The following is an 82,174-nucleotide window of genomic DNA, read 5'->3' on the forward strand; positions in this document are numbered from 1 at the left end:
GTTTGCGCTGGATAAGACGACAAATCGCCTCGCGATTTGCGTCAATGGCGCGGGGTGGAGCAGCCCGGTAGCTCGTCAGGCTCATAACCTGAAGGCCGCAGGTTCAAATCCTGCCCCCGCAACCAAAATTTACAAGACTTATCAAACGAATAAGCCCTCCCGCAAGGAGGGCTTTCGTGCGTTTTAGGCCTAGCACAACGCTAGCACAAACGCGGCCCCCCCCATTTGACGGGTCCCTTGCTGGTGTGATTCGCTGTCCCCATATCGAAGTAACGAAATGAGTAGGGGGCCCTTATGGCGAGCCACGACATCCTCGGAGGAAAGGTCAACGTCTACCGGCGGGGCGGGCTCACCTGGCATTGCTCGGCATCTGTAAAAGGCCGCCAGTATCGCACCAGCACCAAGGAAACGGGCCTCGAACAAGCCAAGGCCTTTGCCGAAGACTGGTATCTCGGTCTAAGGGGAAAGTCGGCGGCGGGCATTCTGAAATCGGAAACCACCTTTGCCGAGGCTGCCAAGAAGTTTGAGCTGGAATACAGCGTCATCACGGAAGGTGAGCGCAGTCCGAAATGGATTGAAGGTCACGGCATTCGGCTTCGGCTGCACCTCATCCCGTTCTTCGGTAAGATGGGCCTTTCCGAGATCAATGCCGGAACGGTTCAGGACTATCGCGTTCATCGTATTGGTTCATCCACGACGGGCAAAGCCCCGGCGCGCAGCACGTTGCATGACGAGGTGAGAACCCTCCGGCAGGTCCTGAAAACTGCCATTCGCCACAAGTGGCTCACCCATCTCCCCGATCTGTCGCCGCCTTACAAGACCCAAGGGAAGATCACGCACCGTCCGTGGTTCAGCCAGGTGGAATACAAGCAGCTTTACGAGGCTACGCGTCAGAATGCCAAGGAGCCGAAGAACCCGCACTTCCGTTGGGAAGCGGAGCAGTTGCATGACTTCATCCTGTTCATGGGGAACACGGGCTTGCGCCCGGACGAGGCCAAGCAGCTCCAGCACCGCGACGTGACCATTATTGAAGATCCCGTAGCCGTGAGCGCATCCTTGAGATCGAGGTGCGCGGCAAGCGCGGCATCGGCTGGTGCAAATCCATGCCGGGCGCGGTGAAGCCCTATGAGCGCTTGCGCGACCGGTTGAAACCGGTTCGCGGGAAAGAGAAAGAAGGTGGCGCGATCGTCATCAAGGCTCCCCAGCCGACCGACCTCCTGTTTCCGGGCAATTATCTCAAGATGTTCAACAACCTTCTTGAAGCCCAGAACCTCAAGCTCGACCGGGATGGCAAGCCGCGAACAGCCTACAGCTTACGTCATACCTATATTTGCCTTCGCCTCATGGAAGGTGCTGATGTTTATGCGATTGCCAAGAATTGTCGCACCAGCGTCGAAATGATTGAAAAATTCTACGCGGCCCACATCAAGACGTCGCTTGATACCGCGTTCATCAATTCCCGGAAGCCCAAGCGTGGCCATCGTGGACGGAAGGTGCCTAGGGCGGCGGGACCGCCGCCCTACCACGGAAGCCGAGGCCCCACGGTCCGGTAAGACACCCGAACGGGTGTCGCCACAAATCGCTTGCCGATTTGTCAGCCCGCTTGGCGGGCCTTAACAAGGGACAAGTCCCTGTCCGGTCGCCGGGTCAGAAGCCCGGTGGCCGGAATCCATTATCCAATCGAAAGTCCTCTTTCATGAGCAGAACCTTGACGAACCATGTTGGTTCACCAATAATATTAGTGAACCAAGGAAAGTTAGGTGCCATGACTGCGTTCACCGTTCGCGTCTCAGACGAAACCGCCAGCAAACTTGATCAGATCGCGGAAAAGCTGGATCGCTCCCGCTCGTATATGGCTGCACAGGCGATTGAAGATTATGTCGCCCGCGAAGAGTGGCAGCTTGCCGAGATCGAGGCCGGGTTGGCGGAAGCCAACCGGGGCGAATTCGCCAGCGACAAAGATGTGGCGAAGGTTGTCGGCAAGTACGTCAAGTCTGCCCGTCAATCATGAGTCGAAAACGCATCCGCTGGACGCTGCGAGCGTTACGACGGCTTGATGAAATCGGCGAATACATCCAGAGAGACAATCCGGATGCCGCAGCGCGCGTGATCGCGCGCATCGTGTCGGCTGTCGATATGCTGGCCGAGTTTCCGGCGACAGGGCGTGCCGGTCGTATCAAGGGCACGCGTGAAGTGGTGCTTGCAGATATTCCCTATATCATTCCCTACCGCGTCGGGCAGGACATCGAGATTCTGACCGTCATGCACGCGCACCAGCGGTGGCCACTGGAGCTGTAGTCCGCCATGGACTCCGCGATAACCTGGGCGAAAGACTGGCTGGCGGCTCACGGCTATCGTGTGCTTGGTGAGCCGGAACTTGTACGCGCCGTACCATGGTCAAGGATCTATCGTTTCGCGACGGACTGGCCTTCAACGGGCCGGATACTCCCCATCTTCTGCCCATATAAAGACAACCTTAAATAAGTTCTTGCCAGAATGTTTTTCCCGTAATACAAGCGCTGATTGTGACGCGGGATGGAGCAGCCTGGTAGCTCGCAAGGCTCATAACCTTGAGGTCGGTGGTTCGAATCCACCTCCCGCAACCAAATACAAAAGCCCGCCATCGCGCGGGCTTTCCTGTATCTGCGAACGGCCAGGCTCTTTGCGGTTTTTAACCGCACAAAGCGCATCGACGACTTCGCTCTCTGGGCAACGAAAGCGTTCCTGCCTCTTACCCTTCGGGTTCCAGGATGCAGCATTGCTCCGGCACGGGCAGGAGCACGGCGCTGCTTCCCGCCGTCATCAGCTCCGACAGCGCGCCATTGGCGACGATAGCGCCAGCCGCCGTTTCGCATTGATATTGATAGGCGCGGCCGAGATAGGTTCGTGTCCCCAAAATGGCCGGCAGTCCATTGCCCTCGCGTCGAACGGAAAGCCCGTCCGCACGGCAGCCGAGAATGAAGCTATCCGGAATCGGCCCGAAATCCTCCTGCGACAGCGTGATCCTCGCGCCGCCGGCAGCCTCGGCCGCGATCAAGGCACCTGCGCGCTCCATGACCCGCAGCGGCAGCAGGTTCTCGAAGCCGACGAAGCGGGCGACGAAGCAGCTGGCGGGTTTGCGGTAGAGGGTCTCGGGCGTATCGAGCTGCATGATGCGCCCGGCATTCATGATGGCGACGCGATCGGAGATCGAGAAGGCTTCCTCCTGATCATGCGTCACGTAAAGCGAGGTCGTGCCGTTGGCGCGCTGCAGCTGGCGGATTTCGACGCGCATATCCACCCGGAGCTTCGCATCGAGATTGGACAGCGGCTCGTCGAACATCAGGAGCGGCGGCTCGATGACGAGGGCGCGCGCCAGTGCGACGCGCTGCTTCTGGCCGCCGGAGAGTGCCGAGGGCAGGCGGTCGCCGAGACCGGAAAGTCCGACACGTTCCAGCATAGCGGCAGCCTTTTTCCGGCGTTCCTGTGTCGGGATGCGGCGCTGCTTCAGGCCGAAGGCGACATTTTCGAGTACGGTCAGATGTGGAAACAGCGCGTAGTTCTGGAACACCAGGCCGATATCCCTGGCATGCGCCGGCAGCGTCGTCAAATCACGATCGCCGAGCTTGATGGTGCCGCTGGTCGGCTGCAGGAAGCCCGCAACAAGCCGCAAGGTCGTCGTCTTGCCGCAGCCGCTGGAGCCGAGCAGCGAAACGAGTTCGCCAGCCGCCACGGAAAGCGAAAGATCCTCCAATACGGTCGTCTTGCCGTAATGGGCGCTGATGGAATTGATGGAGAGCGATACGGTCAAGGGCGGCTACTTTGTCAGGAAGGTGAGGCCCAAGGTGGCTTCGACGATCGCCATGACGGCGACGGTCACGAGCATCAGCAGCACGGACACCGAGGCGATGGTCGGGTCGAAGAACTGCTCCATATGGGCAAGGATCTGGATCGGAAGGGTGGAGATGCCGGGACCGGTCAGGAAGACCGAAACGGAGACGTCGTTGATCGAGGTGATGAAGGCGAGGATGAAGGCGGCAATGACGCCGGCGCGGATATTCGGCAGCACCACGGTCAGGAAGGTCTTCAGGGGCGGGCAGCCGAGGCTGATGGCCGCCTCCTCGATCGAGAAATCGAAGCTCGCGAGGCTGGCGCTGACGACACGCACCGAATAGGGCAGCACCAGCAGGGCATGGCCGACCAAGAGGCTCGGAAAGATCGGCAGCCCGAGCCCGATGGTGATCGATTTCATCAGCGAAAAGCCGAAGACGATTTCCGGAACGAGGATAGGCAGCACGAAGAGCGTCGAAAGCCAGCGCGGCAGTTCCACCCTGTATCGGCTGATGGCATAGGCGGCGGGGATGCCGATCAGCAGTGAAAGCGCCGTTCCGAGGAATGCCAGTTCGAGGCTGGTAATCGCTGTCGTGCGGAAGGCCTCGATCTGAAAAATGTTCGAGAACCAGTGCAGCGTCAGGCCCCGCGGCGGGAAGGTGAGATAGCTTGTGTCGCTGAAGGCCGAACCGATGATGATGACGAGCGGCGCCAGCAGGAACAGGAAGACGCAGGTCGTGAAAGCGATGAGTGCGGGGTGGATGGGTCTCGTCATGATCACACCGCCATCGGATTCAGCCGGCGTGCCAGATGGCTCATGATCGTGACAATGCCGATCGTCACCACGACCATGATGGCGGCGATTGTCGAGGCGCCAACCCAGTCGAAGGTGACCATGGCGCGCTGATAGAGGAAGGTGCCCATCATCATCTGCTTTTCGCCGCCGAGCAGCTGCGGTGTGGCGTAGGAGGTGAAGCTGCCCGTGAAGACCAGTACGGCACCGACGATAAGGCCCGGCGTCGCGAGCGGCAGGATGACCTGGCGGAAGGTTGCGGCGGGCGTTGCGCCGAGCGAGGTCGCCGCCTGGATGAGATCCTGCGGTATGCCTTCAAGCACGCCGACAAGGGTCAGGATCATCAGCGGCACGAAGAGATAGACCATCGCGACGATCACCGAGCCTTCGGTATAGAGCATCGAAAGCGGCTCGCCGATAACGCCGATCGACAGCAGAACGGTATTGAGAATACCGTTCTTGCCGAGAATGATCAGCCAGGCGAAGGAGCGCACGACCACGCCTGTCAGCAGCGGGAACACGGCGGCGATGATCATCAGGCTTTTGGCGCGCCCCGGCATCTGCGCGATCACATAGGCGGCGATGAATCCGATGATCAAAGAGATCGCCGTCGTAATCAGCGCAACCTCGATCGTCCTGAAGAGCACCGCACGGCGAAAGCCACTGCCGAAGAAGGCGATATAGGGAGAAAACACCCCCTTGGCTTCGCCGAAGGTTGCCGCGATCGTAATGATCACCGGAATGAGCAGGAACAGCGTTATCGCCAGGATTGCCGGCGTCGCCAAACCCCATTTCATCAAATGCTTCATCAACCAAATTCCGTGAGAACGCCGCATGGGCTCGCGGCATGCCCTGTTACATGCCGAAGATCTCGTTCCAGCGGTCGACCCAATCCGGTTGCGCTTCGATCAGCTTCTGATAGTCGATGCGGCTGAGCTTGGCGATCATCTCGGCGCCGTAGGTCCAGAGTTTGGCCTTCTCGGGCGGCAGCACTACCTTGGTCGAAACCGGAGCATCGACGCCCTGTTCGGCTTCGGCCTGTTGCACATCCTTCGACAGGATGAAATTGATGAACTGGTGTGCAAGCTCGACATTTTCCGAGCCCTTGGGAATATTGACCGTGTTGAGGACGGCGATATCGCCCTCCTTCAGATCGGCCCAGGCCATCGTCGGAACAGCTGATCGCAGGGATGTCAGAACAAAATCCTGTGTCATCGCCACCTTGACCTCGCCTGTCGAGATCAGGTTCACCAGCTCGGAGCCGGTATTGTAGTTCTTGACCACGTTCGGCTTCAGCGCCTCGATGGCTTCGAAGGTCTTGTCGGCATCGATATAGGGATCGACACCAGCATGCTTGCCGGCTTCGAGCACGGCGAGCGGCCCGCCTGTCGTGGTTATACCGGGAAGCGAAACCGCGCCCTTCAGATCATTGTGCCAGAGATCGTTCCAGGAGGTAATCGGCGGGGTCACCTTCGCCGCATCGTAGACGATACCCACGCGGCCGATCGTGTAAGCCGGGCCGTAATTGCCTTGCGGTGCCCTCGCGATATCGTAGAGATCGGCAAGGTTCTGGATCTTGCTGCGGTCGACTTCCTGGAAGAGGCCCTGCTGGATGCCAAGCTGCGAATAGCTGTCTGTGAGATAGATGACATCGACGCCCTTGCCCCCGCGCAGCTTCAGCTTGTTGAGGCGGTCGGCGTTATTGCCTGTTTCGAAGACGACATCGCAGCCGCAGGTCTTCTTGAACGGCTCGATGATGTTGGCCTGCATCTTCTCGCCATTATAGCCCCACCAGGAAACGGTCAGCGTTTTTGCCTGGGCGTAGGCCGGCACGGCGGACGCCGCGGCAAGAATGGCAAATCCCGCGGCGCGGGCAAGAGTGAGGCCTTTCATTCTCGAAATCCTTTTGGTCAATGAAATCGGGCATATGTTTCAAGCTTGCAGGATACTATTTTTCGAGCACCGGCTTTACAAGCCCAACAAATGGGCAGGATGGCAGTTTTTGCCTTTGATGGGATGAATATCCAGCGTTGTCGCGCTGCTACACTCAGCTATTGCAAACGCTTGAGATCATTCGCCTTCCGCAAGCGAGCCAGCCGGCTTTACAGGCCGGTCCGTCGTCTCTACCCTCCACGGATCGAATTTCCCTCGCAGGCATGCTTCCCATGACATCCCCGAAAACAACCCTTCCCGACGATCTGCTTGTCAATGCGGCGGACGAAGTGCTGGTCCGCCAGGATCTGACGCTGACCGCCCTCGGCCGGCGTCCAGCAGATCGCCTGCTGCGCGTCGGCAAGCTGTTGGATGTGCATAGCCGCACCTGGCTGGAAGACCAGGAAATCGTCATTAAGGGCCGCCGGATCGCCTATGTCGGCCCGGCCGGCAGCTATAAGGGTGAGGTCAGCGAGCGTGTGCACGAGCCGTATCTGGCGGCTGTTCCCGGCTTCGGCGAGGCCCATAAGCATATCGAAAGCTCGCATTTGACGCCGGAATGGGAGGCGGCTCTGGTCATGCCGCATGGCGTCACCTGGACCTGCGAGGCGAGCCATGAATTTTCCAATGTGAATGGCGCCCGCAACCTGGAATTCTGGCTGGAGGCCCGTCGTCGCGGCTCGCCGATGAAGATATTTCCTCTGCCCGGATCGGCCGTGCCGCCGACCGCTTACGAATGGGGAGGCGGTCACTTCGGCTATGACGAGCAGAAGTCCTTTTTGAGCGAAAGCCTGATGGTGGCCGGCCTCGATGAGGTCATGGACTGGCCTTCTGTCAGCAATCCGGAGAATCCGGCTTATGATCGCCTCTGGGGCATGATCCGGGCCACGTTCGAACAACGCGGGGTCGTCGAAGGTCATGGTGCGGGCCTGCGCGATCTGCCGTCGATCAATGCCTTTGCCGGCGCCGGCCTCGCTTCCGATCATGAGGGCTGGTTCCTGGACGAGATATGGGAAAAGCTGACGCATGGCCTGTTCATCGAGCTTAGGCCGCATTCCCTGCCTGATGTGATTAAGGGGCTGATCGACAAGGGCTTGTCCGACTGGTCACAGATCGCCTTCGTCACCGATGATCGCAGCGCCACCGATACGCTGAAGATCGGCGCGACGGATTACAATGCCCGGCTTGCGATCGAGAATGGACTGGCACCCGAAATCGCCATTCAATGCGTGACGATCAATCCCGCCCGCCACATGCGGCTGACACCTTGGGTCGGCTCGATTGCGCCCGGTCGCTTCGCCGATATCGTGCTGCTGGACGACGTGAAAACGCTATCGATCGCCAAAGTCTGGGCCGATGGCCGGCCGGCATCCGAAGGCAAGGCCTTCGTCGGCGTCCGGCCCGAGATCGACTGGCCGGATTGGGCAATGCAGACGGTCCGCATCGATCGGATCGTCACGGTGGAGGATTTCCGGATTGCCGCGCCATCGGATATGGCGACGGCGAAAGCGGCGCTGCTGCGGCCATTCCATTGGGCCGATGATTTCATCACCATGGACCTGCCCGTCAGTGATGGCGCCGTCCAGCGCGATCCTGATCGCAACGTCACGAAATTCGCGATCATCGACCGCTTCTCCGGCGAGGCCAAGGTCGCCCGCATGTTCTGGCTGGGCACGGGGCCGCGCACGCCTGATACCGCGCTGGGGGCCACGCTCGGCCATGACAAGCACAACATCTGGGTCGTGGGTTCCTCCGATGAAGCCATGGCGATGGTCGCCAATGCGCTGAAGGAGCAACAGGGTGGCTGGGTGCTGGTATCGGGCGGTAAAGTCGTCGCCCGCGTTCGCTACGAAGTCGGCGGCCTGATGACGGCGCGATCGGCCGAGGAGCTGGATGCGGAGATGCAGGCGCTGTATGAGGCAGGCGCCGAGATCGACTGGATGTATGAGCCGACCTTCTCACCGCGCTGGTGGCCAGGCTTTCCCGAGCGGCTCTCCTTTGCAACGCTCACCTGCGCGCCCTGGCGTTGGGTTCTGGTTGCTCCCTCCGAAAGGGCACCGGAGGGCTTTGTCAATGTCGCGACCGGTGAAACCCATCCCATCGTTTGGTAGGGGATATCCACTTTCCTAAATAAGGATGTCCGCTCTGAAGCCGCCGCTTGAGCGAATCACCTCATCTCGCCAGGCTGCAACTCGATCGAGCCTTGACGGCTTGAGTCCGCTCCTTGATTATCCGTTTGGTTACTTGTGGCGCATTACGACTGCGCGAAAGGACGGAGGATGACCGTCGACGCACATAGGCAAGCGCTACCGGGAATCAGACGGAGGAGGGAATTGTGTTTGCCACTAATAACGATGCGCCGCGGATCGTGCCGGCGTTTTCCACGCTGGGATGCGCGGAATTCGAATTGGATGAAACCCTCGGTCTGGCGGCACGCCACGGCCTGGATGCCATCGAAATCCGTGCTCTTGGCGGCACGATCGACCTTTCTGCCTATTTCACCGACAGGTTCGGTTCTCCGGCTGGCCTGGCCAAGGCACTGAAGGCATCCCCCGTAAGCGTGTGCGCCTTCAATACCTCGCTGCGTCTTGTCAGTGCGACATCGCAGGCGAAGGAAGAGTTTTTGCGCTATCTTCCCTGGGCGGAAGCTGCCGGCGTCAGGTCGCTGCGGGTTTTCGATGGCGGCGAAACCGGTGACGAGAGCGAAATGGCGGAAGCGCTGTCGACGCTGCAATGGTGGCGCGAGACCGCCAGGCGCGAAGGGTTTCGTGCTGACATGATCATCGAGACGCATGATTTCCTCGCTTTGCCTGATGCTATTCCCCGGTTCCTCGAAATGGCGCCCGATTGCGTGCTCCTTTGGGACACACATCACACCTGGCGCAAAGGTGGGCAGGATCCCGTCGAGACCTGGAAGCAGGTTCGCGACAATACCCAGCATCTTCATGTGAAGGACAGCATCTCCACGCCGGGGCCGAAGCTGCCGTATAGCTATGTTCTGCCGGGCGAGGGTGAGTTTCCCATGGCTGCGCTGCGAGCGGTGCTTGTTGCGGACAATTATAATGGTGTCATGAGTCTGGAATGGGAAAGACTATGGCATCCGGATTTGCCGCCCCTGGATTTAGCTGTGAGATCCGCGCAGCACAATGGATGGTGGTTCCAGGCGCCGCGCAGTGAATAGTTGCTGAAGTTTACTAATATTTTAGCTTAGTTTCATATAAGAGGGTGCTGCAGCAGTTGACTTTGCCACAGCTCGCTAATTAATATATTAGAATTAATTAAATAATAGCTTGTCGTCGTACGGCGCCGGGTTGACTATGATCTTCGGTGCAACGTTTCCAGCTTCGTAAAGGGGAACCTCGGTGATATGGGGTTTGTGGGTGTCTGGAGGATGGAAGAGACGGATTTTAGACACCAGAAATCCGATGCTTTGGGGTCATGCGCGCCGCTGTCAGCCGTCGTTCCCGTTTCCGAAGCGCCGGCTGCAATCGGCTCCCCTGCGAAGGGAGATCTGATGAACGGTAGTACGAGCCGAGGAGAGGAGGGACACAGAGCCCTCATTTTGAAGGCGATCGCCGAAGGCGGCCTGGGTTTTGCCGCGCAATGGGTTCATGACGTCGCGAATGTCGGCGAGGTCTTCTATGCGGAAAGTCTCGCGCGCGTAACCGATTCGGATGGCACCGTGCACGCGGCCGGCACATTTGTCTCGTTCCTCGAGCGGCAGGATCGCTGGTTCGATCTTGATCTGCGTATTCTTGACATGGTGCTCTCTGCTTTGGCGGAGGATGAGAGGCTGGTGCTGGGGTTCAATCTGAATGCTGCCAGCCTATCCCGTTCGGATCGGTTTTCCGATGTCTTCGGCCGCATAAGCCGTCAGCCGGAGCTCGCTCCACGGCTCGTCGTCGAGATCACGGAAGGCTATCCTGTCATCGGCACCTCCATAGAGCGCATGAAGATGATCCGCGCTCTTGGCTGCCGCATCGCGATAGACGATTTCGGATCCGGCTTTGCCACGCCGGCATCGCTGTTGCAGGTGGTCGCCGATATCGTCAAGATCGACGCTGCCTTCACACGGGATAACAGGTGCGGCCGCGACGGAAGCGACAGTCTTTCCCATCTTGTCGGCTTTGCCGCCTGCTTTGCGCCTTTCGTCGTCGTCGAAGGCATCGAAACAAGCTCTCAGCTCGACGCTGCACGAGAGGCTGGCGCAACGCACTCGCAAGGCTTCTTCCTGTCGCAACCCGTTTCGTTAGCACAGCTTCGCCGCCGCAAGGGGAAGGCCGTTTTGCGGGGGATGGGATGAACATTGCCGCCATTATCCTGCCAGGTATGATCGCGAGCTCGCCTTCACAGGTGTCGCTGTGATGAAGCAACCGGCCTTTACCTCTGATTATCAGGTTTCCGCCGCCCGGGCGACGCGCGAACTTAAGACGAAGACCTTGCTTCGCGCTTTGGTGAGCCGGCTGCATACGGCCTTTTCAGATGGCGCGGAGGCGTTGTCCTTCTCGTTTTCCGGCGGGGCTGCTCCCCATATCCTCATTTGCGATCGCGCCGCGGCGCCTTTGGGCCGTGTGACGATAGACGCGGAAACCGGGCTCTATGTTCTTTGCGAACTCGGGCGCGACGCCGCCAACATCGTCACCGCGACCGCGAATGAAAATCGGTCGATCGAGGAGATCGCCCTTCATCTGTCCGATGGCCGTCCGACGCAGCAGGCATGTGATACGGCCATCGGAAGCCTTGTCGGTCAGACGCTGCATCATTGCGGCGGAGATCACACGCATACGGCATTCATGCTCGGCATGCCGCTCGTCACCCTTTGCAACAAGCTGGCGCTGTATTTCGCAGGCTCGGTCGATGATCCGCCGCGGGCTGCGGCGGAGACAGGATATGGAATGAAAGACTATCGATTGCGATGATCGCGGACGCACGCTGTGCGAACGCATTCTGTCCCGGCAACAGAACCGGGATCGAGCGCCTGAAAGACGGCGCAATTTGAAATGGCGGGATGTCCGGCAGCGGGCGTCGCGCATGATGCAATTCGAGCGGGGCGGCGCGCGAGGAACCAAATGAAATCCGGGAAAAGATCATGGATTCTTTTAGCGAGAGAAAAGTCCCTGCCCAACCACTGCCGCGTCCCCTGTTTGACGGCTGTGTAAAGATCGTTTCGGCCTATGTCAGTCACAACGCTGTGCCACTTCACAGCCTTCCCAGGCTGATCAAGGATATCCACGAAGCGCTGCAAGCCTTGGATACAGGCACGGCCGTCGACCGCGCCAATCTGGTGCCGGCGGTGGATTTGAAGAAATCGGTGACGAGCGATTACATCGTCTGCCTTGAAGACGGCAAGCGATTCAAAACGCTGAAGCGTCACTTGCGCGTGCATTATGGGATGACGCCGGAAGAATATCGCCAGAAATGGGGATTGGCACCCAATTATCCGATGGTCGCGCAGAACTATGCACACCGCCGTTCGGAACTGGCGAAACTTTCCGGTCTCGGTGCCAACGGCAACAAGAGGGAAAGCGTGCGGTAAGGCTCCTCGCAGCCGCTTGCTGCAACAACAATGGCGCCCCATGAGGGGCGCCATTGCTTTCGAATATGGTCCGATCGCGATATCGGCGCTTGAGCCGATATGGCAGGTCAGAAGACCTGGCGCAGCACGATGAACAGCATGAAAGCCAACGCGATCGAGGCCGGCAGCGTCAGGATCCAGGCCATCAGCATGTTGCGCACGGTCGACCATTGCAAGCCGGAACCGTTCGCCGCCATGGTGCCGGCGACGCCGGAGGACAGGACGTGCGTGGTCGAAACCGGCAGGCCGAAATGGTCGGCCGCACCGATCGTCAGCATGGCCACGACTTCAGCGGCAGCACCCTGGCCATAGGTCAGGTGCGTCTTGCCGATCTTTTCGCCGACGGTGACGACGATGCGCTTCCAGCCAACCATGGTGCCGAGGCCGAGCGCGAGCGCGACGGCGACCTTCACCCAGAGGGGAATGAACTTCGTCGCGTGATCGACGGCGGCATGATAGCTGGTTACGGCCTTGAGGTCGTCGGCGCTCATCGGCAGCAGTTTCTGCTTGTCGATCAGCTTCAGCGATTCACCGATCAGGTAGATGTCGTTACGAACGTTGCCGACGAGGCCGTTCGGCAGCTTCTCGACGCTGGGGTAAGCGGCGATTTCGGCGCTGGTGGCGTGGATATAGGCCTGGAGCGCTGGCGTCGTCGCGTCCGTCCAGGTCTTGCTCTTGACGGCGTCGCTGACCACAGCCTTCGGGTCGGCCGGCGTCGCAACGCCTGGCTTCATATACTTGCCGAGCACGGTCTCGACCTGCGTCGAGGCAGTCTTATAAGCTTCGAGATAGTTGATATCGGGTGTGCGGTTCAACGCGAAAGCCGTCGGCACGAGGCCGATGAGAATGAGCATGATAAGACCCATGCCCTTCTGGCCGTCGTTGGAACCATGGGCGAAGCTGACGCCGGTGCAGGTGAAGATCAGCAGGCCACGAATCCAGGCCGGCGGCGGGGCATTACCCTTCGGTGCTTCATAGAGTTCCTTGTTGCGGATCAGCACCTTGGCGACCAGAAGCAGGATCGCGGCCATGGCAAACCCGATGATCGGCGACAGCAGTAGCGACATGCCGACGCTGCTTGCCTGCGACCAGTCGACGCCGCTGGTGGCGGAGCCGGCGGGTGCCAGGAACTGGTTGGCGAGACCGACGCCGATGATGGAGCCGACGAGAGTGTGCGAGCTCGATGCCGGCAAGCCCAGATACCAGGTGCCGAGATTCCAGATAATGGCCGCTGTCAGAAGCGCGAAAACCATGGCGAGACCGGAGCCCGAACCCACCTGGAGGATCAGTTCGACCGGCAGCAGCGCCAGAATGCCGAAGGCGACCGCGCCCGAGGAGGTCAGAACGCCGAGGAAGTTGAAGAAACCGGACCAGATGACGGCGAATTCAGCCGGCAGCGAACGGGTGTAGATGACGGTGGCAACGGCATTGGCCGTATCGTGGAAGCCGTTGACGAATTCGAAGCCGAGCGCGATCAAAAGCGCCAGACCGAGCAGGATCCACGGAACGGCGGCCGCGTCGGCAAGGTCGCTGCCGAGGGCATAGCCGACATAGGCAAGGCCGCCGAGCACGACCACGCCGAAAAGCGGCAGAAACCACTTTGCCGAGCTCCCGGCACCATGAATTGGGTGATTGGCGTTGCCACCCTCGGAAGTGTTTGAAGCGAGGTCGACCATCCCAAACTCCTTTATGGTCATTGATATTGCCGGTGTAAGCCTCGTTCATGAAACTCTCGTGACGCGCGAGAAGTCGGATGCCAGCCGTATTGGCGGGGCGGGGGGCGCTCTTTGAGGACGTATGGTTCCGAGCTGCCGTCTTGATTTTGCCCCCAAAAGGCCATTTTCGGTTCAGCCGCCGTTCATACGTTTGGGGGCTAAATCCCTGATGTAAGGGACTTGGATAGAGGGCCATCAAAATGAGATCGTCCGTGATTGCTATCGCTGCCTTGTTCGGCAGCCTGGTTGTATCTTCGGCAGAGGCAATGCCTATCCCAGCAGTTGGGACAGCGGCTTCCGTGCCGGTCGTGAAAATTGATTATGCCTGCGGTCGTGGCTGGCATCTGACGCGTTGGGGCGAATGCCGCCCGAATCGCTGGGGTCCGCCGCCGCGGCGTTGGGGTTACTACAGACCGCCACCGCCGCCGCCGTGGGGCTGGCGTGGCCATCATCGCCATTGGCGCGATGATGGCGGTTGGCGCGGCCGGCCAGGCTATTGGTGAAAAGACAAACACCGCCGCGTTTCGCGGCGGTGTTTTCTCGTGAGGGGCTCAGCTTTTCACGAAATCCCTGAACTGTTCCATCTCTTCGTTTCCCCGCAATTCCGGACGGAAATCGCCGCGCACTTTCCTGGAATTGCCCTAAGGACGCGGCGCTGCCCGCAAAGCGCGCGCCGCTACCCATAATCCTGCGATAACGACAAGGCCGGCGGCCAGAATGGTCGTGAGGCTCCTAGCGTGCAGGAGGATATCGGCGGGTTTCGGGCGGATGAGGTCGGCCGTATTGAAGCCTTCGCCGCTGAATTTGCACAGGATAAGCGAGAGATTATTGCGCACCAACGCCGAGTCGACGTCCGAGACGATGTCGCCGGCCGCTGCCTTTTCGTCCTTCATCGTCCGCATCTGGAGCAGCACCGCCTTCACTGCCGCTAGATAGGCGTGCGAACACTCGTTGAATGGACTTTCCTCGTCGCCAACGCTGCCGGGCACCATGCCCCAGAGGCAATAGGTCCGCTGGATCTGCGCGAAATTCAGCAGGCGCCTGAAGGTTTCGTCGGTGTCGGATGCGCTTTCGGCAAGCGAGATGATCCGCCCGTAATAGGGTGCGATCACAGCCATTTCGCCATGCGTGAGGCTTGGTATCGAGATGCCGGCCTGGCTGTCGGAGGAGGCGCCGCCGTGCGCGGCGACTGCAAACGGCCAACACGAAACCATGAGGCAGAAGATTGCGAGCAAGACGCCGTTTGAATCCTGGCGTCTCCCGCGCATGTTGCCATGCGCGGGATGCGAGCCATTTAGCATGCTAGGCCCGGCGCAGGGTCGCATTGCCGTGACGTGGTTGCGGCAGTTGGCGTTCCGCCCAGGCTCCGAAGGCAAGCCCGAGTGTCATCCAGAGGATGGCATGCATGCCGAGCGAGGTGATACGGAAGCGCCAAAGCACGACGGCCGAGAATTGCTCGGGCACTTCGTTGATGGGGGGAAGCAGATATTGGATCAGCGCGATGAAGACGACATAGCCGATGCCGGCAATGATCGCGCCGTTCCAGGAACCATATCGTGCCGCCAGCCGGCGACCGAAACCAACCGCGACGATCATGGCGACGACGGATGCGACGATCATGATGAAGAACAGTTCGGTTCTCGCGCCGATCGTGTCGGGATTGCCGACCGCTGGTGGGTTTGCCGGGTATTTGATGTAGGGCACCAGCGAGATCGTCACGAAAGCGGCGATCGCGAGCAGGGCTGCCGTGCCGCGCGCGCCGAGAGTGCTGATACGACCGTAGACGAAGGAAAAGACCAGCGCGAACAATCCGCCGATCGCCGTCGAAAAGATCACAGCGCCAGTGAGAAGACCGGGCCCCGCCTGCGTGGCGCGGCTGACGATTTCCGGCTCCGGGACTTCGCCGGCTGCCTGCGCGGCCTTTTCCTCAAAGCCGATGGCCCAATCGACCAGCGGTTCGCCAAAGGTGTGGGCAAAGGCAAAAATGAGAATACCGGCAAAGGCCCCGACGATCATGCCGCGAAGCAAAAGACGTCCAACCATGTATGTGCTCCCTTGAAGCATGGCGCGCAAAAGCGTGTAGCGGTTTGCGACAACGACATGCGCAAAATCAACGACCTGAAGCACGAGAAGCGATCTGAAAGATCGCGGCGCGCTTTAGTGGCAGGGGAAGCCGAGCAGATGGCGGGCGTCATGCACGAATTCGTGCACATACATGCCGGAGATGAGCGAGGTCGCACCTTCTTCTGCGCCGATGAAATAGATCGCGAGCAGCATAACCAGGCCGGCGAAAACGGCCCAGGGCAGGATTTGGCCGAGCGGAATCGGCTGCGGAACTGCGGATGGAGTGAAAGTGGTGTCGGACATTGTATTTCCCTCGTTAAGAAAAGCGCGTTCCATTTGCGGAAGGGTTCTTGCGGGAAGGGTCTGGCTCTCGGGGCGGAATTCTTCCGCCTTCGATTACAGTGGCGCGACCGCGCCGGGATTCCACCGGCTTCCACACCCGCAAGCGCAAGTTTATATCTATTTGCAAAGATAATTGTCAATCAAGCGCCACCGCGATGTGAAATCGCGACAAGAGCGCGGCAGGGGGATGGAGTTGGGAGCCTCTCATGAAGACACGTCTGAGCTGGATTTGCCACGGGGCGACGCAAGCCAATCGAAATGGCTGCTTTCCCGATGATGAACCGTTGGAGGTCAAGGCGGCACAGCAGGGCCAATCGCTGTCCTTCGGGCTTGCTGCAATCGATCGGGTTTGGACGAGCCCCGCCTTGCGTGCGCGTCAGACAGCCAGCGTCCTTGGTCTCGACGCCATTCCGGATGTCGCCTTGCGCGAATGCGATTACGGCGACTGGCGCGGGCAATCGCTTGCCGAACTGCATGAAAAGGATGCGGAATCCCTGACGCTGTGGATGACGGATACATCGGTTGCGCCGCATGGCGGCGAATCCCTGTCGGCGGTCATGAGGCGTGTCGGAGAATGGATGGGAAATCATATTGACGACGCCGGCCATATCGTCGTGGTTACGCATGCCAGCGTCATCCGCGCTGCCGTTCAGCATGTCCTGCAGGCGCCGGCCGCCGCATTCTGGGCAATCGATGTCGAGCCGTTCGGCATCGTCGAAATGACGAGCGACGGCCGTCGCTGGCAGCTTCGCTTCCCGAAAATGGCGGCATAGAACAATTCCCGCAAAAGCGCGAAGCGGTTTTGCGTGCGGAATTGCGTGAAACAAGGAAACGCTCTGGCGATCAGCGGGCAGCCTGCGCTCGCTGCCGTTCGAAATAGATGAGATAGACGGCCATGCCGAAGGTCATCGCGGCCAGCCCGTACCAGGTGACGGCATAAACGAGATGGCTATTGTGGAAGGTGATCTGCGTCAGCCCTCCCACGGGCAACTCGCCCGGGTTTTTCGCGTCGTCGGCATCGATGAAATAGGGTGCCGCGTTCTGCAGGCCGCGCGCCTCAGCGATCGCGGTCACGTCGCGTGAATACCAGCGCTCTTGCGCCGGCATATTCGAACGCAGCATCGTGCCCTTTGGCTCGCTGATCCGCAATAGACCGGTTACGGTCGTTTCGCCGCCGATCTGGCCCTCCGGGCGCGTGCCCGGATTGCGCTTCTCGGTCGGCACGAAGCCGCGGTTGATGACGACGATCGTGCCGTCGGCGAGTTTCAGCGGCGTCAGAACCCAATACCCGGGGCCGAGCGCGGTCGAGGCATAGACCTGCACTTCCTTGTCGTTGAGGAAAATGCCGCTTGCCTGCACATGGCTGTATTCGGAGTTTTCGGCATTGATATCGGCCCACTGCGCCGGACCAGGCGCCTGAACCGCCGGAGCACGCACGCGCGCATCGACCCGGGCGATCAGATCCAGCTTCCAGTGCAGTCGCTGCACCTGCCAGGTGCCGAGCCCGATGAGGAGCGCGGTCAGGAGCAGCAGCAGGCCCACCCATATGGCGAGAGCAAATGCCGAGCGCGCCCTGCCGCGAGGTGTGTTCGGGGAAATGTCGGTCATGGAGCTGGTCTCCGGGGACGCGCTGCCGCATGATTTCGGGAGGTCTCTAAGTCTCTTCGCTGAAGATCATGCGTGGTCTTAGAAAATTGGCTGCGACGTCAGGCGTTGTTAAGGAAAGCGCCGCGCAGCGCCCGGCGGAATTCGTGCCGGTGGGGAAGGGCGGACCTTCACCAGAAGGCCCGCCCTCGGTCTTATGGCATATTGCGCATCATCTCGGGCGACATGGGCATCATGTTCGCGTTGAGGTGATGCATGACCCAGAGCGAACCGGAAAGGGCGATGATGACGATCACGATGGTGAAGATCAGCGCCATCATGTTCCAGCCGCCTTCCGAGCGAGTGTTCATATGCAGGAAGTAGATCATGTGCACGACGATCTGGATCGCGCCGAGGATCATGACGATCGCCCCGGTGACGGCGGGATCGGAGAAGACCTTGCCCATCACCAGCCAGAAGGGGATGGCGGTCAGGATGACGGAAAGGACAAACCCCGTCATGTAGCTCTTGAAGGTGCCGTGCGCGGCCTCATGGCCGCCATGATGGCCATGATCGTGGGCGTCGCCGGAATGATGCGAATGGTCTGCGTTCGAGCTCATCCGAGAACTCCCATGAGATAGACGAGGGAAAACACGCCGATCCAGACGACGTCCAGGAAGTGCCAGAACATCGAAAGGCACATCAGGCGACGCTTGTTTTCCACGATCAGGCCATACCGGCCAACCTGCACCATCAGCGTGATCAGCCAGACGATACCGGTGGTGACGTGCAGACCGTGCGTGCCGACCAGCGTGAAGAAGGCCGAAAGGAAGGCGCTGCGCTGCGGACCGGCGCCGTCGAGGATTAGGTGATAGAATTCGTAAAGCTCGAAGAAGATGAAGAGGGCGCCGAAGATGCCTGTGATCGTCAGCCACATTAGCGTTCCCGACTTGTTGTCCTTCTCCATCGCCAGCATGGCAAAGCCGTAAGTGATGGAGGAGAAGAGCAGCATCGCCGTGTTGACGGCAACGAGCGGCAGCTCGAACAGGTCGGCCGGAGACGGGCCGGCAGCATAGCTGTGGCCGAGCACGGCAAAGGTCGCGAAGAGGACTGCGAAGATCAGGCAGTCGCTCATGATGTAGATCCAGAAGCCCAGCATGGTGCTGCCTTCCGGATGATGCTCTTCCGTCAGGTAGAAGGCGGGCGTTTCGCCATCCTTTGGGGCGTGTGCGGTTTGGGTGGTCATAGGTCTTATACCTGTCCTGCGAGCTGCTTCGTACGCTCGTTCTCGGTCTTCACGACCTCGTCGGCGGGAATATAGAAGTCGCGCTTATAGTTGAAGGTATGGCCGATCGTGACGATGATCATCGCGGCAAAGGTAATGGCGGCAAGCCACCACATGTACCAGATCATGCCGAATGCGAAGCCGATGGAGAGAACGCCGAGGATGATGCCCGTGCCGGTGTTCTTCGGCATGTGGATCGGGATGAAGCCCTCCGTCGGACGCTTGAAGCCGCGGTTCTTCATGTCCCACCAGGCGTCGTGATCGTAGACGATCGGCGTGAAGGCGAAGTTGTAGGCCGGCGGCGGCGACGAGGTGGACCATTCCAGCGTACGGCCGTTCCAGGGGTCGCCGGTGTGGTCGCGAAGTTCCTCGCGCTTCATGAAGCTGACGGCGAGCTGGATGAGGAAGCAGGCGATGCCGATGGCGATCAGGCCGGCGCCGAAGGCGGCGATGATGAACCAGATCTGCAGCGACGGATCATCGAACTGGCTCACGCGTCGGGTGACGCCCATCAGGCCGAGAATATAGAGCGGCATGAAGGCGAACCAGAAGCCGATTTGCCAGAACCAGAAGCTCATCTTGCCCCAGAAAGGATCGAGCTTGAAGCCGAAGGCCTTCGGGAACCAGTAGTTGACGCCCGCGAACATGCCGAAAAGCACGCCGCCGATGATCACGTTATGGAAGTGGGCGATCAGGAACAGCGAGTTGTGCAGCACGAAGTCGGCCGGCGGAATGGCGAGCATGACGCCGGTCATGCCGCCGATGGTGAAGGTCACCATGAAGCCGACGGTCCACAGCATCGGCACTTCGTAGCGGATGCGGCCGTGGTACATCGTGAACAGCCAGTTGAACAGCTTCGCACCCGTCGGGATCGAGATGATCATCGTGGTGATGCCGAAGAAGGAATTGACGCTGGCGCCGGAGCCCATCGTGAAGAAGTGGTGCAGCCAGACGAGGTAGGAGAGGATCATGATCACGCAGGTGGCGTAGACCATCGAGGCGTAGCCGAAGAGGCGCTTGCCGCAGAAGGTCGCGACGACTTCCGAGAAGACGCCGAAAGCCGGCAGGATCAGGATGTAGACTTCCGGATGGCCCCAGATCCAGATGAGGTTGACATACATCATCGGATTGCCGCCGAGGTCGTTCGTGAAGAAGTTCGTGCCGGCGTAGCGATCGAGAGTGAGCAGTGCGAGCGTGGCGGTCAGGATCGGGAAGCTCGCGACGATCAGGATGTTGGTGCAGAGCGACGTCCAGGTGAAAACAGGCATTTTCATGAACGTCATGCCCGGCGCGCGCATCTTGACGATGGTGGCGATCAGGTTGATGCCCGAAAGCGTCGTTCCGATACCCGCGACCTGCAGGCCCCAGATGTAATAGTCGACGCCGACATCGGGACTATAGGCGATGCCGGAAAGCGGCGGATAGGCCAGCCAGCCGGTCTTGGCGAATTCGCCGATGAAGAGCGAGATCATGACGACGATCGCGCCTGCCGTTGTCATCCAGAACGAGAAATTGTTCAGGAACGGGAAGGAGACGTCGCGCGCGCCGATCTGCAGCGGCACGACGAGGTTCATCAGACCGGTGACGAAGGGCATCGCCACGAAGAAGATCATGATGACGCCGTGGGCGGTGAAGATCTGGTCGTAGTGGTGCGGCGGCAGGTAGCCTTCGGAACCGTTGAAGGCGAGCGCCTGCTGCAGGCGCATCAGCAGCGCATCGGAAAAGCCGCGCAGCAGCATGATCAGCGCCAGAACGACATACATGATGCCGATCTTCTTGTGGTCGATGCTGGTGAACCACTCCGTCCAGAGATAGCCCCAGAGGCGGAAATAGGTCAGCAGGCCGAGAAGGGCGATGCCGCCGACGGCGACGCCTAGGAAGGTCACGACGAGGATCGGCTCGTGATACGGAATGGCGTCGAGCGTCAGCCGACCGAAGATGAATTTATAGAGGTCCGGGTTGGAAAACATGGATTGCCTCTGTCCCTTATGAATGTCTTGTTATTGCGCGCACCGGATCAGTGACCCTGATGCTGTGCCGAACCGGTCGACGAATCGGAAGAAGAGCTGTTGCCCATATCCATGCCCTGCATCGAATTGTCTTCATGCTGCATGGTGTGGCCGGCGCCGCTATCAGCCTTGACGGGCGTGACTTCGGCCGAGCTCGTATCACGATTGTCGTAGATCAGGCGCTCGCGGTTTTCGTGGCTTTCCTTGCCGCCGCCGCCCTTGGCGTCGATATGCATCATTTCGCTCATGCACATCTTGCTCGGATCGGCGCACATGTTGAGGATGGCGTTGTAGAGACCATCTTCAACGGCGTTGAAGTACTGCACCGGGTTGCGTTCGCTCGGCTTGGCAAGGGTCAGGTATTCCTGGCGGCCGAGTGCTGAGCCCTGGCTCTTCGCCTTCTGGACCCACTGGTCGAAATCAGCCTGATTTAGGCCATGGAACTTGAAGCGCATGTTCGAGAAGCCGGCGCCGCTGTAATTGGCCGACATGCCCTGGAATTCGCCGGGATGGTTGATGACGGCGTGCAGCTTCGTCTCCATGCCCGGCATGGCGTAGATCTGGCCTGCCAGCGCCGGAATGAAGAAGGAGTTCATGACAGCCGAAGCCGTGATCTTGAAGTTGATCGGCCGGTCGACCGGAGCAGCCATCTCGTTGACGGTGGCGATGCCATAATCCGGATAGAAGAACAGCCATTTCCAGTCGAGCGCCACCACTTCGACCGTCAGCGGCTTCACGTCGGCACTGAGCGGCTTGTCGGCGGCGATGCGGTCGAGAGGGCGGTATGGGTCGAGCTGATGGGTGCTGATCCAGGTCACAGCGCCGAGCGCGATGATGATGGCAAGCGGAGCGGACCAGATGATCAGCTCCAGACGTGTCGAATGGTGCCAATCCGGCTCGTAAGTCGCCTCTTTGTTCGACTGGCGGTATCTCCAGGCGAAGAACAGCGTCAGGAAGATCACCGGGATGATGATGATCAGCATCAGCACGACCGAGACGATGATGAGGTCTCGCTGCTGCATGGCGATGTCGCCGGAGGGGGCCATCACCACCAGATTGCAACCTGAAAGTAGCAAAAACAATGGGATGACTGATAAACGGCTGAAAATCTTCGATAGTCTTGGCACGTCTTAAAGCTCTTTTTGTTTCGACCCTACCGCGACTAAAGGACGGCGGTCATGAACGATATGAGGTGTTTCGTCGCACCGCAGCAAGCTCGGGTGCAATGCGGTATGGAATGCCGTCCCACCTATCGGGAAAACCCCGCGAAATCCAGAAGGTTTTCCACGAGGCCCTTCGCTTTTGTCGCCGCCAATATACCTGGATCGGAACAAATGGCTATCGCCGGCGGTTCCCGCTTGAACCGGAATACGGCGGCGAAGGCCGAAATGTCTCGATTTAATCGCTAATTTGCGAATTATTTCATGCTCGATACTTGATATGTTCGCACGTTTGATCGACATTTTGATTATGCGCGAATTCTTGGAGGAATTCGCGCTCGGAGAGGGAGGCTCCCGCGCATGGTCAGCGTTACGCATGAATCATTGAATCCCAAATCTTCAACGCTTGAGAGCGATGCCCGCAGCATGCATGCGGACGGCAATGTCGCTCCCGGCAACATCGCCATCGGCGTGATCATCGGTCGCACGTCCGAGTTTTTCGATTTCTTCGTCTATGCCATTGCATCGGTCCTGGTCTTCCCGAAGCTGATGTTCCCCTTCGCCGACCCGCTGCATGGCACGCTCCTTTCCTTCCTGGTCTTCGCGCTCGCCTTCATCGCGCGTCCGATCGGCTCGTTCATCTTCATGGCGATCGACCGCGCCTATGGCCGTGGCGTCAAGCTGACGATCGCCCTGTTTCTGCTCGGCGGTTCCACGGCGTCCATGAGCTTCCTGCCCGGCTATAGCGAAGTCGGCGTCTATGCGATCATCCTGCTTGCGGTCTTCCGCATCGGGCAGGGCCTGGCGCTCGGCGGCGCCTGGGATGGTCTCGCTTCGCTCCTCGCGCTCAATGCCCCGACCAATCACCGCGGCTGGTATGCGATGATTCCCCAGCTCGGCGCGCCGATCGGCTTCATGCTGGCGAGTGCCTTGTTCGCCTATTTCGTCACGAGCATCTCGACGGCGGACTTCCTGGACTGGGGCTGGCGCTACCCCTTCTTCTGCGCCTTTGCGGTCAACGTCGTCGCGCTCTTTGCCCGCCTGCGTCTGGTGGCAACGGAAGAATTCGGCACGCTGCTGGAACGCCATGAGCTTGAGCCCGTGAAGATGACGGAACTGCTGCGCGTGCATGGCGGGGACGTTCTGATCGGCGCCTTCGTGCCGCTGGCCAGCTTTGCGACCTTCCATCTGGTCACGGTCTTCCCGCTCGGCTGGGTAACGCTCTACAGCGAGCAGAGCCCAGGTTCGTTCCTGCTGATGGAATTCTTGGGCGCCATCTGCGGCATTCTCGCCATCATCTGCTCCGGCATGCTCGCCGACCGGATCGGCCGCCGCAATCAGCTCGCCATCGGCGCCGTGCTGATCGCCTGCTTTGCCTTCGTCGCGCCCTGGCTGCTCGACGGCGGCGTCACCGGCCGCCACATTTACGTGGTTCTCGGCTTCACGCTGCTCGGCCTCTCCTTCGGCCAGGCGGCCGGCGCAAGTGCCTCGCGCTTCAGCCAGAACTATCGCTATAGCGGCTCGGCTCTCGTGTCGGATTTGTCTTGGCTGATCGGCGCCGGTTTCGCGCCCTTCGTGGCGCTTGCCCTCTCCAGCCAGTTCGGCCTCGTCTACACTAGCCTTTATCTGCTGTCGGGCGTCGTCTGCACGCTGGTCGCGATCTTCTTCAGCAAGACGCTGGAGACGCGAGACAACTGAGGCGGATTTTCGAATTGAAAAAAAGGAGCCGCGGCATGCATGTGCCGCGGCTTTTTTCGTTCGGGAGGCGGTTATCTCTCACATATGCCGCTCGCGCCTGCTCGACCTTGCAGAGATCGCGGCGAAATCTTGACTCTATTCTCAAACTTTTGTGATAAGCAGGAGCGATCGTAAACTTGAAAAAAACGGTCAGGAAAAATATAGGCTATCGCATCGCTGCCGGGGGCGGCGCTTTTCAAGCGAGAGGACTTAATGACTTTTTCCTTTTCTCATCTCACCGGCGCGCTGGCGCTTGCCGCGGGCCTTGCCGCTGCTCCGATGATGGCGAGTGCCGCGGAGTCCGAAGGCATCGTTGTCTACAACGCCCAGCACGAAGCGCTGACGCAGGCATGGGCGGATGGCTTCACTAAGGAAACCGGCATCAAGGTCACGATCCGCAACGGTAGCGACATGCAGTTCGCCAACCAGATCGTTCAGGAAGGTGCTGCCTCTCCCGCCGACGTCTATCTGACGGAAAATTCCCCGGGCATGGCGCTGGTCGACGCCAACAAGCTTTTTGCTCCGGTCGACGCCGAAACGCTGGCGCAGGTGCCGGAAACCTTCAAGGCCGCCGATGGCAACTGGGTCGGCGTTGCCGCCCGTTCCACCGTCTTCGCCTATGACAAGACCAAGCTGAAGGAAGCCGATCTGCCGAAGTCGATGCTCGATCTGGCCGATCCCAAGTGGAAGGGCCGTTGGGGCGCTTCGCCTGCCGGCGCCGACTTCCAGGCGATCGTCAGTGCCTTCCTTGAGCTGAAGGGCGAGGACGCCACCCGCGCCTGGCTGAAGGCGATGAAGGAAAATGCCAGCCCCTACAAGGGCAACAGCGTTGCCATGAAGGCCGTCAATGCCGGCGAAATCGAAGGCGCGGTGATCTATCACTATTACTGGTTCGGCGATCAGGCCAAAACCGGCGAAAACAGCAAGAACGTTGCCCTGCATTACTTCAAGAACCAGGATCCGGGCGCTTTCGTCAGCATCTCCGGCGGCGGCGTGCTGGCATCCAGCCAGCATCAGAAGGAAGCGCAGGCATTCCTGAAGTGGATCACCGGCAAGGGCGGCCAGGTCGTGCTGCGCGACGGTGACTCCTATGAATATGCCGTCGGCAATGGCGCTGCTTCCAACCCGAAGCTGGTGCCGCTAGCGGACCTGCAGGCACCGAAGGTCGAGCCTTCGAAGCTGAACAGTAAGAAGGTCACCGACCTGATGACGGAAGCAGGGCTCATCTAAGGCGAGAGCCCTTGCCGCAACGCGTTTCGCGATTTCGGACGGGCTCCGCTCTTGCATCCCATCCGCATGCCCTGCTAGGGGCATACGGATGGCTTTAAGGCCAATCGATCGGGCAATCGCCGTCAGCGGCGGTTGCCTTCCTATTTCAGGGCGTGAAAGGCAGCTCGGATTTGCTGCAGAAGAACACATATGCCGGCGAGCCTGCCGCCATGCGAATGCCCCAGTTGACGGCTGCTCCCCGCGGCCGCGTTCGGCATGCCTCCGTCGTCGCCCTTGCTTCCATCGTTGCGCTTCTGAGCCTGGTACCGCTCGGCTTCATCGTCTGGATTACGATCGATACCGGCTGGGCCTCCGTCGTCGCCCTGATCTTCCGCAATCGCGTCGGCGAGCTGCTCGTCAACACCGTCATGCTCGAAATCTGCACCATTCCGCTGTGTATCCTGCTGGCCGTCACGCTTGCCTGGCTGACGGAGCGCACCGATATTCCCGGTGCCCGCCTCTGGTCCTGGCTCTCCGCAGCGCCGCTTGCCGTGCCCGCCTTCGTGCACAGCTATGCGTGGGTCAGCCTCGTGCCCGGCATGCGCGGGCTCTGGAGCGGTGTGCTGGTATCGGTGCTCGCCTACTATCCCTTTCTCTATCTGCCCGTCGCGGCCGCCCTGCGCCGGCTCGATCCGGCGATCGAGGATGCGGCGGCCTCGCTCGGCCTCGGCCCCTGGCGCGTCTTCTTCAGGGCAATCCTGCCGCAGCTTCGCCTCGCCATCTGTGGCGGCTCGCTGCTGATCGGCCTGCATCTCCTGGCCGAATACGGTCTCTACGTGATGATCCGCTTCGACACCTTCTCCACCGCCATCGTCGATCAGTTCCAGTCGGCCTATAACAGCCCGGCCGCCAACATGCTCGGCGGCGTCCTCGTCTTCTGCTGCCTGCTGCTGCTCGGCATCGAGGTGCTGGTGCGCGGCAACGAGCGTTATGCCCGCATCGGTTCGGGTGCCGCCCGCCCCACCGATCGGCGTCGCCTCGGCTGGTTTGTCGGCCCAGCCATCGCGCTGCCCGTCGTGACGGCCGCCTTGACGCTCGGCATTCCTTTCGTAACCCTGGCACGCTGGCTTTATCTTGGCGGCATGGATATCTGGCGGATCGATACGGTCGGCTCCGCTCTGCTGCAGACTATTGTTCTGGCCATCGCCGGCGGCCTCCTCGCCACCATTGCCGCGACCCCCATGGCCTGGCTGTCGGTGCGCGCGCCGGGGCGGCTGCAGCGCATTCTCGAAGCCTGCCATTATTATGTCGGTTCGCTGCCGGGCGTCGTCGTCGCGCTCGCCCTGGTATCCATCACCGTCCGGCTGGTCCTGCCGCTCTATCAGACCTTTGCGACCCTACTGCTCGCCTATGTCCTGCTGTTCTTGCCGCGCGCCATGGTCGGCCTGCGCGCCAGCATCGCCCAGGCGCCCGTCGAGCTCGAGCGCGCCGCCATGGCGCTCGGCCGCACGCCGGCGCAGGCCGTGCGGCAGATCACCATGCGGCTTGCCGCTCCCGGCTTTGCCGCCAGCGTCGCGCTTGTCGCGCTCGGCATCACCAATGAGCTGACGGCAACGCTCATGCTCTCTCCTAACGGCACGGAAACACTGGCAACCAAATTCTGGTCGCTGACCAGCGAGATCGATTATGTTTCGGCGGCACCCTACGCCTTCATGATGGTCGTGCTGTCGCTGCCGCTCACCCTTCTTCTTTACGTGCAATCCAAGCGAACGGCCGGACAATGACCTTTCTGGCGATCAAGAATATCAGCAAGCGCTACGGCCCCGTGCATGCGCTTGACCATATCGACCTCACGGTCGCCGCCGGCAGCCGCACGGCGATCGTCGGCCCGTCCGGTTCGGGCAAGACGACGCTGCTGCGCATCATCGCCGGTTTCGAGGTCCCCGATGCGGGACAGGTGATGCTGGAGGGCGAGACTCTCGCCGACGGAGAGGCGATCGTGCCCGCGCATCGCCGCGGCATCGGCATCGTCTCGCAGGATGGCGCCCTGTTTCCACATCTGAGCGTATCGGAAAATATCGGCTTCGGCATGGAGCGCGGCGCGCGGGACCGCGACCAGCGCATCAACGCCCTCATCGATATGGTCGAACTCGATCGCAGCATGCTCGATCGGCGCCCGCATCAGCTTTCGGGCGGCCAGCAGCAGCGTGTCGCGCTTGCGCGGGCCCTCGGCCGCAAGCCGAAGCTGATGCTGCTCGACGAGCCTTTTTCCGCTCTCGATACAGGTCTGCGCGAGAACATGCGAAAGGCGGTCGCCCGCGTGCTGCAGATTGCCGGCATCACCGCGGTTCTGGTGACGCATGATCAGGCGGAGGCACTCTCCTTCGCGGATCAGGTCGCCGTCCTGCGCGAGGGCAGGCTCATACAGGCGGGAACGCCGCAAGCCCTCTACCTCAACCCTAGGGATCGCGAGACCGCGCTCTTCCTCGGCGACGCCCTCGTGCTGCCGGCCGATGTCGGCAACGGATCGGCCAAATGTGTCCTCGGGCACATTCCGGTCGACGCCGAAAGCCGACAGGAGCGCACAGACATCATGCTGCGGCCCGAGCAATTGCGCCTGACCGCTCTCGAGGATGCCGGTGCGAGTGCGGCTTGCATCGGCAAGGTGACTGAAGTCGAATTCGGCGGTGCCGTCTGCGCGGTGACGGTCGTCTTGTCCGATGCCAACGGTTCGGAGACATTGAACATCAAAAGCTCCGGTGTCGGCTTGCCCGAGATCGGCAGCATGGTTTCGGTGACCGTCATCGGAAAGGCACATGTCTTCAACAAGCTCGGCGCCTGAGCGTCATTTGGGTTGAAGCAGGTGATGCTTTGGGGAAGATAGGGCACGCCGTCATCGTGCCCCATGCCGAAGGAATTCCCCATGCCCTTTCCCGATGAAATCGCCGAGGATCTGCCTTTCCTCACCTCGCTTCGCCATAATCTTCATGCCCACCCCGAGCTCGGCTTCGAGGAAGAGCGCACCAGCGGCATCGTCGCAACCTTGCTGGAGGAGGCTGGGCTGACGGTGCATCGCGGCCTCGGCAAGACCGGCGTCGTCGGCACGCTGCAGGGCGGCAACGGCACGCGCCGCATCGGACTTCGCGCCGACATGGATGCGCTTGCCATGCCGGAGAAGGCCAATCGGCCCTACAAATCCACCATTCCCGGCAAGATGCATGCCTGCGGCCATGACGGCCATACGGCCATGCTGATCGGCGCGGCCCGTCATCTCGCCGCCAAGCGAGGCTTTTCCGGCACGGTGCATTTCATCTTCCAGCCGGCCGAGGAAGGCCGAGGCGGCGCCAAGCGCATGGCGGACGATGGCCTTTTCGATCTGTTTCCCTGCGATGCCGTCTATGGGCTGCATAATATGCCCGGTCTCGACGTCGATGAGATGGCCGTCGTCGAGGGGCCGCAGCTCGCCTCGTCCGACAGCTGGCGCATCACTTTCCGCGGCACCGGCACCCACGGCGCCAAGCCGCATCTCGGCAAGGACCCGATTACGGCGGCGGCGACATTCCTGTCTTCGCTGCAGACCATCGTCGGGCGCGTGGTCGATCCGCTGCAGCCGGCCGTCGTAAGCGCCTGCTCGCTGCAGGCGGGCGACCCCAAGGCGCTGAACGTCATTCCCGACACCGTCGAGATCGGCGGTACGGCGCGCGCCTATACGCCCGAGGTTCGCGATCAGCTCGAGGAGGAAATCGGCCGCCTGGCGCACGGCACGGCGGCCATGTATGGGATCGGCGTCGACTTTCGGTTCGAGCGCCGCATTCCGCCCGTCGTCAATGATGCCGATGCCACGGCGCGTGCGCTGAAGGCTGCGGCAACGGTCTTCGGCGACAAAGTGCTGACGCGCTTCCCACCATCGACCGCCGGCGACGATTTCGCGTTTTTCGGCCAGAAGGCACCCGGCTGCTACGTCTGGCTCGGCAACGGCCCAGCGGTCGACGGCGCTTTGCACCATAACACCGGCTATGATTTCAACGACGATGCCATCGCCTCGGGCGTCGCCTTCTGGACGACGCTGGTGGAACAGGAGCTGGGGGAGGAGGGGTAAGCGGCCCTTCAATAGGCTGCGGCCACGAACGCACAGCTGATATCATGCGAAGAACCTAGACAACCTCCCCAAGCACCGGCGTTTCCAACACCAGTCCTGCCGCCACATCGGCAATGCCGCGATCCGTCTGGTGCGGTCCGGCATTGCAGGCAAGCGTTGCGCCGAAGCAGGCCTTGAAGACGAGGTAAGGCGGGTTCCAGTCGACGATAGCGTCGATTGCCTCGCGGACGGCGCGGAAGGCGTTGGCTGTTTCCGCAAGCGGCGCGTCGCTGACCAGCCCGGAGAGCGGCAGCGGCAGCAGCGCCTCGATCCTGCCGTTGCGTGCGACCGCAAGTCCGCCGCCGGCCGCGATGACGGCGTTGGCGGCAATCGCCATATCTCCCGCATTTCCGCCGAAAACCGTCAGATTGTGGCTGTCATGCGAAACCGTCGTGCAGAAGGCGCCGCGCCACTCGCCCCAGCCCGTGAGGAAGCCGACGCGCGGCCGGCCGTCTGCCTTGCCATGACGATGGACGACGGCGATCATCGCCGTTTCCGCTGGCGGCACGACGAAGCCGTGTCCTACATCGGCCTGCATTTCACCCCATTGCGTGAAGCGCGGCTGATCGATGGTCGCAAGCCGCACGCGGTTGCCGGTTGCCGCCACACGGAAATCATCTTCGCCGAACAATGTCAGCTTGACCGAATTGCGCAGCAGCGCGGCATCGGCTTGCTCGATCAGACCGATCATTCGGCCGGCCCCGGCAACCACGACGCCATTGACGATCACATGCCGCGCCTTGAACCCCTGCAGATCTTCGAAGAGCACGATGTCGGCGCGCCGTCCGGCCGCGATCAGGCCCAGATCGCTGCGTCCTAGCCGCATGGCGGCATTCAGCGTTGCCGCTCGCAAGGCCCATTCGGGCTTGAGGCCATAGCCGACGAGGCGGCGCACCACATCGTCAAGGCCGCCGCCCTCTTGCAGCTCGTCGGGAAAGACGTCATCGGTACAAAGCGTCACGGTCTGCGGCAGAAAGCCGAGATCGTTAATGACGTCGACGAATTGCGGCAGCAGATGATCGTGCGAACCGCGCAGCTCGATGGCGAGGCCCGCCAAAAGCTTGGCCAGCAGATCGGTGCCGGAGGTCAGTTCGTGGTCGGAGGAGATACCGGCAGCCATGAAGGCATTGAGATCGGCGCCCTCGAGACCGCGGGCATGGCCGCAGACGGTCTTGCCCGAAAGCAATCCGGCATTGACAATAGCGGTGGCGCGCGGATCGCCGTCGATGACACCGCGCATGGTCATGACCTCGGCCACACCGCCGATATCAGACCATGCCAGCATCTCAGCCATCGCAGCCGCACCGAAATCGGCGCCGGCCAGTTCCAGCCCCGGTGCGGAAGGCACGCAGGATGGCGCCAGCGGTATCACCCGCAGCGGCAGTTGCCGCGTCGCTTCGATCGCCCAGCGCACGCCATCGAGACCGTGGACGTTGCCGAATTCATGCGGATCCCAGACGATGGTCGTCACTCCACGCGGCAGAACGGCCTCGGCATAGGTCGCCGGCGTCACCATCGAGCTTTCGATATGCATATGCGTGTCGATCAGGCCGGGAGAAAGAAAGCAGCCCTCGGCATCGATCGTCTGCCTCGCATCGGTGCGGCTGCCGGGCGCATGTACGCTTGCGATCAGCGGGCCGACGATGCCGATATCAGCGGCGCGGATCTGCCCGGTCACCATGTCGACAAGGCGGCCGCCGGCAATTAGCAGATCGAATGGTTGATCGCCGCGTGCGGCGGCAACTGCGCGTAAACGCAGCTCGGGAACATTTAGGTCTGCCGGTTCGCCGCCTTCCCGGTTCATCGGCCGGCCTCCCGAAGCAGCGCGTCGAATATGATCCGGCGGGCGTTCTCCGCATCGATTTCGGTGGCGAAATGGGCGTTGAACTCAGCATGCGAGGCGCGTGTTTCGACGATGGTGCGCCCGCGCGTATGCTGCCCGTACAATTCCGCGTCGATCCGGGCATGCCGAAGCGTCGCTATCCCCGGCTCCACGAAAATGGCGGCCGCCGTAGGATCGTAGATTGCCATGGCCGGCCTGCCGCGGCTGATGGCGATGTTGACATAGCCCTCCAGCAGATCGCCGAGCAGCTGCGCCTTCGCGCCAGCGATCTCGCGGATGCGGGCGACATCCGCGGGTGAGGCCAGCACCTTGCGGCAGATATCGAGATCGATCATGCGCAATGGCAGGCCGTGTGCGAGTACGATCGCGAGCGCCTCCGGATCGGCATAGGCGTTGAATTCCGCCGATGCCGTGTGATTGCCCGAGGTGACGCCGCCGCCCATCCACGTCAGTTCGTCGATGCGGGCGGCGAAATCCGGTCGTGCCAGTGCTATGGCGGCGATGTTGGTCAGCGGCCCGAGCGCCAGAATGCGCTTCGGCCCGTTGCCGTCGGAAAGCCAGTCGCAGAGTGCGCTAAAGGCATCGCTTGCCGGCAACGGATCGGCCGGCGGCAGGCTTCGGCCTGTCGTGGGAATGCCGGTCTGGCCGAGAATGCTCTGCGCCGTTTCCAGCTTGCATAGGACGGGCAGCTTACGGCCGGTATGGATCGGGAACGTCCAGCCGAAGGCGGCGGCCGCGCTCGCCGCATTGGCCTGGACATGGGACAGGGGCGCGTTGCCGCTGACAAGCGAAACGCCGTCGATGACGAGATCCGAATGCGCGACCACCAGGATGGCGGCGATATCATCGAACCCCATATCGGTATCGATCCAGATTCCCATGTCCTATCTCATCGATTTCGGCCAAATGACACCGGGGCAGGATGACCGCTCTGTCCGGATGACGGCATGCCGTGCCGTCAAGGTGGGAACAATACGGGACGCACGGAGAAACCGGCGCGTCCCGCAAATCGCTTATCCGGCGAGCGCGTCGAGGACGCGGATCCAGGAGCGGATGCCCTTGTGATAGGACCGCAGCTCGTATTTCTCGTTCGGCGAATGAATGCGGTCGTCGGAAAGTCCGAAGCCGATCAGCAGCGATTCCATGCCGAGCATCTTCTGGAAATCGCCAACGATCGGGATCGAGCCGCCCATGCCGATGACGATGGCGGGCTTCGGCCATTCGCTGGACAGCGCCGTCTTCGCCTTGGTCAGGGCCGGCGAATCATAGGCGAGCTGGATGGCCGGCGAGCCACCGTGTTCATGGAATTCCACCGAGCAGTCCGCCGGGATCTTCGAGCGCACATAGGCGCGGAAGCTCTCACGGATCGCCGCCGGGTTCTGCTGGCCGACGAGACGGAAGGAAACCTTCGCCGATGCCTTGGCCGCGATCACGGTCTTGAAGCCGGCGCCGGTATAGCCGCCGGTAATTCCGTTCACTTCGGCCGTCGGCCGCGCCCAGGTGAGCTCCATCACGGAACGGCCCTTTTCGCCCGACGGGATCGACAGGCCCACTTCGCCTAGGAATTTTTCGGCTGTCAGCCCGAGCTTTTCCCAGGAGGCCTTGATATTGGCGGGCGTTTCTTCGACGCCGTCATAGAAGCCGGAAAGCGTCACGCCGCCGGTCTCGTCATGCAGGCCGGCGAGAATATCGGTCAGGATATGGATCGGATTGGCGGCAGCACCGCCGAAGACACCCGAATGCAGGTCGCGGTCGGCCGCGGTGATGATGATCTCCTCGCCCACCAGTCCGCGCAGGCCGGCGGAGATCGCCGGCGTTTCGCCGTCCCACATGCCGGTATCGCAGACGAGGGCGAAATCCGCCTTCAGCTCGGCGGCGTTGGCTTCGAGGAAAGGCTTGAGCGAGGGCGAACCGGATTCCTCCTCGCCTTCGAACAGGATGGTGATGCGCACAGGAAGCGTACCCCTGGTTTCCTTATAGGCGCGCACCGCCTCGACGAAGGTCATCAGCTGACCCTTGTCGTCGGACGTGCCGCGCCCAGTCAGGATCTTGCGGCCATTGCCCATGTCCTTGATCTCAGGCGCAAAGGGATCGCTGTCCCAGAGCTCGATCGGATCGACCGGCTGCACGTCGTAGTGACCGTAGAAGAGCACATGCGGTGCATCGGCGCCGCCGGCATCGTGATGGGCGACCACCATCGGATGTCCGGGCGTGTCGCGCACGGAGGCCGTAAAGCCTAGCGAGTTCAGATAGGCGACCAGCCATTCCGCCGCCTTGCGGCACTCTACCTTGTAGTCCGGATCCGTCGAAATGGACTTGATGCGCAGCAGCTCGAAGAGATTGTCCAGGCTGGAGGGGAGGTTCTGATCGGCTCGATCGAGAACGGGCGATAGATCGGTCATATCCGACTCCTTACATGAGATTTGGAGGGACGATAGACCAAAGCCCGATCGGTTTCGAGGCGTTAAAACTGAAAATTTACCGTAGCTTGCCGCTTTGGGTCGGGTTCGCTTTTATGTGATTAGTTGCGTATGTAATTTACAAGTTTTTTAGAGTATTGGAAATAACGTCAATCCAGAAGAGTATTCTGGAGGCGTGTAATGTTTTCAGTGATTGCATGCATTCGTGACGATCATGACTTCAGGCTTATTCTCGTTGCGGCGATCATTTGCCTCATCGGCAGCCTTGCCACCATGCTTCTGTTCTCTCGCGCGCAGGAATGCCAGTCGCATCATCGTCGCTATTGGATTGTTGCTGCAGCCTTTGCCAGCGGCGTCGGCATATGGGCAACGCATTTCATCGCCGTGCTCGCCTATCAGAGCAGCCTTCCCATCTACTACGATCTTTCGCTGACCGTGCTTTCAGTGGTTCTTGCCATCATTGGTTCCTGGCTTGCCATCGCCATTGCCTTCGAGTGGGATAACGGCGTTTCCTTTGCCGTCGGTGGTTTCTTGATGGCATTTGGAATTGGCGCCATGCACTTCAGCGGCATGCAGGCCATAGAGGCCTCGGCACAGCTTTCCTATGACTTGCAGCGCGTCGTCATCTCCATTGTAGTCGGCGCCGTTTTCTCGTCGCTGGCCTTCCTTGCATTTCGCAGCCTTCATGGCGTCAGGCGCATCATTGCCGGCGCTTTGCTCCTGCTGCTCGCAATTTGCTCGCTGCATTTCACTGCGATGAGCGGTGTGACGCTGACCCCCGAAGCGAATATGGCCGCCACCGCCGTCTCTATCGATCGAAGTATCCTTGCCGGCATCGTCATGGCTGCCGCGATGGGCCTCATTCTCATCGCTCTCGGCGCGATCTTCATCGATCGTCATCTGACCGATCTCCGTGGTTTCGCCAACGCTTCGCTCGAGGGATTGCTCATTGTCCGCGACGGCAGAATTATCGATGCGAACGAGCGCTTCTTTACCATTTCCGGATGGTCAGCCCAGCAAGTGACCGGCCTGGCGCCCGAAGCCTTCCTAACGCTCGACATGGAGGCTCATGCCGAAGCCGCCATTCCGCTCGAGACCACGCTTTCGGGCTGCGGTGGCAAATCGATTCCCGTCGAAACAGTGCGGCGTTCCATCACCTATCGTGGCCATGAATGCAGCGTGCTGGTCGTGCGCGACCTGACGGAACGGCGTCAGGCGCAGCAGATGATCGAGCACCTGGCCCATCACGATATCCTGACGGACCTGCCCAATCGCTCGCTGTTCGACCTGCGCATGCGCCAGGCGCTGCAGATGGCCAATCGCAAAGGCGGCGAAGTCGCCATCTTCTGCCTGGACCTGGATCGCTTCAAGGCGATCAACGATGTCTTCGGCCATGCCGAAGGAGATCGTATCCTTTGCAAGGTCGCCGGCATCCTGCAACGCATCATCGAAGAGGGCGATACGGTGGCGAGGCTTGGCGGCGACGAATTCGCCATCATCCAGCCGAAGCGGCAGCAGCCCGTGGGCGCCACTCGTCTTGCCGAGCGCATTCTTGCCGAATTCGCCATGGAGATGGATACGGCGCGCGACCCGACGGCCGTCGGCGTCAGTCTCGGCATCGCCATCTATCCGCGCGACGGCGCCAGCGCCGAGCAGCTGTATGCCAACGCGGATACGGCGCTTTATCGTGCCAAGCGCGCCGGCCGGGGCCACGCCTGTTTCTTCGATGCCGAAATGGACAAGGCCGTGCGCACGCGCCGCCAGCTGGAGAACGATCTGCGCCAGGCCATTCTTCGCAGGCAGCTCTTTCTGGAATACCAGCCGATCTACGATGTCGGCAGCGACAGCGTCAGCGGCTACGAGGCGCTGTTGCGCTGGGCGCACCCGGACCGTGGCGTGATCGATCCGGAGACCTTCATTCCCATCGCCGAGGAGAGCGGTTCGATCGTGTCGATCGGTGAATGGGTGCTGCAGCAGGCATGCCAGGAGGCGACGCGCTGGAGCGAGCCCGCGACTATCGCCGTCAACCTCTCGCCGCTGCAATTCATGATCCCCACCCTCTATGACCAGATCGAACGGATTCTGCGCAAAACCGGGCTTGAGCCGCGGCGGCTCGAGCTGGAGATCACCGAGGCGGCCCTGATGCGCGACCGCACGTCCGTCATCGCGACATTGCAGCGGCTGCACCGTCTCGGCATCCGCGTCGTCATGGATGATTTCGGCACCGGCTTTTCCTCGCTCAGCAACCTGCGCGCCTTCCCCTTCGATAAGATCAAGGTCGATCGCAGCTTCACCGGTGCCCTCGAACACGATCCCGCGGCACGTTCGATCGTCCGTGCGATCATCGGCCTTGGACATAGCCTGAACATGCCCGTCGTGACGGAAGGCGTGGAAACGGAAACCCAGCGCCGAATCGTCATCGAGGAAGGTTGCGCGCAGCTTCAAGGGATATTCTTCGGCAAGCCGGATGTCGCGCCCAGCCAGCCCCATCCCATCCTGGATAAGGCGGTCGGGTAGTCCTAAAGCTGCCTGGCGTTGTCCAGGACGCGCCGGATATATTCCAGCAGAAGCTCGCGCTCGAAATGGCGAAAATCTTTCAGGAGCTCCGTATCCGCTTCCATCGCGGCCTCGATCGCCTCTCCCTCCATCGCGGCCGCCCGGCTTGTCAGGAAAATCAGTTGTGCTCGCTTGTCCGAGGGATGCGGGCGGCGCTCCACCAGCCCATCGCGCTCCATGCGCGATAGGGTATTGGCCATCGTCGCCTGCTCGATATCGACCCGTTCCAGCAATTGTTTCTGCGTGAGCCCGTTTTCGGACCACAATTCCAGCAGGATCGGAAACTGACCGGGGGAAAAGCCGAGTTTCGCCGCGCGTTGGTGTAACGAGCGAGCAAATCCCTTTGCCATCTGACTGGCAAGGTAGGCGGCGGAGTCCATCCGATTAAATCCCATGATTGCAAATATGCCGACAATTCAGAACCAAGACAATCGGCAATTTCTTGGGTAGAGGTGCTCGAAAATCAGCAACTTCAGGCATTTTTTCACGTCCTGAGGTTGTATTTTTTTTGCATGAAAAAGCCGCCATGGCCTGGAGGTTCGCCATGGCGGCTCGTAAAAAGGGGGGACAAAGGCCCGGAGAGGGGATAGGCCTTTGTCCAAGTCTGACATGGCGGGGGACAGGCCGGTTGTCAGACCCTCGGCAAATCAATCGCCGGTGAACATGATTTGAGGTTGCGAATGTGGTTTTTCAAGGGAATACGCAGATTAGATTGATTAAAATTTAGTAACGTTTCAGTGAGAGATTTCGCTCTTTCCACAGACTGCAAAAGCAGAAGTTTATATGGACGTTGGAAGTGCGCCACGCTATCCATGCTTCCATGAAAAAAGGTGATCATCTTTTCCTCGTCGACGGCTCCGGTTTCATTTTCCGGGCCTTTCATGCCCTGCCGCCGCTGACGCGAAAGTCCGACGGATTGCCCGTCGGCGCCGTCTCCGGTTTCTGCAATATGTTGTGGAAGCTGCTGACCTCGGCGCGCGATACCTCCGTGGGTGTAACGCCGACGCATTTCGCCGTGATCTTCGACTACTCGTCGAAGACCTTCCGCAAGGATATCTTCCCCGAATACAAGGCCAATCGCTCGGCGCCGCCGGAGGAGCTGATCCCGCAATTCGGCCTTATCCGCGAGGCGACCCGCGCCTTCAACCTGCCCTGCATCGAGACCGACGGCTTCGAGGCGGACGATATCATTGCCACCTATGCCCGTCAGGCCGAGGCGACCGGCGCCGACGTGACGATCATCTCGTCCGACAAGGACCTGATGCAGCTCGTCACGCCCATGGTCCACATGTATGACAGCATGAAGGACAAGCAGATCGGCATTCCCGATGTCGTCGAGAAATGGGGCGTGCCGCCGGACAAGATGATCGACCTGCAGGCGATGACCGGCGACTCCGTCGATAATGTCCCCGGCATTCCCGGCATCGGCCCGAAGACGGCAGCGCAGCTTCTGGAGGAGTTTGGCGATCTTGACACGCTGCTCGCCCGCGCCGGCGAGATCAAGCAGCAGAAGCGCCGTGAAAACATCATCGCCAATGCCGAGCTTGCCCGCATTTCCCGCCAGCTGGTGACGCTTAGAACCGATGTGCCGCTGGAATTGTCGCTTGATACCCTGATGCTGGAACCCCAGGACGGCCCGAAGCTGATCGGCTTCCTGAAGACCATGGAATTCACCACGCTGACGCGGCGCGTGGCGGAGGCCTGCGACTGCGATGCAGCAGTGATCGAGCCGTCCGTCGTCAAGATCGAATGGGGCGAAGCCGCCCATGGCCCCGATCTCGATGTCGGCGAGAATGTCGACCTTGTCGCCGGCAGCACGGTCGAGGCCGAAGGCGCCACCGTCCCGGCGCCATCCGCCAAGGCGCGGCTGGCATCCGAAAGCACGGCTGAACCCGAAGACCTTGCCAAGGCCCGCGCGGCGAGTTTCGCGAACGCGCCGTTCGATCATTCGAAATATGTGACTATTCGCGATATCGCCGTCCTCGATCAATGGATCGCCGATGCGCGCGAGACCGGCATCGTCGCCTTCGATACCGAGACGACGTCGCTCGATGTCATGCAGGCGGAAATCGTCGGCTTTTCGCTGGCGATCGCGGACAACCGCAACGATCCCACCGGCGCTACCATTCGCGCGGCCTATGTCCCCCTCAGCCACAAGACCGGGGTCGGCGATCTGCTCGGCGGCGGACTGGCGGACAACCAGATTCCGCTTCGCGATGCGCTGGCTCGCCTGAAGGATCTGCTCGAGGATGCCTCCATCCTGAAGATTGCGCAGAACCTCAAATACGACTATCTGCTGATGAAGCGCTATGGCATCGAGACGCGCTCGTTCGATGACACGATGCTCCTGTCCTATGTGCTCGATGGCGGCTCCAACGCCACGCACGGCATGGACAGTCTCTCCGAGCGCTGGCTCGGCCACAAGCCGATCGCCTACAAGGATGTGGCCGGCAGCGGCAAATCCAACGTCACCTTCGATCTCGTCGATATCGACCGCGCCACCGCCTATGCCGCCGAAGATGCGGATGTCACGCTGCGTCTCTGGCTGGTGCTGAAACCACGACTTGCGGCAGAAAAACTCTCAGTCGTCTACGAGCGGTTGGAACGGCCTCTGGTGCCGGTGCTTGCCCATATGGAGGAGCGCGGCATCACGATCGACCGGCAGATCCTCTCTCGCCTTTCCGGTGAGCTGGCGCAGGGCGCCGCTCGGCTGGAAGACGAGATTTATACGCTGGCCGGCGAACGCTTCAACATCGGCTCACCGAAACAGCTCGGCGATATCCTCTTCGGCAAGATGGGATTATCAGGCGGTAGCAAGACCAAGACCGGGCAATGGTCGACCTCGGCGCAGGTGCTGGAGGATCTGGCGGCCGCCGGCTTCGAACTGCCGCGCAAGATCGTCGACTGGCGACAGCTCACCAAGCTGAAATCCACCTATACGGATGCCCTGCCGAGCTACGTCCATCCTGAGACAAAGCGCGTTCACACCTCCTATTCGCTGGCCTCGACCACAACGGGACGCCTGTCGTCCTCCGAGCCGAACCTGCAGAATATCCCGGTGCGCACAGCGGAAGGCCGCAAGATCCGCACCGCCTTCATTTCGACGCCGGGCCACAAGCTCGTCTCAGCTGATTACAGCCAGATCGAACTGCGCGTGCTGGCGCATGTCGCCGATATCCCGCAGCTCAAGCAGGCCTTCGAAGATAGCATCGATATTCACGCGATGACCGCATCCGAAATGTTCGGCGTGCCGGTAGATGGCATGCCTAGCGAGGTGCGCCGCCGCGCCAAGGCGATCAACTTCGGTATCATCTACGGCATCTCCGCCTTCGGCCTCGCCAACCAGCTCTCCATCGAGCGATCGGAAGCAGGCGATTACATCAAGAAGTATTTCGAGCGCTTCCCCGGCATCCGCGATTACATGGAAGGCGCCAAGCAGGCAGCGCGCGATAAGGGCTATGTCGAGACCATCTTCGGTCGCCGCATCCATTTTCCGGAAATCCGTTCCTCCAATCCCTCCGTCCGTGCCTTCAACGAGCGCGCCTCGATCAATGCGCCAATCCAGGGATCGGCCGCCGATGTCATCCGCCGCGCCATGATCAAGATGGAACCGGCGCTGGCCGCCGCTGGACTTGGCGATCGCGTGCGCATGCTCTTGCAGGTGCATGACGAACTGATTTTCGAAGTCGAGGATGCCGATGTCGAGCGGACAACGCCAATCATCGTCTCGGTCATGGAAAATGCCGCCATGCCGGCGGTCGACATGGCGGTGCCGCTGAAAGTCGACGCGCGCGCTGCCCACAATTGGGATGAGGCGCACTGAGGTAGTCCGGGTAGAGTGAGGAGGCCAGCCCTCATAGTGGGGCACCCCCTCATCCGACCTTTCGGGCCACCTTCTCCCCGAGGGGAGAAGGAAAAACGGGGGCGTGCGGCAAATCCCCACCTTCTCTCCATTGGAGAAAAGGACGCGCGAAGCGCAGGTTGAGGGGCGTTGCACCGTGAGTTTGTCTCTGCAGGTGCGGCACAAACCGTCTTTATCTTGCGATCAGCGCTTCGAGCACCGAAATGATGACGCCTTCGGCCTCTTCGAGCGTGCCGCTATTGTCGATATCGGCGACATCATAGCTGCCCTGGACGGTCAGCGCGCTTCTCTCCAGACGCTTCAACACATCTTCGCGGCTCTCGCGCCCGCGCGCCATCAGCCGCTCGGCCAGCACTTCGCGCGTCGCCGTGATGTTGATGACCTTCAGCCGCGGAAATGCGGCCTGGAAATGATGCAGCGCCGAGCGCGAGCCATTGGCGATGACGAGATTGCCGCGGGCAAGTTCGTCGGCGACTTCGGCCGGAATGCCGTATTTCAGGCCATGCGCTTCCCAAGAGACGGCGAAGACGCCGGCCTGTTCCATGGCATCGAAATCTGCTTCCGAAACGCTTCTATGATCCTCGTTGCCGGCATCGCCGTCGCGCGTGATGACGCGGCGAACGAAGTGGACATCCGGCCGGCCGGCGAAATGCCGGGCAGCCAGATTCATCAGCGTATCCTTGCCGGCGCCGCTCGGGCCGACGACGACAGCCAGCGTGCCCGCAGCGGTATCCGACAAGCCATTATTAGCTGGCTTGATGTTGGCTTCCGGGCTCATGCGACCCGGCGTCCTTCTCGCCATACCGATCGCGTGACCGGAACGCCGTGATCGCGGCGGACGCGCACGAGATCGGCGCGCAAGCCCTCAGCGATGCGGCCGCGGTCGTTGAGGCTGACCGTCCTTGCCGGCGTTGCGGTCACCATGGCGATCGCCTGCGGCAACGAAATGCCCTCGACTTCGTCCGCGAGGATGAAGGGCGCATGCAGCAGGCTGAGCGGCACGTAGTCGGAGGAAAGCACGTCCAGCACGCCGAGCTCGGCGAGATCACGGGCGGCGATATTGCCCGAATGCGATTTGCCGCGCACGATGTTGGGGGCACCCATCAGCACGCTCATGCCGGCGCCGTGGGAAGCCTTGGCTGCATCGATGCTGGTCGGAAACTCCGCCAGGCGAACCCCGTAGTTGATGGCTTCGTCGACATGGGCGAGCGTCGCATCGTCATGGCTGGCGACCGTTATGCCGCGTTCGGCGCAGACCTTGGAAATCGCGTCGCGGCTCGGCTTCGCGTATTTGGCTGATTCTTCCTGGCGTTTGGCGACAAACTTGGCAAAGGCTTCGTCGCTGAGCCCGCGCTTCTTCTGATAGTAGAAAATGTACTGGTCCATGGTCTGGAACTGGCGCTGTCCCGGCGCGTGGTCCATCAACGAGACCAGGCGCACATAAGGATCCTTCTCGAAATCCTGGAAGTGATCGAGGACGTTGTCGGAAGAGACTTCGCAGCGCAGGTGGATCAGGTGATCGGCGCGCAGGCGATCTTCGCCTTGGGCCGCCTGGATGGCGTCGGCCATATCGCGCATTTCGCCCTTTTCGAATCCGTCGTCTGCGTCCGAGCCCATGCGCAGGCAGTCGAATACGGTCGTAATGCCCGAGGTAACGATCTGGGCGTCATGGGCTTGGATGGCCGCCGTCTTGTTCCAACGCACGCCTGGGCGCGGGGAGTAATGGGCTTCCAGATGGTCCGTGTGCAGTTCGACCAGACCGGGGATCAGATAATCGCCCTCGAAATCCTCGCCGATGGTGGATTTGCCTTCGGAAATGCCGGCAATGCGACCGTCACGGATGAGCACGGAACCTTCGACGATCCTGTCTTCGAGGACGACGCGGGCGTTGGAAAGGACGGTTTCTTTGGTCATGTCAGGTCTTTCATATTAGGCGCTGGCAAGCGGCAGCCAGGAACGGACGATAAAGGGAGCACCGCGCTCTTCTTCCACGAAGACGGCGAGGCCGGAAACATCGAGCGGCTTGCCGGTGTGGTCGGCGAAGCGTTCGCGCAGGACGTCGTGCATCTCGGCTTGGCGCTCGGCGGGGACGCGCCCCGTCAAGGTCATATGGAAGCGGAACTCGTCGTTGACGTAAGGATAGCCCCAACGCAGCAGATTGGCACGCTGCGGCTCGGTCAGGCCCTCGGGCTTGCGCCGCGCAATATCATGATCCGAAAGCGGTGCGCGGAAAGGCTCGAAAGTCCTAACCACGCGCGAGGCGAAATCCTGCAGCGGCTGGTAGAGCGAGCCCGGAACGAGCGCGAAGAAATGCCCTAGCTGGCCAAGCACCAGTTCGGGAATGGTGAAAGCCTTGGCCTGCGAGGCGAATTCGGCGGCGACATCAAGAAGATCGCGCTCGGTGACCGAACCGGCAAGCTCGAAGGGCGCCTTCAATGTGGCATGGAAGCCATAGCGGCGCGGATCGGCCGTCAGTTCCGCATGATCCGCCGGCACGGAGCCGATGGCCTTGTCGGAAAAAATCTCGTCGGAAAATGCGTCGCGCCCCAGCCAGAGGGCGGCAAGCGAGGTCAACGGATCGTCTTTGGGCGGCGTGAAATAGAGAGCATAGCGCAAGGCTGCATTCCTTGGAAAAATCGGCTGCGCGAGACACTGTTGGGTGATTTGCGATAAACCGCAAGAGCAGCAAGGCAGCAACGAAACGAATCCGGCTAAAGCCGGCTCGAACGCTACGGTCTTGCCGGCCTGCGCTACCGGATTCCCGTGACAAAATGATGATGCGCAGAGATTTTTCTTGGTTCTTTTTATTTCACCTGCGCGCCCATCAGCCGCGAGCGCAAGGCGCTGGATGCGGCGTCGAACAGGAAGACGACGATGAGGATCAAGAGCACCATGTAGGCGACGTTTTCCCAGTTGGCGTTCGTGCGCATCGCTTCCCAGAGCTTTAGGCCGATACCGCCCGCTCCGACGGCGCCGATGATGGTCGCGCCGCGCACGTTCGATTCCCATTGGTAGAGCGTCTGGCTGACGATGACGGGCACGATCTGTGGCATGATGCCGTAGCGATGCGCGAGGATCGTCGAGGAACCGGTGGATTTCACGCCTTCGCGCGGCTTGTTGTCGATGTTCTCGAGGCCTTCGGAATAGAGCTTGCCGAGCGTGCCTGTTTCGGTGAGGAAGATCGCGCCGCTGCCGGCAAGCGGCCCCGGGCCGAAGGCGCGCGTCAGGAACAGTGCCCAGATCAGCATATCGACCGAGCGCAGGAAGTCGAAGAAGCGCTTCAGCACCTGATTGAGCAATCGGTTGGGCGTGATGTTGCGGGCGGCCAGGAAGGCGAGCGGGAAGGCGGCGAGCGAACCTAGCAGCGTGCCGAGGAAGGCCATGACGATGGTCTGGAACAGCTTGCTCCAAACGTCGCCATGCTGCCAGGCGCCATTGTTCCAGATATTGTCGAAGGCCAGCGAGAGGTTGGACTGAGCCGGGTCCAGCCGCGGTCCGGAGACGATCAGGCCGATCACTTCGCTTGCCGGCCTGTCGAAGAAGGGCGAATGCGTGTCGAAGACGAAATTCGCCCAACCGATGAAACGCTTGCGGATCTTCACGCGGTCGGTGGAAATGCTGACATCGCCGGCAAAGCCCATATTGGCGAGGATGTTGTCGTCATAGACGGTCATCCAGCCCGGTACCGGCTGCGAGCCGACGATCTTCGGCGCGTCGCCGGTGATGTCGATCGGGATGGTGACGCCATGCGCCGTCAGGATGGCCTGGGTCTTGGTGATGGTCACCATGCGGCTGGTGCCGCTGACCGAAACGGTCATGCTGCCGTCGGGCGCGGTCTTCACCCAATCCGGGTTCGGGTTGTCGCCCAGCGGCGAAAAGCGCGGATATTTGATGCTGATCTTATCGCCGGAGATGCGGAATTCCGGCTGCACGTCATAGCTGAACCATTCGCTGAGATAGATGCCGACGCGCTCCCAATGCGCCTCGGCGATGACCTTGGGCAGATCGAAGAACCATACGGCATAGATGCCGTAGAGGATGACGCCGATGAACATCATCAGCGCGCCGAAGCGCTGGCGGAACGACCGGTGAAGCACCTCCGGATACCGCGCTTCGATTTCCTGCATACGGCCGGCGTCGATGATGGACATGGTCAACCTCAATGCTGCAAAAGGAAGGCATGCTCGCCGACCAGACGGCGGCGGAGCCATGCGGAAAACTGATCGACGGCGATGATCGTCAGGAAGAGAAGCAGCACCAGGGCCAACGTCTTGGCGCCAAAACCGCGCGAAATCGCAAGTTTGAGCTCCTCGCCGATGCCGCCGCCGCCGACGGCGCCGATGATGGTGGAGGCGCGAACGTTGATCTCCAGACGCAGTAGCGCATAGGACATGAAGTTCGGCAGCACCTGCGGCAGGGCGGCAAAGCGAACGCGCTCGCTCCAGCTCGCCCCAACCGCGCGCACGCCCTCGTCGGGCTTCATGTCGATATTCTCGACGACTTCGTAGAACAGCTTGCCGAGCGCGCCGATCGTATGCAGGCCAACGGCGATGATGGCGGCGATCGGGCCGATCGACAGGATCGCGGAGAACAGGCCGGCGATGACGATTTCCGGAAAGGCGCGCAGAAGCTCCATGACGCGCTTCGTGACCAGACGGACCGGATTGGACGGCGACATGTTGCGGGCGGCGAAGAAGCTCAAAGGCACCGCGAAGACGAAACCGATGATGGTCGATACCAGCGCCACGTTGATCGTGATGATCATCAGTTCGAAATATTCCGGGATGTACAAATCGCCCCAGACATAGACGCGCCCGAGTGGGAAATTGAACTCCTCGCCACCGGCGCCGTTCGCGCCATTCGGGCTTGGCAGGTCGAAGAGCGCGCGGTAGACGTCGGCCCAGTCCTTTGGAATGAGCCAGCTCAGGAAATCGAAGAGATGCGGCAGGCGGTCAAAGAAATGCCCGGCGTTGTTTTCGTCGGCGAAGCGCACCGAGCTGACGAAGGCGACGAACAGGATCACGAGACCGATGCCGGTGTAGAGACGGCGGCGAGCAACCATTTTGCTCCAGGCGTCGCCGATCTCCTTGGCGCTCTGCGTCGCGCTTTGCATGTTCGGGTGCGTATCGGCGATCGTCATGAAATCCTGCCCTTATGAATGGCAAAGGGGGTGAATAGCAAAAGGGCGGCCGTTGCCGGCCGCCCAATTATCGGAATGCGGATCAGCCGCCGATGGCAGCCTTACGAACGTCGATGACGGCGTTGTAGAAGTCCGGGGTAACCTTGATGTAGCCCTTGAAGTCACCGCCTTCGATGGCGTTGAAGCACTTGGCGTCGGCCGTCGGGAGCTTCATGAAGAAGTCCGCCAGCTTCGTCTGCCATTCGGTGCCGAGAGCGTTGCGAACGACGAGCGGGCCGTTCGGGATCAGCGGCGAACGCCAAACTTCGACGAGCTTGTTCGGGTCGACTGCGCCCTTGTCGACTTCCTTGCGGAACGTACCGGAGGTGAAGCCGTCCTTGAAATCGCCAACGCCCGATGAGTCGTCGACAGCAACGTCGACCTTGCCGTCATAGGCGGCGAGCAGGTTGTTCTCGTGGCCGCCGTTGAACTGGGTCGAGGCGAAGAACTTGTCGTTCGGAACGCCGGTGGTCTTCGGAATCTGCGTCAGCGGAACGAGGTAGCCCGAGGTGGAATCCGGATCGGCGTAGCCGAGCTTCTTGCCCTTGGCGTCCATGATCGTCTTGATGCCGGAGGACTTGAGAGCGAGGCCGATCGAGTAGTAGCCGGTCGAACCGTCGGTCTGCTGCGTCGTCAGGATCGGGGTAACGGCCTTCGGGTCCTTGATGGCGACGGCTGCATAGCCGGAAGCGCCGAGTTCGGCGAAGTCGAGCGTGCCGCCGAGCAGGCCCTGGATAACGCCGTTATAGTCGGCGGCCGGGAACAGCGAAACCTTCTCGAAACCGAATTCCTTCTTCAGGTGATCGGTGAGGCAGGCATAGTTGCGCAGGCGGTCGGCTTCGTTTTCGCCACCGAGAATGCCGACGCGGAATTCCTTGAGATCTGCAGCGTTGGCAGCAGCGCCGGCTGCGAGCGCGGCGAGCGCCGTAGCGGCAAAGAGTGCTTTCTTCAACATGGGTTCGTCTCCTGATTAACCGGTGTCCCCGGATGTCTTCGGTCTGGTAGAAGCAATGCGCCCTTGACGCGGGCCTTCGATCCCGGCTGTCCCTCTCAGAGACCGGCCAGTGCCAGCGGTTGCGGGCCGGCAGATTCAGTCTCCGCGGCTTGCGCGGCCGGATCGGCAATGTTGATGGAGGTCGACGTCATGGTCTCGTCGATGCCGGCGCCGTCCTTGTCGGTGCCGTAGATTTCCTTGACGGCGGCGGCCGTCAGATCAGTTGGCTTGCCGTCGAAGACGACCTTGCCGGCTGCCATGCCGATGATGCGTTCGCAATAATTGCGGGCCGTGTCCAGCGTGTGCAGGTTGGTGATGACAGTAATGCCTTCACGCTCGTTGATGTCTCGCAATGCGTCCATGACGATCTTGGCGTTCAGCGGATCGAGCGAGGCGATCGGCTCGTCGGCCAGCATCATCTTCGGCTGCTGCATCAGCGCGCGGCAGATGGCGACGCGCTGCTGCTGACCGCCGGAAAGCGTGCCGGCCATCTGCAATGCCGTCTGCTCGATGCCGAGGCGTTCCAGCGCGGCGATGGCTTCGATGCGCTCCTCGCGGGTGAAGACGGAAAGAAGGCTCATGACGGTCGATCGCTGGTTCAGGCGGCCGAGCATGACGTTGGTAAGCACGTCGAGGCGCGGAACGAGGTTGAACTGCTGGAAGATCATGGCGCAATCGCGCTGCCAGCTTCGCAGCGCGCGGCCTCTGAGCTTCGAAACTTCGACGCCGGAGAAATGGATGGAGCCGGAGCTCGGGTCGGCCAGGCGGTTGATCATGCGCAGCAAGGTCGACTTGCCGGCGCCGGACCGGCCGATGACGCCGACCATCTGTCCCTGCGGTATGTCCAAAGTCACGGAATCGACAGCGAGCTTGTTGCCAAACCGGCGCGAGACATTCCTGAGTTCGAACATAGTGCTTCCCTTTCGCGGCTGCCGGGCTGCAAAAATTTTAGCGGTACCGGTGCTAAGAATGGGCGCGTGCCCCTGTCTCGAAAGGAGTTTCGAGGGGGCTGGCGCCAATCACAAGGCAACCGATTAGTCCCGCTTCATGAAGCTCCAATGTCAGTTTTGTGTAACTGCTGTTACAATTCCCGGCGATTTTGCAAGATTAGCCGGCTGAGAGCTTTCCTTTAAGTTTAGCCGTCAAACATGCCCGTCGGCAGGCCGTCCATGCTGAGGCTGTTCTTCTCGCGCCGATATTCCTCAATGCCGTCAGGACCCTTGGCTTTGGCCCACTGGTCGAGGTTCGGTCTTTCGCCTTCATAGGAAAAAAGCGGCACGCCGAAACCGCAGGACGTCTGGACGAGATCGATGTCCTGTCGCACGATCTGCCGTGCGCCCAACGGCTCTTCGTCGGCATAGTGATCGTGCAGCAATTCCCGATATTCGTCGGAGGATCGATGGATGATCCGGCCACGACCATAGAGGCGCAGGATCATCGGCGGTCCCTCGACCGCGCAGAACATGATGGTCAGCCGACCGTCGGCCTTCATATGCGCCGAGGTCTCGTTGCCGCTGCCGGTGCGGTCGAGATAGATGGCGGTGTTCGGGGAGATAATGCGCAGACAAAGCGTTTCGCGCGGCGAAACGTTGACGCGGGAATCCGATGTTGCGGATGCGGTGAAGAAGATGTGTTGCCGCGCGATGAAATCGCGCAGCCGGTCGTCGATGCTCGAAAACCGCTTCGCCATGAAAACTCCTCTTGACCCTGAACTGGATCGTCTGAAGGCTGAATTGCGCTAGGCAGCGTAACGATCCAGAAAATCCTCCGCCGAGAGGGCGCGGAAATCTGCAAGCGCCGTTCGCAGGCGGTCGTGATCCCAATCCCACCATGAGAGCTTATCCATGCGCGCACCGACCTCGGGTGTGAAACGCTCGCGGATCAGCTTGGCCGGCACGCCGCCGACGATCGTGTAGGGAGCAACGTCCTTGGAGACGACGGCGCCTGCGCCAATGACGGCGCCATTTCCGACCGTGACACCCGGTAGGATGGTGGCGCCGTGGCCGATCCAGACATCATGGCCGATTACGACGCGATGGTCGCGCCGCCAGGTGAAGAAATCGCTCTCCATATCGGCATCCGGCCAATAGTCGGCGGCGCGATAGGTGAAGTGATGCAGCGCGGCGCGCCATGTTGGATGGTTGGTGGCGTTGATGCGTACGGCAGCGGCAATGTTGACGAACTTGCCGATGGTCGTGCACCAGACCGCGCCGTCCTGCATGATGTAGGAATAATCGCCGATCTCAACTTCGTCGATACGGCAGCGGTCGGAGACCTCGGTGTAGCGGCCGAACGTTGAATTGTTGACGCTCGCCGACGGGCTGATGAAGGGCGTCTCGCCCAATTTTCGGCTCATGCGGCGGCCTTTCTCGGCGAAAATTGCGAGACGTCGAGAATGCGGCTTCCGACGGCCTCGCGCACCTCTTCGTCGTGGAAGATGCCGAGAAGGGCAACGCCCGCCTGCTTCTTCTGCTCGATCATCTCGACGACGACGGCCCGGTTGCGGGCATCGAGCGAAGCCGTGGGCTCGTCGAGCAGCAGGATGGCGTGGTCGGTGATGAAGCCGCGGGCAATATTGACGCGCTGTTGCTCGCCGCCCGAGAAGGTGGCGGGCGGCAGCTGCCAGAGTTCCCTGGGCAGGTTCAGCTGAGCGAGTAGTTCCGCAGCCCTGTCGCGGGCATCGGCAACTGATACGCCGCGTCCAAGCAGCGGCTCGGCGACGACATCGATGGCGGCGACCCGCGGCACCGTGCGCAGGAACTGGCTGACATAGCCCATCGTCTGACGGCGGACGTCGAGCACGGTGCGTGGGTCGGCTGTGGCGAGATCGACGATCTTGTCCTTGTGGGTGACGAGGATCTGGCCGTTGTCGACGGCGTAGTTGCCGTAGATCATCTTCAGCAGGGAGCTCTTGCCGATGCCGGACGGACCGCCGAGCACGACGCATTCGCCCGCGGCGACGGAGAAGGAGACATCGGCGACGACAGGCAGGCGAATGCCGTCGCGCAGATGCATGGTGAAGCTTTTGAAGACTTCGGAAACGACGAGTGGGGTTGCCATGTTTGTTCCTCAGACCTGCAGAATCGAAGAGACCAGCAGTTGCGTATAGGGTTCGCGCGGGTCGTCGAGCACACGGTCGGTGAGACCGTGTTCGATCACCTGACCGTCCTTCATCACCATCATGCGATGGGAGAGCAGCCGGGCGACGGCGAGATCGTGCGTGACGATGATCGCTGACAGGCCGAGATCGTTGACTAGGCCGCGCACGAGGTCGAGCAGGCGGGCCTGCACGGAAACGTCGAGACCGCCGGTCGGCTCGTCCATGAAGACGAGGCGGGGGCCGGTTACCAGGTTGCGGGCGATCTGCAGGCGCTGGCGCATGCCGCCGGAAAAGGCGCGCGGCTGGTCGTCGATGCGGTCGGCGTCGATCTCGACCCGCTCCAGCCAGTCGATGGCCGTATTGCGGATGTTGCCGTAGTGGCGGTTGCCGATCGCCATCAGTCGTTCGCCGACATTGGCGCCGGCCGAAACCGTCATGCGCAGGCCGTCGGCCGGGTTCTGATGCACGAAGCCCCAGTCGGTGCGCATCAGGAAGCGGCGCTCGGCCTCGTTCATGCGGAACAGGTCGCGATAGGTCTCGTCGCGCATATGGTATTCGACGCTGCCCGTCGTCGGCAGCAGCCGCGTCGAGATGCAGTTCAGCAGCGTCGTCTTGCCGGAGCCGGATTCGCCGACGATGGCCAGTACTTCGCCGGGCCAGAGTTCGAAGGACACGTCGCGGCAGCCGATACGGCTGCCGTAGAATTTCGAGATGTCCTTGACCTTGAGAAGGGGTGAGTCGCTCATTCGGCGGCCTCCTTGCTGCCAGGCAGCCCGTCGGCTGCGAGCCCATTTGGCGCCAGCCCATTTGACGCCAGCATAGGGCCGGCATGGCCATGGGCACGACGGTCTTCGCAGAAATCGGTATCGGAGCAGACGAACATGCGGCCGCCCTTGTCGTCGAGGATCACCTCGTCGAGATAGACCTGCTCGGCGCCGCAAAGCGCGCAGGGCTTGTCGAAGCGTTGCACCTCGAACGGATGGTCCTCGAAGTCGAGGCTGACGACTTCGGTATAGGGCGGCACGGCATAGATGCGCTTCTCGCGGCCGGCGCCGAACAATTGCAGCGCGTCGGACAAGTGCATTTTCGGATTGTCGAACTTCGGCGTCGGCGAGGGGTCCATGACGTAGCGGCCGGCGACCTTGACCGGATAGGCGTAAGTCGTGGCGATGCGGCCGTTGCGGGCGATATCCTCATAGAGCTTCACATGCATGAGGCCATATTCCTCGAGCGCGTGCATCTTGCGCGTCTCGGTCTCGCGCGGCTCAAGGAAACGTAAGGGTTCCGGGATCGGTACCTGGTAGACGAGCACCTGGTTGGAGTCGAGCTTCGCCTCCGGGATGCGGTGGCGTGTCTGTATGATGGTCGCCTCTTCCGTGCGGGTGGTGACGGCAACATTGGCGACCTTCTGGAAGAAGGCGCGGATGGAGACGGCATTGGTCGTGTCGTCCGCCCCTTGGTCGATGACCTTCAGCACATCTTCCGGACCGATGATGGATGCGGTCAGCTGTACGCCGCCGGTGCCCCAGCCGTAAGGCATCGGCATTTCGCGGGAGGCGAAGGGCACCTGATAGCCGGGAATGGAGATCGCCTTCAGAATGGCGCGACGGATCATCCGCTTGGTCTGCTCGTCGAGATAGGCGAAATTGTAGGTGGCGAGTTCGGTCATTCGGCTGCCTCCGTCATGGGATCCATGCCGCTTTGGCGGGCGGCCTCGAAATCGCGGCGCATGCGCCGCACCAGGTCGAGTTCGGCCTGGAAGTCGACATAATGCGGCAGCTTCAGATGTTCGACGAAGCCCGTCGCCTGCACGTTGTCGGAGTGGGAGATCACGAACTCTTCGTCCTGAGCCGGCGCAACGATGTCTTCGCCGAGTTCCTCGGCCCGCAGTGCGCGGTCGACCAGCGACATGGCCATTGCCTTGCGCTCGCTTTGGCCGAAGACCAGGCCGTAGCCGCGGGTGAACTGCGGCGGCGCCTTGGCCGAACCCTTGAACTGGTTGACCATCTGGCACTCGGTCACCTGTATCCGGCCGAGCGAGACGGCAAAGCCGAGTTCCGGTACCTCGAATTCCACCTCCACTTCACCGATGCGGATTTCGCCGGTGAAGGGATGGTTGCGGCCGTAGCCGCGCTGGGTCGAATAGCCGAGTGCCAGCAGAAAGCCTTCGTCGCCGCGGGCGAGCGCCTGCAGGCGAAGGTCTCGGGTCATCGGGAATTCCATCGGTGCGCGCGTCAGGTCGCCGATCTCGTGATCGACAGGCATGGTGCCGTCGCCCTCGATCAGTCCTTCCTGGCTGAGGATTTCCGAAACTCGCATGACGCGGCCGTCCTCAGCAGGTCGTTGCATCGGCTCGTCCACCGCCTCGTCGGTCAGAAGGCTTGGGTCGAGCAGACGATGCGTATAGTCGAAGGTCGGGCCGAGAAGCTGGCCGCCGGGCAGGTCCTTGTAGGTCGCGGAGATACGGCGTTCGATCTTCATCGCTGAAGTGTCGAGCGGCTGGGAATAGCCGAAGCGCGGCAGCGTCGTGCGGTAGGCTCTGAGCAGGAAAATCGCTTCGATCATGTCGCCGCGCGCCTGGCGCACGGCGAGTGCGGCCAGCGTGCGGTCATAGAGCGAGGCCTCAGCCATGACACGGTCGACGGCAAGCGCGAGCTGCGCGACGATCTGTTCGATGCCGACAGCCGGCAGCGAACGGTCGCCGCGGCGACGGTCGGCCAGCAGCCGGTGGGCATTGGCGATGGCGGTTTCACCGCCCTTTACGGCAACATACATATGTCACATCTCCGTCGCGGTGATCTTGGTGGTGCGCGGCAGGCAGAGGAATTGCCGGCCCGCTGTCAGAACGAGATCGACGCCGCGCGGGAAGAGCGCGCGATTGTCGTTCCAGATGCGCAGCAGCGCATCCGGCAGCCCGATCGGAGCGATCATGGTCACATCCTTGATGCCCGGGCCGGAAAGCGCCAGCGCCTTGCCGCCTTCGAGGTTTTCGATCTCAAGCACGATGGTCGTCGAACGATCGGGATATTCCTGGGTACCGATGCCGAACTGGCTGAAGGAGGAAAGCGCCATGCCGGCTTCGACAAAGGCAAAATGCGCCTCCAGCCGTTCCGAGATGACGGGCGCGCCCGTGTGGAAGGAGAGCCATTCCGGCAGGCTCGATCTTGCAAGGCTGGTGGAAAGCCAGACCGGCGTGTCATGGTCGCAAAGTGTGAGTCCGATTGCGCCAGCGGCGATACCGAGCGGCGCCGGCGGCGCGATGTCGGCCGTGACGGTTTGCAGTGTTCCCGGACGCGCCATGGCGTCCATCGTCATCTTGAAGACGCTCTGCGCGTCGAAGACCGGGTCGCTGAAGCCGCCGGTCAGGGCCTCGTTGCCGAAGGTCGGGGTGTTGAACAGGCTCATCAGTCTTCTCCGCGAACCATGGTGAAGAAATCGACGCGGGTCGCGGCCGTCTCTTCGGCGCGCTTGCGATCATAATCCGCGATGCGCTCGGCGACGGGCTCCAGGATTGCCTTCTCGACGAAATCCCTCGTGGCCGATTGCTGCCAGAGTGCGTCGAATATGGCCGAAAGCCTGGCCTTTTCCCGATCGGTACCGAGGGCATGCGAATGACCGATGGTGCCCGATGCCAGCCGGACGGTGGCGCGCGTCACCGTGACTTCGCCGAGGTTGAAAGGGGAGCCGCCGCCACCGATGCGGCCGCGCACCATGACAAGCCCCGTTTCCGGTCCGCGCACCGGCTGTGCCGCCGGCTTGCTCGGCAATGCTTCCCAGGCAGCCTCTAGCTCGTCGCGCTCGGCCTGCGCCAGAAGATCGGCGACACGCTTGCGTTCCCGACGCTCCTGTGCGGCCGCTTCCTGCCTTTGTGCTGAATTCATCGCGCCTTCCTTTAAATGTCTATTGATATAGACAACCATACAAGATAGTCTTATATCTATTAGCGAGTCGTGACAAGCGTGTGACAGGGCGAGTGGGCGAAATGGCAGGGCAGAAGATACAGAGGCAGACGGGCGTGGCGCTCTGGCGGCAGATCGCCGACCGGATTCGCGTCTCCATCAATCACGGGGATTTCGACGAGACGGGCATGGTGCCGCCGGAAACGGCGCTGGCGCTGCAGTTCGGCGTCAACCGGCATACGATCCGAAGCGCACTCGCGGCACTGGCGCAGGAGGGGATCGTGCGGGCGGTGCAGGGGCGCGGCACGCTGATCGAGCGCAAGGAACGCCTGAGCTTTCCGATTTCGAAGCGGACGCGGTTTTCGCAAGGGATTGGCGATCAGGTGCGAGAGACCCGCAGCGTCCCGCTTGCCACGGGCGAGGAGGCGGCGAGCGCGGAATTGGCCCGGCAGCTCAAGATCAAAATCGGCGCTCCCCTCGTGCGGCTGGAGACGCTCGGGCAGGCGGATCATCGCCCGGTATCGCGCGCCACCAGCTGGTTTCCCGCCGATCGCTTCGGCGCGATCGCCGAGATCTATCGGACGACGGGATCGATCACCAAGGCGTTTCGGGAGCTTGGCGTACCGGATTACGTGCGCGTCATCACCGAAATCACCGCGACGCATGCCGACGAAAGCGATCTCGCAGATCTGCAATTATCCCCGGGTGCCATCGTCCTGATCACCCAGGCGCTGAACTCGGATCTCGATAATGTGCCGGTGCAATATTCAATCTCCCGCTTCGCCGCTGACAGGGTGCGTTTCACGATCGAGAATTAAAGGCGGGGCTTGGCCCCTCATCCGGCCTGTCGGCCACCGCTCCCCGCAGGCGGGGAGAAGGGAAAAGACGCACCTCCGTCGCCTCTGAACCTCATGAGAATCGAGAGCTTGCAACGGAAGAGGTCGTTCTCCCCGTCAAAACGGGGAGAGGGCTAGGGTGAGGGGCCATCAGACCCGAATGCTTGGGCTCAATGTGCGCCGGACATATCGCCGAGGACTTCCTTGGAGGCGACGGTGGAATCGGCCTTGAGCTTGTAGACCATCGGCACGCCGGTCGCGAGGTTGAGCTCCAGGATCTGTGCCTTGCTCAGGCGATCGAGAACCATGACGAGCGAGCGTAGCGAATTGCCGTGGGCGGCGACGAGAACGTTCTGGCCGGCGAGCACGCGCGGCAGGATTTCCGTCAGGTAATAGGGCCAGACGCGGGCACCGGTATCGCGCAGGCTCTCGCCGCCGGGCGGCGGAACGTCATAGGAACGGCGCCAGACATGAACCTGCTCCTCGCCCCACTTGGCGCGGGCGTCGTCCTTGTTGAGCCCGGAGAGATCACCGTAATCGCGCTCGTTCAGCGCCTGATCCCTAATGGTTTCGAGGCCCTGCTGGCCGATTTCATCGAGGATGATCTTGAGCGTGTGCTGGGCGCGGGTGAGATCTGAGGTGAAGGCGACGTCGTATTTGATGCCGTAGTCGGCCAGCGCCTTGCCGCCGGTCTTCGCTTCTTCGATGCCAAGCGCGGTCAGATCGGGATCCTTCCAGCCGGTAAAGAGATTCTTCAAATTCCAGTCGCTCTGCCCATGGCGAACGAGAACGAGAGTGCCGCTCATAAAATTTCTCCTTGATAGAGCAATTCCAGGAAAGGTGCGTAGCGGTTTTCCGTCGGGAATTGCGAGACAATAAAAGGCTGGAGCGGATCGGCAATTCCGTGCCGACCCGCTCCTGGATCGCATCAACGTGTGGAGAGCCCGAGAACATCGAGCATGGAATAGAAGCCGGGTTTCTTGTCGCGCGCCCAGAGCGCCGCCTGCAGCGCGCCCCGTGCGAAGAGAGAGCGGTCGCCAGCACTGTGCGACAAGGTCAGCCGCTCGCTTTCGCTGGCGAAGATGACCGAGTGATCGCCGACCACGCCGCCGCCGCGCAAGGTCGCAAAGCCGATCGTACCCGCGGGACGCGCGCCCGTATGACCATCGCGCACGCGCACGGAGTTGTCGTTGAGATCGATGCCGCGGCCCTTCGCTGCCGCCTGGCCGAGCAGCAGTGCCGTGCCCGAGGGCGCATCGACCTTATGGCGATGATGCATTTCCAGCACCTCGATATCCCAGTCGTTCGAGGGTAGCGCCCGGGCTGCCTGCTCGACAAGCACGCTCAGGAGATTGATGCCGAGGCCCATATTGCCCGATTTGACGACGCGCGCATGGCGCGCGGCGGCCTTGAACTTGGCCTCGTCCTCGTCCGAGCAGCCGGTCGTGCCGATGATATGGACGATGCGCGCCTGCGCGGCGAGATCGGCAAAGGTGACGCTCGTTGCCGGCGTCGTGAAATCGATGACGCCTTCGGCATGGAGGAAGGCGGCGAGCGGATCGTCCGTCACGGGAATACCGATCGGTCCCAGCCCGGCGATTTCGCCGGCATCCTTGCCGATGAAGGCGGAGCCGGGACGCGTGACCGCGGCATGCAGGGTTACGCCGTCGGTTGCGTGGATGATGCGGATGAGAGCCTGTCCCATGCGGCCCGCCGCGCCAACCACCACCAGCTTCATCGCATCGTCGCTCATGTCGTCTCTATCGTCTATTTGCGGGAATTACTTGATATGGCCGGTAGCTGCAGGTTGTTGAGCCGAGCGTAGAGGCCATTGTCGGCCGTCGCAAGCGTCTCGTGGTTGCCTTCCTCGACAACCCGGCCGTTCTGCATGACCACGATCTTCTCGGCGCGGACAACAGTCGACAGGCGGTGCGCGATGACGACGACGGTGCGGCCGCTCATCGCCTCTTCCAGCGCCTTCTGGACAGCCGCTTCGGACTCCGTGTCGAGCGCCGAAGTCGCCTCGTCCAGAAGCAGGATCGGCGCGTTGCGCACCAGCGCGCGGGCGATCGACAGGCGCTGCCGCTGGCCGCCCGAAAGCGTCACGCCGTTTTCGCCGACGGGGGTGTCGTAGCCCATCGACTGCGCCTCGATGAAATCATGCGCATAGGCGAGGCGCGCGGCTTCCTCGACTTCGGCATTCGTCGCTTCCGGGCGCCCGTAGCGGATATTGTCGCGGATCGTGCCTTCGAACAGATAGGGCTGCTGCGAGACATAGGCGATCTGTTCCCGCAGCGACTGTTTCGTCACATGCGCGATATCCTGCCCGTCGATAAAGATGCTGCCGGCCCTGGGATCGTAGAAGCGCGGGATCAGATTGATGACGGTGGACTTGCCGGCGCCGGAGGGACCGACAAGTGCGGTCGTCTGGCCCCCCTCGGCCGCGAAGTTGACGCCGGAGAGGACGGCTTCGTCACCGTAGGCGAAATGAACGTCGCGGAACTCGATACGGGCTTTGGTCACTTTAAGTGGTTTGGCATCCAGCAGGTCGCGCTGGCGCGGCTCCATGTCGAGCAGCTCGTAGATCATCCGCGCATTGACGACCGCGCGCTCCAGCTGTACCTGCAGCTTGGCGAGGCGCCGCGCCGGATCGTAGGCGAGCAGCAGCGAAACGATGAAAGAGAAGACGGCGCCCGGCGGTACGTTCTGGTAAATCGAGCGATAGGCAGCATAGGCGAAGATGCCGGCCACGGCAAAGCCGGCGACCGTTTCGATCAGCGGGCCATTGCGCTCGGAAATACGGGCAATGCGATTTTGGCGGTTTTCCGCCGCCGTAATCAGCTTGTCGATCTTGCGCTCGAGTTCGCGCTCCATCGTGAAAGCCTTGACGATGGAAACGCCCTGAATGGTTTCCTGCATCGCGCCAAGCACGCGGCTGTTGAGAACGACCGCTTCGCGCGTGACGGCGCGCAGGCGTCTGGAAATGTGGCGCAGTGCCAGAAAGACTGGTGGAGCGATGACGAAGAAAATAACGCTCAGCATCGGGTCCTGATAGACCATGTTGCCGAGCAGGAAGACGAACGACAAAAAGTCTCGCGCCGTGGAAGTGATGACAAGATTCATCACATCGCGGATGCCGGAGACGTTCTGGCTGACCCGGGCTGCGATCTGCGCAGACCGTGCCTCGTTGAAAAAGCCAACCGAAAGCGTCATCAGATGCGCATAGAGGCGCCGTTGATAGCGGGCGATGATGTCGTTGCCGATTTTCGATAGGATGATCGATTGAAAATAACCGGCAAAACCACGCGCTATAAATGCTGCGAGGATTGCAAGGCAGATCAGCCACATGACCTCGGCGCGACGCTCGTAGAAGGCACCGTTGACGATCGGCCTCATGACCGCAGCCATTGTCGCCGTGGATGCGGCGACGACGATCAGGCAAAATATTGCGACCGAATAGCCCCATATATGTTCGCGGCCGTTCTCGGCGATAATGCGCTTCAGCATGCCGGTAATGGCTTCGCTGTCGACGCTTTTGCTTTTCGGGTCAGGCAATTTCAATAATCGGCTTCCTGTCTTGAACCAAGCGAGCCGCATCTGGCACGTGCTTCCGCGGCTCTATTAAAGAGTTAGCACGGCTTTGGCTAGACATGGCCTGCCGCGCTGGTTAAGGCCGATCACGGAGCCGGACCTATTATAGAGGAAGGCGGCTCTTTCAAAAAGGTATGGCACACCGGGTTTCAGCGCGCCACGGGCTGTTTGGCAAGCGGTTAACGCCGCCAGCGACGGCCCTCCGTGGCAAGGCCGAAGCTCGTGGGCTTGCGGGCATAGGTCGCAAGGCCGGAAAGCGCCGCCAGCGGGTTGATGACCACATGGGTCGGGATCGTCTTCATCATTTCCGTGTGTGGCGCCTTGTCCTCGAAGGCGGCGCGGAATTCCGGCTTCTGCAGCGCCGGCAGGATTTTTTGCGGGATGCCGCCCGAGAGATAGACGCCGCCGCGCGCCATGAAGACCATGGCGAAATCGCCGGCGACGCGGCCGAGATAGGTGACGAACAGCGTCAGCGTTTCCTCGGCCTGCGCATTGGTGCCGGCAAGCGCGTGGTTGGTGATGTCGGCCGGTTCCTTCAGGCTCGGCTCGATGCCGTCAGCCGCGCAGATGGCATGATAAAGGTTCTGCAGGCCGCGGCCGCAGATCACCTGCTCGGCCGAAATGCGGCCCTCGATGGGTTCCAGATGCGGCCAGATCTGCAGGTCCCGTTCCGTGCGCGCCCCGAGATCGATATGGCCGCCTTCGCCCGGCACGGGCACCCATTGATGCTGGGTATGGACCAGGGCGCCGACGCCAAGCCCCGTGCCCGGCCCGAGTACGACGCGCGATGCAGTCATGTTCCCCGATGCTTGGCCGATGATTTGGCGATGCTCGTCGGAAATCTCGGCAATCGCCAGCGCCTGCGCCTCGAAATCGTTGATGACGAGCACGTCCTCGATGCCGAGATTGGCGATCATCGTCTTCGGACGGATCACCCAGTCGCAATTTGTGAGCGGAATCTCATCGCCCTGAACGGGGCCGGCCATGGCAAGGATCGCGGCGCGGGGCCGCGTCTTGGTCTTCTCGAGGATCAGCTTGATCGCATCGTCGATCGTCTCGAAATTCGCCGTCTGCACGACCGGAAAATGCTCCGGTTCGGAACCGGCGTCGGCAAGGATCGAGAAACGCGCATTCGTCCCCCCGATATCGCCGATCAGAATGGGAAAAGGCGGTGGGGCATCGCTGTGATTGAGCTCGGGCATGGACAGGTCCGTGGTCTGCCGCCGGCAAGGCGGATTAATGGTTCAGTGTTTTGATCAGCCGCTCGGCGGTGGATTCGTTGAGCGCCATCGGAATGTCGTAGAGAACGGCAAGCCGCGTCAATGCCTTCACATCGACATCGTGCGGCAAGGGAGTGAGGGGATCGATGAAGAAGACGAGCATGTCGATCTCGCCGGTGGCGATTAGCGCGCCGATCTGCTGGTCGCCGCCGAGCGGGCCGCTTTTCAGGCGGGTGACCTTGAGGTCGGGGCTGGCATCGAGCACGCGACCGCCCGTCGTGCCGGTCGCAACGATCTTCCAGTGGGCAAGGGCTGCTTGATTGCGCCGTGCGAACTCCGCCATCGCATCTTTTTTCTCATCATGCGCGATCAAGGCGATGCATTTGCTGCCGGCCATGAAATCCTTGCTCCACCCAGTGCTTTCAATCGATTTATCCGCCTTCTATACCAAGGAGGCCCGTTTTAAAAGACTAACCCGGCAAGGAGGTTTCCGGCCTCATTGCTGCGGGATTTGGCCGGGCGGCGTGTCGCCGGAGACAGGCCCGGAGACAGGCAGCGCGTCCGTTTCCGCCGTTGCATCGGCAGCTTTGGCGTCTAAGGTTGCGGCGCGAGCCGATGCGACCGATGGTGACGCCACCACGGCCTGACAGGCCTTGGGCAGATCGGAAACCATGACCTCGCGCGGCTTGACCGGGGGCTTCGTGCTCGGCTTCGGTTTCGCCCAGGGCTCGGGACCGAACCACCAGGCGAGCGGCTTATCGCAGCCGTCACCGGCGGCGACCGGCGCCTGCGGCGTGCAGCCGACCGAACCGGCAGGGCAGCGGATGCGGATGTGGAAATGCGAGTCGTGCCCATATTCCGGCCGCAGCTTGCCGAGATTGGCGCGGTCGCCCGTCCAGGTCTCGCACATCTTCTTCTTGATCGCCGGGTTGACGAAGATGCGCTCGACTTCGGGATAGCTCGCCGCCCGCATCAGCAGGCGGGCATGCGCCGGCGTCCAGACTTTCTCGTTGATCGTCAGGAACTTGTCCTTTGCGAGCATCGTGGTGAAGGGCAGGGCTTCGCGCTCGTCGGCCGTCATCTTGCGTCGTGGCATCGGCGTCAGCCAGACATCGGCATCGAGGCCGATCTGATGCGAGGCATGGCCGTTGGCCATCGGACCGCCGCGCGGCTGCGAGATATCGCCGACGAGCAGGCCCGGCCAGCCGTCATTCCTGGCCGCATCGCGCGACAGGCGCTCCAGCAGGCCGATCATTTCAGGCCGCCCCCAGCGCCGGTTGCGCGACAGGCGCATGGCCTGCCAGGTCGGGCCATCGGCGGGCAGCGCGACTGCGCCGGCAAGGCAGCCCTTGGCATAAAAACCGATCGACTGTGGCGCCCCTTGCGTCGGCAGCGTCACCGCTCCGAAGACCGCCTTGGCGCTGCCGGGCGAAGGGGTAGCCTGCTGCGCCAGCGTATCGCCGGCGATAAGACCCATTCCGATCATTGCCGCGAAAGAGAATTTGCCGATCGTTGGAAGGGAGCGAGCCAGAAGCGAAATCATGCATATCCTTGAAAGGCGGTCGGCGTCATCCGAAGTGATTTGGGCCGAAGTGATTTGCCGCGAGATTATCCTGAAAAAGGATGGAAGTTAATCCGCGGCATTGCTGCTGGCCGACGAGCGACCGCCTTCTCATGACTGCACGGTCGTTTCGACCCGATCAATTCGCCAGAATTTCAGCCGTCTTGCGAATGCGCGACAGTCGCGGCAATACCTTCGTGCAGGCAAAGTCCTGCATTTCTTGCGAGAGGGTCGTCGCTGCGTCCTCGGCGACGATGACGGCATAATTTGCCGCATAGGCATCGCGCACGGTTGCTTCCACGCCAAAATTGGTGGCGACGCCGGTCAGGATCAGTGTTTTAATGCCGCGGCGTCGAAGCTGCAGATCGAGTTCCGTGCCGTAGAAGGCGCTCCACTGACGCTTGAGGATGGCGATATCCGGCGTCAGTGCGGCGATTTCGGCGGGTGCCGCAAGCGCCGCCGCCGGCAAGCCGCCTGGGGGAAGCGGGAAGGTTTCGTCAACAGGCTGGTTGACAGCGTCGGCATAGTCCGGGGAAAATCCAACCGTTACAAAAACAGTGGTTCCGCCGTCGGCCTTTAGCTTGTTCGCGATGGCGACGGTGTTGGCGATGACTTGTGGGGCAGTGTAGGGCGCGAGCGGCCTGTTGAGAACCAGGCTTTGCAGGTCGATGGAAATGAGAGCGGTTGTCTTGGGATCGTAAAGTGACATCTTGGGGCTCCGAAAAACATGAGGGAATCCTCACAATGGAAAATATGAGGATGACCTCACAAAAATCAAGTGAAGAATTGAAGACGCGTACGCCAAAGCGGCAGCGCGGCCATGATCGCGTCGTCATTCTGCTTGACGCGGCGGCAAGGGTCTTTGCGCGCAAGGGCTATGATGCCGCAACGATGACGGAGATCGCGACCGAGGCGCATTCCTCCATCGGCTCGCTCTATCAATTCTTTCCGACCAAGCTGCTGCTTGCCGAGGCGCTGCATATCGAACGGCTGGAGCGATTGAAGGCCGGGCTTCGGGAAGTGGCGGAAAGAAGCGCCGGCCTTTCCGCAGCAGATTGCGGCGAGGCGATCTTCGATGCGCTCGGTGTCTTCATGGGGAAGTACCCGGAACTTTCTGTACTTGCCGGCCGCCGCGATATTCCCAAGGAGCGGAAGGCGCGTTCGCGTGCCGAGCTGAAGGAGCTGATCGCGGGCGTCCTGCGGCAGGCCAAGCCGTCGATATCAGACGATGTCGCGTTGATGTCGGGCCTCGTGCTCGAACTTCTGCGGATCGTCGTCGCCGTTGCCAACGAGCCTGACGCGGCTGAGGACCGCCGCGTCGCGGGCGAATTGCGGCTGATGCTGCGCAAACGACTTGAAGAAGCGGCGGCAAAGGGCTGATTCCAGGAGATGGTCTTCGGCGTCTTTGCGAAGAGATGAATTGTTGCGTCCTGTTTTTTGCCCTCATTTGCCTTATGCTGATTCTTGGAAAAGCATCAGGAGATCATGAATGGCATCGACACGGTTGAAAGCAGGCTTGGTTGTTTCTCTTATTTGCTTGCTGGCATTGCCCGTGTCCTCGAAAGCCGAAGAGCCGCAATTCCGCATCGGCACGGCCATTCTCGGCGACCTCAAATATCAGCCCGGCTTCAAGCACTTCGATTACGTCAACCCGGATGCGCCGAAGGGCGGCGAGGTGAAGCTGTCGGCTAGCGGTACGTTCGATACCTTCAATCCAGTCCTGTCGAAGGGCAGTGTCGCCGATGGGACAGAGCTGATCTATGATACGTTGCTGAAGAAAGCCGATGACGAGGCCAATTCTTCCTATGGTTTGCTCGCCGAGGGCGTCTCTTATCCCGATGATGTTTCAAGTGCCACGTTTCGGCTGCGCGCCGAAGCGAAGTGGCCCGACGGCACCCCGGTAACGCCCGAGGACGTGATCTTCAGCTTTGAGAAAACCAAAGAACTCAATCTGATGGTGACAAGCTACTACGCCCATGTCGTGAGCGCAGAAAAAACCGGTGAGCGCGATGTTACCTTCCGTTTCGATGAGAAGGGCAACCGCGAACTTCCCTCGATCTTGGGCCAACTGACCATCCTGCCGAAACATTGGTGGGAAGCAAATGGTCCCGACGGCAAGCCGCGCGATATCTCACGTACCACGCTCGAGCCCGTCATGGGGTCGGGTCCTTATAAGATCGCTTCCTTCCAGCCTGGCTCTTCGATCCGCTACGAACTGCGTGACGATTATTGGGGCAAGAATATCCCGGTCAATGTCGGTGAGAACAATTTCGGCACTATAAACTACGTCTATTTTTCCGACTACGACGTCGCGTTCGAGGCGTTCCGTAGCGGCGTTATCGATTACTGGCAGGACAATTCAACAAGCCATTGGGTGACCGGCTACGATTTTCCGGCCGCCAAGGACGGCCGCATCAAGCGGGAGGAATTGCCCAACACCCTGCGCTCGGTCGGCGTCATGCAAGCGCTCGTTCCCAATATGAGGCGCGAACGGTTCAAGGATGAGCGCGTCCGCGAGGCGCTGAACTACGCTTACGATTTCGAGGAGCTGAACCGGACCCTGTCCTTCGGGAAGTTGACACGTGTCGACAGTTTCTTTTTCGGCACGAAATTCGCCTCCTCCGGCCTGCCGCAAGGGGAGGAACTCAATGTCCTGAACAGCGTCAAGGACAAGGTGCCCGCAGAGGTCTTCAGCACTCCCTATGCCAATCCCGTCGGCGGCGATCCGCAGAAGGCGCGCGACAATTTTCGCAAGGCGATCGCCTTGTTCAAGGATGCGGGCTGGGTCCTCAAGGGCAACAAGATGGTGAACGCGCAGACCGGCCAGCCCTTCTCGCTGGAACTCCTGCTGAACAACCCTTCGCTGGAAAGATCGGTGTTGCCCTATGTGCAGAATCTGAAGCGCATCGGCATCGATGCCAGTGTCAGGACGGTCGATCCCTCGCAATACGTCAACCGCATTCGCAGCTTCGATTATGATATGATCTGGGTCGTTTGGGCGGAGACGCTGAACCCCGGCAACGAGCAGGCGGAATACTGGGGCTCCGCCTCCGCCGCCCGCCAGGGATCGCGCAATTACGCCGGGATAGCCGACCCAGGCATCGACGCCCTCATCCAGAAAGTGATCTTGGCAAAGGACGTGGCGGAGAAGGAAGCGACGACCAAGGCACTCGATCGGGTGCTGCTCGCCCACCACTATGTTTTGCCCACCTTCTACGGGACGACGACCAGGATCGCCTACTGGGACAAATTCGAACATCTGCCTGATCTGCCCTATTACTCTATCGGCTTCCCCGAAGTCTGGTGGTCGAAAAGCGCCGGAAAATGAGCCTCTCTTGCAATAAAGGGCTCGCTGGCTCCAAATGCTCGGGCTGATTCGGATAGTTTCAAGCTGAAATGACTGCGCCGGTCTGCATCCGGCGGAAGGGAATATGATTTGATCGAAAGATGCGCTGAGGCGAGGCGGAATACACTCTATTTCGAGGGAGCGGCGGACTGATGGGCGCCTATATCCTCAGACGCCTCCTGCTGATGATCCCGACCATCGTCGGCATCATGGCCATTTCCTTCACCATCGTGCAGTTTGCGCCGGGCGGCCCGGTCGAGCAGGTCATCGCGCAGCTGACCGGGCAGGGCGACAATGCCAATGGCCGCCTGTCGGGTGGCGGTACGGACCTAGCTGTCCAGCAATCCTTCGACGACAGCAGCTCGAAATATCGCGGCGCGCAGGGGCTCGATCCGGAATTGATCGCCAAGCTCGACAAGCAGTTCGGCTTCGACAAGCCGCCGCTCGAGCGCTTCGGCCAGATGATGTGGAATTATATTCGCTTCGATTTCGGCGAAAGCTTCTTCCGCAACACCACGGTCATCGATCTTATCGGCCAGAAGCTGCCGGTGTCGATCTCGCTCGGCATCTGGATCCTGATCTTCTCTTATGCCATTTCCATTCCGCTCGGCATCCGCAAGGCGGTGCAGGACGGATCGACCTTCGATGTCTGGACGTCGGGCATCATCATCATCGGCTATGCCGTCCCGAGCTTCCTGTTCGGCATCATGCTGATCGTGCTGTTTGCCGGGGGATCCTTCTTCGATTGGTTCCCGCTGCGCGGCCTCGTCTCGGATAATTTCGCCGATCTCAGCTGGTGGCGGAAGATCCTCGATTATCTCTGGCACCTGGTGCTGCCGCTGATTTCGCTGTCGCTCGCCGCTTTCGCCACCACGACTTTGCTCACCAAGAATTCCTTTATCGAAGAGATCAAGAAGCAATATGTCGTCACCGCCCGCGCCAAGGGGCTTTCCGAACGGCGCGTGCTCTATGGCCATGTCTTCCGCAACGCCATGCTCATCGTCATTGCCGGTTTTCCCGGCGCCTTCATCTCCGCCTTCTTCACCGGTTCGCTCCTGATCGAGAACATTTTCTCGCTCGATGGCTTGGGACGCTTGAGCTACCTCTCCGTCGTCCAGCGCGATTATCCGGTGGTGTTCGCCACACTCTTCATCTTCTCGCTGCTCGGCCTCTTCGTCAGCCTCGTTTCCGATCTGATCTACACCTGGATCGACCCGCGCATCGACTTCGAGCGGAGGGACGTATGATGGACGCAGCCAGCCATACGGATTCCCCAGCTGTCGTAAAGCCACCGCGCAAGGGCCTGTTCTCGCCGACCAATCTGCGCCGTTGGGAGAATTTCAAGGCGAACCGACGCGGCTACTGGTCGCTCTGGATCTTTCTGGTCTTGTTTGTCCTCAGCCTCGGCGCCGAGTTCATCACCAATGACCGGCCGATCCTCATCTCCTACAAGGGCGAGATCCTGACGCCGATCTTCGTCGATTACCCGGAAGAGAAATTCGGCGGCTTCCTGGCGCAGACGGATTATCGCGCCCAGGATATTCAGGACGAGATCAATGCCAACGGCTGGATGATCTGGCCGCCGATCCACTATTCCTATCAGACCGCCAATTCCAACCTTCCCAAGGGCCTGTCGGCGCCGACCCCGCCCTTCTGGGCGATGAGCAAGGAACAGCGCTGCTCCGGTTATGCGCAAGGCGTCGCCGATCCGAATTGCAACTGGAGCAATTTCAATTGGCTCGGCACGGACGACCAGGCGCGTGACGTGCTCGCCCGCCTGGTCTACGGCTTCCGCATATCGGTGCTGTTCGGCCTGGCGCTCACCATCTGTTCGGCCGTCGTCGGCGTCTGCGCCGGGGCGATACAGGGTTATTTCGGCGGATGGACCGATCTTCTGATGCAGCGTTTCATCGAGATCTGGTCGTCCATGCCGGTGCTCTACATCCTGCTGATCATTGCCTCGGTCCTGCCGCCCGGCTTCTTCATTTTGCTCGGCATATTGCTCTTGTTTTCCTGGGTGGGGCTTGTCGGCGTCGTGCGCGCTGAATTCCTGCGGGCGCGCAATTTCGAATATGTGCGCGCCGCCCGCGCACTCGGCGTCAACAATCGCACCATCATGTACCGCCACCTGCTGCCGAACGCGATGGTCGCGACATTGACCTTCGTTCCCTTCATCCTGTCGGGCTCGATCTCCACTCTGACCTCGCTCGACTTCCTAGGGTTCGGCATGCCGCCCGGCTCTCCATCGCTGGGTGAAATGATCGCTCAGGGCAAATCCAATCTGCAGGCGCCCTGGCTGGGGCTCTCGGCCTTCTTCACCATGTCGATCATGCTGTCGCTGCTGATTTTCATCGGCGAGGCCGTGCGCGACGCCTTCGATCCCAGGAAGACGTTCCGATGAGCGAAAACTCCACTCCACTACTGTCAGTCCGCAATCTGTCCGTCGCCTTTCATCAAGGCGGTCAGACGTCGACGGCGGTCGATGGCGTTTCCTTCGATATCGCCAAGGGCGAAGTCTTGGCGCTGGTCGGCGAATCCGGCTCCGGCAAGTCGGTCTCGGCCAATTCGATCCTGAAGCTCTTGCCTTATCCGGCCGCAAGCCACCCTTCCGGCGAAATCCTGTTCAAGGACAAGGACCTATTGAAGGCGTCGGACAACGAGCTGCGCGCCGTGCGCGGCAACGACATCACGATGATCTTCCAGGAGCCGATGACCTCGCTCAATCCGCTTCATTCGATCGAGCGGCAGATCAGCGAAATCCTGGCATTGCACCAGGGCATGACCGGCCACGCCGCGCGCAACCGCACGCTGGAACTGCTGAACCAGGTCGGCATCCGCGAGCCGGAAAAGCGCCTCAAGGCCTATCCGCACGAACTATCCGGCGGCCAGCGTCAGCGCGTGATGATCGCCATGGCGCTAGCCAACCGTCCGGAATTGCTGATCGCCGATGAACCGACGACAGCGCTCGACGTCACAGTGCAGGCGCAGATCCTTGAATTGCTGCGGGATCTCAAGGGCGTGCACGGCATGTCGATGCTGTTCATCACCCATGACCTCGGCATCGTCCGCAAGTTCGCCGACCGCGTCTGTGTGATGACCAAGGGCCACATCGTCGAGACCGGCACGGTGGAAGAGGTTTTCACCAATCCGCAGCACGACTATACCCGCCATCTGCTGGCGGCCGAGCCGCGCGGCGAGCCGCCGGCGAGCGACGCCGGCAAGCCCGTCGTCATGGAAGGCAGCGATATCCGTGTGTGGTTCCCGATCAAGGCCGGCTTCATGCGCAAGGTCGTCGATCATGTGAAAGCGGTCGATGGCATCGACCTGAAGCTCAGGGCCGGCCAGACGCTCGGCGTCGTCGGCGAATCCGGCTCTGGCAAGACCACGCTCGGTCTGGCGCTCGCCCGGCTCATCTCCTCGCAAGGGCGCATTGCCTTCGTCGGCAAGGATATAGCCGGCTATTCATTTCGCGAAATGCGGCCGCTGCGCAACCAGCTGCAGGTGGTTTTCCAGGACCCTTACGGTTCGCTGAGCCCGCGCATGTCGGTCGGCGAGATCATTGCCGAGGGGCTCAAGGTGCATGAGCGGTCGCTTTCGGCCGAAGAGCGCGACAAGCGCGTCTGCTGGGCGCTGGAGGAGGTCGGCCTCGACCCAATCACCCGCTGGCGCTTCCCGCACGAATTCTCGGGCGGCCAGCGTCAGCGCGTCGCCATTGCCCGCGCCATGGTGCTGAAGCCGCGTTTCGTCATGCTGGACGAGCCGACCTCGGCGCTCGATATGAGCGTCCAGGCGCAGGTTGTGGATTTGTTGCGCGACCTGCAGAAGAAGCATGATCTCGCCTATCTCTTCATCAGCCACGACCTGAAGGTGGTAAAGGCGCTCGCCAACGAGCTGATCGTCATGCGCTTCGGCAAGGTCGTCGAACAGGGCGCATCCGCCGATATTTTCCGGGCGCCGAAAGAGGATTATACCAAGGCCCTTCTTGCCGCCGCATTCAACATCGAGGCGGTGCCGACCGCCGCCATCCAGCAGTGAAGGCCATCGCCATGCCGGCCAAAAGCCCCGTTCTCGTCGACCTCAAATTCAGTCCGGCGACAGTCGCCAAGGCGCTCGAAACGGCCTTTGCCGATCGCGGCAGCATCAATCTCGCCGATCCCGCCAGCAAGGGCGCGGATCTCTCCTATGTCGATTATGCGCTTGTGTGGAAACCGGATGCCGATCTCTTCGAGCGCGCCCGCAATCTCAAGGTGATCTTCTCGGGCGGCGCCGGCGTCGATTCGATGATGTCCATTGCCGGCCTGCCCGATATTCCGATCGTCCGCTTCGTCGATCGCAGCCTGACGGTGCGCATGAGCGAATGGATCGTGATGCAGTGCCTGATGCATCTGCGCGATGTGCAGGGGCATTTCAGGAACCAGCGCCAGCATCTATGGGTGCCGCATCATGGCGCGGAAGCCGCTGAGGTCACCGTTGGTGTCATGGGCCTCGGCGTTCTCGGCTGCGATGCCGCCGCCAAGCTGAAGTTGATGGGCTTCAACGTCATCGGCTGGTCCCGCAGCAAGAAAGAGATCGATGGCATGGAAACGTTCGACGCCAGCGGGCTGGATGCGTTTCTGGCCCGCACCGATATTCTGGTCGGCCTCTTGCCGCTGACGCCGGAAACGACCGGAATTTACAATGCCTCGCTCTTTTCGAAGCTGCACCGCAACGGTCCGCTCGGCAAGCCGGTCTTCATCAATGCCGGCCGCGGCAAGAGCCAGGTGGAGGCCGATATCGCCTCGGCTGTTCGTACCGGTATTCTCGGCGGCGCCTCGCTCGATGTCTTCGCCGTCGAGCCCCTGGCAGCGGACGATCCGCTATGGGGCCTGGAAAATGTCATTATCACGCCGCATGATTCCGCCGTCTCCGAAGAAAAGGCGTTGATGCGCCATGTCGAGGAGCAGATCGACCGCTTCGAACGCGGCGAACCGCTGCAGCATCTGGTGGATCGCGGCCGGGGTTACTAAGTCTGGTAGGCTGCGGAGTTGAGGCGCTTCCTTCGGTTGCCGGCAGTCGAATGTGGCAGATTCGCTCTGACATCAATTTTCTTTCAGTGACTGGACTTTCGCTCAACATTTTTTGATAACAAGCCTCTACACGCATGCTGGCATATCGGCCGGCGAGAAGCATGACGTCCGCAGGGCAGGAGACGGGGCAGGAACGACATGACCAAGACGGATATTGCCACCCGCGTCTATAACCATACCTGGAAGCTCGATCCGATCGTCCGCAGTCTGATCGATACGGATTTCTATAAGCTCCTCATGCTGCAGATGATCTGGAAGCTCTATCCGGACGTCGATGCCACTTTCTCGCTGATCAATCGCACCAAGAGCGTTCGCCTGGCCGAAGTGATCGATGAGAAGGAATTGCGCGAGCAGCTGGATCACGCCCGCACGCTCCGCCTCTCCAAGAAGGAGATGATCTGGCTTGCGGGTAACAGCTTCTATGGCCGCGCCCAGATCTTCGAACCGGAATTCCTCACCTGGCTGTCGAATTTCCAGCTGCCCGAATATGAGCTCTCTAAGCGCGACGGCCAGTATATTCTCGACTTCCACGGTTCGTGGAAGGAAACGACGATGTGGGAAATTCCCGCGCTCGCCATTATCAACGAGCTTCGCTCGCGCACGGCGCTGAAGGCGCTCGGCCCCTTCACGCTCGATGTGCTCTATGCCCGCGCCAAGGCTAAGATGTGGGAAAAGGTGGAGCGGCTGAGGGAACTGCCAGGCCTGCGCATCTCCGATTTCGGCACCCGCCGTCGCCACAGCTTCCTCTGGCAGCGCTGGTGCGTCGAGGCGCTGAAGGAAGGCGTGCCCCATGCCTTCACCGGCACGAGCAACGTGCTGCTCGCCATGGATTCCGATCTGGAAGCCGTCGGCACCAATGCGCATGAGTTGCCAATGGTCGCCGCAGCACTTGCGAAAAACGACGAAGAGCTGGGCAAGGCGCCCTACAAGGTGCTGCGCGACTGGAACCGTCTCTATGGCGGCAATCTACTTGTCGTGCTGCCCGATGCCTTCGGCACTGCCTCCTTCCTGCGCAACGCGCCGGAATGGGTGGCCGACTGGACCGGTTTCCGTCCCGACAGTGCCCCGCCCATCGAGGGCGGCGAGAAGATCATCGACTGGTGGAAGAAGATGGGTCGCGATCCGCGCCAGAAACTGCTGATCTTTTCCGACGGGCTCGATGTCGAGGCGATCATCGACACCTACAAGCATTTCGACGGCCGGGTGCGCATGAGCTTCGGCTGGGGCACCAATCTGACCAATGACTTCGCCGGCTGCGCGCCGACCGAACTCAAGGGGCTGAGCCCCATCTCCATCGTCTGCAAGGTCATCGAAGCCAACGGACGCCCGGCCGTCAAACTCTCCGACAATCCGCAGAAGGCGACCGGCGAGCCGGCGGAAGTCGAGCGCTATCTGAAATTCTTCGGCGCGGAAGATCGCGTCGATCAGGAAGTTCTGGTGTAATTTCCAGGAGGAATGTCCGGTTGCCTCAGAGCAGTTCAGCTTTTCACGGGATCGCTGAGCCGCTCTATCTCTTTGTTGTCTCGCAATTCCGGACGGAAAACCGCGACGCACTTTTCCTGGAATTGCGCTAGTGGCGGACGTTTACCGCTTCTACTCGGGCCGCCCGCTTGAACAGCGTCCACCGGCCGTTTTCCCAGCGATATTGATCCGGCGAAATGACGTAAGGCACGTCGCTGAGATCGGCGCTGATCAGCTCCAGCAGCTGTAGACCCTGAATGTCGTTCTCATGCGTGAAGAACACCTTGTCGCGCGACAGGAATGCGGCGATCGGTGCGGCGCCGCCGGATTGCTCTTGCACTTGCGCCCAGAAATTCGGCAGAAAGGCGACGCTGGATTCGAACTGGCCGTCCACCTCGACATATTGAAACCGGCTGCGTTTGGCGATCTGGACGCCGGTCTTGGCGAAGAATTTCTGCAGGTTGGCCTGTGCCGTCTCGGCAAGCTCCCGGGCATCGATGCCCCAATCGTCGAGCGCGGTGGACATGACGTAGCTGACGGTGGTCTCGCCGTTGACGACGAAGAGCTTGATCAGGTTTTCCGCCTCGTCGAGATAGACGAATTGCGGTGGGCTGGGTTCGTCCTTGACGGCCTGCATCATCTGCTGGCGGGCCACCTCGACGAATTCGCGTGTTTTCAGCACCGGCAGAACCTTGGCGAGTTCGCTATTGTCCTCCATGACTTCCGTCATGTTGAGATAGTTGTGCAGCGCCTGCGCGCGCGCCGGCCCTCGCTTTTCGCGCAATGCCAGCAACGCATTGTTCAGGAATTTCGTCATCGTATCGCCGTTGCGGCTATGCAATGTCAGGCTGCCGGCTGTGGGGTCGTAATCGACGCGGATCAGGTCGCCGAAGAATGGCAGGCGCTCCTGCAGATAGGCCGCAAAGGTCGCCTCGTTCTGCAAAGCTTCATCCGGAATGTTCAGATCGAGCGTCTTGACGGCCGTCGTGCCTTCGGGTTCGGGCAGTCTCTGCCCGCCGCGCGTGTCGGATCGACTGCCTTTACCGAAGAGCCTTTTCAGGAAATTGAACACGCGCGTCCCCGAGTACCGACCGGTATTGCCGCAGAACCTAGCGCGGCCATGGCTTCGGGACAATGCCGGGCGGGCGATGGATTTGTGCTGTAAGCGCCTGCTTGCCCGGATAAAAAACGCGTATAGTCTGCGGGAACGGGCCGGATGGTCCGATTGCGGGAAGGGCAGCGCATATGAGAAATTTCGGGGGTAGCAGGCTGTGGATCGGAGCCTTGCTTTTATATCTTCTTGCTTTGGCCGCGCCCGTCACGTCGCTCGCGCAGAATGCAGCGGCGCCACAGCCGGCGGCACCACCACCCGATAAGGTCCGCGAACTGATTCAGTTGATGAACGAGCCCGACGTCAAGCAATGGCTCGCCGCGCAGCTCAACAATCAGCCCACTTCCACCCCGACCTCCACCGCCGGCGATTCGGAAGCCCCGGGAAGAGACCAGATGTCGGTGTTGTCCGGTTTGCTCGGCCATACGCGCCATCACCTGGAGGTAGTATCCGGCGCGGCGATGACACTGCCCTACGAGGTCATGACGGCATCGGAAAAACTCGAAGGCGAAGGCAAGGCCGTCGGCTTGCTCCGCATCGTCATCCAGATCGTGATCCTCTTTTTTCTCGGGCTGGTGGCCGAGCTTGCGGTTGCGCGCTTCATCAATACCAAGCACATGCAGCGCACGGAACGGGCAGCCGGCGTCGAGACAGAGTTGCAGGCGGCGCGGTTCCAGTTCCTGGGCCGCGTTGTGCCCGCCATCATTCATGGTCTGGTGACGCTTATTCCACTTCTCGCTTTCGACTGGCCGCCGGTCATCGAAAACTTCGCCATCGCCTGCGTTATCGCCCTTGTATCAATCAGGTTGGCAATCTCCATCGGCAAGCTCTTGATGGAACTGATCGCGATGCGCCGGACGGATGATGTTCTGGACGAGGACGGCGGCGCTGCCCGCATTGCCGAACGGCGGCGTGTGGCAAAATATTGGTATCGGCGATGCACGCTGTTTGCCATCTATTTTGCTTGCGGCTGGGCTATCATACAAGCCGTCGCGTCGCTCGGCTTTTCCGCTGGCGCGCGCGATCTCATCGGCTATGCGCTCGGCATCGGCCTGTTTGTGATTGCGGTGGAAGCCGTGTGGTCGAGGCCCGTTGTTGCGGCAAGTCGTGGCAAGCGGACGGTCTCCTGGTTACTGACGATTTATTTCGCAGCTCTTTGGGGCCTGTGGGTGGCTGGCTTCGATGGCCTGCTTTGGCTCGGCATCTATGCGATGTTGCTGCCGCGTGTCCTTTCGGTGTCCACCCGCGCGATCGAGGCTCTGCATGTCGCGGCTGACGGTATCTTCGGTGCCGGCAAGCTGGCAACCGTGCTTCTCGATCGTGGCGTGCGCGCTCTGATCATTACCTTCGCGGCCCTCTGGCTCGGCCGCATGTTGGGTGTCGAGGCCACCGCGATGATGAGCGGCAGTGAATCGAATATCGGCCGCATCGCGCGCGGCATTCTGGGCGGTATCGTCATCCTGCTGGTCGCCGATCTCGTCTGGCAGCTGGCGAAAACCTATATCGACGCCAGGCTGATGCAATCCCTGCCCGCCGTCAGCGATTCCGACGAGGTGAGGGCGAGCCGCGCCCGGCTGCAGACGTTGCTGCCGATCTTCCGCAATATCCTGGCCGTCATCATCGGCATCATCGCCGTCATGATGGTGCTGTCCGGTCTCGGCGTTCAGATCGGGCCGCTGATCGCCGGTGCCGGCGTTGTCGGCGTTGCGGTCGGCTTCGGCGCGCAGACCATCGTCAAGGATGTCATCAGCGGCGTTTTCTATCTCTGGGACGATGCTTTCCGCATCGGCGAATATATCGAAAGCGGAAACCACAAGGGCGTAGTGGAATCCTTCAGCCTGCGCTCGGTAAAGCTGCGCCACCAGCGCGGTCCGCTGGCGACGATCCCCTTCGGCTCGCTCGGTGCGGTCAACAACATGAATCGCGACTGGGCCATCGACAAGATCATCGTCAAGGTCACCTACGATACCGACCTGGTAAAACTGAAGCGGATCGTCAAGGATATCGGCCAGCGTCTGCTCGAAGATGCCGATCTGGCGCCGAATATCATCCAGACGCTGAAAATGAAGGGCGTCGAGCAGTTCGGCGATTTCGCGATCGAGATCAGGCTGGCGATCACCGCCAAGCCGAACGAGCTCTCCGTCATCCGCCGCGGCGCGCTGGCGCTGATCAAGCAGTCCTTCGATGAGAACGGCATCCAGTTCGCCTTCCCGACCGTGCAGGTGGCAAGCGACAAGGACGCGGCGGCCGCCGCTGCCCGGCAGCTTATCGAGATGCGTGCGGCAAACGTGGAAGGCGCGCAGCAGGCGGGTTGACGCCCGGAATCGAACACCGCCCTGAATCCCTCAGGCTTTGCCGGCAGCGAGCCTATCGCTTCGGCGTGGCGGTGCTGCCGCGCACGACCAGTATGACGTCGATCATCTCGCGCTCGGCCGGCACGGCATCGTGGAGGACGGCCCCTACCGCGCGCTGTGCGATCTCGGCAAAGGGCTGGGCCATCGTCGTCAGGCCAGGCTCCACCATGCCGCCTTCCGGCACGCCATCGAAGCCGATGACGGAAATGTCCTGCGGAACCGAAAGGCCTTTTGCGCGCAGCCAGTTGATCGCCAGAAGCGCGATATTGTCGGACATGGCAAGGATCGCCGTCGGCGGCTCGGGCGCGGAAAACAGGTAGTCGAGCCCGGCTTCGACGCTTGGCTTGTCGTTGAGCGTCTCATAGATCGGCACGTCCTCACGACTTATCCCGAACACTTCGAGCGCCCGCCAATAGCCGAGCGCTCGATCGCGCGAGGTGGAATAGATTGCCCGCTCGATGTCGGCGACACCGACCGGCCCGACATGATCGTCCGAGAGTTCAGTCGCGAGCACGCCGAAACGCCTGTGGCCCAATTCCGCCAGATGCCGGGCGGCGACGGCCGCACCTGCCAGATTGTCGACGCTGATCGAGGGGATCGACCCGTCCTCATCATTCAAGGCGAGAGCGATGAAGGGCAATTGCCGTTCGCGTGTCAACTGAACCAGCTTTTCGCCGCCTTCCACGCAGAGCAGGATGAAGCCGTCGACCAGAGCGCTCTTGATGTTCCAGTCCAGCTTCTGCCGGTCCTTGGCCGAGACCAGCGCCAGGCCCGTACCGCTGGCATCGCAGACCTGGGACACGGCCGCCAGGAGTGCCCTAGCCCAGGGATCGTCGAAGAAATAGGCCAGTGGCTCGACGGCGGCGACGCCGATGGCATTGACCTTTCCGGCCCGCAGCAATCGTCCGGTCAGGCTCGGGCCGGCATAGCCGAGCCGTTTGGCCGTCTCGAGCACATGCTCGCGCACTTCCTCGCGCACCACCTCGGGCCGGTTGAAAACATTGGAGGCGGTTCCCTGCGAAACCCCCGCCGCCTTTGCGACATCCGCGAGCCTGATGGTGCCCTTGACCAATGAAATCCTCCATGAGTTTCCGAAGGATACTAGCAATGAAGTTGTATCGGTTCAATTCTGCTTGACGACGGATCTTTGAGGCATATGATTGAACCGATTCAAAAAGGGGTACGAGCCGAAACTGAATCGATTCAAAATAGAGAGATGAGCCGATGTTGGACAACTATCTTTTCAAGGATCTCTATCATGATCGATGGGGTGATCCCTGCAATCCGAATGCCGTCGATCGGCCTTCGCCTGCGGACAATGGCGGCGCTTGCGGCAAAGGTATTTTGGGCCGGTTGGCAGAACGTTTCCGCCGTCGCCGGGATCGTCCGTCGGCGTGGTCCTTCACGATTCCGAACGAAACATCGGACACGGAGGACGAAGCCGAAATCCGGCCTCGCACCTGTGATGAAGAGCCAAAGTTCCTTGCCATCGCCAAGGCCCTATCGCGGAATTGCTAGGGCCGGATGATTTTAGGTCTGTTCGACCTAAAATCTGAATCCGCTCTAGGGGCAGCGCATGAGTTGCTCCAATACCGGCCTCAGAAGCTTTCCTTGTAGGGACGCAGATCGAGTTCCTGGGTCCAGGCCGAAGGATGCTGGCGATGAATGTGCCAGTAGCTCTCGGCAATGGCATCGATGTTCAGCAACCCGTCGGCATCCACGTCCGGCCGGCGTGAGCGCAGCCGCTCGCCATCTATGCCGCCATCGATGATGGTGTGAGCGACATGAAGCCCGAGCGGTCCGAATTCCCTCGCCATGCTCTGGCTGATCATTCGAAGACCCGCCTTTGCGGCGGCGAATTGCGCAAAACCTGCCTTGCCGCGCAGGCTGGCAGAAGCGCCGGTGAAGATCACCGTGCCGCGACCGAGGGGCGCCAAATGACGCGCCGCCTCGCGCCCCACAAGGAAGCCACCGAAGCAGCAGACACGCCAGAATTCCTCGAATTGCGCTGCGGTGGTGGCACGAAAGGCGATCTGGCGATTGATGCCGGCATTGAAGACAACCAGATCGGGCGGCGCAATGTCGCCACGCGACGCGAAGGCATGTTCGAAGAGCCGGATGACGGCGGCTTCATCTGTTGCGTCGGTTTCGATCGCCTCGGCGCTGCCGCCGGATGCCAGGATGGCGGCGGCGACCTGATCGATCTTCGCCGCCGTCCGGCCGGCAATGAACACATGGTAGCCCTTGTCGGCAAGCAGCCGGCACAGCGCCGCTCCCAAACCCTGTTCGGCTCCGACTCCGACAATCACGGCGCTTGGCGTGCTCATTCGGCCGCCTCCCTGGCATCGAGCGTCGGATAGTCGGTGTAACCCTCGGCGCCACCGCCATAGAAAGTGGAGCGATGATAGGGGTTGAGAGGCGCACCCTGGCGAATGCGCTCCGGCAGATCGGGATTGGCGATGAAGAGACGGCCGAAAGCGATGGCGTCGGCATGGCCGGCGGCAAGCGTGGCTTCGGCCGTGTCCGGCCGGAAATTGCCAGCGGCGATCAGCGTGCCGGACCATGCCGGCCTGAACAGTTCCGCGGCAGAGGGCACGTTCTTATGATCGACCTCGGCCTGGCCGGCACCGCTGGCGCGCGGCTCGATCAGATGCAGATAGGCAAGATTGAGTCGGTCCAGTTCGCGAATGACATGCCCGTAGAGACGTAAGGGATCGTCCTCACCGCTGTCATTGGCAATACCGAAAGGCGAGAGGCGGACGCCGACGCGATCCGAGCCCCAGACATCGGAAACCGCTTCGACCACTTCCAGCAGCAGCCGCGTGCGGTTCTCGATCAAGCCGCCATATTGGTCGGTGCGCTGGTTCGTGCGGGCCTGCAGGAATTGCTCGATCAGATAGCCGTTTGCGCCGTGAATCTCTACGCCGTCGAAGCCGGCCTGCTTGGCATTGGCGGCCGCCTGGGCGTAGACGTCGATCAGGAGCGGCATAAGATCGATGTCGATCGCCTGCGGCGTCTCGAAGGGCACGCGCTCGAACGTAGCGGTAAAAGCCTCACCCTTGGCGGCGATGGCGGATGGGGCGATCGGCGGAGCACCATCAGGCTGGTGGGAGGAATGGGAGATACGGCCAACATGCCAGAGCTGCAGGAAGATCTTGCCGCCCTTGCCATGAACCGCATCCGTCACCACCTTCCAGCCGGCGATCTGCTCGGCCGTGTGGATGCCGGGTGTTGCCGGCATGCCCTGTCCGGCGCGGGAAATCTGCGAACCTTCGGAAATGATCAGGCCGCCCTCGCTGGCACGTTGGGCATAATATTCGGCATTCAAAGCCGAGGGCGTATTGCCCGGCTGGCTCGACCGCATGCGGGTGAGCGGCGCCATGACGATGCGATGCGCCAGCTCATACGGGCCGACGAAAAGCGGCGAAAACAAAGTAGCTGTCATAAAATTCTCCTGCCTGGAGCGAAAATTGCTCCCCGGGGCGGAAGGGCCTGTCAGCGGCGATTCGGTCTCGGGAGTTCGAATAAGATGATGGCCATCATTTATTCCAACAATCGGACGTGCGCAACTGAATCCGATGTCAGGCCGGAAGTTCGGAAAGAAAGCCGATCAGGGCGGCGTTGAACTGCGCCGGTCGCTGCAACGGCGCGAAATGGCTGACGCCGGGCAGGAGGATCAATTTCGCGCCCGGGATGTGCCGCACGAGATAATCGGCGTGTTCCCGCTTGATGAATTCGTCATGCTCGCTGTGCACGATGGCGACGGACACGTCGATCTCGGCGAGATCGGCGATTGTGTAGTTCGGCTCCGTCCGCTGCATCAGGCCGACCGCCTTGACGAAGGCATCGAACGTGTCAGGCGTGGCCGACAGGGCGGCGTAATCCTCCGTATGACGGGAGAAGCAGCGCTCGATGGTGGGCGTCGCCACGAATTCCTTGGTGCCGCTCGGGTCCATGTTGCAGGCAAAGAAGAAGACGCCGGAAACGCGCTCCGGATGGCTTCGCCCAAGGATCATGCCCGTGCAGGCGCCGTCGCTCCAGCCGGCAATGGCCGCTTTCTCGATCTTCAGCCTGTCCATGACGGCGAGAGCGTCTAAGGCCATCAGCTCGTAGCTATAGGGCCGCTCGTCGCGCGTACTGCGGCCATGGCCTCGGCTGTCGACGACGACAACCTGACGACCGGCATCGATTAGTGCCGGCACCTGATAGCCCCAATTGCCGCTGTTTCCGAGCCCGCCATGCAGGAGGATCACCGGAGCGCCGCTGCCATAGGAGGCATACCATATGCGCGCGCCGTCATGATCGACATGGCTTTCCGCCTCGGCTTGCGGCAGGGGCGCAGCCCCCTCGGCTTGGAAGCGGTGAAGCTCGTCGTCGTGAAATTCCATATCCACCTCCCATCGCGCCGCCTCCTCCAGGCAGCCAAGTGGCGAGACTAGTCCATCCCAACTCGTTTTTTCAACAGGCAGTGGTCATATCGCTGCCAGATGCTCGAAAAGATCGCGGGCCGGTGCCGGCAGGTCTTCGAGGGAACGGGCGCAGACCGAAAGCCGGCGCGTGGCCCAGCCGTCGGTGAGGCGCAAGATCGCTGTTTTTGCGGATCTGCAGCGGCGCGCCGCCGTTTCAGGTATGATGCCAAGGCCGATGCCCTGACCAGCCATGTCGCAGATGCTCTCGAACGTCCGCATCCCCACGCGCATTTTCAGCCGGGCGCCGAGCCGGGCGGCTTGCGCGTCGATATGATCCTGCAGCGCGCCGCCGGCAAGCCCGATGAAATGCTCGTGCAGGATCTCCGCGAAAGTGATCTGCTTTGCCGCCGCCAGCGCATGGTCGCGAGGCATCACCACCACCAGACGATCGATCGCAAAGGGCCGCAATATTGGGCCTGACGTGTCGACGGCGCTGGAGAGAATGCCGATTTCGGTAAGCCCCGCCGAAACGGCGCGTGCGATCTCGATGCTCTGGCGCTCCTTGAGATCGATATCCGTTCGCGGATGTTTTGCCATCCAGTCAGCAAGGCGCGGTGGCAGGTACTCGGCGATCGCCGCGGTGTTGGCGAGAAGCCGGATCGTTGCCCTGATGCCGCTCGCATGTTCGCCGAGTTCGCCGCGCATCTGCGCCAGCTGCCGCTGGATCAGTCGCGCATGATGCGCCAGCGCCTCTCCCGCCGGCGTCGGACGAATGCCGCGCCGGCCACGTTCCAGAAGCTGCACGCCGCCGTTCGCCTCCATGTCGCGCAGCCGCTCGCTGGCGGCCGGCGGCGAAAGCCCGACATCGGCCGCCCCATGGGTGATGCTGCCGGCATCGACGACGGCGAGGAACAGGCGAAGGTCGGTCAGGTCGAAGCGCATGGAGCAAAGAATATCGCATCTCCAGCCTTCGGCATAGCCGAAGCCTCTCTTCGCATCATCCGCATTGTGCCCGACCTCGCGTCTGCTAGTGAAAGGGCATGATGGATCATTCGATATGGCTCGTCGCGGCGATCTTCGCGACCTTCTTCATCGCCGGCATGGTCAAGGGCGTCACCGGCATGGGGCTGCCGACCGTGGCGATGGGCGTGCTGGGCGCGCTGATCTCGCCGCTTATCGCCGCCAGCCTGCTGATCGTCCCATCCTTCGTCACCAATGTCTGGCAGCTGCTGGCAGGCCCGAGCTTTGGCGCGCTTGCCCGTCGCTTCTTCCTCCTGGTCTTGTTCGTGATCGCGGGAACATTCGCCGGCTCATATTTGCTTGCCGCGGGGGACACGCGCGTGACGACGGCTGGGCTGGGTGCAGCACTCCTCGTCTATGCCGGCCACGCGCTTCTCGCCCGCCAGCTTTATGTGCACGCGACGCTGGAGCCGCTGCTGTCGCCGATCATCGGCTTGCTCACCGGCTTGCTGACCGGCGCGACCGGCGTCTTCGTCGTGCCGGCGGTGCCCTATCTTCAGGCGCTGGGATTGGAGAAGGAGGAGCTGGTGCAGGCGCTCGGCCTTTCCTTCACCGTCTCCACGGTGGCGCTGGCCGGCGCGCTCGCCTGGCATGGCGCCTTCCGCATCGACAATCTCGCGCTGTCTGCCCTGGCGATCGTCCCAGCGCTTGCCGGCATGTGGGCCGGCCAGATCATCCGCAATCGCGTCAGCCCGGTTACCTTCCGCCGTTGGTTCTTGATGTGCCTTCTGGTGCTCGGCGCCGAGATGATCGTCAAAGCCTCTTTCTGAGGCAGTCTCATATTGCCGGGTTGCCCGGTGCGCACCCATATGCTTCGGAGCTTGTTTCATGGCGGGACCTGATGGATCGATGGAAGAAGAACAGCATGAGATTTCCGATCACCATTCACTGGCCGATGCCCTGCTCGTCGTCGATGTGCAGAATGCATTCGTGCAAGGCCCGAACGCGGTTCCTGGCCATGCCATGCTGAGGTCGGTGGTCGAGATCCTGTTGGACAAGGCGCGATCGGCATGGGCACCGGTGATTTTCCTGCAGAACGATGGTCCGACGGGTGCGGTGGATGAGCCGCTTCAACCCGGATGGAAACTCCATTTTCCGCCCCTGTCCGGCGAGGTGGTCATCAGGAAGACGGAGGATGATGGTTTCGACGGCACCGATCTTAATGCCATTTTGACCGCCTTTGGCGTGAAGGATCTGGTGATCTGCGGCGTGCTTTCGGAGATGTGCGTTGCCGCGACGGCGCGGGGAGCGCTTGAGCGCGGCTATGGCGTGCTGCTGCCGCATGATGCGCACGCCACCTATGACGTTCCCGCCGGCCCGGGGTCGCAGGGCGTGCCTGCGGCTTTGGCCGCGCGAGCGGCGGAATGGTCGCTGGGCGATGAGATCAAGATTTGCGCTTCAGCGCGCGAGGTTCGTTTCAAGGAGCGGGCTTAATCGAGGTTCTCGCCTCGTCAGCACGAGACCGCTCTTGAATGTCGCGCCGAATCGTAATAATTGAAGTTACATGAAAAGAGACAGCCGACTTTCTTCCGTTCTCCATGCTCTTCTCCATATGGCCGAGCAGGATGGACCGCTGACATCCGAAACCCTGGCGCAATGCATGCACACCAATCCCGTCGTCGTGCGGCGTACCATGGGGCTGCTGCGCGAGGTAGGTATCGTCAAATCCGCTAAGGGACATACCGGCGGCTGGACGATCGCGGCTGATCTCAAAACCGTCACGCTCCGCCAGCTGCACGAGGCGCTCGGCGAGCCGGCGGTATTCGCCATCGGCAATCGCAACGAAACGCCAGAATGCCTCGTCGAGCAATCGGTCAATTCCGTGCTCGACGACGCCTTCGCGGAAGCCGAGGCCTTGCTGCTCCGGCGCTTCGAAAATGTCACGCTTGCTGATCTCGCCGGCGAATTTGCGCGGCGTCATGCGCAGTGGCGCACAGAAAGGACCCTGTCATGAGCCATGACGTCATCGTCATCGGGGGCAGCTACGCCGGAATGGCGGCCGCCCTCCAGCTTCTCCGTGCCCGCCGCAAGGTGCTTGTCATCGACGGCGGCAAGCGCCGCAATCGCTTCGCCGACACCTCCCACGGCTTTCTCGGCCAGGATGGCGTCAACCCCGGCGAGATTGCCCGCAAGGCACGCGCGCAGCTTTCCGCCTATCCGACTTTGACTTGGATCGAGGGGACTGCCGAACAGGCCGAGGGCGAGAAGGATGCCTTTGTCGTGATCACGGCAGATGGCGTACGCCATGACGGCCGGCGACTTCTCTTCGCAACCGGCGTCTCCGATGCATTGCCTGAGATCGAGGGCCTTGGCGAACGTTGGGGCCGGAGCGTTTTCCATTGCCCCTACTGCCACGGCTACGAGCTTAATCAGGGCCGCATCGGCTGCATCGCCACCGGGCCGATGTCGCTGCATCAGGCGCAGTTGCTGCCGGAATGGGGCGAGGTCACACTCTTCCTTAACGGCACTTTTGCTCCGGATGAAGCACAGCGCACCGATCTCGCCACACGCGGCGTGGCGATCGAGGAAACGCCGATCGCAGGGATCGAGGGAGATGCAGACGTGCGGCTCGCTGACGGAAGCCTGCTGCGGTTTGCCGGGCTCTTCACCGCCTCGCGCGTGTCGCCCTCGAGCCCGGTTGCCGAACGGCTCGGCTGCATGCTGGAGGAAACGCCTTTCGGCATGCAGATCCGGACCGACGCTATGAAGGAAACCACGGTATCAGGCGCATTTGCCTGTGGCGACGCCGCGCGCATACCGCATTCGGTGTCGCTCGCCGTCGGCGATGGCGCCTGGGCCGGCGCGCAGCTGCATCGGTCGCTGGTGTTTTAAGATCGGCTGCGGAGGGCTTTCGTCCTCCGATATCCGCTAGGAAGTGTGGACAGTTATCTGATCCATAGGACGATTGCTGCGATAGTGACGACTGCGAGGTAGTTTTCGGCGGTTTTTTCGAAGCGCGTAGCGACCCTGCGGAACTGCTTGCGTCTCGAGAA

General features: G+C 61.3%; 76 protein-coding genes, 2 tRNA genes, 1 pseudogene and 1 riboswitch. Of the genes and pseudogenes, 33 read left to right on the top strand and 46 right to left on the bottom strand.

Going from position 1 to position 82,174, the window contains the following annotated elements:
* Positions 1 to 48: 48 nt before the first annotated feature.
* From HGP12_RS30975 to HGP12_RS30995, 6 genes are all read left to right on the top strand, one after another.
* Positions 49 to 125 (top strand) — tRNA-Met (locus HGP12_RS30975).
* A gap of 169 nt (positions 126 to 294) precedes the next feature.
* Complete coding sequence (locus tag HGP12_RS30980; protein WP_246703608.1) at positions 295 to 1,119, top strand: hypothetical protein; 825 nt, start codon at positions 295 to 297, stop codon at positions 1,117 to 1,119.
* Positions 1,068 to 1,553: a hypothetical protein gene (locus tag HGP12_RS34360; protein WP_246703609.1), complete on the top strand. Its 486-nt coding sequence runs from the start codon at positions 1,068 to 1,070 to the stop codon at positions 1,551 to 1,553. The genes HGP12_RS30980 and HGP12_RS34360 overlap by 52 nt, the downstream gene beginning before the upstream one ends.
* A 212-nt stretch (positions 1,554 to 1,765) precedes the next feature.
* The gene (locus HGP12_RS30985) at positions 1,766 to 2,011 is read left to right on the top strand and encodes a CopG family ribbon-helix-helix protein (protein WP_168843836.1); all 246 of its coding nucleotides are present in this window, start codon (positions 1,766 to 1,768) and stop codon (positions 2,009 to 2,011) included.
* Entirely contained in the window at positions 2,008 to 2,298 is a 291-nt protein-coding gene (locus tag HGP12_RS30990; protein WP_168843835.1) for a type II toxin-antitoxin system RelE/ParE family toxin, read from the top strand. Before HGP12_RS30985 ends, HGP12_RS30990 begins: the two co-directional genes overlap by 4 nt.
* Positions 2,299 to 2,529: 231 nt before the next feature.
* A tRNA-Met gene (locus HGP12_RS30995) sits at positions 2,530 to 2,606 on the top strand.
* Between the two features lie 125 nt (positions 2,607 to 2,731).
* Here the strand turns inward: HGP12_RS30995 and HGP12_RS31000 are convergent.
* The 4 genes from HGP12_RS31000 to HGP12_RS31015 are packed head-to-tail and all read right to left on the bottom strand — an operon-like array spanning position 2,732 to position 6,496.
* Positions 2,732 to 3,790 (bottom strand): ABC transporter ATP-binding protein, encoded by a 1,059-nt coding sequence (locus tag HGP12_RS31000; RefSeq protein ID WP_168843834.1) that lies wholly within the window; start codon positions 3,788 to 3,790, stop codon positions 2,732 to 2,734.
* A 6-nt stretch (positions 3,791 to 3,796) separates the two neighbouring features.
* A complete protein-coding gene (locus HGP12_RS31005) occupies positions 3,797 to 4,588 on the bottom strand; it encodes an ABC transporter permease (protein ID WP_168843840.1) in 792 nt (263 codons plus the stop codon).
* The gene (locus HGP12_RS31010; protein ID WP_168843833.1) at positions 4,588 to 5,412 is read right to left on the bottom strand and encodes an ABC transporter permease; all 825 of its coding nucleotides are present in this window, start codon (positions 5,410 to 5,412) and stop codon (positions 4,588 to 4,590) included. The genes HGP12_RS31005 and HGP12_RS31010 overlap by 1 nt, the downstream gene beginning before the upstream one ends.
* 46 nt (positions 5,413 to 5,458) lie before the next feature.
* Entirely contained in the window at positions 5,459 to 6,496 is a 1,038-nt protein-coding gene (locus HGP12_RS31015) for an ABC transporter substrate-binding protein (protein WP_168843832.1), read from the bottom strand.
* A gap of 272 nt (positions 6,497 to 6,768) precedes the next feature.
* On the opposite strand from HGP12_RS31015, the gene HGP12_RS31020 reads away from it, so the two are divergent.
* The 5 genes from HGP12_RS31020 to HGP12_RS31040 all read left to right on the top strand — a co-directional run bounded on the left by HGP12_RS31020 (position 6,769) and on the right by HGP12_RS31040 (position 12,071).
* Positions 6,769 to 8,646: an adenine deaminase gene (locus HGP12_RS31020; RefSeq protein ID WP_168843831.1), complete on the top strand. Its 1,878-nt coding sequence runs from the start codon at positions 6,769 to 6,771 to the stop codon at positions 8,644 to 8,646.
* Positions 8,647 to 8,870: 224 nt separating this feature from the next.
* On the top strand, positions 8,871 to 9,716 hold the full coding sequence (locus HGP12_RS31025) for a sugar phosphate isomerase/epimerase (protein ID WP_312862958.1): 846 nt from the start codon (positions 8,871 to 8,873) through the stop codon (positions 9,714 to 9,716).
* Positions 9,717 to 10,049: 333 nt separating this feature from the next.
* Positions 10,050 to 10,838, top strand: a complete 789-nt coding sequence (locus HGP12_RS31030) for an EAL domain-containing protein (protein ID WP_168843830.1) — start codon at positions 10,050 to 10,052, stop codon at positions 10,836 to 10,838.
* A 61-nt stretch (positions 10,839 to 10,899) separates the two neighbouring features.
* Positions 10,900 to 11,454, top strand: coding sequence for an RNA polymerase subunit sigma-54 (locus HGP12_RS31035; RefSeq protein WP_205926747.1), 555 nt, complete (start codon positions 10,900 to 10,902; stop codon positions 11,452 to 11,454).
* Between the two features lie 170 nt (positions 11,455 to 11,624).
* Positions 11,625 to 12,071 carry a MucR family transcriptional regulator gene (locus HGP12_RS31040; protein WP_168843828.1) on the top strand — a complete coding sequence of 149 codons (447 nt, stop codon included), beginning with the start codon at positions 11,625 to 11,627 and terminating at the stop codon, positions 12,069 to 12,071.
* 107 nt (positions 12,072 to 12,178) lie between these two features.
* On the opposite strand, the gene HGP12_RS31045 is transcribed toward HGP12_RS31040, so the two are convergent.
* Complete coding sequence (locus HGP12_RS31045) at positions 12,179 to 13,786, bottom strand: inorganic phosphate transporter (RefSeq protein WP_168843827.1); 1,608 nt, start codon at positions 13,784 to 13,786, stop codon at positions 12,179 to 12,181.
* Between the two features lie 239 nt (positions 13,787 to 14,025).
* On the opposite strand from HGP12_RS31045, the gene HGP12_RS34960 reads away from it, so the two are divergent.
* Complete coding sequence (locus tag HGP12_RS34960; RefSeq protein ID WP_409526874.1) at positions 14,026 to 14,328, top strand: GCG_CRPN prefix-to-repeats domain-containing protein; 303 nt, start codon at positions 14,026 to 14,028, stop codon at positions 14,326 to 14,328.
* Positions 14,329 to 14,466: 138 nt separating this feature from the next.
* On the opposite strand, the gene HGP12_RS31050 is transcribed toward HGP12_RS34960, so the two are convergent.
* The 3 genes from HGP12_RS31050 to HGP12_RS31060 form a co-directional block, all read right to left on the bottom strand.
* Positions 14,467 to 15,093 carry a hypothetical protein gene (locus HGP12_RS31050; RefSeq protein WP_168843826.1) on the bottom strand — a complete coding sequence of 209 codons (627 nt, stop codon included), beginning with the start codon at positions 15,091 to 15,093 and terminating at the stop codon, positions 14,467 to 14,469.
* 34 nt (positions 15,094 to 15,127) lie between these two features.
* The gene (locus tag HGP12_RS31055) at positions 15,128 to 15,868 is read right to left on the bottom strand and encodes a CbtA family protein (protein WP_168843825.1); all 741 of its coding nucleotides are present in this window, start codon (positions 15,866 to 15,868) and stop codon (positions 15,128 to 15,130) included.
* 114 nt (positions 15,869 to 15,982) lie between these two features.
* Positions 15,983 to 16,192, bottom strand: coding sequence for a CbtB-domain containing protein (locus HGP12_RS31060; RefSeq protein WP_168843824.1), 210 nt, complete (start codon positions 16,190 to 16,192; stop codon positions 15,983 to 15,985).
* A gap of 58 nt (positions 16,193 to 16,250) precedes the next feature.
* Positions 16,251 to 16,324, bottom strand: a riboswitch (cobalamin riboswitch).
* A 113-nt stretch (positions 16,325 to 16,437) separates the two neighbouring features.
* On the opposite strand from HGP12_RS31060, the gene HGP12_RS31065 reads away from it, so the two are divergent.
* Positions 16,438 to 17,004 carry a histidine phosphatase family protein gene (locus HGP12_RS31065; protein ID WP_168843823.1) on the top strand — a complete coding sequence of 189 codons (567 nt, stop codon included), beginning with the start codon at positions 16,438 to 16,440 and terminating at the stop codon, positions 17,002 to 17,004.
* A gap of 70 nt (positions 17,005 to 17,074) precedes the next feature.
* On the opposite strand, the gene HGP12_RS31070 is transcribed toward HGP12_RS31065, so the two are convergent.
* The 5 genes from HGP12_RS31070 to cyoA all read right to left on the bottom strand — a co-directional run bounded on the left by HGP12_RS31070 (position 17,075) and on the right by cyoA (position 22,236).
* Positions 17,075 to 17,839, bottom strand: coding sequence for an SURF1 family protein (locus HGP12_RS31070; protein ID WP_168843822.1), 765 nt, complete (start codon positions 17,837 to 17,839; stop codon positions 17,075 to 17,077).
* Between the two features lie 191 nt (positions 17,840 to 18,030).
* Positions 18,031 to 18,435: a cytochrome o ubiquinol oxidase subunit IV gene (gene cyoD, locus HGP12_RS31075; RefSeq protein WP_168843821.1), complete on the bottom strand. Its 405-nt coding sequence runs from the start codon at positions 18,433 to 18,435 to the stop codon at positions 18,031 to 18,033.
* Positions 18,432 to 19,061: a cytochrome o ubiquinol oxidase subunit III gene (gene cyoC / locus HGP12_RS31080; protein WP_168843820.1), complete on the bottom strand. Its 630-nt coding sequence runs from the start codon at positions 19,059 to 19,061 to the stop codon at positions 18,432 to 18,434. Before cyoC ends, cyoD begins: the two co-directional genes overlap by 4 nt.
* A 5-nt stretch (positions 19,062 to 19,066) precedes the next feature.
* Complete coding sequence (gene cyoB, locus HGP12_RS31085) at positions 19,067 to 21,070, bottom strand: cytochrome o ubiquinol oxidase subunit I (RefSeq protein WP_168843819.1); 2,004 nt, start codon at positions 21,068 to 21,070, stop codon at positions 19,067 to 19,069.
* Positions 21,071 to 21,117: 47 nt separating this feature from the next.
* Positions 21,118 to 22,236 carry a ubiquinol oxidase subunit II gene (gene cyoA, locus HGP12_RS31090; RefSeq protein ID WP_168843818.1) on the bottom strand — a complete coding sequence of 373 codons (1,119 nt, stop codon included), beginning with the start codon at positions 22,234 to 22,236 and terminating at the stop codon, positions 21,118 to 21,120.
* A gap of 393 nt (positions 22,237 to 22,629) precedes the next feature.
* On the opposite strand from cyoA, the gene HGP12_RS31095 reads away from it, so the two are divergent.
* The 5 genes from HGP12_RS31095 (at position 22,630) to HGP12_RS31115 (ending at position 29,314) form a co-directional block, all read left to right on the top strand.
* A complete protein-coding gene (locus HGP12_RS31095; protein WP_168843817.1) occupies positions 22,630 to 23,967 on the top strand; it encodes an MFS transporter in 1,338 nt (445 codons plus the stop codon).
* Between the two features lie 252 nt (positions 23,968 to 24,219).
* Positions 24,220 to 25,236 (top strand): iron ABC transporter substrate-binding protein, encoded by a 1,017-nt coding sequence (locus HGP12_RS31100; protein WP_168843816.1) that lies wholly within the window; start codon positions 24,220 to 24,222, stop codon positions 25,234 to 25,236.
* Positions 25,237 to 25,445: 209 nt separating this feature from the next.
* Positions 25,446 to 26,999, top strand: a complete 1,554-nt coding sequence (locus HGP12_RS31105) for an ABC transporter permease (RefSeq protein ID WP_205926755.1) — start codon at positions 25,446 to 25,448, stop codon at positions 26,997 to 26,999.
* A complete protein-coding gene (locus tag HGP12_RS31110; protein ID WP_168843814.1) occupies positions 26,996 to 28,057 on the top strand; it encodes an ABC transporter ATP-binding protein in 1,062 nt (353 codons plus the stop codon). The genes HGP12_RS31105 and HGP12_RS31110 overlap by 4 nt, the downstream gene beginning before the upstream one ends.
* A gap of 81 nt (positions 28,058 to 28,138) precedes the next feature.
* Entirely contained in the window at positions 28,139 to 29,314 is a 1,176-nt protein-coding gene (locus tag HGP12_RS31115) for a M20 aminoacylase family protein (protein WP_168843813.1), read from the top strand.
* Between the two features lie 55 nt (positions 29,315 to 29,369).
* Here the strand turns inward: HGP12_RS31115 and HGP12_RS31120 are convergent, their stop codons facing one another.
* From HGP12_RS31120 to HGP12_RS31130, 3 genes are all read right to left on the bottom strand, one after another.
* The gene (locus HGP12_RS31120; protein ID WP_168880093.1) at positions 29,370 to 31,157 is read right to left on the bottom strand and encodes an adenine deaminase; all 1,788 of its coding nucleotides are present in this window, start codon (positions 31,155 to 31,157) and stop codon (positions 29,370 to 29,372) included.
* The gene (locus tag HGP12_RS31125; RefSeq protein WP_168843812.1) at positions 31,154 to 32,077 is read right to left on the bottom strand and encodes a nucleoside hydrolase; all 924 of its coding nucleotides are present in this window, start codon (positions 32,075 to 32,077) and stop codon (positions 31,154 to 31,156) included. Before HGP12_RS31125 ends, HGP12_RS31120 begins: the two co-directional genes overlap by 4 nt.
* A gap of 132 nt (positions 32,078 to 32,209) precedes the next feature.
* Positions 32,210 to 33,598, bottom strand: a complete 1,389-nt coding sequence (locus HGP12_RS31130; RefSeq protein WP_168843811.1) for a M20/M25/M40 family metallo-hydrolase — start codon at positions 33,596 to 33,598, stop codon at positions 32,210 to 32,212.
* Between the two features lie 198 nt (positions 33,599 to 33,796).
* Here HGP12_RS31130 and HGP12_RS31135 point away from each other — a divergent pair, with 198 nt between their 5' ends.
* Positions 33,797 to 36,133 (top strand): EAL domain-containing protein, encoded by a 2,337-nt coding sequence (locus HGP12_RS31135; RefSeq protein ID WP_168843810.1) that lies wholly within the window; start codon positions 33,797 to 33,799, stop codon positions 36,131 to 36,133.
* A gap of 2 nt (positions 36,134 to 36,135) precedes the next feature.
* On the opposite strand, the gene HGP12_RS31140 is transcribed toward HGP12_RS31135, so the two are convergent.
* A complete protein-coding gene (locus tag HGP12_RS31140) occupies positions 36,136 to 36,552 on the bottom strand; it encodes a MarR family winged helix-turn-helix transcriptional regulator (protein WP_168843809.1) in 417 nt (138 codons plus the stop codon).
* A gap of 440 nt (positions 36,553 to 36,992) precedes the next feature.
* Between HGP12_RS31140 and polA the strand changes: the two genes are divergently transcribed.
* The gene (gene polA, locus HGP12_RS31145; protein ID WP_168843808.1) at positions 36,993 to 39,995 is read left to right on the top strand and encodes a DNA polymerase I; all 3,003 of its coding nucleotides are present in this window, start codon (positions 36,993 to 36,995) and stop codon (positions 39,993 to 39,995) included.
* A 211-nt stretch (positions 39,996 to 40,206) separates the two neighbouring features.
* On the opposite strand, the gene phnN is transcribed toward polA, so the two are convergent.
* From phnN to phnG, 15 genes are all read right to left on the bottom strand, one after another.
* Positions 40,207 to 40,812: a phosphonate metabolism protein/1,5-bisphosphokinase (PRPP-forming) PhnN gene (gene phnN / locus HGP12_RS31150; RefSeq protein ID WP_168843807.1), complete on the bottom strand. Its 606-nt coding sequence runs from the start codon at positions 40,810 to 40,812 to the stop codon at positions 40,207 to 40,209.
* Positions 40,809 to 41,948: an alpha-D-ribose 1-methylphosphonate 5-triphosphate diphosphatase gene (locus HGP12_RS31155; protein WP_168843806.1), complete on the bottom strand. Its 1,140-nt coding sequence runs from the start codon at positions 41,946 to 41,948 to the stop codon at positions 40,809 to 40,811. The genes phnN and HGP12_RS31155 overlap by 4 nt, the downstream gene beginning before the upstream one ends.
* 15 nt (positions 41,949 to 41,963) lie before the next feature.
* Positions 41,964 to 42,650 (bottom strand): DUF1045 domain-containing protein, encoded by a 687-nt coding sequence (locus tag HGP12_RS31160; RefSeq protein ID WP_168843805.1) that lies wholly within the window; start codon positions 42,648 to 42,650, stop codon positions 41,964 to 41,966.
* Positions 42,651 to 42,838: 188 nt separating this feature from the next.
* Positions 42,839 to 44,185, bottom strand: coding sequence for a phosphonate ABC transporter, permease protein PhnE (gene phnE / locus HGP12_RS31165; protein WP_168843804.1), 1,347 nt, complete (start codon positions 44,183 to 44,185; stop codon positions 42,839 to 42,841).
* Positions 44,186 to 44,193: 8 nt separating this feature from the next.
* Positions 44,194 to 45,174 carry a phosphonate ABC transporter, permease protein PhnE gene (phnE, locus tag HGP12_RS31170; RefSeq protein WP_168843803.1) on the bottom strand — a complete coding sequence of 327 codons (981 nt, stop codon included), beginning with the start codon at positions 45,172 to 45,174 and terminating at the stop codon, positions 44,194 to 44,196.
* Positions 45,175 to 45,256: 82 nt separating this feature from the next.
* Complete coding sequence (gene phnD / locus HGP12_RS31175) at positions 45,257 to 46,168, bottom strand: phosphonate ABC transporter substrate-binding protein (RefSeq protein ID WP_168843802.1); 912 nt, start codon at positions 46,166 to 46,168, stop codon at positions 45,257 to 45,259.
* 95 nt (positions 46,169 to 46,263) lie between these two features.
* Positions 46,264 to 47,118, bottom strand: coding sequence for a phosphonate ABC transporter ATP-binding protein (gene phnC, locus HGP12_RS31180; protein WP_168843801.1), 855 nt, complete (start codon positions 47,116 to 47,118; stop codon positions 46,264 to 46,266).
* A gap of 224 nt (positions 47,119 to 47,342) precedes the next feature.
* Positions 47,343 to 47,897: a pyridoxamine 5'-phosphate oxidase family protein gene (locus tag HGP12_RS31185; RefSeq protein ID WP_168843800.1), complete on the bottom strand. Its 555-nt coding sequence runs from the start codon at positions 47,895 to 47,897 to the stop codon at positions 47,343 to 47,345.
* 48 nt (positions 47,898 to 47,945) lie between these two features.
* The gene (locus HGP12_RS31190; protein WP_168843799.1) at positions 47,946 to 48,563 is read right to left on the bottom strand and encodes a DapH/DapD/GlmU-related protein; all 618 of its coding nucleotides are present in this window, start codon (positions 48,561 to 48,563) and stop codon (positions 47,946 to 47,948) included.
* Positions 48,560 to 49,267, bottom strand: a complete 708-nt coding sequence (phnL, locus tag HGP12_RS31195) for a phosphonate C-P lyase system protein PhnL (protein ID WP_168843798.1) — start codon at positions 49,265 to 49,267, stop codon at positions 48,560 to 48,562. Before phnL ends, HGP12_RS31190 begins: the two co-directional genes overlap by 4 nt.
* 9 nt (positions 49,268 to 49,276) lie before the next feature.
* On the bottom strand, positions 49,277 to 50,053 hold the full coding sequence (gene phnK / locus HGP12_RS31200; RefSeq protein WP_037155357.1) for a phosphonate C-P lyase system protein PhnK: 777 nt from the start codon (positions 50,051 to 50,053) through the stop codon (positions 49,277 to 49,279).
* On the bottom strand, positions 50,050 to 50,976 hold the full coding sequence (locus HGP12_RS31205) for an alpha-D-ribose 1-methylphosphonate 5-phosphate C-P-lyase PhnJ (RefSeq protein WP_168843797.1): 927 nt from the start codon (positions 50,974 to 50,976) through the stop codon (positions 50,050 to 50,052). Before HGP12_RS31205 ends, phnK begins: the two co-directional genes overlap by 4 nt.
* A complete protein-coding gene (locus tag HGP12_RS31210; protein ID WP_168843796.1) occupies positions 50,973 to 52,082 on the bottom strand; it encodes a carbon-phosphorus lyase complex subunit PhnI in 1,110 nt (369 codons plus the stop codon). The genes HGP12_RS31205 and HGP12_RS31210 overlap by 4 nt, the downstream gene beginning before the upstream one ends.
* A 3-nt stretch (positions 52,083 to 52,085) precedes the next feature.
* A complete protein-coding gene (gene phnH / locus HGP12_RS31215) occupies positions 52,086 to 52,712 on the bottom strand; it encodes a phosphonate C-P lyase system protein PhnH (RefSeq protein ID WP_168843795.1) in 627 nt (208 codons plus the stop codon).
* Entirely contained in the window at positions 52,712 to 53,188 is a 477-nt protein-coding gene (gene phnG / locus HGP12_RS31220; RefSeq protein WP_168843794.1) for a phosphonate C-P lyase system protein PhnG, read from the bottom strand. Before phnG ends, phnH begins: the two co-directional genes overlap by 1 nt.
* Before the next feature lie 101 nt (positions 53,189 to 53,289).
* On the opposite strand from phnG, the gene phnF reads away from it, so the two are divergent.
* Positions 53,290 to 54,024, top strand: a complete 735-nt coding sequence (gene phnF / locus HGP12_RS31225) for a phosphonate metabolism transcriptional regulator PhnF (protein WP_168843793.1) — start codon at positions 53,290 to 53,292, stop codon at positions 54,022 to 54,024.
* 188 nt (positions 54,025 to 54,212) lie between these two features.
* Here phnF and HGP12_RS31230 read toward each other — a convergent pair whose 3' ends face one another.
* From HGP12_RS31230 to HGP12_RS31260, 7 genes are all read right to left on the bottom strand, one after another.
* Positions 54,213 to 54,848 carry a 2,3-bisphosphoglycerate-dependent phosphoglycerate mutase gene (locus HGP12_RS31230; protein WP_168843792.1) on the bottom strand — a complete coding sequence of 212 codons (636 nt, stop codon included), beginning with the start codon at positions 54,846 to 54,848 and terminating at the stop codon, positions 54,213 to 54,215.
* 122 nt (positions 54,849 to 54,970) lie between these two features.
* Positions 54,971 to 55,795, bottom strand: coding sequence for a 4-hydroxy-tetrahydrodipicolinate reductase (dapB, locus tag HGP12_RS31235; protein ID WP_168843791.1), 825 nt, complete (start codon positions 55,793 to 55,795; stop codon positions 54,971 to 54,973).
* A 14-nt stretch (positions 55,796 to 55,809) separates the two neighbouring features.
* A complete protein-coding gene (locus HGP12_RS31240; RefSeq protein ID WP_409526875.1) occupies positions 55,810 to 57,549 on the bottom strand; it encodes an ABC transporter ATP-binding protein in 1,740 nt (579 codons plus the stop codon).
* Positions 57,550 to 57,812: 263 nt separating this feature from the next.
* A complete protein-coding gene (locus tag HGP12_RS31245) occupies positions 57,813 to 58,835 on the bottom strand; it encodes a glucokinase (protein WP_168843789.1) in 1,023 nt (340 codons plus the stop codon).
* 34 nt (positions 58,836 to 58,869) lie between these two features.
* Positions 58,870 to 59,250, bottom strand: coding sequence for a methylglyoxal synthase (locus tag HGP12_RS31250; protein ID WP_168843788.1), 381 nt, complete (start codon positions 59,248 to 59,250; stop codon positions 58,870 to 58,872).
* A gap of 99 nt (positions 59,251 to 59,349) precedes the next feature.
* Positions 59,350 to 60,396 carry a penicillin-insensitive murein endopeptidase gene (gene mepA / locus HGP12_RS31255; protein WP_168843787.1) on the bottom strand — a complete coding sequence of 349 codons (1,047 nt, stop codon included), beginning with the start codon at positions 60,394 to 60,396 and terminating at the stop codon, positions 59,350 to 59,352.
* A 157-nt stretch (positions 60,397 to 60,553) separates the two neighbouring features.
* A complete protein-coding gene (locus HGP12_RS31260) occupies positions 60,554 to 61,123 on the bottom strand; it encodes a hydrolase (RefSeq protein WP_168843786.1) in 570 nt (189 codons plus the stop codon).
* Between the two features lie 35 nt (positions 61,124 to 61,158).
* Here HGP12_RS31260 and HGP12_RS31265 point away from each other — a divergent pair, with 35 nt between their 5' ends.
* From HGP12_RS31265 to pncB, 7 genes are all read left to right on the top strand, one after another.
* The gene (locus HGP12_RS31265) at positions 61,159 to 61,794 is read left to right on the top strand and encodes a TetR/AcrR family transcriptional regulator (protein ID WP_205926752.1); all 636 of its coding nucleotides are present in this window, start codon (positions 61,159 to 61,161) and stop codon (positions 61,792 to 61,794) included.
* 109 nt (positions 61,795 to 61,903) lie between these two features.
* Positions 61,904 to 63,742, top strand: a complete 1,839-nt coding sequence (locus tag HGP12_RS31270; protein ID WP_168843784.1) for an extracellular solute-binding protein — start codon at positions 61,904 to 61,906, stop codon at positions 63,740 to 63,742.
* 170 nt (positions 63,743 to 63,912) lie between these two features.
* Positions 63,913 to 65,007, top strand: a complete 1,095-nt coding sequence (locus HGP12_RS31275; RefSeq protein WP_168843783.1) for a microcin C ABC transporter permease YejB — start codon at positions 63,913 to 63,915, stop codon at positions 65,005 to 65,007.
* Positions 65,007 to 66,161: an ABC transporter permease gene (locus tag HGP12_RS31280; protein ID WP_168843838.1), complete on the top strand. Its 1,155-nt coding sequence runs from the start codon at positions 65,007 to 65,009 to the stop codon at positions 66,159 to 66,161. Before HGP12_RS31275 ends, HGP12_RS31280 begins: the two co-directional genes overlap by 1 nt.
* Positions 66,158 to 67,795 (top strand): ABC transporter ATP-binding protein, encoded by a 1,638-nt coding sequence (locus tag HGP12_RS31285; protein ID WP_168843782.1) that lies wholly within the window; start codon positions 66,158 to 66,160, stop codon positions 67,793 to 67,795. The genes HGP12_RS31280 and HGP12_RS31285 overlap by 4 nt, the downstream gene beginning before the upstream one ends.
* A gap of 11 nt (positions 67,796 to 67,806) precedes the next feature.
* Complete coding sequence (locus tag HGP12_RS31290) at positions 67,807 to 68,766, top strand: 2-hydroxyacid dehydrogenase (protein WP_168843781.1); 960 nt, start codon at positions 67,807 to 67,809, stop codon at positions 68,764 to 68,766.
* A 198-nt stretch (positions 68,767 to 68,964) separates the two neighbouring features.
* Positions 68,965 to 70,269 carry a nicotinate phosphoribosyltransferase gene (pncB, locus tag HGP12_RS31295; protein WP_168843780.1) on the top strand — a complete coding sequence of 435 codons (1,305 nt, stop codon included), beginning with the start codon at positions 68,965 to 68,967 and terminating at the stop codon, positions 70,267 to 70,269.
* A 127-nt stretch (positions 70,270 to 70,396) separates the two neighbouring features.
* On the opposite strand, the gene HGP12_RS31300 is transcribed toward pncB, so the two are convergent.
* Entirely contained in the window at positions 70,397 to 71,359 is a 963-nt protein-coding gene (locus HGP12_RS31300; RefSeq protein ID WP_168843779.1) for a hypothetical protein, read from the bottom strand.
* 173 nt (positions 71,360 to 71,532) lie between these two features.
* Between HGP12_RS31300 and HGP12_RS31305 the strand changes: the two genes are divergently transcribed.
* Positions 71,533 to 73,713 carry a mechanosensitive ion channel family protein gene (locus HGP12_RS31305; RefSeq protein WP_168843778.1) on the top strand — a complete coding sequence of 727 codons (2,181 nt, stop codon included), beginning with the start codon at positions 71,533 to 71,535 and terminating at the stop codon, positions 73,711 to 73,713.
* Between the two features lie 52 nt (positions 73,714 to 73,765).
* On the opposite strand, the gene HGP12_RS31310 is transcribed toward HGP12_RS31305, so the two are convergent.
* The 5 genes from HGP12_RS31310 to HGP12_RS31330 form a co-directional block, all read right to left on the bottom strand.
* The gene (locus HGP12_RS31310; RefSeq protein ID WP_168843777.1) at positions 73,766 to 74,824 is read right to left on the bottom strand and encodes a LacI family DNA-binding transcriptional regulator; all 1,059 of its coding nucleotides are present in this window, start codon (positions 74,822 to 74,824) and stop codon (positions 73,766 to 73,768) included.
* A gap of 526 nt (positions 74,825 to 75,350) precedes the next feature.
* Complete coding sequence (locus HGP12_RS31315) at positions 75,351 to 76,079, bottom strand: SDR family NAD(P)-dependent oxidoreductase (RefSeq protein WP_168843776.1); 729 nt, start codon at positions 76,077 to 76,079, stop codon at positions 75,351 to 75,353.
* On the bottom strand, positions 76,076 to 77,197 hold the full coding sequence (locus tag HGP12_RS31320; protein WP_168843775.1) for an alkene reductase: 1,122 nt from the start codon (positions 77,195 to 77,197) through the stop codon (positions 76,076 to 76,078). The genes HGP12_RS31315 and HGP12_RS31320 overlap by 4 nt, the downstream gene beginning before the upstream one ends.
* Positions 77,198 to 77,333: 136 nt before the next feature.
* Entirely contained in the window at positions 77,334 to 78,140 is an 807-nt protein-coding gene (locus HGP12_RS31325; protein ID WP_168843774.1) for an alpha/beta fold hydrolase, read from the bottom strand.
* Between the two features lie 84 nt (positions 78,141 to 78,224).
* On the bottom strand, positions 78,225 to 79,103 hold the full coding sequence (locus HGP12_RS31330) for a LysR family transcriptional regulator (protein WP_168843773.1): 879 nt from the start codon (positions 79,101 to 79,103) through the stop codon (positions 78,225 to 78,227).
* Between the two features lie 98 nt (positions 79,104 to 79,201).
* Between HGP12_RS31330 and HGP12_RS31335 the strand changes: the two genes are divergently transcribed.
* The 4 genes from HGP12_RS31335 to HGP12_RS31350 all read left to right on the top strand — a co-directional run bounded on the left by HGP12_RS31335 (position 79,202) and on the right by HGP12_RS31350 (position 82,013).
* Entirely contained in the window at positions 79,202 to 79,951 is a 750-nt protein-coding gene (locus HGP12_RS31335) for a sulfite exporter TauE/SafE family protein (RefSeq protein ID WP_168843772.1), read from the top strand.
* Between the two features lie 58 nt (positions 79,952 to 80,009).
* Positions 80,010 to 80,615: an isochorismatase family protein gene (locus HGP12_RS31340; protein ID WP_246703610.1), complete on the top strand. Its 606-nt coding sequence runs from the start codon at positions 80,010 to 80,012 to the stop codon at positions 80,613 to 80,615.
* Positions 80,616 to 80,685: 70 nt separating this feature from the next.
* A complete protein-coding gene (locus tag HGP12_RS31345; RefSeq protein ID WP_168843771.1) occupies positions 80,686 to 81,135 on the top strand; it encodes an RrF2 family transcriptional regulator in 450 nt (149 codons plus the stop codon).
* A complete protein-coding gene (locus HGP12_RS31350; RefSeq protein ID WP_168843770.1) occupies positions 81,132 to 82,013 on the top strand; it encodes an NAD(P)/FAD-dependent oxidoreductase in 882 nt (293 codons plus the stop codon). Before HGP12_RS31345 ends, HGP12_RS31350 begins: the two co-directional genes overlap by 4 nt.
* Before the next feature lie 53 nt (positions 82,014 to 82,066).
* Here HGP12_RS31350 and HGP12_RS31355 read toward each other — a convergent pair.
* Positions 82,067 to 82,174: pseudogene (locus HGP12_RS31355) on the bottom strand (IS5/IS1182 family transposase); the annotation flags it as partial.

Source organism: Rhizobium sp. P28RR-XV (genome assembly GCF_012641385.1).
GTDB lineage: Bacteria > Pseudomonadota > Alphaproteobacteria > Rhizobiales > Rhizobiaceae > Rhizobium.

Coding starts and splice junctions, on each gene's coding strand:
- HGP12_RS31190 (WP_168843799.1), bottom strand. CDS start 48,563: ATGAGCCGAAAATTGGGCGAGACGCCCTTCATCAGCCCGTCGGCGAGC.
- HGP12_RS34960 (WP_409526874.1), top strand. CDS start 14,026: ATGAGATCGTCCGTGATTGCTATCGCTGCCTTGTTCGGCAGCCTGGTT.
- phnN (WP_168843807.1), bottom strand. CDS start 40,812: ATGAGCCCGGAAGCCAACATCAAGCCAGCTAATAATGGCTTGTCGGAT.
- HGP12_RS31260 (WP_168843786.1), bottom strand. CDS start 61,123: ATGTCACTTTACGATCCCAAGACAACCGCTCTCATTTCCATCGACCTG.
- HGP12_RS31095 (WP_168843817.1), top strand. CDS start 22,630: ATGGTCAGCGTTACGCATGAATCATTGAATCCCAAATCTTCAACGCTT.
- cyoB (WP_168843819.1), bottom strand. CDS start 21,070: ATGTTTTCCAACCCGGACCTCTATAAATTCATCTTCGGTCGGCTGACG.
- HGP12_RS31120 (WP_168880093.1), bottom strand. CDS start 31,157: ATGAACCGGGAAGGCGGCGAACCGGCAGACCTAAATGTTCCCGAGCTG.
- HGP12_RS31010 (WP_168843833.1), bottom strand. CDS start 5,412: ATGAAGCATTTGATGAAATGGGGTTTGGCGACGCCGGCAATCCTGGCG.
- HGP12_RS31250 (WP_168843788.1), bottom strand. CDS start 59,250: ATGGCCGGCAGCAAATGCATCGCCTTGATCGCGCATGATGAGAAAAAA.
- phnE (WP_168843804.1), bottom strand. CDS start 44,185: ATGTCCATCATCGACGCCGGCCGTATGCAGGAAATCGAAGCGCGGTAT.
- HGP12_RS31245 (WP_168843789.1), bottom strand. CDS start 58,835: ATGCCCGAGCTCAATCACAGCGATGCCCCACCGCCTTTTCCCATTCTG.
- HGP12_RS31275 (WP_168843783.1), top strand. CDS start 63,913: ATGGGCGCCTATATCCTCAGACGCCTCCTGCTGATGATCCCGACCATC.
- mepA (WP_168843787.1), bottom strand. CDS start 60,396: ATGATTTCGCTTCTGGCTCGCTCCCTTCCAACGATCGGCAAATTCTCT.
- polA (WP_168843808.1), top strand. CDS start 36,993: ATGAAAAAAGGTGATCATCTTTTCCTCGTCGACGGCTCCGGTTTCATT.
- HGP12_RS31330 (WP_168843773.1), bottom strand. CDS start 79,103: ATGCGCTTCGACCTGACCGACCTTCGCCTGTTCCTCGCCGTCGTCGAT.
- HGP12_RS31340 (WP_246703610.1), top strand. CDS start 80,010: ATGGCGGGACCTGATGGATCGATGGAAGAAGAACAGCATGAGATTTCC.
- phnE (WP_168843803.1), bottom strand. CDS start 45,174: ATGACGATCGCCGATACGCACCCGAACATGCAAAGCGCGACGCAGAGC.
- phnK (WP_037155357.1), bottom strand. CDS start 50,053: ATGAGCGACTCACCCCTTCTCAAGGTCAAGGACATCTCGAAATTCTAC.
- HGP12_RS31115 (WP_168843813.1), top strand. CDS start 28,139: ATGCCCTTTCCCGATGAAATCGCCGAGGATCTGCCTTTCCTCACCTCG.
- HGP12_RS30990 (WP_168843835.1), top strand. CDS start 2,008: ATGAGTCGAAAACGCATCCGCTGGACGCTGCGAGCGTTACGACGGCTT.
- phnC (WP_168843801.1), bottom strand. CDS start 47,118: ATGTTCGAACTCAGGAATGTCTCGCGCCGGTTTGGCAACAAGCTCGCT.
- HGP12_RS31350 (WP_168843770.1), top strand. CDS start 81,132: ATGAGCCATGACGTCATCGTCATCGGGGGCAGCTACGCCGGAATGGCG.
- phnH (WP_168843795.1), bottom strand. CDS start 52,712: ATGAGCCTGTTCAACACCCCGACCTTCGGCAACGAGGCCCTGACCGGC.
- HGP12_RS31130 (WP_168843811.1), bottom strand. CDS start 33,598: ATGACCGATCTATCGCCCGTTCTCGATCGAGCCGATCAGAACCTCCCC.
- HGP12_RS31185 (WP_168843800.1), bottom strand. CDS start 47,897: ATGGCGAAGCGGTTTTCGAGCATCGACGACCGGCTGCGCGATTTCATC.
- HGP12_RS31270 (WP_168843784.1), top strand. CDS start 61,904: ATGGCATCGACACGGTTGAAAGCAGGCTTGGTTGTTTCTCTTATTTGC.
- HGP12_RS31110 (WP_168843814.1), top strand. CDS start 26,996: ATGACCTTTCTGGCGATCAAGAATATCAGCAAGCGCTACGGCCCCGTG.
- HGP12_RS31155 (WP_168843806.1), bottom strand. CDS start 41,948: ATGACCAAAGAAACCGTCCTTTCCAACGCCCGCGTCGTCCTCGAAGAC.
- phnL (WP_168843798.1), bottom strand. CDS start 49,267: ATGGCAACCCCACTCGTCGTTTCCGAAGTCTTCAAAAGCTTCACCATG.
- HGP12_RS31285 (WP_168843782.1), top strand. CDS start 66,158: ATGAGCGAAAACTCCACTCCACTACTGTCAGTCCGCAATCTGTCCGTC.
- HGP12_RS31105 (WP_205926755.1), top strand. CDS start 25,446: ATGCGAATGCCCCAGTTGACGGCTGCTCCCCGCGGCCGCGTTCGGCAT.
- HGP12_RS31240 (WP_409526875.1), bottom strand. CDS start 57,549: ATGCTGAAGCGCATTATCGCCGAGAACGGCCGCGAACATATATGGGGC.
- HGP12_RS31055 (WP_168843825.1), bottom strand. CDS start 15,868: ATGGTTGGACGTCTTTTGCTTCGCGGCATGATCGTCGGGGCCTTTGCC.
- HGP12_RS31015 (WP_168843832.1), bottom strand. CDS start 6,496: ATGAAAGGCCTCACTCTTGCCCGCGCCGCGGGATTTGCCATTCTTGCC.
- cyoC (WP_168843820.1), bottom strand. CDS start 19,061: ATGACCACCCAAACCGCACACGCCCCAAAGGATGGCGAAACGCCCGCC.
- HGP12_RS31305 (WP_168843778.1), top strand. CDS start 71,533: ATGAGAAATTTCGGGGGTAGCAGGCTGTGGATCGGAGCCTTGCTTTTA.
- HGP12_RS31030 (WP_168843830.1), top strand. CDS start 10,050: ATGAACGGTAGTACGAGCCGAGGAGAGGAGGGACACAGAGCCCTCATT.
- HGP12_RS30980 (WP_246703608.1), top strand. CDS start 295: ATGGCGAGCCACGACATCCTCGGAGGAAAGGTCAACGTCTACCGGCGG.
- HGP12_RS31290 (WP_168843781.1), top strand. CDS start 67,807: ATGCCGGCCAAAAGCCCCGTTCTCGTCGACCTCAAATTCAGTCCGGCG.
- HGP12_RS31205 (WP_168843797.1), bottom strand. CDS start 50,976: ATGACCGAACTCGCCACCTACAATTTCGCCTATCTCGACGAGCAGACC.
- HGP12_RS31045 (WP_168843827.1), bottom strand. CDS start 13,786: ATGGTCGACCTCGCTTCAAACACTTCCGAGGGTGGCAACGCCAATCAC.
- HGP12_RS31345 (WP_168843771.1), top strand. CDS start 80,686: ATGAAAAGAGACAGCCGACTTTCTTCCGTTCTCCATGCTCTTCTCCAT.
- HGP12_RS31020 (WP_168843831.1), top strand. CDS start 6,769: ATGACATCCCCGAAAACAACCCTTCCCGACGATCTGCTTGTCAATGCG.
- HGP12_RS31335 (WP_168843772.1), top strand. CDS start 79,202: ATGATGGATCATTCGATATGGCTCGTCGCGGCGATCTTCGCGACCTTC.
- HGP12_RS31040 (WP_168843828.1), top strand. CDS start 11,625: ATGGATTCTTTTAGCGAGAGAAAAGTCCCTGCCCAACCACTGCCGCGT.
- HGP12_RS31100 (WP_168843816.1), top strand. CDS start 24,220: ATGACTTTTTCCTTTTCTCATCTCACCGGCGCGCTGGCGCTTGCCGCG.
- cyoD (WP_168843821.1), bottom strand. CDS start 18,435: ATGAGCTCGAACGCAGACCATTCGCATCATTCCGGCGACGCCCACGAT.
- dapB (WP_168843791.1), bottom strand. CDS start 55,795: ATGAGCGACGATGCGATGAAGCTGGTGGTGGTTGGCGCGGCGGGCCGC.
- HGP12_RS31315 (WP_168843776.1), bottom strand. CDS start 76,079: ATGAGCACGCCAAGCGCCGTGATTGTCGGAGTCGGAGCCGAACAGGGT.
- HGP12_RS31320 (WP_168843775.1), bottom strand. CDS start 77,197: ATGACAGCTACTTTGTTTTCGCCGCTTTTCGTCGGCCCGTATGAGCTG.
- HGP12_RS31125 (WP_168843812.1), bottom strand. CDS start 32,077: ATGGGAATCTGGATCGATACCGATATGGGGTTCGATGATATCGCCGCC.
- HGP12_RS31230 (WP_168843792.1), bottom strand. CDS start 54,848: ATGAGCGGCACTCTCGTTCTCGTTCGCCATGGGCAGAGCGACTGGAAT.
- phnG (WP_168843794.1), bottom strand. CDS start 53,188: ATGAATTCAGCACAAAGGCAGGAAGCGGCCGCACAGGAGCGTCGGGAA.
- phnF (WP_168843793.1), top strand. CDS start 53,290: ATGGCAGGGCAGAAGATACAGAGGCAGACGGGCGTGGCGCTCTGGCGG.
- HGP12_RS31135 (WP_168843810.1), top strand. CDS start 33,797: ATGTTTTCAGTGATTGCATGCATTCGTGACGATCATGACTTCAGGCTT.
- HGP12_RS30985 (WP_168843836.1), top strand. CDS start 1,766: ATGACTGCGTTCACCGTTCGCGTCTCAGACGAAACCGCCAGCAAACTT.
- pncB (WP_168843780.1), top strand. CDS start 68,965: ATGACCAAGACGGATATTGCCACCCGCGTCTATAACCATACCTGGAAG.
- HGP12_RS31065 (WP_168843823.1), top strand. CDS start 16,438: ATGAAGACACGTCTGAGCTGGATTTGCCACGGGGCGACGCAAGCCAAT.
- HGP12_RS31140 (WP_168843809.1), bottom strand. CDS start 36,552: ATGGACTCCGCCGCCTACCTTGCCAGTCAGATGGCAAAGGGATTTGCT.
- HGP12_RS31060 (WP_168843824.1), bottom strand. CDS start 16,192: ATGTCCGACACCACTTTCACTCCATCCGCAGTTCCGCAGCCGATTCCG.
- HGP12_RS31210 (WP_168843796.1), bottom strand. CDS start 52,082: ATGTATGTTGCCGTAAAGGGCGGTGAAACCGCCATCGCCAATGCCCAC.
- HGP12_RS31035 (WP_205926747.1), top strand. CDS start 10,900: ATGAAGCAACCGGCCTTTACCTCTGATTATCAGGTTTCCGCCGCCCGG.
- HGP12_RS31265 (WP_205926752.1), top strand. CDS start 61,159: ATGGAAAATATGAGGATGACCTCACAAAAATCAAGTGAAGAATTGAAG.
- HGP12_RS31050 (WP_168843826.1), bottom strand. CDS start 15,093: ATGCGCGGGAGACGCCAGGATTCAAACGGCGTCTTGCTCGCAATCTTC.
- HGP12_RS31070 (WP_168843822.1), bottom strand. CDS start 17,839: ATGACCGACATTTCCCCGAACACACCTCGCGGCAGGGCGCGCTCGGCA.
- HGP12_RS31325 (WP_168843774.1), bottom strand. CDS start 78,140: ATGGAATTTCACGACGACGAGCTTCACCGCTTCCAAGCCGAGGGGGCT.
- HGP12_RS31280 (WP_168843838.1), top strand. CDS start 65,007: ATGGACGCAGCCAGCCATACGGATTCCCCAGCTGTCGTAAAGCCACCG.
- phnD (WP_168843802.1), bottom strand. CDS start 46,168: ATGTTGAAGAAAGCACTCTTTGCCGCTACGGCGCTCGCCGCGCTCGCA.